Genomic DNA, 113,655 nt, shown 5'->3' on the forward strand with positions numbered 1-113,655 from the left:
ACCCGCGACCCCCGGCGTGACAGGCCGGTATTCTAACCAACTGAACTACCGCTCCGTTTTTTCTGATCGTTACTTCGATCGAACTCTGATCTGGTGGGCGCTGAGAGGGTCGAACTCCCGACCTAATCCTTGTAAGGGATCCGCTCTACCAACTGAGCTAAGCGCCCGCTCTCTTTTCAGAGTGTTCGTCTGACGTTTGTCACCACGTCCGAAGAGGCCCGAATCATAGCGTACGGCTTCGAGATCGCGCAAGGGTTTTTCAGAAAAATATGCAAAAGGCGTCTTTTCGGCGCGGCCGGCCGGCATCGGTATCGGATCGCGTTTGGCGTCCTCAGGCGGCGCGGACGGTGACCGGTTCATACACCTTGGGTGTGAAATTTGAATTTAACTTTTGATTACACGAACCTGACAAGGCACAAAGTCGCGCCCGCTTGCGGACTTTTTTTATGCTTATCGAATAGGCAAATCTCTTGTTCTATACGCAAAGTAATTGATGTTGTAGACATGCCAATGAAGTTCAGCCATATGTTATTTGGCGTACATACAAACTTTACAAATAAACGATGTTTTTGTTAACTCAGCCGTAAAAATCGTTGCGGAAACGCGTCAAACGGTTGGAAATTCCCTGCGCGCATATTTACTCAGGAGTAGTCTTTTGAAGCCGCCAGCCGAGGGCACTCCGGTACGGAGATGACCGGGGAACCATAAAACAGGGCAGCTTTTTGCCTTGACGGAAAACTAAACAACAAAGGACGAAACATGAAGTCGACGCATTCGATCTATCCGAGCTTGTTGAAAGTCACTGCAGCACTGGCCATCGTCGTGGGTCCGCTCCACGCCTCGGCCGCCGTCCCGGATGCCGTTCCCGGCGCCGCCCAGCAATCGCAGTACATCCTGCACACCGATCGCATGATCGTGAAGTACAAGGATGCCAAGGTCGTCAATGGCCGCGCCTTCGTGCCGGCCGTGACCGCGGCGCGCCAGGCGGTCGTCGACCGCGCCGGCCAGGATTTCGGCGCCAAGCTGCAACCGATGCACAGCATCGCCACCGGCGCGCACGTGATGAAGATGAACCGCAAGCTCTCGCTGGCCGAAGCCGGTGCGCTGGCCAAGGAAATGATGGCGCGTGACCCGTCGATCGAATATGCCGAGCCGGACCGCATCATGACCAAGATGATGACGCCGAACGACCCGCGCTACACCGAGCAGTGGCACTACTATGAAGCCACCGGCGGCCTGCGCCTGCCGGCGGCCTGGGACAGCTCGACCGGCACCGGCGTGCGCGTCGCCGTCATCGACACCGGCTACCGTCCGCACGCCGACCTGTCGGGCCAGATCCTGGCCGGCTACGACTTCATCTCCGACACCGCCGTCGCCAACGACGGTAACGGCCGCGACAGCGACGCGTCCGATCCGGGCGACTGGGTCTCCGCCAGCGAATGCTATGCCGGCAACCCGGCGTCGGGCTCGAGCTGGCACGGCACCCACGTGGCCGGCACCATCGCCGCCGCGACCAACAACGGCGTCGGCGTGGCCGGCGTCGCTTTCGGCGCCAAGATCGTGCCGGTGCGCGTGCTCGGCAAGTGCGGCGGCTACACCTCGGACATCGCCGACGCGATCGTCTGGTCCTCGGGCGGCAGTGTCAGCGGCGTGCCGAACATCGCGGCCCGCGCCCAGGTGATCAACATGTCGCTGGGCGGCGGCGGCGCCTGCGACACCACCACCCAGAACGCGATCAACAGCGCCCGCTCGCGCGGCACCGTCGTGATCGTCGCGGCGGGTAACGAAAACCAGAACGCCTCGAACTCGAGCCCGGCCAACTGCTCGGGCGTCGTGACCGTGGCCGCGACCACTCGCGCCGGCGGCCGCGCTTCCTACTCGAACTACGGCACCGTGGTCGACGTGGCGGCGCCGGGCGGCGGCACCGGCGGCAGTATCCTGTCGACCCTGAACAGCGGTACCAGCTCGCCGGGTTCGGACAGCTATGCCGGCTACCAGGGCACCTCGATGGCGACCCCGCACGTCGCCGGCGTGGCGGCCCTGATGCTGGCGAAGAACGCGGCGCTGACGCCCGACCAGATCGAGTCCAAGCTGAAGAGCACGGCGCGCGCCTTCCCGGCGACCTGCTCGGGCTGCGGCACCGGCATCGTCGACGCGGCAGCGGCGGTGGCATCGGCCACCGGCACCACCCCGACGCCGGGCCCGACCATCAACGAAACCGAGTCGAACAACACGATCTCGACCGCGAACGCCGTCAGCACCAGCGGCACCACCGTCAACGGCACCATGAGCGCCAGCACCGACACCGACTACTTCGTGGTCCAGCTGCCGGCCGGCAAAACGCTCACGGCAACGATGACCCCGGGTTCGTCGACCGCCGACTACGACCTGTACATCTACAACAGCGCCGGCACCCAGCTGGCCTACAGCGAGAAGAGCGCCGGCGCGGTCGACAGCGCTTCCGTGTCGAACACGACCACCGCTACTTCGGCACGTTATGTGCGCGTGAAGTACTACAGCGGCGGCACCGGTTCGACCAGCGGCAAGTACACGCTGAACCTGGGCTGGTAAGCACAGTCAAAACAGTCGAGTCCCAAGGGTGAAAGACGCGCGGCTTGCCTCGCGTCTTTTTTTGTTTGTCCGTAGGGTGGGCTCTCGAGCCCACGCGGTGATCGATAACGGCGCCGATGCCGGACCCGATGATCTCGCTGCAAACCATCACCGCGTGGGCACGGCGTGCCCACCCTACTTGCACGGAATCGCAATTGACGAGATACTGTATGGAATGACAGTAGTCGGCTCCGCCGCCGCCCGAGTGAACGCCCCCGCACGTAAAATCATCCATTGCGATTGCGACTGCTTCTATGCGTCGGTCGAGATGCGCGACGATCCGTCCTTGCGCGGCCGGCCGCTGGCCGTCGGCGGGCGGCCGGACCAGCGCGGAGTGATCGCGACCTGCAACTACGAGGCGCGCCGCTACGGCATCCATTCGGCCATGGCCACCGCCCAGGCAATGAAGCTGTGCCCGGACCTGCTGGTGATCCCGCCGGCGATGGAGAAGTACCGGGTCGCATCGACCCAGATCATGGACATCTACCGCGACTACACGGACCTGGTCGAACCGCTGTCGCTGGACGAGGCCTACCTCGACGTCTCGAACTCCCCGCACTGCAAGGGCAGCGCGACCCTGATCGCGCAGGAGATCCGGCGCCGCATTTTCGAGACCGTCGGCATCACGGCCTCGGCCGGGGTGGCGCCCAATAAATTCGTGGCGAAGATCGCCAGCGACTGGAACAAGCCCGACGGCCTGTTCCTGGTGCGTCCGGAAGAGGTGGATGCCTTCGTTGCCGCGCTGCCGGTGAAGAAGTTGCACGGCGTCGGCAAGGTCACGGCCGCCAAGATGAACAGTCTTGGCCTGAAGACCTGCGCCGACCTGCGCGGCTGGAGCCTGCAGAAGCTGCAGGAGCACTTCGGCAGCTTCGGCGCGCGCTTGCACGACCTGTGCCGGGGCATCGACTACCGCGAGGTGTCGCCCGAGCGCGAACGCAAATCGGTCAGCACCGAGGAAACTTTTACGCCCGACGTGCCGGATTTGCCGGGCTGTTTGGCCTTGCTGCCGGATTTGTATGAACACCTGCTGGGGCGTATTAAACGCAACGGTGCCGAAAAGTTCATCAACAAGCTGTTCGTGAAGATCAAATTCGCGGACTTCCAGCAGACCACGGTCGAGTGTGTCGGTTACGCGCCACACTTGCCGAGCTATGCGCGCCTGATGGAAATCGGCTGGCAACGGGCCAGCCGCCCGGTCCGCCTGCTGGGCGTCGGCGTGCGCCTGGGCGAGACCGAAAATGTCGAGCAGCTCAGCCTGTTTGACGAACACACAACACATTGAATTGTTGGTGTTGCCTGCCAAAAATAGTGCGACATCAGCGTGTAAAATGTCGTTCCCCTGAAATACTGAGACAACAGAAAGCAACTATGTGGTTCAAGAATCTTCAGATTTACCGCCTGCCCCAGAACTGGGCGTTCACCCCTGAACAAATGGAAGACGCGCTGCAGTCGCAGGCCTTTACGCCGGCCAGCAGCAATGAACTGCTGCGCCAGGGCTGGGATTCGCCGCGCGGCAACGGCAAGCTGGTCCACGTGGTCAACAAGCAGATGCTGATGATGCTGGGCACGGAGAAGAAACTGCTGCCGAGCTCGGTCATCAACCAGGTGGCCAAGGCCAAGGCGGCCGAACTGGAAGAACAGCAGGGCTTCCCGCCGGGCAAGAAGGCGATGAAGGAACTGAAGGAACGCGTGGCCGACGAACTGCTGCCGCGCGCATTCTCGATCCGCAGCAATGTCTGGACCTGGATCGACCCGGTCAACGGCTGGCTGGTGGTCGATGCCGCCAGCCCCTCGAAGGCCGACGACGTCATCAAGCTGCTGCTCAAGGCGGTCGACAAGCTGCCGCTGGAATCGCTGCGCGTGCAGCGCTCGCCGGTGGCCGTGATGACCGGCTGGCTCGAGTCGGACGAGGCGCCGTACAACTTCACGATCGACCAGGACACCGAACTGCGCGCCACCGGCGAAAGCCGCGCCGCCGTGCGCTACGTGAAGCACTCGCTCGATCCGGAAGACATCCGCCGCCACATCGCCTCGGGCAAGCAGTGCACCCGCCTGGCGATGACCTGGAACAGCCGCATCTCGTTCGTGCTGACCGAATCGCTGGCGATCAAGGGCGTCAAGCCGCTGGACGTGATCAAGGAAGGCGAAACCGTCACCTACAGCGACGATGAGCGCTTCGACAACGACATCATGCTGATGACCGGCGAACTGGCCAAGATGCTGACCGACGTGGTCGAGGCGCTGGGCGGCGAGGCGAAGGCGTAAGAACGCCTGCGGCGCTTGCCGGAGGGCGTAGGGTGGACGGCTTCGCCGTCCACGCGTTCAAACCACCTGTGAATAGCAGCGATATGGTTTGAACATGTCCGTCGAACGCGTGGACGGGGGACCCGTCCACCCTACGGGTCTGATCATGTGCCGCACCGCGTGGGTACAAGTACCCACCCTACGAAAATCAAAAACAAAACGGACCCTCACGGGTCCGTTTTGCTTTGCCGACCCAGCAAGCACAGCTTACTTCGCGCCCACCTCCTCGCTGGTCGCCGGCTCCTCGCTCCTGCCATCGGTATAGGTCGCCCCTTGCCGGTCCGCGTGCGGCGCCGGCTTGCCCGGCAGCGGCGGCAGGGCCTTGGCCTTCTCAAGGTCGATGCCGGCGATCTGCGCCACGCGGCGGCCGTAGTCCTCGTCGCAATGCCACAGGTGCCACACCATGCGCAGCTGGATCGGCTCCGGGCACTGTTTCAAATCGCCGCCGACGTTGCTGACCAGGTCGTCGCGCTCCCAGTCTTCGAAGCTACGGTAGCGGTCGCCGGCCTGTTTGTAGTCGGCGGCGGTCGAGGTGGTCTGGTAGCGGCCCAGGTGGCCTTCCACGTACTGGTGGTAGTCGCGCTGCGGTTGCGGCGCTTCCTGCATGCCGCCCAGCAGGCTCGGCTCGTAGTTGATGTGCTTGTTCTCTCCGCCGTCGTCGACGTAATACGTCATCTGGCCGTCGCGCTGGTTGGTCTTCGCGCGCGCCTTTTCCTGCGGCGCGTTGATCGGCAATTGCAGGTAGTTCGGGCCGACCCGGTAGCGCTGGGTGTCGGAGTAGGACAGGGTGCGGCCCTGCAGCATCTTGTCGTCCGAAAAATCGATGCCGTCGACCAGCACGCCGGTGCCGAAGGCCGACTGCTCGGTCTCGGCGAACACGTTGTCCGGGTTTTTATCCAGCACCATGCGGCCCACCGGCAGCAGCGGGAACTGGTCTTCCGGCCAGCGCTTGGTGTCGTCGAGCGGGTCGAAGTCGAGCTCGGGGTGCTCGCCGTCGGCCATGATCTGCACGCAGAATTCCCATTCCGGATAGTCGCCGCGCTCGATCGCCTGGTACAGGTCGCGCGTGGCGTGGCTGGTGTCGTGGGCCTGGATCTCGGACGCCTGCTGGCTGGTGAGGTTGCGCACGCCCTGGCGCGGCTGCCAATGGAATTTCACGAGGTGGGCCACGCCCTCGTCGTTCACCAGTTTATAGGTGTTCACGCCCGAGCCTTCCATTTCGCGGTAGTTGGCCGGGATGCCCCATGGGCTCTTGACCCAGGTAACCATGTGCAGCGATTCCGGGTGGTTCGCGATGAAGTCGTAGAAGCGCCAGGGTTCCTGCTGGTTGGTGACCGGGTCCGGCTTGAAGGCGTGGATCATGTCCGGGAACTTGATGGCATCGCGGATGAAGAAGACCTTCAGGTTGTTGCCGACCAGGTCCCAATTACCCTCGACGGTTTTCAGTTTCACGGCGAAGCCGCGCGGGTCGCGTGCCGTTTCCGGCGACTCCTTGGCGCCGATCACGGTCGAGAAACGCACGAACACGGGCGTCTGCACGCCGATCTCGTTCAGTACTCTGGCGCGGGTGTACTTGCTGGCCGGTTCGTTGCCGATCTTGCCGTAGGCCTCGAAATAGCCGTGGGCGCCGGTGCCGCGCGCATGGACCACGCGCTCGGGGATGCGCTCGCGGTCGAAGTGGGTAATCTTTTCGATGAACTGGTAGTTCTCGAGGGTGGCCGGACCGCGTTCGCCGACGGATCGCAGCGACTGGTTGTCGCGCACGGGATGACCCTGGCGGGTGGTCAGGATGGGACGGTCTGACATGGAAACTCTCCTCTCTGGTCGCGGGAGAGAAAAGTATAGGAAGTTCTTAGCGGGGGCAGCGCTATGCTGCCCCCAAGAAAACCCGAGACTGCTTACAGCGGCTGGAACACGCCGGCGGCGCGGTTCTTGGTGACGTTGTCCCAGCTGAACACTTGCCCGTTCATCGCCACGTAGACGCCGGGCGGCAGGGTTTGCGCCACGCCGCAGGCGAAGCCGAGGTTGAACAGCGCGTCCGAATTCGCGATTTCATAGGGGATCATGGCGCCGGTCAGCACGATGGTTTTATCCAGCTGCGCGCCGCCGAGCACGCCCGCGGTTTCGCGCATGGTGTCGGTGCCATGGACGATGACGATCGCCTTCTCGGAAGCGGCCTGGCAGGACGCCAGCACACGCTGGCGGTCGGGGTCCTGCATGTCGAGCGAATCGAGCAGCGGCAGCACTTCGAGCTCGACGGGAATGGTCATGCGGGCACGCGCGATGACGGCTGGCAGGTGGCTTTCGCCGAAGCCGAGCACGCCGTTCAGCTCGTTGTAGTGTTTGTCGAAGGTACCGCCGGTGGCAATGAGTCGCAAAGTCATATCGGTTTGTAAAGGCAGTGAAAAAAGGTGGGTAATGATAGCCGCAAACGGTAGTGTATCTGTATGTGACTACGCTAGAATCAGTCGGATCGGATGAGTAAACTGACCTTTTTTTCAGGCATTTGCCTAAGTTAGAACATGAAAGCCGTTGCTCCAGGAACCGTTATTTTCCACCGTCATCGCGGGTATGGCGTGATCACCCACGTCAACCTGTTGACCGGGTGGATCTCCGCGCGGTTCGGCAGCGAATCGCGCACGCTCGACCTGAATTTGTCGAGCGACGAAGTGCAGCATGCCGATGGCGAACCGATCCTGTTTCGCCGCACGCCGCCCGACCGCATGCCGCATGCGCGCCTGATGGCCGTGGTGCGCGAACTGCACAAGGCCGGCTACCAGAAGCTGTATCTGTATTCCTGGCCGAAACCTTCCGGCCTGCACTGGCGCTGGCACCTGTTCACCGGCCAGCGTAACTGGATGCAGCGCTCCTGGCGCGAAGGCTGGTATGGCTCGGGCGCCGACTACAACAACAATCCGGTGATGGGCTGGGGAGATTCCCCGGGCGCCAGCACCGACGAGCTGATTCATGCGTTGGCGAAGTTCGACCCACAGGGCCTGGCCCAGGCCCTGGGCCGCGACGAAGACCACACCGCCTGGTTCGCCGATGTCTGCGAGCTGCTGCTGCCGGGCTACATGTATAGCCTGAACATGGAGCGTCCCGCCGGCGGCGGCCTGGTCGAGGCGCCGCCGGTGCCCGTGGTGCCGGTACGCGCCGGGGTAAAACCCTACGCCGGTCCCGACATCGGCTGGCCGCCGGGCTGGGCCGGATTGTGGACGGGAACCCACGTGATGCCGGCGCGGCGCATCAGGCTGGCGGGCGAGCCGGAGCTGGGCTGAGCTTGGAGCTCATCGTTTTCCACGTTCGCTTGAGCTAGACCTGTAGGGTGGACGGCTCTGCCGTCCACGCGTTCAACGGGCGGATGCGTTATCGGCTGGCTGTCGTGCGGATTTGTGCCCTTGAATGCCTGACTTCCCGACATGCACGCACTGATTGAACGCGTGGACGGGAGACCCGTCCACCCTACATTCCTTCGTTCGGCTTTACGACGCTAATGCTTCCGGATTGAGGATATTCGTCGGCGTCCCCGCCGCGAAGTTGACGATGTTCTCGAACGCCGCCTTGAAATAGATCTCGTAGCTGTCCTGCTCGACGTAACCCAGGTGCGGCGTCGCCAGCACGGTCGGCATCTTCAGCAGGGGCGCGTCCGGCGCCAGCGGCTCGCTGGTGAACACGTCCAGGGCCGCGCTGCCCGGGTAGCCGCGCCGCAATGCTTCCTCGAGCGCGCCTTCCGCCACCAGTTCCGCACGGCTCGTGTTCACGAACAAGGCATCCGGCTTCATGCGCGCCAGGTCCTCGGCGGTCACGATGCCGCGCGTGGCGGGCCCCAGCCGCAGGTGCAGGCTCAGCACGTCGGCCTCGGCAAAGAAGGCCGCGCGCGATAGCGCCGCGCTACAGCCATCGGCCACGGCCGCGGCGCGGCTGGTTTCGCTTCCCCAGACCATCACCTGCATCCCGAAAGCCTTGCCGTAGCCCGCCAGCATGCGACCGATCTTGCCGTAGCCCCAGATCCCGAGCGTGCGCCCGTGCAGGGCGCGGCCCAGGCCATTCAGTTGCGGGTTGACCGAGACGGTCTGCCAGACCCCCTCCTTCAAATTGTTCGCGTACGGCAGGATCTTGCGGCTGGCGGCCATGATCAGGGCCCAGGTCAGCTCGGCCGGCGCGATCGGTGAGCCGACACCTTCGGCAATCGCGATGCCGCGCGCGCTTGCCGCCGCCACGTCCACGTGCCCGCTGACCTTGCCGGTTTGCGAGATCAGTTTCAGGTTCGGCAGCTTGTTCAGCAATGCCGCCGGGAACGCGGTGCGCTCGCGGATCAGCACCAGCGCATCGAAGCCGGTCAGCCGGATGGCGAGCTGGCCCACGCCGCGCGCCGAATTATTGAACACTTTGACCTCGTGACCGTCCAAAATTTTGTAACAGTCGAGACCCGGGACGACGTTCTGGTAATCGTCAAGAATGGCAATTTTCATCGAAGTTGGCCGAAGTTATTGATGAGTACGTAAAGGAATAACACGATCTGGAGGAATCAAAGTAGCCCACTACTTTAGTCAACTATATTTCCTACATTTTTGCGGCCGAAGAGCTTGTGCATCGGTTTCAGGGGTGTACAATCGCCCGAATATTAAGGGTTTGACACCACCGTTTCATATATCAGACCCGGCTGCACCGTTCCACTCGGCTCGCCAGGCGAGCTTGTCGACATGACCGCCGTACCGCCGCGCTCGCCCGAGCGAAGGGATTCACAACGCAGTCCCGGGCCCACGACGATCTGCCGTGCCGGGACAAGACCAGAATTCTTTATTGGCATTGGAGGTACTATGAACCAGCCCGTGATGGGCGGCGTCGCCGCACTGAACGTTCCAGCTTACATCAAACACCAAAAGCTCATCAATTGGGTCGCGGACATCGCCGCCCTGACGAAGCCTGACGCCATCTACTGGTGCGACGGTTCCGAGGAAGAGTACGACCGCCTGTGCGCGCAGATGGTCGAAGCCGGTACGATGAAGCGCCTGAATCCGGAGAAGCGTCCGAATTCCTACCTGGCCCATTCCGACCCGTCGGACGTGGCGCGCGTGGAAGACCGCACCTTCATCTGCTCGGCAACCAGGGAACAGGCAGGCCCGACCAACAACTGGATGGATCCGGCCGAGATGCGCACGACCCTGAACGGCCTGTTCGACGGCTGCATGGCCGGCCGCACGATGTACGTGGTGCCGTTCTCGATGGGCCCGCTCGGTTCGCCGATCGCCCACATCGGCGTCGAGCTGTCCGATTCGCCGTACGTCGCGGTCAACATGCGCATCATGACGCGCATGGGCAAGGCCGTCTACGACGTGCTGGGCGAGAACGGCGACTTCGTGCCGTGCGTGCACAGCGTCGGCATGCCGCTGGCCGCCGGCCAGCAGGACGTGCGCTGGCCGTGCAACAGCACCAAGTACATCGTCCACTACCCGGAAACCCGCGAGATCTGGTCCTTCGGCTCGGGCTACGGCGGCAACGCCTTGCTCGGCAAGAAGTGCTTCGCGCTGCGCATCGCCTCGAACATGGGCTACCAGGAAGCGCAGGCAGGCGGCACCGGCTGGCTGGCCGAGCACATGCTGATCCTGGGCGTCGAGTCGCCGCAGGGCGAGAAGAAATACGTCGCCGCCGCCTTCCCTTCGGCCTGCGGCAAGACCAACTTCGCCATGCTGATCCCGCCGACCTCCTTCGACGGCTGGAAGGTCACCACGATCGGCGACGACATCGCCTGGATCAAGCCGGGCGCGGACGGCAAGCTGTACGCGATCAACCCGGAAGCCGGCTACTTCGGCGTGGCCCCGGGCACCAACGACAAGACCAACTCGAACTGCATGTCCTCGCTGCGCGAGAACGTGATCTTCACCAACGTTGCACTGACCGACGACGGCGACGTCTGGTGGGAAGGCATGACGAAAGAGGCCCCGGCGCACCTGATCGACTGGCAAGGTAAGGACTGGACCCCGGCGTCCGGCACCAAGGCCGCGCACCCGAATGCCCGCTTCACCGTGGCCGCCACCCAGAACCCGGTGATCGACCCGGCCTGGGACGATCCGGCCGGCGTGCCGATCTCGGCCTTCATCTTCGGCGGCCGCCGCTCGACCACGGTGCCGCTGGTGACCGAGGCGCGCGACTGGGTCGAAGGCGTCTACATGGCCGCGACCATGGGTTCGGAAACGACCGCCGCCGCCGCCGGCCAGATGGGCGTGGTGCGCCGCGATCCGCTCGCGATGCTGCCTTTCATCGGCTACAACATGAGCGACTACTTCCAGCACTGGCTCGACCTCGGCAAGAAAGTCGCGGAGAAGAACGCGGCCGCGCTGCCGAAGATCTTCTGCGTCAACTGGTTCCGCACCGACGAGCAGGGCAATTTCGTGTGGCCGGGCTACGGCGACAACATGCGCGTGCTGAAGTGGATCCTGGAGCGTACCGAAGGCCAGGCCGGCGGCAGCGAGCACCTGTTCGGCACCTCGCCGGACTACGGCGACCTGAACTGGGACGGCCTGGAATTCACCCAGGAACAGTTCGTGCAGATCACCTCGATCGACAAGGACGCCTGGCGCGAAGAACTGAAATTGCACAGCGAGCTGTTCGAGAAGCTGGCCTACCATCTGCCGCAGGAGCTGGTGGAAACCAAGGCCAAGCTGGAAAAGCAGCTGGCGCAGTAAGTTTCTGAGGAGGGGCGGCGCGTGTTGAGCGCCGTCACGTGAAAAAGGGCAGGGCCGTGTGGTCCTGCCCTTTTTTTATCGGTGTTGTCGTTTCGTAGGGCGTAGGGTGGGTTCTCGAACCCACGCGGTACGTCAGGTGCGCAGTCGTCATGTGTACGCGAGATCGCCACGGCCAAACAAGGTGGGTTCGAGAACCCACCCTACGCAAGCGTCGTCACTTCGATCTTGTTTCCGCCATACCCATCGAACACACGCCGGTGCCTCGCATACGACATCGCATCGTCCCGCGTGTAATACCCCGCCACCCAGTCGAGCAGGAAGCTCAGCTTGCTCTGCTGCGCCTCCATCGAGGCATACTTGTGCGGCTCCCATGGCCGCTTGCGGTTGTTTTCCAGGCAGACATCCAGCCCTGGATTCATGAACACCAGTTCCGAGCAATGGGGCAGCGCCGCTTCCACCAGGTCGCCGTAGCAGCCTTCCGCGACCCAGGCCGGATGCCTGTCGACGAAGGCCCGCAGGTCGGCGTGCACCTGTTCAGGCGCGCGCGGCACCGCGATGTGTCCCGGCTCCCAGACGATGGTGTCCATGTCCAGGTGCACCAACCCGTGCCGTGCCGCCAGGGCCTGCGCCCGATGCGACTTACCCGATCCCGAATTTCCCATGATGAGTACGCGCATGGATTCTCCTTGCTCAGCCAAGACCGACGCCGCGCGCCATCGCCGCGGCAAAGATCGGGATCAGCGCGAACACGTGGATTTCCGCCAGCATCACCCGGCGCAGCTTGCCCACTTCCTGCAGCGAGGGCACGAAGCCGGCATCGGCTTTCGCCGCCTTCTGCCAGGCCGCGATGCGCAGCGTCGGCTGGATCGACAGCAATCCGACAACGCCGAAGGCGGCGATCTTGGCCCAGAATACGGGATTGTGCAGGTAGAAATCCGGTCCCTTGGCGCCGTACCAGACGCGGACGAAGCCGGCGGCGAGGATCGCCAGCGCCAGCATGCCATAGGCGGCATCGAAGCGTCCCAGCAGCCGGACCGTTTGCGCCGACATGGCGGCCGGGCGCATCAGCGCCAGTTCGGCCGCCAGCACGGCCGCGATGCCGAAGACGATCAAGTGGTGGACGATGGCAAGCAGGAGGTCGCTCATGGTCAATATCCTGGACATTGAAGATATGCCAATGTCGTCGCGTATCTCGGCAGTGTCAAGACCGATGCGCTTCGCCATGCGCTGTGGCATGATGCGGAGACCCTATTTCCCGTTTTCAAACTGGCGCTCCCTGTTCCATGTGCGGTTTAGGCTCTTCCTGTTCCAATTCACCTGAGGAGGGCCGAGTCATGAAAACGACCATGAAGCAACTCGCTGCGACTTCTTTTGCCGTCTTGCTGGCAGGAGCGGCCGGGGCGGCCAGCGCGCAGGTCGGGGCGGCGAAGGAAGCCGGCACCCCGGGCACCACGCGCCAGCAGAAGGAAATGAAAAAAGGCATGGAACACGTCCAGAAAGCCGTGCGCGTGGTGCACCAGATGCAGGCAACGCCGGAAATGCGTGCGCTGCTGCAGCGTTCGAAAGGCGTGTTCGTGGTGCCCGACTACGGCACCGCGGCGCTGGGCATCGGCGCGCGCGGCGGCGCCGGCGTGCTGCTGATGCGCAACGGCGACACCTGGAGCAACCCGGCCTTCTATAACTTCGGCGGCGTCAGCATCGGCGCCCAGGCCGGCGCAGAAGCCGGCGCCATCGCCTTCGTGCTGAACGACCAGAAGGCCATGAACAGCTTCATGCAGAACAACAAGTTCTCGCTGAATGCCGATGCCGGCCTGACGCTGGTGGATTGGTCGAAGAAGGGGACCGGCGCGGCCGGCTGGGGCAACATCACCGCCTGGTCGAACACCGAGGGGCTGTTCGGCGGCGCGGCGATCGGCGTGGACGACGTCGACTACGACGAGGACGAAACTTCGGGTTACTACGGCCGCCAGGTGGCGGCACGCGAGGTCCTCGGCGGAAAGGTCACCAATCCCCACGCCGCCGAGCTGCGCCAGGCCCTGGCTTCAGCCTCCAGCGGCAAGGGCGCGTCCAGCATGGGCAGCAGCGGGACGGCCGGCACCAAGTCCGGCGACAAGGAAACCAGGAGCGACGAGCGCAGCCGTTAAGCCCGCTCCTTGAACGCCGACGCGTAGACACGTAGGGTGGGTTCTCGAACCCACCTTGGCGCGGCAGGCATAGGGTCGAGACCTTGTGCGGGCGCGGCCCTCGACGGCGGTGTATGCAGCCAGCTGGCCGGCCATGAAAAAAGCCCGGATCCGCATGTGCGGTTCCGGGCTCACTCTCGTGCTGACGCTTCCTTAGCGGCGCATCACGCCTTCAACAACGGCTTGAGGTACTTGCCGGTGACGCTGGCCGGGTTCCTGGCTACGTCTTCCGGCGTGCCGGTGGCGACGATGGTGCCGCCGCCGGCGCCGCCTTCCGGACCGAGGTCGACGATCCAGTCCGCGGTCTTGATCACGTCCAGGTTGTGCTCGATGATGGCGAGCGTGTTGCCCTGGTCGCGCAGGCGATGGATAACTTTCAGCAGCAGGTCGATGTCGGCGAAGTGCAGGCCGGTGGTCGGCTCGTCCAGGATGTACAGGGTACGCCCGGTATCGCGTTTCGACAGTTCCAGCGACAACTTCACGCGCTGCGCCTCGCCGCCCGACAGGGTGGTCGCGCTCTGGCCGAGCTTAATGTAGCCGAGGCCCACGTCCAGCAGCGTTTGCAGCTTGCGCGCGATCACCGGCACCGGCTTGAAGAACTCGTGCGCGTCCTCGACCGTCATCTCCAGCACTTCGGTGATGTTCTTGCCCTTGTACTGCACTTCCAGCGTTTCGCGGTTGTAGCGCTTGCCGTGGCAGACGTCGCACGGCACGTACACGTCCGGCAGGAAGTGCATCTCGACCTTGATCACGCCGTCGCCCTGGCAGGCTTCGCAGCGGCCGCCCTTCACGTTGAACGAGAAGCGGCCGGCGCTATAACCGCGTTCCTTCGCAGTCGGCACCGTCGCGAACAAATCGCGGATCGGCGTGAACACGCCGGTATAGGTCGCCGGGTTCGAACGCGGGGTGCGGCCGATCGGCGCCTGGTCGACGGAGATCACCTTGTCGAAGTGCTCGAGGCCGTGGATGGCGTCATGCGGCGCCGGCTCGGTCTGCGAGCCGTACAGGTGGCGCGACAGCGCCGGGTACAGTGTGTCGTTGATCAGCGTCGATTTACCCGAACCCGAGACACCCGTCACGCAGGTCATCAGGCCGACCGGCAGCGTCAGGTTCGCCTTCTTCAGGTTGTTGCCGGTCGCGTTCGTGATCACGAGCTGGCGCTCTGGATTGGCCGGGGTGCGCTTCTTCGGCACCTCGATCTTGCGGCGGCCGTCCAGGTACTGGGCGGTGAGCGAGTGCTCGTTCTTCATGATCTCTTCGAGCGAACCCTCGGCGATCACGGCGCCGCCGTGCACGCCCGCGCCCGGACCCATGTCGACGATGTAGTCGGCAGTGCGGATCGCGTCCTCGTCGTGCTCGACCACCAGCACGCTGTTGCCGATGTCGCGCAGGTGCTTCAGGGTCGCGATCAGGCGGTCGTTGTCGCGCTGGTGCAGGCCAATCGACGGTTCATCCAGCACGTACATCACGCCGGTCAGGCCGGAGCCGATCTGCGACGCCAGGCGGATACGCTGCGCCTCGCCGCCCGAGAGCGTATCGGCACTGCGGTCGAGCGACAGGTAATCGAGGCCGACGTTGTTCAGGAACTTCAGGCGCGCCGTGATTTCCTTGATCACGCGCTCGGCGATGTCCCTTTTTGCGCCGGTCAGTTCCAGCGACTCGAAGTAATCCAGGGTTTCGCGCAGCGGACGGTCCGATACTTCGTAGATCGCGCGCTGCTGCGCTCCTTGCCCGATCTTGACGAAGCGCGCCTCGGTGCGCAGGCGTGCGCCCTCGCAGGCCGGGCATTTCTTCTCGTTGATGAACTTGGCCAGCTCTTCCTTGACCGCCATCGAGTCGGTCTCGCGGTAGCGCCGCTGCAGGTTGTTCACGACACCCTCGAAGGTGTGCTCGCGGATCACGGTGCGGCCGCGCTCGTTCACATAGGTGAACGGGATCGAGGTTTTACCGGAACCGAACAGCACGGCTTCCTGGGCATTCTTCGGCAGCTTCTCGAACGGCGTGTCGAGGTCGAAGTCGTAATAGGCCGCCAGGTTCGACAGCATCTGGAAGTAGAACTGGTTGCGGCGATCCCAACCCTTCACGGCGCCGGAGGCCAGCGACAGGTTCGGGAAGGCGACGATGCGCTTCGGATCGAAGAACTCGATGTGACCCAGGCCGTCGCACTCCGAGCAGGCGCCCATCGGGTTGTTGAACGAGAACAGGCGTGGCTCGAGTTCCTGCAGCGAATAGCCGCAGACGTTGCAGGCGAACTTGTTCGAGAACACGGTTTCCTTCTCGGTGTCCATCTCGAACGCGACGGCGCGGCCGTCGGCCAGGCGCAGTGCGGTTTCAAAACTTTCGGCCACGCGCTGCTTGATGTCCGAATTCACCTTGACGCGGTCGATGACGACGTCGATCGAGTGCTTTTCCGTCTTTTTCAGCTTCGGCAGTTCGTCGATCTCGTAGATCTTCGCCGGGTTCACGCCGCTCTGGATGCGGAAGCGCACGAAGCCCTGCGCCTGCATGGTCGCGAACAGGTCGCTGTGCTCGCCCTTGCGGCCGGCCACGACCGGCGCCAGGATCATCAACTTGGTGCCTTCGGGCATGCTGAGGACGGCGTCGACCATCTGCGAGACGGTCTGCGCGGCCAGCGGCTCGTGCGGGTGGTCCGGGCAATAGGGCGTACCGACGCGCGCGTACAGCAGGCGCAGGTAGTCGTGGATTTCGGTCACGGTGCCGACCGTCGAACGCGGGTTGTGCGACGTCGCCTTCTGCTCGATCGAGATCGCCGGCGACAGGCCTTCGATCAGGTCGACGTCCGGCTTTTCCATCAATTGCAGGAACTGGCGCGCGTAGGCCGACAGCGACTCGACGTAGCGGCGCTGGCCTTCGGCGTACAGGGTGTCGAAGGCGAGCGAAGACTTGCCCGAGCCCGACAGGCCGGTGATGACGATCAGCTTATTGCGCGGCAGGTCGAGATTGATGTTCTTCAGATTGTGCGTGCGGGCACCACGAATACGAATTTCTTCCATTAATTTTTGGCAGGCTTTCAATAAGTTTGTGCGGGCCGCGCACGATACTGTCGCGGTGAGCGGGCCAATCGAGGGGAATCTGCTAGTTTAGCCGTTTTTTGCTTCGGCTGTACGTTTATCCAGTGGTGGGTGTATCAGCGCTGGCAAGCTGATATGCCTTCCTGGCAAGGTCTACCGGATTTCCCGTCCCTGGTGGGACGTATGTGTGCCGTTTCCGCCCGGGTTCAATGTCAAACCGTTCAGAATCCGAAAATAAATTCTCGATTTGGCGAATTTTGCATGGCCGGGAAGCTTGCTGCAGACCCGTAGGGTGGGCGGCTTGCCGCCCACGCGTCCAAGCACATGTAGAGGAACCCTGACCTGATTCCAACTCTCAAAACCCTTTGTCGAACCGCAAAAAATCCTCTTTAACTCAGGCGGCAACGGCCCCATAATAGCGTGCTGCAGCACCCAGTTCCCTGACGCTTAGTCATGTGCAGAGTCAGGGCTCACATCAATTCAAGGAGTCACACCATGGCATCAGTCAACAAGGTCATCATCGTCGGCAACCTGGGCCGCGATCCCGAAATCCGCTACATGCCGAGCGGCGATGCGATCGCGAACATCGCGGTTGCGACCTCGTACAAATCGAAAGACCGCAACACCGGCGAACAGAAAGAGCTGACCGAGTGGCACCGCATCTCCTTCTTCGGCCGTCTCGCTGAAATCGTCGGCCAGTACCTGAAGAAAGGTTCCTCGGTGTACGTCGAAGGCCGCCTGCAGACCCGCAAGTACACCGACAAGGACGGCATCGAGCGCTACGCCACCGACATCATCGCCGAGAACATGCAGATGCTCGGCGGCCGCCAGGGCATGGGCGGCGGCAACGACATGGGCATGGACGACGGCGGCTACGACGCCCCGCAACGCCCGGCCCCGCGCCAGGCCCCGCCTGCACCGCCGGCCCGTCCGCAGCCGCAGCAGCGTCCAGCACCGAACTTCTCGGACATGGACGACGACATTCCGTTCTAAGCTTAACGATCAGAAAAAACCCGCAGAGCTTCTGCGGGTTTTTTTTATCCTCAGGAAGAGGTTGTGTGTGACACTTATTGCATCGTATGTAATTGATGGGTTCCCTCTTGTATTCGGCGATTTGCTGATCACAGGCGAAGTCTCGAGCCACGAACGCCCTGTGGCAGTTCCCGCTCAAGGTGAAGTACAAGCGTTTTTTGGTAACTTTGGCTGGGGAATTTCCGGATTGACCCAGAAAGTCAATATTGTCAGTGAAAATTGTGTCATAGCATGGGCTGGAAGTTGGCTCGGTGCTCGTATTGCGATTTCAGGCCTGCGTGACCTTGCGAAGCAAAAGGACCTTACTGCAAGCAGTATTATTTCTTTTCTTGCTGCAGATCCGGACTTGAAAAACCATTCGGCGCATTTTGTCGGCCTGGTTTCTCAAGAAGAAGGTCTGTGTATGTTTCAATATGGCGCCGAGGCGTTCCAAAGCGAGTCGTTGGGTACGGTGTACGTGGCAGGAAGCGGTGCGGAGGCGATACGAGAATTTTCTACGATCTTTTCTGGAATGGCTACGAACGCACGTGGGGCAGTCACCAATGCCGCAATGGGCATTTCCAAAAGCCTCATGATGGGAGGCCTGCTGCTTCAGGCAGAGCTGCATGGAGGCTACAGTGCCCCGACTTTGCGTAATATGTTTGGTGGTGGTTATGAGATCGCATATTACGCAGATGGGCGAATGCAAAAGGTTCCGGAAGTCACATTTTTGTTTTGGGATGTAAGATTAACGCGTAATGATAGCGACATATTCTTGCCATTTCTAGTGGTAAAACAGGCCTATATAGGTGACTATTTACTAATGCGAAGCATTCGTTTCGGTGAAAGTCATGACAAGCTTACTCCGAATGTATTGGATGAGCAGCGCCATGTGGTTGCTCCAATCTTTGCTTCAGAAAATCGACCCACTGAGGTTCAACTGCGCTCTCTCGCATTCGCATCAAGACTGTTGTGTCACTGTGTAATTGTTCATGATGATATAAAAACCTTAGGCATCCATACGAAAGTCCAGGGCTATGATCCCCAGGCGGAAGGCGAAGTTGTTTTTATCGAAGAACAGGATGGCCTGCGTTTCAAGGTCCATCAGAACCTCTTGGATAAATTGCTCAAAAATTCCGAAAGATTCCGTCCTTGAGCTCTTATCCTGGCATGTCTCGACATGATTGACCCGAAGGAAGTGCGTGGAGCTGAGCTGCATATCTGTCTATCTGGGGGACGCTGACTGTCCATTCCTGTCGAGGAAGCCGTTGTCATAGCCGCAGATTGCGACACGCAAGTAGCCGTGATTGGAGCGAGACTGCCCATGTCGCGTTGCGTTTCGCTCTCCAGTCGTTCGCTTGGGCACGCCGTTTGTCAACATCGTCGGACTATCCATCCTGCCAGTAGCCGAGCCATCCTGCCCTGCTAAGATCGTTCGGCACCGCCGGTGTGAAGTTCTTTCCACGATAAAAATGAAAGAAGAACGATGAAACTGACACTCAAGAAATTTGCGTTTGTATTGAGCCTGGGACTGGGCCTGGGCGTTTCGGCATCCGTTTCGGCGGGCAGCGTCGACTGCGACACGCTGGCGCTGAAATGCGAGAGCGGCAACGCGTATGCCTGCCAGCTGTGGGACATCAACTGCTATTCCTACGAAGGCTGATCGCCACAAACAGCCGCGCCGGAGAGCCGGCGTCCGCCACCTACAGGCCCGCCAAACATATGGTGGGCTTTTTCTTTTCTAAACGAGCCTGCGCAGTTATCGGCCGAACAATTTTTAGCGGCTTCATGCTTTAATGCAAAGTTTAGTGCCTCAGGATATGGGGACGATGGCGGGAATGGGAGCGAATCGTTGTGGGTCCCCGACCGTCAAGGGCATGCCCGCCATGATTACTTCGTTCAACCAAGAGAAAGCATGCGTCACAAGATTTCCCTACTCATGTTGCTTCCGGCATTGATGTGCAGCGCGGCCACGGCCGGCCTTCCACCACTACGCCACCAGGCGCCAATGCATACCGCGCCGGATCCGCGACAGGACCTGTACGAAAGGGCCCGCGCCTACGAAACCGGCGATGGCGTGGCACAGGACTATTTTCAGGCGGCGCGCCTGTACTATACGGCGGCAGAACAGGGGCATGCCGATGCCCAGAACAGCCTGGGCCTACTATACGAAAACGGCCAGGGCGTCCTGCCGGATCCGGTGGAGGCGGCGCGCTGGTACCGCAAGGCGGCGGAGCAGGGGCACGTGGCCGGCCAGTTCAATCTCGGCCTGGTCTATGAGTTCGGCAAGGGGGTGGACCCGGATGCGACTCAAGCTTTTGCCTGGTACCGCAAGGCGGCCGAGCAGGGCGATTCGGACGCGCAGAACAAGGTCGGTCACGCCCTCGAGAGTGGCAAGGGTGTCGAGCGCGATGACGCCGCGGCGCTTGTATGGTATCGCCTGGCCGCGGAGCAAGGCGACCGCTACGCCCGGACCAACCTGGCCGAGATGTATCTCGACGGCCGCGGCGTGCCGCGCGATCCGGTCCAGGCCGTGGCCTTGCTGCGGGAGGCAGCAGGACAGGGCCACGAACGTGCGCAGTATTTGCTGGGAATCTGCCATGAAAGCGCCCGTGGCCTGCCGAAGGATGAGCAGGCAGCGCTGCGTTTGTACGAACAGGCCGAGAAGGGCGGGGAGGAAGGCGCCTCGCTGCGCCTGTTGCGCCTCCGTCTCGATGGTGTGGGGGGAAAGGCCGCGGAGCAGGAAGCGCGGCGGCGCCTGGCGCAGGCGGAAAAGGAGAAAGATGTCGAGCTGTTCGGACGTCTGGGACGCCTGTATCTTGCACTGCACAAGCCGGTGCAAGCTGAACCGGTCCTGCAGCGCGCCCTCGCCCTTGCGAAGCGCGATTCTGGCGCCGACCCGCAGGTGGAGCAGGCTCTGCTCGACCTGCTGGCCGAAGGCCTCGTCGCGCAGCAGCGTTTCGAGGCCGCTCACCCCCATTTCGAACGTGCGCTCACGCTGACGGAACAGCACGCCGGCGCCGCTCCGTTGCAACTGCTGCAGCGTGTGCAGAACTTGGCGCGCAACCACCTCAACCGCTCTCAATATGTGTTGGCCGAACCTCTTTATCAGCGTGCATTGCATCTGGCCGAGACGCTACCCGGCGACAGCAGTGAGGAACTGCTGGATGTGCTCGATGAGCTGTCTTTCCTGTATATGAGTGCGGAGCAGCTGGAGCAGGCGGACGCGATGCTGCAGCGCTACCTGGCCCTGGTCGAGAAGGCGGAGCAGTCAAACGACCCGAAACTCGCCACGGTGCTGGGCAGGCGCGCCTACGTCGATACGCTGCGCGGCGCATTTGATCGTGCAGAGGCCGCGAACAAGCGCGCACTGGCCATCCACGAGTTACGCCAGGGGCCGGAAAGCAGCAGCGTCGCTACCCGGCTGAACGAGCTGGCAGCGGTGTACCGGTTGCAAGGGCGTTTCACCGAAGCCGAGGGCTTGTTCAAGAAGGCGATCGCGATCCGAACCGCACTCGACGGCAAGGACAACGTCCGCCTGGCGCCGCTCCTGAACAATCTCGGTGGCCTGTACAGCGAGATGGGGCGCTACAAGGAAGCGCAGGCGCTGTGCTTGCGCGGACTCGCCCTGCGCAAGAAGACGCTGGATCCGGACCACATCGATTTCGCTTTCAGCCTGCATGAACTGGGCGCGATCCTGGCCCGCCAGGACAAGTTGAAGCAGGCGCAGCCTTACTTGGAACGCGCGCTGGCGCTGCGCGAACGCCATCTGGGTGCCCATCATTCGGAAACAGCCAGCAGCGCCTATGAGCTGGGCAGCCTCTACCTCGCGCAGGCAAATTACCGCGAGGCCGAGCCGCTGCTGGAGCGCGCGCTGGCGATCCGCACGAAGCTGATGCTGCCGACCCATCCGCAGCTGCGGCTGGCGCGCGAGCGCCTGGCCGCCCTCTACCGCAAGACCGGGCGCGAGGATGCCGCGGCCGTCCTGGCTTGCGCGGACGAGTGCGCGCCACCCGTGGCGCTGGCCGGCGCCGCGCAATGACGCCGCCGGCGCCGGTCGTCCACGGCCGGCGTCCCTGCCGCGGCGGCCGTGGACAGGCTAGCGCTCGCCCGGCGCCGGGCTGTTCGCTTCTTCCTCGCCGATCGTGTACACCCCGCCGGCGGTCGCCCCGCTTTCCGCCTTGCGTGCACGCAGGTCGCGGTAGACGGCGGCGCGAATGATCAGCATCGAGACCACCGGCGCCGTCATCAGGAGGAAACCGGCGATGATCAATTCATGGATCACGAGCCGCGATTGCGCCACCGTGAAGAACACCATCGACGCGATCAACAAGCAGCCGGCGCCCAGCGTGATCGTGATCGCCGGCCCGTGCATGCGCTGGTAGAAGGTGTGCAGGCGCAACAGGCCCAGGGCGCCGATCAGGACGATGCTGGCGCCCAGGATCAGGAGCAGGGAGACGATCAATGCCGCCCAGCCGGGCAAATCTTCCACGCCGCTCATTCGATGATCTCCCCGCGCATCAGGAACTTGGCGATCGCGACCGTCGACACGAAGCCGATCAGCGCGACCAGCACCGCCACCTCAAAATAGACTTGCGTGCCGAAGCGGATGCCCAGCACCAGGGCCAGCAGCATGCCGGTCATCCACAAGGTGTCGAGCGCCAGTGCGCGGTCGTGGGCCGAGGGGCCGCGCAGCAGGCGCAGGGCGCAGAACACCATCGCCATCAGCACGCACACCAGCGCGTAGCCGACGGATAACTCAAGCAGGGTCGCCACGGGCTGCCTCCGTTTCAAAAATCTCGATCAGGGGTTGTTCATAGCGCGTCTTGATGGTGTCGATCCACCACGCTTCGTCGTGCAGGTCGAACACGTGCAGGGAGAGTTCATAGCGCTCGGGCAGGATCTCGACCCACACCGTGCCCGGTGTCATGTTGATCAGGCAGGACAGCATCGCCAGCCCGTACGGGTCGGTGATCGTCAGCGGAATGCGGATGAACTGCGCATTGACCTGTCTGTAATCGGCGAACAGGATGATGCGCGAGACGTTGAAGCAGGAACGCACGATCTCGACGCCGGCCATGCCCATCAGGCGAATGAAAGTCAGCGGCGCGCGCATGCGTGGGTAGCCGAGCGGCTGCAGGTTGCGCACCAGCAGCGGCACCACGATCCCGAGCAGGGCGCCGAGCAGGAGGTTGGCCGCGTCGGCGGTCTGGTTCAGCAGCAGCCACAGCACGCACAGCGTGAGCGACACCACGGGATGAGGAAGCCAGCGCTTCATGGCGCCTCCCTGGCTGGGCTCGCGCTTGTGCTCGTGCTTGTGCTCGTGGTCGGGCCGGGCAGCGCCGGTTCGGTCAGCACGCGCTCGATATAGGCGGCCGGACGGTGGATGTCGGCGCTGACGCGGTTCAGGAAATCGAACAGCGGGCGCGCCTGCACCGTCATCGCCAGCGACAGCAGCAGCAGGGCCGTGATCGGCGCCACTTCCGACAGGTGCAGGCGCGGCGGCGACACGACCGGCGTGGCCCAGAAGGTGCGCACGCCGAAGCGCAGCATCGAGATGATGGTGATCAGGCCGGAGGTGATGATCAGCGCCATCAGGGTCCAGCCGGCCGCGCCGATGGTGCCGGTGTCCGGATTGAGCAGCGCATGGAACATGCTGAACTTGGCGACGAAGCCCGACAGCGGCGGCAGGCCGGCGATCATCAGGGCGCAGGCGGCAAAGGACACCGACAGGAAGGCCATCGCCGCCGGCACGCCCTTGCCGCGCGGCTCGTTTGGAGAGTCGTCGGTTTCTTCCTCGTCGACGGCCCAGGCTTCCATCGTCAGCGCCAGCACCGCCGAGGCCGGGGTGCGGATGCGGTCGATCAGTTCGATCAGGAGCAGGAAGGCCGATACCGCCAGGGTCGAGCCGAGCAGGTAGTACAGGCCCGCCGTGACGAGCGAGGGCTGGCCGTAGCCGATCACCGCCAGCAGGGTGCCGGACGAGACGATCGCGCTGTAGCCGGCCATGCGCCCGGCGGTGTCGGTCGAGAGCATGCCGGCGGCGCCGAACACGATGGTCGCCAGGCCGCCCCAGAGCAGGGCGTCGAAGCCGAAGCCGGCGACCGGCCCTTCGGAGAACAGCAGCAACCACAGGCGCAGGATGACGTAGGCGCCGACCTTGGTCATCAAGACCAGCATCGCGGCGACCGGCGGCGAGGCGGCGGCATAGGTGGTCGGCAGCCAGAAGCCCAGCGGCCACATCGCGGCCTTGACCAGGAAGGCCAGCACCAGCACCGTCACCCCGAGCTGCAGCAGGCCGCTGCTTTCGACCGGCATGGCGCCGATGCGGGCGGCGAGATCGGCCATGTTCAGGGTGCCGGTGGTGGCGTAGATCAGGGCGGTGCCGAGCAGGAACAGCAGGGCGGCGGCCAGGTTGACGGCGATGTACTGCATGCTGGCGCGCAGGCGCTCGGCGTTGTAGCCGTGCAGGACCAGGCCATAGGAGGCGGCGAGCATGACCTCGAAGAACACGAACAGGTTGAACAGATCGTGCGTCAGGAAGGCGCCGTTGATGCCCATCAGCAGGAACTGGAACAGCGGGTGGAAGTGCACGCCGATCCGGCTCCAGCGCTGCATCGCGTAGTTCAGGGCGGCCAGGGCCAGCACCGCGGTCAGCAACAGCATCAGCGCCGACAGGCGGTCGGCCACCAGCGCGATGCCGAACGGCGCGGCCCAGTTGGCGGCGAGGTAGACGCCAATACCCCCAAGCCAGGCCTGGCTGTCGGTCTGCTGCATCAGGAGCAGGGCCGTGACGAGCTGGCCCAGCACCGAGGCATAGCCGAGCGCGAACTTGAAACGGTGGCGGCCTTGGGTAAACGGCGTCAGCACCGCGCCGCAGATCAGCGGCAGCAGGATCGGCACGATCACCAGGTGTTGCGGCAAACTCATACTTCAGGCTCCTCGCCGTCGACGTGGTCGGTACCGGTCAGGCCGCGCGCGCCGATCATCACCACCAGGTACAGGGCCGTGGTGGCGAAGCCGATCACGATGGCGGTCAGCACCAGCGCCTGCGGCAGCGGATCGGCCAGCGCGAACGGGTCGGGCGTGGTCCCGGGCGGCGTGAACGGCGGCTTGTCGAGCCAGACGCGGCCCATAATGAAAATAAACAGGTTGACGGCATAGGACATCAGCATCAGTCCCGTCAGCACCTGGAAGCTGCGCGGACGCAGCAGCAGCCAGATGCCGGAACCGAAAACGATGCCGATGGCCAGGGCGATGACGACTTCCATCAGGCGATCTCCTTGGTCGGTGGCATGGCGTGGCGGGTCGCGCCCGGCGGCATGCGGTGGCTGCGCAGCGACTGGTGCGCCAGCGCGACCAGGATCAGCATGGTGGTGCCGACCACCACCAGGAATACGCCCAGGTCGAACACGAAGGCGCTCGGCACGTGGATTTCGCCCAGCAGCGGCAAATCCAGGTGCGCGGTGTGGCTGGTCAGGAAGGGGTAGCCGAGCAGCCAGGCGCCGAGGCCGGTGAGGCAGGCGGTCAGCAGCCCGAAGCCGATCCAGCGGTGCGGACGCAGGCGCAGGTGCGATTCGACCCAGTCGGTGCCGGCCACCATGTACTGCACGATCAGGGCGGTGGCGAAGATCAGGCCGGCGACGAAGCCGCCGCCGGGCAGGTTATGGCCGCGCATGAAGAAGTAAACCGCGATCATGCCCATGAAGGGCAGCAGGAAGCGCAGGTAGACCGCCGGCACCATCAGGTAGCCGCTGCGCGCCTGTACCGCCGGCGCCTGGGTCGCGGCGGGGTCGACGTCGCTGGCCTGCTGCACGGGGATGGCCACGCTCTCGGGCGCGGGACGGAAGCGCCGCAGCAGCGCATACACGGTCAGCGCTACCGCCGACAGCACGGTGATCTCGCCCAGGGTGTCGAAGCCGCGGAAGTCGACGAGCAGCACGTTCACCACGTTGGCGCCGCCGCCCTCGGGCAGCGCGCGCAGCAGGTAGAAGTCGCTGATGGTCTTCGGCGGGGTGCTGGCGAGCAGCGCATAGGTGGCCGCCGCCAGGCCCAGGCCGCCGGCCGCGGCGATGATGCCGTCGCGCGCGCGGCGCAGCCAGGTGCTGGGCGGCACGCGCGGCGCCAGTCCCGCCGGCGGCAGGCGCGGCGGCAGCCAGCGCAGGCCGAGCAGGATCAGCACCGTGGTCACGGTTTCCACCATCAATTGGGTCAGCGCGAGATCCGGCGCCGACAGCCACAGGAAGGTCAGGCTGACCACGACGCCGACGCCGCCGGCCAGGACCAGCGCCACCAGCCGGTGGTATTTCGCCTGCCAGGCGGCGCCCACGGCGCAGGCCGCGCCGATCAGCCACAACATGGCGAACAGGATGTCGATGTTCGCCACGCCGGGCATGGCAAAGCGCGGCAGCGGGCGCACCAGCAGCAGGGGGATGGCCACCATCGCGGCCATCAGGACCAGCAGCTGCGGCTGCAGGCGCAGGGTGCCGGTGCGGCGCAGCAGCCAGGCCGAGGCGCCGTACAGCGCCAGCAGGGTGTTTTCGTAGGCCTGGGCGCCCTTCAAGCGGTGCAGCACCGGGACGCGGTCGCGTTCGGCCAGGGCGAAGCGGCGCCGCAGCACGATGTAGAACAGCAGGCCGCCGAGCAGGGCGACGATGCTCATCGCCAGCGGCAAGTTGAAGCCGTGCCAGATGCCGAGGTCGTACTCGGGCATGTTCAGTCCCAGCACCGAGTGCGCGGCAACGGCCAGCACGTCGCCCACCACGAGGTCGGGCATGATGCCGACCGCGATGCACAGCACGACCAGGCATTCGACCGGGAAGCGCATCCAGCGCGGCGGCTCGTGCGGGCGCTGCGGCAGGTCGGTGGCCAGCGGGCCGAAGAAGACGCTGATGAAGCGCAGCGAATAGGCGACGCTGAAGACGCCCATCGCCACCGCGGCATACGACATCCACCAGTCCTCGGTGCCGCCGACGTGGGTGGTCTCGGCGAAGAACATCTCCTTGGACAGGAAGCCGTTCAGCAGCGGCACGCCGGCCATCGCCGCGCTGGCGACGATCGCCAGCGCGGCCGTGTAGGGCATGGCGCGGCGCAGCCCGCGCAGCAGGCGCATGTCGCGGGTACCGGTCTCGTGGTCGACGATGCCGACCGCCATGAACAGCGAGGCCTTGAAGATCGCGTGGTTCATGGTGTGGAACACCGCCGCCACCACCGACAGCGGCGTGCCGATGCTCATCAGGACCGTGATCAGGCCGAGGTGGCTGATGGTCGAATAGGCCAGCAAGCCTTTCATGTCGTGCTGGAAGATCGCGAAGAAGGAACCGATCAGCAGGGTGCAGACGCCGGCGCCGCCCAGCAGCCAGGTCCAGGCCTCGGTGCCGGACAGCGCCGGCCACAGGCGGATCAGCAGGAACACGCCGGCCTTCACCATGGTGGCCGAGTGCAGGTAGGCCGACACCGGGGTCGGCGCGGCCATCGCGTGCGGCAGCCAGAAGTGGAAGGGGAATTGCGCGCTCTTGGTCAGCGCGCCCAGCACCACCAGCACCAGCGCCGTCAGGTACAGGTCGTGGGCGCGGATGCGCTCGCCCGCGGACAGGACCGCGTCGAGGTCGTAGCTGCCGACGATATGGCCGAGCACCAGGGCGCCCGCCAGCAGGCACAGGCCGCCGGTGGTGGTGACCGTGAAGGCCATGCGCGCGCCGCGCCGCGCGTCGTTGCGGCTCTGCCAGTAGCCGATCAGCAGGAAGGAGGCCAGGCTGGTCAATTCCCAGAACACCACCAGCTGGATCAGGTTGCCCGACAGGACCACGCCCAGCATCGCGCCCATGAAGGTGAGCATGTAGGCGAAAAAGCGCGCCACCGGGTCGCGCGGCGACATGTAGTAGCGGGCGTAGAGCAGCACCAGCAGGCCGATGCCGAGCACCATGATGGTGAACACCCAGGCCAGGCCATCCATGCGCAGCACCAGGTCCAGGCCGAAGGCCGGCAGCCATTCGTAGTCGGTGCGCAGGACTTCGTGGGCGGCGACGTCGCCGAAACGGGAGATTGCGAGGGCCAGCGCCAGTGCGGTGGTGGCGGCGGCGGCGGCGAACGGGCGGTTGCGCGAGCCTTCCGGCATGCAGCCGGCGACGAAGGCGCCAATGAAGGGGAGGAGGATCAGGAGTTCGAGCATCGGCGTCACCCGGCCTGGCGCGGCGGGCGCATGCTACGGAACGTGGGGGCGTTATGTGTTCTCATCGGAAGCTTCTGTGCAGACTAATAAGGTATCGCAGTCCAGGCTACGCAACAGTTGCTCGCCCTTGCTACCAATGAATAATCGTAACATGCCAGCCTGGCCATGCAGCCCAAGAACGGCCAGGTCGATCCCGTGCTCGCGCACGTAACGGGCGATCAGGAGCTCCGGTTTACCGGGTGCGCCGTCCACTTTGATGCGTGCGCGTACTTGCGGCGGCAGGCCGCAAGCGTCGAGAAAACGCCCGCCGCGCAGGCCCGGGCCGCCGCCGCCTTCGCCCGCCGGGGCCGCGTCGGCCAGGGCTTCCAGTCCCGCTTCGTGGGCGTGGAAGGCGATCAGCTGGGCGTCGGGAAACAGCCGCGCGGCGGTCGCGAGCGCCAGGCGCGCGGCGGCGGAAAAATCGACCGGCACCAGGATGCGCCGGTACGGCGCGCGGACGCGCTGGCGCACCACCAGCAGCGGACGCCCCAGGCTGCGCGCGAGCCGCTCCACCGTCGATCCGAGGAAGATCTCGCCCAGGGTGTTGACACGGGCCGCGCCGGCGATGACCAGGTCGCTGTCCATGCGCCCGGCCGCCTGGGCGATCGCTTCAGCGACGTCGCCGTCGGCGAAATGCAGGCTGACCGGGAAGCCGCAGCCGTCGAATTCGCGGGCGATATCGCGCCGCGCGTCGAACTCGGCCTCGGCGCTGGCTTCCGGCCCGGCCAGCCATTGCACCACCTCGGCCGGCACTTGCGGACCTTCGCGCACGGTCAGCAGTTCGAGCGCGGCCTGCCACTGCGCCGCGAGCTGCCTGGCGCGCTCGAGCGGACGGTCGCAGCGCGCACTCAGGTCGGTGGCGAGCAGTAATTTCTTTGGCAGTGAGGCATCCAGGCTGTCGTTCACGCAAACCTCCGCAGGACGGTGGAAATCTGCGCCACTGTACTGTTTTTACATGGATTGCAGCAACGCGTTAGCGACGTGAAACGTTTGCCGGCGCGGCTTGTTTTCGTCAGGAAAAACCACTGGAAAGAGACGGGCAGGCCCCGCTTGCCAACAACTGTTTATAAGAGAAAAACAATTGTTGGGAGCGAGCCGCGCGAGCGATGGGAGCCGCCGTGCCGGCGTCCTTGCGGCACCTGGATACGGCGGCCAGTGCGAAAACGCAGGACTACATATCGACCTGCATCTCGAAGCCGCCATAGATCATGCGCTTGCCGTCGAAGGGCATGTTTTCCGGCTTCATGAACTCGGCCATGCGCGGATCCTTCATGACCTTGTCGTTGGCGGCGTCGCGCGCCGCGCGCGAGGGATAGACGATCCAGGAAAAGATGACCACTTCGCCGTCTTCCAGGTTCACGCTCTGCGGGAAGGAAGTCAGTTTGCCGGGCTGGACGTCGTCCGCGACGCATTCGCGGAACTCGGTCGCGCCGTGCTCGCGCCAGATGGCGGCGGCCGTCCTGGCCATGGCCAGGTAGGCATCGAGCTTGTTTTTGGGAACGGGAATCACGAAACCATCGACGTAGGCCATGTGCTTCTCCTTGGATGAGGGAGTTGTTCAGACTTCATCGGACAGCAAAAAATCCTGCCGGCGGCTTCCGGCATGATCGGCGTCGAACGAGCGTGATTCAGCCCAGCGCCGCCTCGATCGCGGCAACCAATGCCGGATCGTCCGGCTTCACGTCCGGCGCGAAGCGGGCGATCACCTTGCCCTCGCGGTCGACCAGGAATTTCTCGAAGTTCCACATCACGTCGGACGGGTTTTTCGGCGTCAAACCGTGCTGGGCCAGCTTGTCGGCGAACTGGCTACCCTCGGCCTGGCGCGCCTGCGGCTGGGCCTGCACCAGTTCGCGGTACAGCGGATGGCGCCCCTCGCGGTTGACCTCGACCTTTTCGAACATCGGGAAGCGCACGCCGTAGTTGCGCTGGCAGAAATCCGCGATCTCGGCCTCGTTGCCCGGTTCCTGGGCGCCGAAGTCGTTGCAGGGGAAGCCCAGCACGACCAGGCCACGGTCCTCGTAGCGCTCGAACAGCTTTTCCAGGCCGGCGTATTGCGGCGTCAGCCCGCATTGCGAGGCGACGTTGACGATCAACATGACCTTGCCGCGGTAGTCGTTCAGCGAGGCGCTCTGGCCTTCGAGGCGGCGCAGGGGGATGTCGTACAGGTTGGCGCTCATGGGTCGGGCTCCCGAAATGGCAAAAACGTCATCCTACATCGTGCCGAAAAACCACGCTGGCGTTGCCGTGCCGTGCGCGCTACCCGCTGCCGCTTGACGGCGCCGGGCCGCCGTCTTATAAGCCTTGCTTCAGACAAACTCCGACCATGCTCCAGCCTCCCGACAAAGCCGCCGCAGCACTTGAGCGCGCACGCCGCCATGCGCGGCTGCTCGACGGCCTGCGCGCGTTCGTGCAGGCCGAGCGCGAGGCGGCCCAGGAAAAGCTGTTCGAGGTCTGGCGCCAGCCGCTGGCCGACCGCCTGAGCAAGGGGCTGAGCCAACGCTTTCTGAAGCTCGAGCCGGGGCCGGAGCAGGGCACGCTGTGGGCCTATGTCGACGACGGCGAATCGCGCTTTCGCGAGGGCGACCTGGTCTGCCTGCACGGCGGCTCGCCGCTGACGTCGATGCTGGCGCGCGAAGCTGCTTTCGAGGCCGAGGACGAGGAACGCTGGCTGCTGCGCGTGCGCCATGCCGGCGCCGTGGTCAAGGCGGCGCAGGGCGCGCCCTGCTATGCCGACCCCGACGACTACGACCTGTCCAGGTACTACGACGAGGTTCTGGACGACATCGGCCAGGCCATTCCGCCGTCGCGCGCCCACCGCTACCTGATGCCGCTGCTCGACGGGCGCATCGACGACGGCTTCGATCCGCGCGACTTCGAGGAAGGCGAAGCCATCGCCCTGGCCGCGGGCCTGAACGCGGCCCAGGCCGAGGCGGTCGGCAAGATCGTCGCCGCCGAGCAGGTGGCCTGCATCCAGGGTCCGCCCGGCACCGGTAAAACGCGCGTGCTGGCGCTGGCGGCGCGAATGCTGGTCGAACGCGGCGAGCGCGTGCTGGTGACGTCGCACACCCACATGGCGATCAACAATGCGCTGAACAAGATCGCGGCGCAGGGCGTCAAGACGGCGAAGATCGGCCGCGCCACCCAGGCGCTCGGGCTGGACGGCGTCACCGTGGCCGACAGTTTCGGCGAGTGGCACGGCCGGCCCGAGGAGGGCTACGTGGTCGGCGCCACGCCCTTCGCCACCTGCACCTATCGCCTGGAGAATTGCGAGTTCGACACCGTCATCTTCGACGAGGCCAGCCAGGTAACCCTGCCGCTGGCGCTGATGGCGATGCGGCGCGGCGCGCGCTTCGTCTTCATCGGCGACCAGAAGCAGCTGCCGCCGGTACTGCTGGCACGCTCGATTCTGGAGGATATCCCCGGCTCGATCTTCGCCAAGCTCACCCTGCACAACGTCGACAGCGTGATGCTGACCGATACCTACCGCCTGAACCGGGAACTGGCCGCCTGGCCGAGTAACTCCTTCTATGGCGGACGCCTGCGCTCGGCCGGGCCGAACCGCGAGCGCAAGCTGGTGCTGGCGGAGCGGCCGGATGCGGACTGTTTCGACGCGGTGCTGCGCGCGCCGGCCAGCGCGGTCTACCTGCCCACGCGCGACCCGAGTGCGCGCAGCCGCAACCCGCAGGAAGCGCAACTGGTGGCCTCGCTGTGCGCGGCGGCGATCGAAGGCGGCCTGGCGCCGCGCGAGATCGGCATCGTCACCCCGTTCCGCGCGCACGGCAGGACGGTGCGCAGGGCCCTGGCCGAACGCCTGGGCTGGCACACGGCGCGCGAGATCGTCGCCGACACCGTCGAGCGCATGCAGGGCCAGGAGCGCGAGCTGGTGATCCTGTCGCTCGCCACCGGTAACCTGCGCTTCCTGGCGGCGATCGCCGGCTTTTTCTTCCAGCCTGAGCGCCTGAACGTGTCGGTCACGCGCGCCATGACCAAGCTGGTCATTCTCGGGCCCGAACTGCCGCCCGATTTCCGCGCCCTCGACCCGGTGCTGGCCGGCTGGCTGGCCTTGTACCGCGGCCTGCTGGCGCAGGCCCAGCGCATCGAGCTGTAACCATGGCCCTGTTCATTCCCGAATGGACGCGCGCGTCCGGCCGCCAATTGCAGCTCAAGCGCGTGCTGAACGCGCTGGACGAGGCGACCGTCGTTCGCAAGCCGCTGGGCGAGCGCCTGGAGGCGCCCGAACTCTTCCTCGAACACGGCGAACGGGGCTGGCTGGCGCTGGCCCTGGTCGAGTCCACGTTCGACGCGCTCGACGCCGGCCAGTTGTTCGCGAGCGAAGCGCGCGCCGCCTTCGAGGCGCAATTGCAGGCCTGGCGCGCCGTGCTGCCGCCGGGCCTGCCGTTATTGGTGCTGCTCTGGGCCTGCGGCGAGGAAGAGGCGCAGGCGCTGGCGCGCCAGCTGGGCGAGCAGCCGATGCTGCGCCTGCTCTCGCGCGAACGCTTCCTCGAACGCGGCGCGCCCGGCCTGGCGGCGCTGCAGCGGCCCGTCGCCGCGGAAGAGGCGGATCTGCTGCGCACGCGCTTCTTTCCCGAGTCGGCGATTCCGCTGCCGGTGGCGCGGCGCCGTTTTAAACGCGATAACGCGGCCAGCCTGCCGGGGCTGTTCCTCGACGCCCAGCAGGAGTGGGCGTCCAAGCTCGACCTGGAGTTGCCCGAAGAGCAGGCGGACACCGCAAACGACTTCGCGGTGCGCCTGGTGAACGGCGTGGCCGGCAGCGGCAAGACCCTGATCGCGCTGAGCCGCGCGCTGCTGCTGGCCGGGCTGTATCCGCGCGAGCGCGTGCTGGTCCTGATCCACAACACGCCGATCGTGGCCGACCTGCGCGAACGCCTGCACCGTGAGCGCGGCAGCCTGCCGGCCAATCTCGAGATCACGACCTATGCGAGCTGGGCGCACCGCCAGTGGCGCCGCCTGTACCGCACGCCGCTGTCGATGCCGGCCGACCCGGCCTACCTGCCGGCGCTGGTGCGCAAGCTGCGCGTGCGCTGGCCGGAACTGAAGTTGAGCGAAGCCCAGCTGATCGAGGAATTCGACTTCCTCAACGAGATGCTGGTTGCGAGCGCGCGCGAATACATGGACACCAGCCGCGCCGGCCGCGGCTTCGCGCTGCGGGCCAAGGAGCGTCTCGAGGTCTGGGACCTGTTCGAGGCGGTGACGGCGGCGCTGCTGGACGCGGGCCTGCGCATGTGGAGCGCGGTGGCGACGCAGATCTGCCGCGCGCCCGAGCACGCGATGCTCGAGCGCTACGAGCACATCCTGGTCGACGAGGCCCAGTTCTTCGCGCCCTCCTGGTTCCACACGGTGAAGCTGGCGCTGCGCGCCCAGGGACGGCTGTTTTTATGCGCCGACCCGAACCAGGGTTTCATGAAGAGCCGCCTCAGCTGGCGCAATGCCGGGCTGGACGTGACCGGGCGCACCAAGAAGCTGCGCCGCTCCTACCGCACCACGCAGGCGATCCTGCATACGGCCGGCACGCTGCTGGCGCGCGCGGTGCAGGCCGACCCCGAGCATTACCTGGAGCCGGACTTCGCCGGCATGGACGCGGGCGCCGCGCCGATCCTGCTGCGCGTCGCCTCGCCGCAGGACGCTGTCGACCGCGCGGTGAACGAGATCGTGGCGCTGGCCGAACGCCACGCGCTGCCGCTGTCGAGTTTTCTCGTCATCTACGGCGGCGACACGCCGAAACTGCTGCTGTACAAGCGCCTGTGCCGCGCCTTCGGTATGCGCCGTGTCTGGTGGCTGAACAAGGACAAGAAGACCCCGCCCGACGGTTACGGCCCGGACTACCTGCGCCTGGCCAACCTGGAAACGGCGACCGGGCTGGAAGGGGCGGTGGTGTTCCTGCTCGGGATGGACGATCTGCTGTTCGAAGGCGGAGAAGAGCGCGAGGCCGACGCGCGCAAGCTCTACATGGCGATGACGCGCGCGAGTCACCGTCTGGTGATGCTGAGCACGGGGGAGTTGCCGTTTGACGCCGGGGCGCTGTTCCGGCTGGAAGAGTGACCTGCTCGCAGGGGGCGAAGGGTGCGTTCGTGCGGGCGTGGGTTGGACGCGGGTGGAGTCGCTCACCTTACCAGGATCGCTGACCCGTAGGGTGGGCGGCTCCATCCGCGGGCGCGCACATTGTTGGTATGTGCGCCGCCCACGCGTTCAACGGACGGATGATCTGCCGCGACGTCTCGACGGATGGCTGAACGCGTGGGCGGCGCACTCGGCGCGTACTCGCACAGTGCCGGGTGGAGCCGTCCACCCTACCGCCCTGCGGCGGCGTTATCGAGCTCCGTCAGCTGCTTCAAACGGCGCGCGGTGAGCAGGGCGCGCCAGCCGGAGCCGGGCACCTGCGGGTAGCGGATCGAGCCGAACAGCTCCATCGCGTCGCGGTAGGCGAGCCAGGCGCGCTGGGTCTTCTCGACCCCGGTCTTGCGGATCGAGCCGAGATAGGAAGCGCTTGCCGGGCGGGTCGCCATGAAGCGGCGGTAGACGGCGTCCATCTTTTCTTCCAGGCTGGCGAATTCCGCTTCCGAATGGCGCGGCACGCGCCCGGCCTCGAAGTCGAGCACGTCGGCGACAAAGCTGTCGAGTTCGGCGGCCTGGGAGTCGATCTGCAGCGAGCGCGCGGCCGGGCTGCCGCTATCGGTCTCGTAGTCGACGCGGTGCTGGGCGAAATAATGCGCCGCCTTGCTCGCCATTTCCAGTCCCAGCTGCTCCTTGGCGTTCCAGGCGCGGGTCAGCGCCGCCAGCTCTCCGCTGCGCGACTTGTCGCGCTGGCGCTCGCGGATCGCGCCGCACTGGCCGCGCATCTCGGCGCTGACGACGTCGTCGCAGACGTCGACCTGGGCGCGGTCCTCGCCGCTGGCGCGGCGCCGCAGGTGCTGCACGCGGCTTTTCATTTCGTTGACCGGGCTCTGGATGCTGCAGGCGTATTTCGTGGCCAGGTCGAAGTGCGGCGTCATGCCGGCCCCGTTCGCATACAACATCATCAACACCCCGGAAGCATTCGCGCGCACCGCGCATTCGCGCACCCGCCGCCAGTCGGCATCGCTGGCTTGCGGCAGGTTGAGGGTGTCGTAGTAGAGCGCGGAAGCATCGCAGCGTCCGGACTCGGCGCGCGCCGGCTGGTGCTGGCGCGGCGGCTTCGCATCGCGCACACGCAGGCACTGGCGGTACCAGTCGGCCGAGCGCAGCACTTCGGGCGGCGCGCCGTAGACATTGGGATAGGGCGCCGCGGCGGCCGCCTCCGCGGCCAGGAGCAAGGCCAGCAGCAATGGCCGGATCGCATGGGACATCGCGTTCTCCTAAAAAGTTTCCGTTCGGAAGCTTTAACGCTACCGCGAGCGCGCCGACTAGGTGGTGACGTGGCGCAAGCGACGCCGGCCTGGGTGCGATGGACCAGGCCGGCGCTCCCGCCGACGCATCTGCTGCTGTGCAGCAAACGAAGCTGCGCACGCGCCTTCCCCTGCGTTGAATGCCTCGGCAAACAAGCATCGTGGCATGTATTGCGCAAGCGTCCGTAACAGTCTTTTACACCTATTTCCCAAAAAATAGATTGTCTGCATGCAAGAGAAATAAGACCTCGTATAGCCCTGTTAACAGTTGATTTTTCGACTGTGAACACGACGCAACGTGCGTAAATTTTTTCCGCGTGGAAAATGAAAAATCCCGGTGAGATGCGTAAAATTGCCTCCCATCAGCTTCCTGACGCCAACTTATTTTTCGGTTGGCGTTTGTTTTTTCTGCCCTTGTTGGCAGTCGGTTACGAACGGTAGAGCGGTAAAAAAAAATTCTTCCGGTCGGAAACTTTTCTAGCGAGAACGAACTCTTAGGACATTACCTGTCGCAGACAGGCTCTTACAAATAGATTCATACCAAATGCAAACCACTGCTCCAGCTGTTACCGCTCCGATCACCGCTACTGCCGCCGTCTCGCGCCGCAGCAAAGTTTTCGCGCAAGTACAACAACTTTCGCTGCCGGTGATGTTCACCCTGTTCGGCGTGATCATGGGCTCGTGGGCCGGCCGTATTCCGGCCATGGCCGCGCGCCTGGACATTTCCCATTCGGCCCTGTCGATGGTGCTGCTGTGCGGCGGCGTCGGCGCCTTGCTGTCGTTTCCCGTCTCGTCCTTCCTGATGAGCCGTTGCGGCGCCCGCAAGACCATGCTGTACTCGGGCCTGGCCCTGCTGGCCGTGCTGGTCTCGATCGGCATCGCCCCGACCGTCCCGTCCGTGATGGTCGCCGTGCTGATGCTCGGCATTACCGCCAGCACCTACGATGTCGCCATGAACGCCGCCGCGAGCAAGCGCGAGAAGGCCACCGGCAAGTCGGAAATGTCGCTGCTGCACGGCCTGGCCTGCGCTGGCGGCCTGGCCGGCGCCACCCTGGGTAGCGTCATGGCCGGCATGAAAGTCGCTCCGGCGATTCACTTCATGATGGTGGCCGGTCCCCTGGCCGCGATCCTGTGGGCGGCGTCGCAGGTCCTGGACATCTCGGACGAGGCCGAAAAGGTCGAGAAGAAGAAGTTCGCCCTGCCGCGCGGTCCGCTGGCACTGCTGGGTCTGCTGGGCTTCCTGGGTTCGATGTCGGAAGGTTCGATCGCCGACTGGAGCGGCGTGTTCCTGAAAGAGCACTTCAATGCCACCGACGGCCTGGCGCCGCTGGCCCTGTCCTGCTTCTCGGTCATGATGCTGCTGTCGCGCCTGGTCGGCGACAAGTTGAAGATCCGCTTCGGCGCCCAGCGCCTGGTGACCATCGGCGCCGTCGTTTCCGCCATGGGCCTGTTCTTCGCGGTGCTGGCGCCGAGCGCCCACGCCGCACTGGGCGGCTTCGCGGTCGCCGGCCTGGGCCTGTCGCTGCTGTTCCCGTTCGTGTTCAGCGCCGCCGGCGCCCAGGGCCCGATCGCCCTGGCAGGCGTGGCCAGCATGGCCTACAGCGGCACCCTGATGGGTCCGCCGGTGATCGGCGCCATCGCCAGTCACGTCGGCATGCAGATGGCCATCGGCTACGTCGGCATCCTGTCGATCGTGATCGCGCTGGTTGCCAGCCGCACCAAGCTGCTCAAATAATCTCGCACGCTCGTTCATCAATGGCGCCGGTCACTCGACCGGCGCCGCTTCCTTGAGCCACTGCCGTGGCGACATCCCCACCATCGTCGTGAACGCCCGCGTGAATGCGGGCGCGCTCGTATAGCCGGCCTCGGCGCTCACCACTTTCACCGGCAAGCCCTTGCGCAGCAGGTTCTGCGCCAGCCCGATGCGCCAGCGCGTCAGGTATTCGCCGGGCGGCATGCCGACCACGTTGCGGAAGTGCTCGGTGAAACGGGCGCGCGACATGCAGGCCAGGCGCGCCAGCGACTCCAGCTGCCAGGGTTCCTGCGGCCGCTCGTGGATCGCGGCCAGGGCCAGCGACAACTGGCGGTCGGCCAGGCCCGCCAGCAGGCCCACCGAGAGGTCTCCCTGCTCGAATTCGCGGCGCAGCATCTGGATCATCAGCACGTCGCACAGGCGGTCGAGGATCACGTCGCGCCCCTGGTTCGGGCTGGACGCTTCCGTGAACAGCAGGTCGAGCGTCTGGCGCAGGGCGTCCATGCCGGCCAGCGGCTGGTACAGGCATTCGGGCAGGGCGCGCGCCAGCGGATTGGCGCCGCCGTCCTCGAAGCGGATGTGGGCGCACAGCAGGGTGGCGCTGGCGCCGTCCGGGACTTCCAGCGTGTGGGCGCTGCCGCGCGGGTAGAACACCATGGCCGGCTCGTCCACGCGTAGCGGCGCGGCGCCGTCGCGCCGGAAGATCACGGGTCCGGCGCGCACCAGGTGCAGTTGTCCGGAGGTGTCGTCGTGGGGGAAGGCGTTGGCGTCGCAGTAGACGCCATTGAAAAATACCTGCGCGCGAAACGAATAGCGGCCGACCAGCGAGGAGATCTTGTCCATAAGCTCCAATTTGACGATTTTGCTGGTCTATTCTGGACGATCTGCAAAGTTTTGAGAAGCGAATCGTGCGCTTTGTGCGAAAAAGTGCGCGCCGCGGCCTGCTGTTGCGGCCGTGGCACGGAAGATTCGCGTTTTTTGACGACGCCCGCTAGGCCTGCGGCCACAGGCTGCGGTGCAGGTCGGCCACCTGTTCCGGCGGCAGGCGCGGCACGCGCGCCGTCGTGAGCAGGCCGTTCTGCTCGTGCTCGACGTCGGTCAGCTGGGTGTAGCACAGCCCGGCCAGGAAGGGCAGCGAGGCCAGGCCCTGCATCAGCGTGCGGTAGCGCTGCGCCAGCTCGTCCTCGTTGTGCACGTTGCCGTAGTGGTCGTACAGGCGGTCGCGGCGGCGTTCCGGTCCCTCCGGCACCAGCAGGTAGCCGCCGACTTCGGAAAACACGATCGGCTGGCCGCGGTACTGGGCACCGGCCAGGAACAGTTCGCGCGCCTTGTGCCAGCCCGTTTCCGGCGGCAGCCCGGTGAGCAGGGTGCTGGCGTAACGCTCGAGCAGCTTCTCGACCGGGTGCGAGTAATCGTGGATGGTGCAGATGTCGGTGACGTCGGTGTGCTGCCAGCCGTCGTTGTCGATCACCGGGCGCGTCGGGTCGGCCAGCCGCGTGCGCGCCACCATCCGCTCGAGGAAATCGTGCTGGTGCGGGTGGCGCGTCAGTTCGGGGAAGCCGAAGCTCTCGACCACCGGCACCCAGGCCACGATCGCGGGGTGGTTGGCGTCGCGCACGACGGCGCGCAGCCATTCGAGCTCGAGCCGCTCTTCCGACTCCTCGGACCAGGAGCGCGCGTTCGGCATCTCTTCCCATACCATCAGGCCCAGCACGTCGCACCAGTAGAGCCAGCGTTCGTGCTCGATCTTCTGGTGCTTGCGCACGCCGTTGAAGCCGAAGCGCTTGGCCCATTCGACGTCCGCGCGCAGCGCCTCGTCCGACGGCGCGGCGAGCAGGGTGTCGGGCCAGTAGCCCTGGTCGAGCGCCATCAGGAGGAAGGTGCGCTTGCCGTTCAGGTGGAAGAAGCCGTCCTTCAGCTCGATCGAGCGCAGGCCGGTATAGGCCTCGACGCCGTCGATCGGCTGGCCGCGGTGCAGCAGGCGCACGCGCAGCTTGTACAGGTGCGGCGAGTCCGGGGACCAGGCCTGTGGATCGGGCACCTGGACACGCAGGTCGAGGCTGGCGCCGCGGCTGCCCGCGCGCGCCTGGGCGCAGACAGTGTCGGAATCGAGCCCGTCCAGCACGTCGAGCTCGGCTTCCCAGTCGCTGGCCGGGCCGTGCAGGTGCACTGTCAGCGCCAGCCTGCCGTCCGGGTGCGATTCCGTGATGCGCAGGTGGTCGATGCGCAGCGCCGGCACCGGTTCGAGCCAGACGTTTTGCCAGATGCCGCTGGTGCAGTAGTAGTAGATCCGCACCGGCGTGCCCGAGGACGACTGCTTGCCGCGCGGCTGGTAGGGGTCCTGGCGGTCCTCGACGCGCACCGTGATGCGGTTGGCGCCGCTTTTCAGGTAGGGCGCGATGTCGAACGAGAAGGGCACGTGGCCGCCGCGGTTGCGGCCGGCGACGCGGCCGTTGATCCAGACGTCGGCGCGGTAGTCGACCGCGCCGAAGTGCAGCAGCAGGGAGCCGTAGTCCCAGCCGGCGGGCACCTCGAAGCTGCGGCTGTACCACATGACCTCGTGGATGTCGCGGCTGCCGATGCCGGAGGCGTTCGATTGGTAGGGGAAGGGCGTCAGGATCCGCTGGGGCAGTGCGCGTCCGTCGAACCAGCGCTCGGCCATGCCGGCGTTGGCGTCGTCGAAAGCGAACTCCCACCAGCCGTCGAGACTTGCCCACTGCTGGCGCACCATCTGCGGGCGCGGATGATGGGCACGGGGGTCTTCGAAAGTGCGCATGATAGGGGTACGACCATGATGGGGGAAGGGGACTGCAGATTGGTTTGCGCTCGCTTAAAGTACACTCCAACGCCGCAGAACTTTCAAGTCCCCCTCCGTCTCCAAGGATGAGCCGAGCAAGGGCTCGGGAGACGGAGGCGGCGATGGCACACAGGCTCGATGTACCCTCGATCATCGAATATCATGACGCTATCTTGCGCCTGCCCACGGGAGGACGCGGGGTTCCTGTCGCGGTGGACGGCGCCTGGCCCGCGATCGCGGCGAACCACGAATTTAATGTGCTGCTGTGGCGAGAAGAAGACAAGGCCCGCCGGCGCGATGTTCCCGCCACCGAGATCGCCGCCAACAAGCGCCACATCGACCGCTACAACCAGCAGCGCAACGACGCCGTTGAAGCCATCGACGAAGCCATCCTGGCGGCCCTGGCCGCGGTGGCGCCGGCGGCCGACGCCTGGCTGTCGAGCGAAACCGCCGGCGCCATGATCGACCGCCTGTCGATCCTCGCGCTGAAGGTCCACCACATGGATGCCCAGACCCGGCGCCTGGACGCCGGCGGCGCCCACGTCCAGGCCTGCGCCACCCGCCTGCAGCGCCTGCGGCAGCAGCGCGCCGACCTCGGCGGCTGCCTCGAGCGCCTGCTGGTGGAAGCCCGTGCCGGGCGCGCCTACTTCAAGGTCTACCGCCAGTACAAGATGTACAACGACCCGGCGCTCAACCCCTGGCTGTACGGCCAGGGCCAGGGCGCCGGACGGACCGCCCCATGAGCGCTGCGGACGAGCCCGTTGTCGACGTGCTGGTGCCCACCTGCGACCGGCCGGCGGCGCTGGCCGTCACCCTGGGCGCGCTCGCGGCATCGAGCGGGCCGCGGCTGCGCATCGTCGTCTCCGACCAGTCCGAAGCGGCCCCGGCCTGCGAAGCGCCGGAGGTGCGGGCGGTGCTGCGCTACCTGCGCGCGCGCGGCGTCGACGTCACCGTCAGCCGCCACCTGCCGCGGCGCGGCATGGCCGAGCAGCGCGCCTTCCTGCTGGCGCAGGCGCGCGCCCCCTGGTGCCTGTTCCTCGACGACGACGTCATCGTCGAACCGGACCTCGTCGCGCGGCTGCATGCGGCGATCGTCGAGCAGGGCTGCGGCTTCGTCGGCAGCGCGGTGCACGGCCTGAGCTACCTGGGCCAGTGGCGTCCCGCCCAGGAGCGGATCGACTTCTGGGAAGGGCCGGTACGACCCGAGATGGTGCGGCCGGGCATGCCGGCCTGGGCGCGGCACCACCTGCACAGCGCCGCCAACCTCTATCACGTGCAGTCGCGCCTGCGGGACGGACGCACCCGCCTGTACCGGGTGGCCTGGATCGGCGGCTGCGTGCTGTTCGATACCGCCAAGCTGCGCGCGGCGGGCGGCTTCGACTTCTGGCGCCAGCTGCCGGACGCGCACTGCGGCGAGGACGTGCTGGCCCAGCTGCGCGTGATGGAGCGCTACGGCGGCTGCGGCATCCTGCCCTCGGGCGCCTACCACATGGAGCTGCCGACCACGGTCGACAGGCGCGAGGTGGATGCGCCCTACGTCCTGCTCGGGTCGGAGAGGGAGGCGCAGGCCGAGCGCGATGCCGGGGAGGGGCGTGGCCTGCGCGCCATGGGCGAGGCCGGGAAGGGACGAAGATGAGCCCGCGTGCCCGCTTTCCCGCGGCGCGCTTCCGTACCGTTCGACTGCCCGGCCGCCGGCCCGCGACACCCGCCGCGCCTGCCGCGGCAGGCACGCGGCCGGGAGCGCCGCGCGCATGTGCCGGATCGCGCCGGCGATGACGCCGAGCCCCTACGCCACGCTGCCCGGGGTGCGCAAGATCGCCGTCCTGCGGCCGAATGCGGTGGGCGACTTCGTGTTCGCCCTGCCGGCGCTGCATGCGCTGCGCACCGCCTATCCCGAGGCCGAGCTGGTGCTGCTGGGGCGCGGCTGGCATGCCGCCTTCCTCGCCGGACGGCCCGGTCCGGTCGACCGCGTGGTGGTGGTGCCGCCGCTGCCCGGCATCGGACTTCCGGCCGACGCGCCCGGTGAACCCTTGGCAGGTTTCGTCGGCGCGATGCGCGGCGAAGGTTTCGACATCGCCTGCCAGATGTATGGCGGCGGCAGGTATGCGAACCCCCTGGTCGCGGCTTTCGGTGCACGCCTGGCGGTCGGCGCGCGCGCCGCGGGCGCGCCCGCGCTCGAACGCTGGGTACGCTACGCGGAACCGGCGAACCGCCGCCTTGCCCTGCTCGAGGTCGCCGCCCTGGCCGGGGCGAATACCTTCTCGTTGGTCGACGCCTCCGGCACCGAATTGGCGCTGACCGAGGCCGACCGCCATGCGGCCGAGGTGGTGCTGCCGGCGGCACCGGGCGAACGCCTGGTCGTGCTGCAGCCGGGCTCGACCGATCCACGCCGCCGTTGGCCGGCGCGCAGTTTCGCCCAGGTCGGCGACGCGCTGGCGCGCCTGGGCGCTCGCGTGGTCGTGAACGGCAGCGCGGACGAGGCGCCGCTGGCGGGCGCGGTGCTGGCAGCGATGGAAGCGCCGGCGCTCGACTTGTCAGGCCGGCTGGGCCTGGGCGGTTTGTGCGGACTGCTGGCGCGCGCCGCGCTCGTGGTGTCGAACGACACCGGGCCGCTGCACCTGGCGCTGGCGCTGGGCCGGCCCTGCGTCGGCGTGTTCTGGCTGACCAACCTGATCGATGGCGCACCGCTGCGCCAGGGACTGCTGCGTCCGGCGCTGGCGCTGCGGGTCGACTGCCCGGTGTGCGGCATGCCGAACCTGCGCAGCCGCTGCGCGCACGACGCCAGTTTCGTCGCCGAGGTGGCGGCGGAAGAGGTCGTCGCGCTGGCCACGGCGGCGCTGCGCGATGCCGTATAAGGCAGCGCATGGCGAATCGTCATCCCTGGCAAGGGGCTGCCTGGGGAGGCGCTGCGCACCTGGAGACAAGCGCAGGCGCCTCCGAGGCTCGCCATCCGGTCGAGCGGGAAGCGCGCCGCTACCAGTACGGCCACAGCCCCGCCGTGCGCTGCCGGCTGGGATCGGTGCCGGCGAGCAGGGCGCGCGCGTGCTGGAGCACGGCGGTCGAGCGCTGGGCATCCGGGTCCCAGATGCAGCGGTGGTTGTCGCGGTCGAGCGGCGCCCAGCGCGCGATGTCGGCCTTGCTGAAGATGACCACGCTTTTCACGCGCAAGCCGGCGGCGACGTGCGAGACGCCGGTATCGTTGCAGACCAGCAGGCGGGCGTTTTTCATGAGAGCGACCATGGCGCCGATCGAGATCGGCGCCGCCGCATTGATCGCGCGCGCCTGCATGTGCCCCGCCACCTCGGCGGCCAGGCCCGCTTCGTCGGCCGAACCGGTCAGCACCACGTCGACGCCGAACTCGGCCGCCAGGTGGTCCGCCACCTCGGCAAACTTGCGCGGCGGCCAGCATTTGTCGCGTGTCCGCGCGCCGGGATGCACGCAGATATAGTTGCCCGGTTTAATGCTGGCGGCGACGCCGCTCGCTTCCAGTTCCTGCCGGTCTTCGTGGGCAAGCGGGAATTCGAGATAGTCGCCCACCGCGCTGGCGCCGAGGCGTTCGACCAGGCTGAGCAGCCGGCCTGATTCGGCGCCGATCTCGGGGTAGGGAAACAGCACCGTGCGCCCGGTGGCGACCGGCTCGCCCTGGCAATGCCCGGCCATCGCGTAGGCGCCGAATCCGGCGACGATCTCGTTGGTGATCCCGCCATTGCCGTGCAGTTGCAGCGCCAGCGTGAACTTGCGGGCGCACATGTCGGCATAGAAGGGCGTCAATTCCGCCTGCCGCACCGGCTGCTCCGGCAGCAGGGGATGGCCGGGAAAGTCGACGAAGTCGTCGATGTAGCTGCGAAAGCGCCTGGCGAACTGGCTGGCCCAGGGTAGCCCGGCCAGGGTGATGCGGGCCTTGGGAAGCGCGGTGCGCAGGGCGCGCAGGGCGGGCACCGCGCACAGCATGTCGCCCAGCTGCAGGGCGCGGAAGACGACGACGGATTCGATGTCGAGCCGGTGTAGAAGCGGACGGTGGTACACGGTTTCCTCCATCAGGTCGAACTGCTTCGGTACGGCATTGCTCTGCGGCCGCGCCTGGCGACCGGATGCGGCCTTGCTTGTCGCGCCGTCAGCAAGCATCTGGCTCGCCATGGGCGGCTTCGCTTGTTGCCTGCGCTTTTCATGCCTCGCGGACGCGCATGTCGCAGACGCGCATGTCGCAGACGCGCACGTCGCCTACGCGCACGTCGTGCTCAGTTGCTCTACCTGCCGAGCCTGCTTCCTAGTGCAGCAGCCGGTCGAGCACGTTGCGGGTGATACGCTCGACCCGGCGGTCGCGTCCGTCGGCGAGCACGTGCGCCCAGTCGGTCGTGCCGGCCGAGAACACGGTGCCGCCGCGTTCGTACACGCCGATGGTGGCCGCGTGCATGCCTTCTCCGGCAAGGTGGCGCTCGCGCGGCGGCAGTTCCTGCCAGCGCCGGTCGAGCGGGCAGGCCGCCAGCAGCTGGTAGCTGTCCGGGGTGCCGCACTCGTCGGCCCAGGCCGACAGCGTGGCGCGGCCGCTGTCGCGGTCGAAGGCGTCGAGCCGCGCGCCGTCGCATTCGTAGCCGGCCAGCGGTGGCCAGGTGTCGGCGCCGAAGGCCTCGCCGCGCCGCAGGCCGGTGCCGGCGAATACCCAGTGGTCGGGCTGCTGGACGACGAAGCCGGTCGTCCGGCGTGCGCCGTCCCACCAGCCGCCGCCGTGGCGGTAGCTGGCACCGCTCAAGCGGTCCTCGGGGCGGCCGGCGCCGCTGGCGGGCCACCAGTGATCGAACGCGCCACGCGCGCTGCCCTGGTGGCAGACCAGGGCCGTGCCCTGCTCGACCAGGTGCACGCGCCACCAGCACAGGTTGGCGGCGAAGAAGGCGACGTTGCCGCCGCCCGCGATGAAATCCTCGACGGCGTCGCGCGTCGGCGCGGTCCAGTATTCGTCGTGGCCGACCGACACCAGCAGCCGGTAGCGCAGCAGCAGCTCCGGATCGTCGTGGATGTCGAGGTCGGTGCAGAAATCGGGCGCATAGCCCTGGCGCGCCAGCCAGCGGATGAAGCGCGCGTCCCAGTGCGCGAAGGTCTGGCGCGCCGAGGCCGCGTCGTAATGGTCGGGCGCGCCCCAGGTCGGCCCGCCGATGCCGCCGCCGGGGCGCCGCAGCGAGACGCGGGCGCCGGGCGGATCGCTCGACGGCGGCGGCTGGTCGTAATAGCAGCCGCCGCCGCTGTGGTTGTAAGCGTGGTAGGTGGCCAGCGGCAGTTTATACAGCATGCCGAGTCCCGGCCGATGCATCTTGCGCCCGCCACGCACCACGAACAGCGCCGCGCCCCGGTCGAGCGCCAGCGATGGCGCCTGCCTGCCCTCGGCTTCCTCGAAATGGGCGATGTACACCGCCGAGGGCCAGTGCGCCGGCACCGGGAATTCGTAGGCGGGCCAGCGCCAGTCGTCGCCGGCGCCGCGCTCGGGCGCACGCTCGCCTGGCAGCCAGGCGGAACTGTGCATGGCCTGGAAACCGTCGCGCCACAGATAGAAATGCACGCGGAAGCGGCGGCTGTCGGTGGCCACGTGCAGCACCAGCCGCTCGCCCGGTTGCACGCTGGCGCGCGCCGGATACGCGCGGATCATTCCGGCAGCTCCGGTTCGACGCGCTTGCGCACCAGGTAGGGCGGCATCGCCAGCGCATGCAGCGGCAGGCGGCGGAAGGTGGCGAGCGCCTGGGCCGGGGTTTCGACGATCGGCTCGTCCTTGCCGTTGAACGAGGTGTTCAGCAGCACCGGCACGCCGGTGCGCTCGGCAAAGCCGGCCAGGAGCGCGCGCAGCAGCGGGTCGCCGTCGCGGCCCACGGTCTGCAGGCGGGCGGTGCCGTCCACGTGGGTGATCGCCGGCACGGTGCGGGCGCGCTCGGGCCGCACGGGCGCCGCGTACTGCATGAAGGGCGAGGCGCCGGGCACGTCGAAATAGTCGTGGGCATGTTCTTCCAGCACCACCGGCGCCAGCGGGCGAAACCACTCCCTTTCCTTGACGCGCGCGTTGATCCAGTCGCGCACGTAGCCGCGCCGCGGGTCGCCCAGGATGCTGCGGTGCCCCAGCGCGCGCGGTCCGAATTCGCTGCGTCCCTGGTACAGCGCCACCACCTTGCGCGCGCACAGCAGGTCGAGCATGCGCGCGCACAGGGCGTCGCGGCCGTTCGGACGCTCGACCACCAGGTCGGCGGCGTCGGCCACGGCCTGCGCCACCGCCTCGTCGATGGCGGCCGGCAACGGCGCCGGGCCGAGGTAGTCGTGGCGCCAGCGGTAGTCGCAGCCCTGGCCGGCCAGTTCGATCAGGCCGTACACGGCGCAGCCGAGCGCGGTGCCGGCGTCGCTTGGCGCCGGCGGGATGAAGACGCGCCGGAACGGCGTCTCGCGCAGCAGGCGCTCGTTGGCCGAGCAGTTCAGCGCGGTGCCGCCGGCGAAGCACAGGTCATCCATGCCGGTGGCGGCGTGCAGCCAGCGCGCCACCGCCAGCAGCGCATCCTCGAAGGCGCGCTGGCCGGCCGCCGCCAGGTTGGCGCAGTCGGAAAAGCGCACCTCGGGCGCGCCGTAGCGAAAGCGCCCGCGCTCGGCCAGCAGCACGCGCCAGGCCGGCGGGATCGCGACCCGGCAGCCCTCGACCTCGAGCGGCGGCAGCGCCAGCACGCGCGCGTCGCCGTGCGGCGCCAGGCCCATCACCTTGCCCTCGTTGCCTTCGCCGGGGAAGAGCGCCTGCGTCAGCAGGAAATAGAACATGCCCAGGCCGACGAGGCGGGTGTCGTCGCGGTCCCACAGCTGCTTGCCGATGCAGGTGATGCGTTCGCGGTTGGCGACGTAGAACGAGGACACTTCGCGCCAGTCGCCCGGCACACCGGCCGCGCCAACCCAGTGTTCGGTGAAGTCGGCCACCGGACTGCCCTGGCCGTCGACGATCATGACCGCCGCTTCGCGAAACGGCGACGGGTGGAATACGCTGTACAGGTGGGCCAGGTGGTGCGAGATGCGCGCGCGGCGGCAGCCAGGCGCCAGCACCAGGGTGTCGGCCAGCTCGGCCTCGTAGCTGGCCAGGGCCGCGATCTCGGCGTCCGACGAGTAGCACTCGACCAGCACCTCGACCGGGCGCTCGAGGCCGGGCAGGGCGGGGCGATAATGCTGGCGCAGGTCGCCGGGCTTGCCCCAGTGGTGCTTGTGGCGGGTGAGCCTTTCCTTCTGGATCGCCCATGCCAGCTGGGAGCCGTGCATCAGGCAGATGCTGGCGTCCTGGGTACGGTTAATGCCGAGCACGGCCGGGCCGAGCGTGGTAGAGGCGGAGGCATCGTTCATCGTCTTCTCCTGTATTTTTGCAGGGCTTTCTTTTGTAGCGATGGGGCGATCCAGCCCTACTTTGAGCACGATGAGCTGCCATTAGTTCGGCACGGCTTTCGCGCGTGCGCGGGCCTGCGCATTTACCCGCGCATGAAACCTGAGCGCGCCGCCGCGGTCTTAGGATTTGGTTGACACTGGCAAGCGAGGACATCATGGCGCAAGCGAATCCGGCCCAGGCCGACCAGCCGACGCCGCAGGGCGAGGGACCGTCGGACGGCCGCGCGGGCGGCGGCACGCAATTCCTGCTGCAGGCCATGCAGGATGCGCTGGCGGAAATCCAGGTCTGCGAACTGGCGATCGAAAAATCCGGCAACGAGGAGGTCAAGACCTTTGCCCAGGCCATGGTCGACGAGCATGGCCGCATGGGACGCGACATCGAGCAGCTCGCCAGGCGCAAGGGCCTGGGCGCGCCCCAGGATTTGCGGCCCGAGCAGGAAATGACGGTCGAGGAATTGTCGAGCCTGTCGGGACGGGATTTCGAGCAGCGCTGGATCCAGTACAACATCGACGCCCACGAGCGCGACATCAAGGTCTTCCGCCACTACGCGGGCGAGGAACCCGATCCGGACATCCGCACGCTGGCGTCGACGATCGGCGAGACCCTGGCCGAGCACCTCAAGATGGCGCACGAGCTCGGCAAGAAACTGGCGCAGTCCTGAAGGGGCGCAGGCACGCGCGCGGCGCTCGCGGTATGATGGGACACCCTCTCATCCGTGATAGAACGTATGCTGCACACGCCCCCGACCTTCACGCCGCTGATGGCGGCGCAAGCCCATCCCGACCCGCTCACTTTCCTGTTCCACCACGGCCGCCTGCTGGTGCGCGAAGCCGACCTCGCGCTGCCCGACGCCGCCGCGCTGTCCGCGCTCGATCTCGACCCGGCGCTCCTGCAGCCGGTCGGCCTGCTGGGCGAGCGCTATTGCCAGGCCGGCTGGAGCGAGCGCGAGGAGGCGCCGCCGGGCTATGCCTGGCGCGGCCTGCGTTCGCTGTTCTTCGGCGACATGGACGAAGCGCTGATGGGCGTGGCCGGGCGCGCGGCCCAGATCGCCGAATGGGCGCGCACCCACCGCTACTGCGGCGCCTGCGCCCATCCGATGGAACGCCTGTGGCACGAGCGCAGTTTTAAATGCACCCACTGCGGCCACCTGGCCTACCCGCGCATTTCGCCGGCGATGATGGTCCTGATCAAGAACGGCGACAAGGTGCTGCTGGCGCTGCACCACGCGTCGGCGGCGAAGCGCTTCACGCCGCTGGCGGGTTTCCTGGAGGCAGGCGAATCGATCGAGGAAGCGATCCACCGCGAGGTCTACGAGGAGGTGGGATTGCGGGTGACCAACCTGCGCTATTTCGCCAGCCAGTCATGGCCCTTCCCGCATTCGCTGATGATTGCCTTCACCGCCGACTATGCCGGCGGCGAGATCCGCATCGACACCAGCGAGATCGCCGAGGCGCGCTGGTTCGGCCCGGAGGACGAATGGCCGGAGCGCGTGCCGCACATTTCGGTGTCGAGTGTGCTGGTTGACGCGCACCGGCCGCCAGAACCTTGAGAATCTAGGCCTCGCCCGGCGCCGCGGACAGGGCCGGCGTGGCGCGCACCACCGCCACCGTCGACGCCACCATGGCCGGCGCCGCCCGTGGTGCGGAGGCCGCCGCGATCGCCGTTTCCTGCGGCCGTGCCCCGGTGCCGCGCAGTTGCACCGCGCGCTGCAGCAAATCGAACCAGAACGGCGCGCCGAACAGCGTGGTCGCGGCCGTGATCAGCCAGCCGGCCGCCTGCAGGGCGAAGGCCGCATCCAGCACCGGCGGGAAGCTTTCCCAGCCGATCGGCAATGCCCACAACTGGCGCAGGGTCTCGGCGTCGAGCGCGCCCGGCGCCCCGCCGATGTGCGCGGCCAGCTGGGGCTGCTGCCAGAGGGTGCGGAACAGATTGATGCTGTCGATGTTGAACAGGATCGCCAGCAACAGCGAGATCAGCAGCGAGATCAAGAGCTGGCGCCGTTTATAGGCGCCCGACACCCGCTCCATCGCATTGTCGAACCAGCCGGCCACCAGCAATTGAAAACGCTCCAGGTCGCCGGCCGCGCGCGCGTGCAGGGCATGCAGGGCGCGCCGCACCTGCGGGTCGCGTATCGCGTCGATGTCGGCGCCGAGGCGCGCGAAGTCGCCCGGCACCTTCTGGATGCTGTCGACCAGGGCAATCGCGAAGTGCGCCGGTTCGATGTAGGATGGGCGGGCCGCGAGATGGCGCTCGTCGACCGGGTTGCCGTCGCTGTGCGGATTGACCAGCGGGTGGGCGTATACCATCTGGGCCAGCGCATCGAAGCGCGGGTCGTTGAGCATGCTTTTGATGCCTGCCAATAAAGTGTTGGCGCGCAGCCGGAACGCCGCCGCCAGCGCCTCCTGCAAGGTGGCGACGATCAGCGCCACCGTGCCGTAACAGAACGTCAATCCGATTGCCACTTCGAGTACCGAGCTTCCGAACATAGGCCGCCTCCTGTCGCATGAGAACCTGTCCACGCTAGCGCATCCGCGCAACAGATGAGTCCGGTTTGCTCAAGAATTCGGCAGACTGCGCGGCAGGCTTCGGAAGCCTCCGCGCATTTTCTATATACTGACGGCAATCGTATTTTTAGGGTTGAACATGTCTGACAAAGAAGCATTCACCGAACACGACTGGCGCCGCCTGCTGGCCAGCCTCGGTGAAGATCCGAACCGTCCAGGCCTGCATGAAACGCCGGCACGCGTCGCCAAGGCCTGGAAACACTGGACCTCCGGCTACGGCCAGGATCCGGTCGCCGTCCTCAAGGCTTTCGAAGACGGGGCCGAGCAGTACAACGAACTGATCGTGGTGCGCGGCATCCCGGTCTACAGCCATTGCGAACACCACCTGGCGCCTTTCTTCGGCAAGGCGACCATTGGCTATCTGCCGAACGGCAAGATCGTCGGCCTGTCGAAGCTGACGCGCCTGGTCGACATCTTCTCCAAGCGCCTGCAGGTGCAGGAACGCATGACCATGCAGATCGCCAATGCGCTGATGGAAGTGCTCGAACCGAAGGCGGTGGGCGTGGTCGTCAAGTGCCGCCACATGTGCATGGAAAGCCGCGGCATCCGTACCCAGGGCGAGGAAACCATCACCTCGTGCATGCTGGGCGAACTGCAGCCGAACCTGGCGCTGCGCACCGAGTTCCTCGCGCTCGCACGCGATTAAGCGCGCCCGACAATTCCCCCTATGGCAGCGTTGCATCGTCTTGCCGTACTAGCGTACTGTCTGCGACTCTGCGCCTTGCCCTAGGGTTTTGTCAGACGCTCCAGGAGCCTGGTTCGCGGCGGGCTGTAACGGCTCGCCGGGAACCCGTTCCATAACTTCGCCCTCAAAGGAGTTTTAGGGGGCGAACGATGGCTCGGTCTGAATTCCCCAGCGACATTCCGCGCGAGCAGTTCGAGCGCGTGCGTGGCATGCTCGAAGCGGCGCGCCGCAAGACGCGCCCCCGCAAGCACGACCTGTACGACGTCTACTGCGCGGTCCTGTATTTCCTGCACACGGGCGCCGCGTGGCGCAGCCTGCCGCGCGAGTTTCCGCCCTGGCGCACCGTGCACGAATACTTCACGCAGTGGACGATGTTGCGTAATGGCGGGCGTTCCCTGCTCGAACAGACGCTCGAGACGCTCGGGCGCGACGTCGAGCTGGCCCAGCTGCACCGCCTGATGCGGCCGCGCTGACAGGGCAGGACGGCCAGGCCCCGCGTGGAAGCACCGCAACAGTGGCAACGATATACCCTGATCCCGGGCATGGGCTCTACTGTCGAGCCCGGCTTTGTCACATTCTGTTGCGATTTCAAATCGTGCGCACTGGGCGGCTGAGCTAAGCTGGGTTATTGTTGTTTTTTCATCCCGGCGCCCCCGATGTTCGACCAATTGAACCACTACCTGTTTGCGATCTTCAATTCTTCCCCTGGCCTGGACGGCTGGCGCCTGCATGGCGCCATCTTTGCCGCCGAATGGCTGATCATGATCGTGCCGCTGGGGTTGGTGCTGATGTGGATGAATGGCGACACCGCCCAGCGCGAGGCCGCCGTGCGTGCCTTCCTGGCCGCCGCGATCGCGCTGACGATCAACAAGCTGATCGGCCTGGGGTGGTCCCATCCGCGCCCCTTCGTGGCCGAGATCGGCCATACCTTCCTGTATCACGCGCCCGACAGTTCCTTCCCGAGCGACCACGGCACCAGCATGTTCTCGGTGGCGCTGGGTCTCCTGCTCGGTCCCTTGCGTGAAGCGCGCCGCTTCGGCGCCGCGCTGCTGCTGCTGGCCCTGCCGGTGGCCTGGGCCAGGGTGTTCCTGGGCGTGCACTGGCCGCTCGACATGGTCGGGGCGCTGGTGGTGTCGACCTTTGCCGCGCTGCTGATCAACACGCGTCCTGGCCAGGCGCTGGCCGCGACGCTGGTGCCGCTGATGCAGACCGTCTACCGCCGGGTGCTGGCGGCGCCGATCGCAAGGGGCTGGCTGCGTCCCTGACGACTACGCTGGCGTTTCCGCTTGCTCGAACACAAGCTTGTCGTTCTCGTCGAGGTGGAACAGGCCGAGCGGCTGTCCGGTGACCTGCTCGGGCTCGTCCATTTCGGTGCAGCCATTGGTTTCGACCCGCCATACCAGCTCGCCGGCGCGCAGCGTGTAGACGTTCTCGCCTGAGGCAAACAGCTCCAGTTCCACATCCGCCGCCGGCAGCGTGGCCAGTTCGAAACGGCGCTGGCAGTCCGGCAGGTGCGCCGCGACCAGTTCCAGCGTGACATCCTTCTTCCAGAAATGCTCCTGCATCGCGCGCACGGTCAGCGTGTGTTCGTTGCCGTCGATGTAGTAGGTGGCCGAGCCGTCGACGCAGCCGGCCAGCAGCAAAGGCGCCAGTAGAAAAAGTTTTCGCATGCAGGGATTCCAATAAGGCGGACAGGGCGCCGCGGCCAGTATAGAACGCGTCCTTCTCGCCCCGCAACTGCCCAGCCGCAGGCTCCCGGACTCCCCGCTTTGTCGATTTGGGTGATCATGAAGCCGTTGCCGTCTTCACCACCCATCATGAACACGAAACAGGCTGACTACGAAACGCTCGAAGCGCAAGGGGCGAAACCGGTCAAGATGTGGACGCGCGGCGTGCCCGTCGAGAGCGAGGCCAAGGAGCAACTGAGCAAACTGGCGCAGTTGCCCTTCATCTACCACCACGTCGCGGTGATGCCCGACGTGCACCTCGGCAAGGGCTCGACCATCGGCAGCGTGATCCCGACGCTCGGCGCGGTGATCCCGGCGGCGGTCGGCGTCGACATCGGCTGCGGCATGATGGCGGCCAAGACCACGCTGCGCGCGAGCGACCTGCCCGACAGTTTGGCGAAGCTGCGCAGCGCCATCGAACAGGCGATCCCGCATGGCATGTCGCCGAAGACGCGCAATGCCCGCGGCCGCGACGTCGGCTCCTGGGACCGCCCGCCGGCGCCGGTGGAAGCCGGCTGGGCGAAACTGAAGGACGAATTCGACGCCTTGTGCCGCAAGTGGCCCAAGCTGCGCGGCACGAACAACTACAAGCACCTGGGCACCCTGGGCAGCGTTTCCCTGATTGAGAAGAATTTTGTCAAAAGTTGTCAGTTAGCTGCGTCAGCCTGGCTATCATGACCTTGCCCGTTGGGCGCTATCTGCCAGTGCCGCTTCGCGCCGTGAAGCACGTCAAACCAAAAATCCTGCAGTTCGTCCGAATTTCCGCGTCGTATGCTACAGCCCCCCGAGGGTCTCGATGATGGGGCACGACAGGTCAGCTCCTCCCGCCTCGCATTCCTTGATAAGCGTTTTCAGCGTCGTGCGTATCCGGTTTAAATCTTCGATGCGGGCTTCGACGATAGCGAGTTTGGCCACGGCCGCGTCGTGCGTTTGTCGGCAACCATCGTTCTGATTCAAAACCATCAAATCGTTGATTTCTTCTAGCGAAAACCCCAGCGTCTGCGCGCGTTTGATGAACCGTACCCGGGCGACAGCTTGGTCGTCATAGTAACGAAAGCCGCCAAGCTTCTTCTCAGGCTGGGCAAGCAATCCCCGCCGCTCATAGAACCGGACAGTTTCGACATTGACACCCGCTTCTGCTGCAAGTTTCCCGATAGTAAATGCCTGATGCATATATGTCCCTCCGGTCTCAAAAAATTCGCTTGACTCCGTACTATTGTACGGACTCTATACTACGTTTACCAGCCTTACTTTGGAACGTGGATGAACACAGAAAACCTTACAAAAACGACACTCGTTGGCGGCGCGCTGGCTGCAATAGCGGCATCCGCATGCTGTCTTGGTCCTTTGGTCCTGGTCAGCCTTGGCATAGGTGGCGCATGGATTTCGAACCTTACCTTGCTTGAGCCTTTCAGACCGGCATTCATTGCTTTGGCACTAGCTTGTATGGCATTGGCTTACCGTAAGATTTATCGTGCCCCTGCCGTAGAAAACTGCCAACCTGGAACGCTGTGCGCCATGCCCGAGACCAACAAAAGGTATCGGTCCATGTTTTGGATTGTTTCGATGCTCGTGCTGGTTGCCTTGGTCTATCCGTATTTCGTGCCGTTGTTCGTCTAGGAATACCGCATGTTCGTCAAGAGTAGCGTTACGAAGCGAACTCTCTGCGCAATTGGTGTTGCTTCACTGGTGTACGGGACAATCCTTGTCCTCCTGTTGTTTATTCCGGGCCTGAATTGCTGCCCAGTTATCTTTTAATCATTCGGGAAAAATATCATGTTCAAAACCCTTGTCAAAATTAGCTCGCTCATCGCGGCCGTCGCAGTTTCTTCATGGGCCTTTGCTGCACCAAAGACCGTGACTCTGGACGTTCCTGGCATGAACTGCGTCACGTGTCCGATTACGGTGAACAAGGCGTTGAAGAAAGTCGACGGCGTGCAAGAAGCCAAGACCGATTTTGCGACGAAAGAGGCTGTTGTGACCTTCGATGACAGCAAAACCTCCGTCGCGAAGCTCACCCAAGCAACTACCGAAGCAGGCTATCCTTCGACGTTGAAAGTAGCGAAATAAGATGAAAACACTGGCTTTTCACGTTACTGGCATGACCTGTGGCGGCTGTGCCACTTCGTTGGAAGGCGCGCTTTCAACGGTCGAAGGGATTCTCAATGCGTCCGTTTCCTATGATGAGAGTCTGGCGAAGGTAACCCTGGAGGCAGGAGTTGAAGCCGATGTCGTCATCCAAGCCGCAAAGGCCAAGGGCTACGCTGTGCAGTTGAACGACAAAGCAGCTGACCAGCGTGCTGGGCGTGGACCGGCATTAAAGGTGGTCATCATAGGCAGCGGTTCTGCGTCGTTTGCGGCCGCTTTGCGCGCAGTAGAAGAAGGAGCATCCGTGACTATCGTCGAAGCCGGAACCATCGGCGGAACGTGCGTCAATGTCGGCTGCGTTCCGTCGAAAATCATGATTCGCGCAGCGCATATCGCGCATCAGCAAGCGCATCACCCTTTTCCGGGCGTGAGCAAGAGCACGCCCAAGGTCGACCGTGCAGCGTTGGTCGCCCAGCAGCAGGGACGTGTCGAGGAACTGCGCCATGCGAAATATGAGTCGATTTTGGAGACGAATCCCAACATCGACCTGGTTCAGGGCCGCGCCCGTTTCATTGATGCGCATACCCTCGAAGTCACAAAAGCAGGTGGAACCACGCAACAAATCGTTGGAGACCGCTTTTTGATTGCCACCGGCCGTTCCCCGAACATTCCCGCTACACCGGGGCTAGCAGGAACACCTTACTGGACATCAACGACGGCGCTCATCGCGGAACAACTGCCTGAGCATCTGCTGGTGTATGGCGCCTCCGTTGTAGCGCTGGAGCTGGCCCAGGCCTTCCTTCGTTTGGGCTCCAAGGTCACCCTGATTGCCCGCTCAACCCTGTTGTCCAAAGAAGACCCGGCGATTGGTGCCGGCTTGCAAGCAGTGCTCGAAGCCGAAGGCATGCAAATTTTGACTCATACGCAGCTATATAGCGTACGACATGAAGATGGTCTGTTCTATCTCGACATTGGCAACCAAACCCTGATTGGCGACCAGCTGCTGGTCGCGACAGGCCGGCAAGCCAATACGGCTGGGCTAGGGTTGGATGCCGCCGGAGTCGACCTCGATTCGACCGGGGCGGTTGTTATTGATACGCATATGCGTACGTCTGCCCCACACATCTACGCGGCAGGCGACTGCACGAATCAGCCACAGTATGTCTATGTAGCTGCCGCGGCCGGCACGCGCGCAGCGCGCAACATGATGGGCGACGACGCGGTTCTCGACCTGTCTGTGGTGCCTGGCGTTGTATTCACTGACCCGCAAGTCGCGACGGTTGGGCTTACCGAGCAGCAGGCCGGAGCGCAGAAGCTTCAGGTGAACAGCCGGACCCTGACGCTCGACAACGTGCCTCGCGCGTTGGCCAACTTCGATACGGTCGGCTTCATCAAGCTGGTAGCCGACAAACAGACCGGACGCCTGCTCGGCGCCCAGATACTTTCAGCCGAAGCTGGCGAAATGATACAAACTGCCACGCTGGCTATTCGCAATGGGATGACTGTGCAAGAGCTGGGCGACCAGCTATTCCCTTATCTCACTATGGTTGAAGGGCTGAAGTTGTGTGCCCAAACGTTCTTCAAGGACGTGAAGCAGTTGTCGTGCTGTGCAGGATAAGCATTGCAGCTTCGAACCGCCTGGTAGCCACAACCTGGCGGTGAGTTGTCTAAGCCTGGATACCGCATGATTTCTTTAAGCCGCGCAGCGTAGGCGCTCCTGCCGCCCGACCTCGATTGAAGAGGCGACCTGATGCCTACTCATTTTCAATTCTCAGCATTGAAGAGGCATCATGGAAACGCAATACGACCTAGTCATAATCGGAGCCGGCACAGCAGCGATGGTAGCGGCTATGCGGGTACGCGCCGCAGGATGGAGGGTTGCGGTCACGGACTTTCGTCCGTATGGCGGCACATGTGCATTACGCGGCTGCGACCCTAAAAAAATGCTCATTAGTGGCACTTCAGCAATCGACCATGTCCATCGAATGCATGATAAAGGGGTAGCTGGAGATGTCCATATCGACTGGCAAAAACTGATGGCGTTCAAACGCTCCTTCACCGACGCAGTGCCGGCAAAGAATGAGCAGCGGTACCGCGACAAAGGCATCGACATCTTCCATGGTCGTGCCCAGTTCACGGGTAAGAATTCCCTGGACGTGGACGGCCAAGCGCTCGAAGCGAAGTACGTTCTAATAGCATCCGGTGCGGAGCCGGTTAAGCTGAACATTCCGGGCGAAGAATACCTCATTGATAACGAAGGCTTTCTTTCTCTCGAGGCACTCCCCAAGCGCATCGTTGTGGTTGGAGGCGGCTTTATCGCTGCCGAGTTCTCCCACATTGCAGCGCGTACAGGGACAAATGTCACCGTTATCGAAGGCGGCCAACGCATCTTGCAAGCCTTCGACGCGGACCTGGTCGGTTGGCTAATGGAGAAGTTTCAGGCACTCGGCATTGACGTTCGGACCAGGACATCAGTCGAGGCAATCGAGAAAATCAACAATGGTTACCGGGTACGGGCGTCTACCGACGGAGCCAAAGTCAGCGTTGATGCCGATTTGGTCGTGCACGCAGCCGGGCGCGTTCCCGCGTTGGCTTCGCTTAATCTTCGAGCGGCAGGCGTTGCGACAAGTAACGGGCGTCTGGAACTCAACGACTATTTGCAGAGCGTCACTAACCCCGCAGTCTACGCGGCCGGTGACGCGGCTCAGAAAGGTCCGCCTTTGACACCGGTATCAAGCCACGATGGGAAGGTGGTTGCCGCTAATATTCTAAGAGGTAACCACCAAAAACCAGACTACCGGGGTATCCCGAGCGTTGCATTCACTACGCCACCAATCGCACGTGCTGGTCTAAGCGAGGCCGAAGCACACCAGCAGGGAATCAAGTTCCGCGTGCAAAGCCAACGGGCATCAACCTGGTTTACTGCACGCCAAGCTGCGGAGCCCTTGTACGGGTTCAAGGTGCTGGTCGACGAACAAACAGACCTTGTGGTGGGGGCGCATTTGGTTGGGCCGCATGTGGACGAAGTGATTAACGTGTTTGCGCTGGCCATTCGGCATGGCATCACTACGGAGGAACTTAAAAGTACAATGTTCGCCTATCCTACCGGTGCTTCGGATGTTGGCTACATGCTGTAACCTGGTGAAATTCTCCCCGCGGTTCCCGTAAGCCGTCAGCAAGGTATCATCTCTCAGAGCTACCGTGATGCGCGGTCGGCGCTCCCACGGCCGTACACCTGTGTGGGTCCCGGTGGAACTTAGGCATTCATGCCCGAAGCCGATTCCGGTCCCTGGAGCAGAACGTGTAGTTCTGACGCAGCCGCGGAAACGACTTCCGTTAGCGAGGCTAAAAGGTTAGAAGGAGAAGTAGCGTTCTGCAACTGTCCACGGTAATCCACAAGCATGACGTGTAAGGACTCAACGACCTTCTTTGCCTGGAGCATGTCAAGGGTCGCCTGAAAGTTGGACTCTGCTTCAAAGGCGAGGTGGATGTAATGGTCCAGAGAGTCAATGCTGCTGTGCCCGGTCCATTCCATAACCTTTAGCTTCAACGTTTCCGTCGAGAGCGCACGGCGGAGGTCGTCCTCAGTCTGGTAGTGATGTGTTCGGATGAGGTCGCGGAAGATATTTGTGATGTAACGATGTCGGAAAGCGTGTAGGCAGGCTTCCTCATCTTCAATACCCGCAGCCTTCCTAAGTAAATACAGTTCGCTTGTATGCGTGTCGATTCCCAGCGGTTGACCGGAATCGACTCCAATGAAGAGGTAACCATGGTCATTGGCAAGACCTATGGTCTTCCGAATGACCTTTTGCCGATAATGCTTGATGAAAGAAAGGATTTCCTTGAGGTCAGCTTGTGTAACGGGCACGAAGCGATAAGTGTCATCCCGGCGTTGTTTCGAGTTGAATACCTTTAGCTCACCTGTTTTGGTCGCATCTTCGACATCCTGTACTTTTACGAGAGATACCTCCATGCGCCGACCACCGGTAATCTCGAGAAGGCGGAGCATGATGTACCGCCGTCGGGATACGAACGGCATTGCGTCTAGTGTCGCACTGGCTTCGTAGAGCCGATTTACCGCCGACGTCGAGATGGGCTGGCGCCTTCTCGACTTTCGGTGTCGTGGGACGGACTCGTGCACCCAGCTGGTTCGATTGACTGTTGATGCACCACCTTTGGACGTAACTTGCGACGTCTTCAGTTCAGCCCTAATCCTCCCGGTAGGGCCAATGAGGTTTAGGCCGGGTAGCCGGTTGTCCACAAACGCCAGGAAGTTGAGCACGGTTGAGCAAATCTTCGTAACTTGCTGCTCTGCACGCTTCTTTTCCGTTGGTTGTTCCTCATCCTTTTCCATTAGCAGCATGTTGACGAACATCTTGAAATGGCTGTCGGTTAGGTCTATAAAATCGACTTTATTCAGATAGCACCATCGGATAAGGTGGCTTAGGTTTTTCGCCCAAGTCAAAAGTGTGCCTCCTTTGTTTTTCCGGGAGCGCCCCTTTCTGTAGCCACTTAACAGGTAGAGATTGGCCATCCAGCAGGCTGTGCCGTCAGGCCACAGGAGCTGTGGAACGTCGTGCGCTGGGTACCCGCGCCCTGCATGTAACGGGAGCTTGCAATCCTCCGTTGTGATGCAATAGAGCTTGCTTTGACTGGTCATGATTGAGCGAGCGTCGGCTGTTTGAACTTCCTGAGTAATTCGCCCCGTCGCTTCTGGAATTCATCTTGTTTTCCTGCTGCTTCGGCCATTTGCTGCGCGAGGGCTAACACCTCATCAAGGCGCTGGCTCATAAGCGCGATGTCATTGGCAATTCGAGCAAGCTGTTCACTCTTTGTCGCCAGTTCGTCCTTGTACCAATCAATCGTGCCACGGCCTGCGCGGTCACCTCTCGTCTGAAGCTCCTTCAGCTTTTCGAGGGCAGCCTTTCGGTAGTCGTTCAGCGCCTCGTAGCCTCCGTCAATGATATTGTTGGCAATCGATTTATGCGTGTTTAACGACATCCCGACTATGCCGGACTCGGTGTATTCAAAAGCGGCGAGGCTGCCTTGCGTGGACAGAGCTGGGCTGATGGTTTCCCGCAGCTTTTCATCAACCGATTCAGGCGCCCGGACAAGCTTTACGAGGAGCTCGTATTCCATGCGTACTGACGCGGATTTTGGGAGGGATATTTCTTGTGCCGGTCCAGTCATCTCAGGCCTCATGTAGCCGAATAGGGTTGTTAATTACCTTGTAGAGGATGCGGTATTCCTCCCCGTGCGGGCCTTCGATGAACTCCGGCTCCACTTCCGCCTCTCCTGATGCCAGCAGGTCTTCAACGTAGTCAACAACGTCTCTTTCCGGCAGAATGTGCAGGTCATTGAGCGACAAGGCGTATCGCTGGCAAATGAGCTGTGCGAGCTCTTCGGTCGCGGAGTGGTCTGCCTTAATCATGTCCTTGGCGATGGTCGCTTTGACGCGGCTGAGAGCCTTGCCCGGAAGCGCTTCTGTAACGTAGCGGTATGTCATCGAGGGCTTCTTATGCCCAAGGAAGTGGCGCAGAACCTCGATACCTCCGAATGACCCTTGCCAGAAGAACAGCATGGCAAAATTCCGGCGGAGTTGATGTGCGCGGATATAGTAGCGCCGACCCTGGTCGTCTGTCGCGGTCTGGTGGTAATCGCAGAACCGGTCGAAGCATCGACGCAAATCAGATTGACAGGTGCCGTAGTAGGGTGGGTTGCTATGCCAGGCGCTGAAGGGGAAATCAAAGAGATAACCGTTGGACTTGTAGCCCAGTTTCCGCAAGTTAGTGGATAGCTTTGCTAACAGCTTGAGTGCCTCGGCTCCGATGTGGGGCAGTGGGCGAAGCGAACGCTGCCTATGCTCTAGGACGTTCGCCTTTCTCAAGTTGAAGGCGAGGAAGTGCCATCCAGCCTCTTCAACAATGCTCTCCTGGGTAAGGTCCTCCAGTTCCGAGACCCGCCGGGCCATGAGTGTGTTGACCAGAATCGCAATAGCTCCATACAGCACCTCCAGCATGCTGTAGAGGTTCCGGCCGCTCCTTAGTTGCGTAAAGAACTCCTCACGCGTGTCAGCGGTGGTTCTCCAGTCGGTGACTCCAAGCGCTCTCAGCTTGTCGGGAACTGGGATTGGCAGCTCTCGAATATCGCGACCAGTCGCAGCCAGGGCCAGATAGTAATCAACCAATTCCGTGCCGTACTCGAGGTAGAACTCAATCGCTTGGCCAAAAATAGTGTTGGCAACTTCGAAGGGAAGAGTAGTGAACCGTGCTCTTTCTTTTGTTCGCTCGTTCCGCAGCACTGTGGCTTCTTCCAGTGCCGTCAATGCCTGGTCCGAAATAAGTTCGACACCGTGTTGCCGTGCAACTCGCATGCTCTTGAGCGCGCCAATGTAGCTGGCAACGAATTCAGCGGCGGCCCGCTCGTCTTCGTCAAGGTTGTTGACCGGGACCGCCGGCAACTCCTGATTGAAACGGTGAGAGGGAGCGACATCAAGTCCGTCGAGGATTAGTCCGTCGAACTTCAGGTCAGAAAGAACCTGGTTGCCTATGGCAAGCCGAAGTAATCGCGTACGATTCACGCGATATTTGAACTCGGTCATTCCAGAGGCGTTCCCCGGAGAGTAAATGTCGTTCAGTTTCAACCACGCCCTTGCTTTGATGATTTGGTCAGCCGGGAGTATCCAATCGGATTCATTATCGTCCAGCTCGAAGAGTTCCGGCCAAGCTACTTTCGTTGCAGCCAGGTCTTCCGGGGGCACGTCGACCGTCTGCAAGAACGAAACAATCCGTTTCATGGGGGAGTAAATACTGGTTTTGATAGAGCGATGGGAGGTGAGGATGTCGATGAACAGCATGACATCGTCTGCTGTCACCATGCGGAATCCCTTGGCTGCCAGATTGAGCTCGGAACCTTGGAGCAGGAAATAGTCCACTACGTGCAATGCGACTGCGACACGCATCCGTGCCGTCCTCAGGTTGACCGTGATGCTACCTGTGAGTGACGGATGGGTTTGCAGGCAAAGGAATCGCTTGATGCTGCTCAGCAGGGAGCTATTCTTTGGGGCTGTGAGCAAGGAGCCATCGTCGATTACCTTTCGGAAGTCGATGAATGTCTTTTCGGGGCCGAACGTGCATTCCCACGTGTCAGCTTCGAACGAGTTGTTTCGCCAGGACGCGTGCTCAAGGGCCTGATTAGTGACCCGAAACTTGTTGATAAAATCCAGTTCTTTCGGCAGCGGGCTATGCACAGACCACCTCCATGAAGTTTGCCGGGCTGGTGTTGGCTGCCGCAGCAGACATCATTTTTTTAATGCTTCGGTCGTGAAACGCTGCGCTTTCCACATGCGCCTTAAGTCGTTTGCTGAACTCTGTCCAGTACAGGGCTTGTGGCGTGAGGGCGCGCCCAAGTGCCGCTGCCTGGGAAGCCGCCTCAGCTATGGATAAAAGGGTAGCGAATATGCCGGGGCTTGCAGCGACCATCAGTTCGCTCGGTGCCCGTCCTGTACCGGTGACCGCAGACGGTTCTGAAACTTCCTTTTCCTTTGGAATGAGTGGAGTCGTTGCATGGTTCTTCAGGAACTCGTCCATTTCAGCAGCACTGCTAAAGTGCAAAGCCCGCTGCATGTACGGCGTGTCCTTGGTTGCTTCAACGATAAGTAGATTCTGGAAGATTCGGACCCACCGGGTAGTAAAGTATTCCCAGAGGGAGTCGGGGAGATAGTGCCTTAAGGACGTCTCATTGGTGTTGCCGAGCTCCCGAGCCATCTGTGTGATGTCCATAGTTTCGAGGAAAACCAGAACGCCACGAGTTGACCTAATTCTAGGAATGGTGACATACGTCGCCAAACTCCCGAGCCGAGCTTCATGCGCAAGTGCGAAGTGCCGGAATGTGGAATTGATGTTACTGCTACGGATAAAGTGAGCTGGAGCGCCCAACGGCTTGCCGGTGTAGATAACCAAGTTCTGCCAGCCGGTAACACCGTTGTCCTCCATGTATTTACGAAGAGGCGCTGTAACTTCAATCCATTGTCGGACGACACTGGCGGCATCTTCCTTTAATAAAACGTCATGCCAACCATCGCCGGCGTCACGTTCCTTCAGCACGGTGAGCGTTAGTCCTCCGTCGGTTTCGACGGCGTTGACCCGCTTGCCTCTAACATCGAGTAGTTTCGCCGTAGCAAGAGCAGACTCGGAAAAGCGGCCATCATACGATGCGAGGAGCCCCATAAACGCCATGGCCTCTTGGCGTCCAGGTATCCCAAGGTAACGAGCGAGGCGTTCCTTCGAGACTCTGCTACGTGCTGCAAGGTCCGGGTAAACAATGGTTGGGACACGGGAAGTGTCGGTATATCCGGCGTGCGTCTCTTTGAAATACTTGATGGCGAAAGGAAAACCGCGCTCCCCCGAGGTAGAACTTGTTACCTTTTCGAGTTCACTGGCCGGCGGAAGCTTTTGTACTTCAGCGGCCAGCGCATGCCCCCGTTCACGGTCGCGGAAAAACGAGTCGAGGTGGCCGCGCAGCCATGACTGAACCATGGCGAAATCGGCCTTTAACTGTTCGAAAAGGAGTTTTGTAGCTTCCTCGTCGGTAATGTGTAACGGGACAGTCGTGATGAGTTTCTGGGTCACGACGGTTGAGTTACCATCCGTATCAGTCTTGACCTTTCGGTGCCCGATTGAATCGCCTGACAGAAGCTTTGGGTTGCCCGCAGGGTAGGCGCTTGACGGCTCCGCTACAATCTTCTGTTTAACGAGCGATTTCCAGTAGTTCGTGTAACGTGACCACAGCTTCTGGAGAGAGCCTAGAGTGCCTTCTTGGACAACGTCCTTTCGGCGTGTCATCTTCATGAAGTGGTACTCCATGAAATCGACCAAAAACGTCTGAACAAACGACGGCTCCATGAGAAGGTCTGGCAGTATCGGCTGGTGACTTTCCGCTCGATGACAGACAAACCGCGTGAACGTGGTGCCGAAGTCTCGAAGACTGGAATCCTTAGCCTTTGGCCGAGCTATCGAGCGTAGGCCCTCATAGAATTGATTCGTGAAGCGTTCACCGAGAACGGGCACCATGTCCCCGAGCAGGACATTGTACTCAGTGCCAGACTTGGCCTGAAGCAGGTACGGCCGCAGCCGTCGAACCTGCTCGTCATTAAGCTTGATTTGCTCAAAGGCCTGGACAAACTCATCGGGCACAGCCGCGGTCGCTTTCTGACGGTGGTCGGCGAGATTTACGGGTACCGTGGAATTTAGCCGCTTGAGCACCTTGTAGAAGGTGTATGCCCAGTTGGCTCGGGTTGTCGGTGATGCGTCTATAAACTTTTTTGAACCCAAAGCGCCATAAAACAGAACCTGAAGCGTCCGGAAGCGTTCAGTGTTGAAGGCGATAGAGGACGATATGCGCTGCTCGTCTATGACCCTCAAGAGGCAGTCGAACAGCAGAACGGCTCGTTTCGCGCTGCCTTGTGAGGCCGGGGACCCAGGGGCCGTTGCACCTAACAGCAGGTCCAATGCGTTGGCTCCGAGGCGTTGAAATTGAACGTCCGGGGTGTCCCATTCGTCAGTGGTTACGCGTAGCAGACCACTGCTGACAATTGTCAGTCGACTACGGTGCGCTTCGTCATGCTCGTTCACCTATAATTTCCTAGCATCTTCCTCTTTATCAACAGCAATAATGGACTGCTGACAATATGTTGTCAATCAGGGAAAGCGGCGGCAACCACTTCGTCGAGATCTGCCTGGACGAGGACAACTTCGTCTGGCTGATGCTGCATTCCGGCTCGCGCGGCGTGGGCAATGCCATCGGCACCCATTTCATCGAGCTGGCCAAGCAGGACATGCGGCGCCACATGGTGAATTTGCCCGACCAGGACCTGGCCTATCTCGAAGAGGGCACCGAGCACTACCGGGATTACATCGAGGCCGTCGGCTGGGCCCAGAAGTTTGCCCGCATCAACCGCGAGGTGATGATGCAGAACCTGATCCACGCGGTACGCAGCGTGATCGTGAAACCGTTCGAGACCCACGTCGAGGCGGTCAATTGCCACCACAACTACGTGCAGCAGGAACGTCACTTCGGCCGCGACGTCATGATCACGCGCAAAGGTGCGGTCTCGGCGCGCGCGGGAGAACTGGGCATCATTCCCGGTTCGATGGGCGCCAAGAGTTTTATCGTGCGCGGCAAGGGCAACCCGGAAAGTTTTAACAGCTGCAGCCACGGCGCTGGCCGCACCATGAGCCGCACCGAGGCCAAGCGCCGTTTCACCCGCGCCGACGTCGAGCGCGCGACCCAGGGCGTCGAATCGCGCAAGGACGAGGGCGTGATCGACGAAATCCCGATGGCGTACAAGGACATCGAGGCCGTCATGCGGGCCCAGGACGAGCTGGTCGAGGTGGTCCATACCCTGAAGCAGATCGTCTGCGTGAAGGGCTGAGAGCGCGTCCCAACAACCTTTGAAGAGTGAACCCATGCCAGACGACGAACAGACCCAGCTGGCGCCGATGACGGCGCCCTATGTTCCGCCGCAGCCGCTGACGCTGCGCATCAACGGAAGCGACCACCACCTGCAGGTCGAGCCGCGCGTGAGCCTGCTCGACGCGCTGCGCGAAACCCTGCACCTGACCGGCACCAAGAAGGGCTGCGACCGCGGCCAGTGCGGCGCCTGCACCGTGCTGGTCGATGGCCAGCGCATCAATTCCTGCCTGACGCTGGCCGTGATGCACGACGGCCGCGAGATCACCACCGTCGAGGGCCTGGGGCAGGACGGGCAACCGCATCCGGTGCAGCAGGCCTTCATGGACCACGACAGCTTCCAGTGCGGCTACTGCACGCCGGGCCAGGTCTGCTCGACCGTCGCCCTGCTGCGCGAGATCGCCGAAGGCCAGGCCAGTGCCGTCACCCGGGGCGAGCGTCCGCAGGGCTTGAGCGACGACGAGATCCGCGAGCGCATGAGCGGCAACCTGTGCCGTTGCGGCGCCTACCAGAACATCGTGGCCGCAATCCGCAGCGTGGCCGCTGCCCAAGGATAAGGAGGCCCCGTATGCATTCGATCTCGTACGAACGGGCGCGCGACGTCGCCCATGCCGTCGAGCTGGGCAGTTCTCCGGGCAGCAAGTTCATCGGTGGCGGCACCAACCTGCTCGACTTGTATAAAAGCGGCATCGAGCGTCCGACGCGGCTGGTGGACGTCAGCCGCCTGGCCCTGAACACGGTCGAGGAATTGCCCGATGGCAGCCTGCGCATCGGCGCCATGGCCAGCAACACGCTTGCGGCCAACCACCCGCTGGTGCGCCAGCGCTACCGGTTGCTGTCGGAAGCGATCCTGAACGGCGCCTCGGCCCAGCTGCGCAACATGGCGACCATCGGCGGCAACCTGCTGCAGCGCACCCGCTGCTATTACTTCACCGACCCGACTTTTAGAAGCTGCAACAAGCGCGAACCCGGTTCGGGCTGCGCTGCAATCGACGGCTTCAACCGCATCCACGCCATCCTCGGCGCCAGCGAATCCTGCATCGCGACCAATCCCTCAGACATGGCGGTCGCGCTCGTCGCGCTGGACGCCACGGTGCGTCTTGCCGGTCCCGATGGCGAACGCAGCGTGCCGATCGGAGACTTTCACCGTTTGCCGGGCGATACCCCGCAGTTCGACACGGTGATCAAGCAGGGCGAACTGATCACGGCGGTCGACCTGCCGCCGTCCAGCTTCGGCGCGCACTCGCATTATTTGAAAGTGCGCGACCGCGCCAGCTATGCCTTTGCCCTGGTGTCGGTGGCCGCCGCGCTCGACCTGCAGGGTGGAACGGTGCGCGACCTGCGCCTGGTGCTGGGCGGCGTGGCCCATAAACCCTGGCGCGCCGAGGAGGCGGAGAACATGCTGCGCGGGCATGCCTTGACGCCGGAGCTCATGGCGCGCGCCGCCGCGGCGGCCGTCGCCGGCGCCCGGCCGCACACCCACAACGCATTCAAGATCGAACTGGCCCAGCGCGCGGTCGTGCGCGCTCTGCAGGTTGCAGGAAAAAGCGCCGGAGAAGGCAAAGGAGGAGCGGTATGAGCATCGTCGGTGCACCCATCAACCGAGTCGACGCCTGGGCCAAGGTCAGCGGCGCGGCCCGCTATTCGGCCGAACACCCCGTCGACAACCTGGCGCAGGCGGTGCTGGTCACCAGCACGGTCCCGAACGGGCGCATCAGGCGCATCGACACGAGCGAAGCCAGTGCCCTGCCCGGCGTCGTCCACATCATGACCCACGAGAACGCGCTGCGCCTGCCGCGAAAGACCAAGGACGGCAAGCTGTCGCCGCCGATTGGCCGAGTATTGTCCCTGCTGCAGGACGATGCGGTCCACTACAACAACCAGCCGGTCGCCGTGGTGGTGGCCGAGACCTTCGAGCAGGCGCGCGAAGCGGCGGCGCGCGTGCGCGTCGAGTACGAAACGCAACCCGCGCTGCTCGACTTCGAGGAAGCGAAACAGCACACCCATCCGCCCGAGAAGGTGCTGTCCCAGTCGACCGACACCAGGCGCGGCGATTTGCAGGCCGGCCTGCTGTCGGGCAGCGCGCGCATCGACGTCACCTATCGCACCCCGGTCGAGAACCACAACCCGATCGAGCCGCATGCGACCATCGCCGCCTGGGACGGCGACGACCTGCTGCTCTACGATTCGACCCAGTACATGAAGGGCGTGCAGCGCACGGTCGCCGGCACCCTCGGCATCGCGGAAGAGAAGGTGACGGTGCTGTGCCCGTATGTCGGCGGTGGCTTCGGCTGCAAAGGCTCGGTCTGGTCGCACGTGGTGCTGGCGGCGATGGCCGCGAAGGGCGCCGGGCGTCCCGTGAAGCTGGCGCTCGACCGCAACCAGATGTTCGGCCCGGTCGGCGCGCGTCCGGTGACCGAGCAGCGCATGCGCCACGCCGCGATGTCCGACGGCAGGCTGACCGCCACCGCCCACGACACCGTCGCCTATACCTCGATGATCGAGGACTGGATCGAGCCTTGCGGCCTGATGACGCGCATGATGTACGAGGCGCCGAACCAGGAAACCACGCACCGGCTGGCGCGCATGCACCTGGGCACCCCGACCTTCATGCGGGCGCCGGGCGAAGCCTCCGGTTCGTTCGCGCTGGAGTCCTCGATGGACGAGCTGGCCTATGAGCTCGGCATCGACCCCTTGCAGCTGCGCCTGCGGAACTACACGGAGCGCGACCCGGGCAAGGAGCTGCCGTTTTCCAGTAAATCGCTGCGCCAGTGCTACGAGATCGGCGCCGAACGCTTCGGCTGGAGCCGGCGCAACCCGCAGCCGCGCTCGATGCGCGAGGGCGACAAGCTGGTCGGCTGGGGCATGGCCACCGCCACCTATCCAACGAATCGCTCGAAGGGCGCGGCCTCGGCCACGATCTACCCGGATGGCACGGTGGTGGTGCGTTCGAGCACCCAGGACCTCGGCACCGGGACCTATACCGTGATGACGCAGGTGGCCGCCGATGCGCTCGGCCTGCCGGTCGAACGCGTGCGCTTCGACCTGGGCGACTCGCGCCTGCCGGAAGCGCCGGTCTCGGGCGGCTCGACGACGGTGGCGAGCGTGGCGCCGGCGGTGCAGGCGGCGGCCAGGGCGCTGCGCCTGAAGCTGGCCGGCATCGCGACCGCGGACGCGCGCTCGCCGCTGCATGGCGCGCTGCCGGACGAGGTCGAGAGCGATGGCGGCAGGCTGTTCCTGCGCGGCGATCCGGCAAAGGTCGAATCGATGACCGACATCGTCGCGCGCCACGGCGCCGCGCCGATCGAGGCCCAGGCCGACGCCGATCCCGGCGACGCCAGCAAGAAGTATTCGATGCACGCCTTCGGCGCCGTCTTCGTCGAGGTGCAGGTCGACGAGGCGCTGGGCGAAGTGCGGGTGCCGCGCGTGGTCGGCGTCTACGGTGTCGGCAAGCTGATGAACGCCAAGACCGGCCACAGCCAGCTGATGGGAGGCATCGTCTTCGGCCTCGGGATGGCGCTGTTCGAGGAAACCGTGTTCGACCTGCGCGACGGCCGCGCCGTGAACGGCAACCTGGCCGAGTACCACGTGCCGGTGAACGCCGACATCGGCAGCATCGAGGTGCAGGTGGTCGACGAGGACGACCCGCACGTCAATCCGCTGGGCGCGAAGGGGATCGGCGAGATCGGCATCACGGGCGTGGCGGCGGCGGTGGCGAATGCCGTGTATCACGCGACCGGCAAGCGGATACGGGAGTTGCCGATTACGCTGGACAAGCTGCTGTAACGCGGACGCCGACGCGGGCGTTGTCGTAGGGTGGACGGCTCCACCCGAATGCGTGCGTGGCGAGGGCGTATGCGCCGCCCACGCGTTCGACGCCCGCGCGCATATCGCGGCATATCCGGCGCTGGTTGAACGCGTGGACGGCGCATCGGCCGCCACAGCATGAACGAGCCGGTAGAGCCGTCCACCCTACGGTCGGGCGGCAGCGTTTATTTTCCCGCCTTTTCCCAACCCCCACCCAGCGCCAGGAACAGCGCCACCTGGTCGCTGGCCAGCTTAGCATCCGACGCTGCCACCGCCGCCTGCGCGGAGGCCAGGGTGCGTTCGGCGTCGAGCGTGGTGAGGAAGTCGGTGCGCCCGAAGCGGTACAGCTTGGCGGCCTGCCGGGAGGCCAGGGCGGCCTGGTCGCGGGCGGCTTTCAGGGCCGCGTTGCGGTCGAGCTCGCGCGCATAGGCCGTCAGCGCGGTCTCGGTCTCGCGCAGGGCGTTCAGCACCACGCCGTCGAAGCGCGCCAGCGCGGCGGCGGTGCCGGCTTCGGCTTGCTCGATGTGCACGCGCGCGGTGCCGGTCGAGGGTATGGTCCAGGAGATCAAGGGGCCGAGGCTGTAGCGGAAGGTGTTGCCGTCGCCGAAGCCCGACAGCGTGCCGGTGCTGCCGGCCGACAGGCCCAGGCTGATCGACGGATACAGCTCGGCGGTGGCGACGCCGATGCGCGCGGTGGCGCCGGCGAGCACCCGTTCGGCCTGGCGGATGTCCGGGCGGCGCTTCAGCAAAGCGGCGCCGTCGCCGACGGGAATTGCGGAAGCCAGTTGCGGCGCCCTGGCGCACTGCACCACCGCCTGCGGGAACTTGCCCGGGACCTCGCCGGTCAGCACGGCCAGCCGGTACAGCGCGGTGCGGCGCTGGGCTTCCAGCGGCGGCAGGGCGGCGCGCAGCTGTTCCAGTTGGCCCTGGGCGCGGCTGTTGTCGAGCGCGGTGCCGCGTCCGAGTTTCACCCGCTGCGCGGTCGACGCGACGAACTTGCGCTGCAGGTCCACCGACTGCTGGGCGATCGCGATCTGCTGGCCGGCCGAGCAGGCTTCGGCATAGGCGCGCGCCGTGTCGGCCGCCACCGTGACGTGGGTCAGGTCGAGCGCGGCCTGGGCCGCTTCCGTGTCGGCGTCCGCCGCCTCGATGGCGCGCTTGATCTTGCCGAACAAATCGAGCTGGTAGGAGACGTGCAGGCCGGTGTCGTAGGTCGCCTCGCTTGGGAGCGCGCCCGGCAGGCCCATGGCGGCGCCGGACTGGCGGCCGAAGCCCGGGGATGCCGACACGGCCGCTTCCGGCCGGCGCAGCTCTTCCGCTTCGGACAGCACGGCGCGGGCGCGCGCCAGGTTGGCGGCGGCCACGCGCAGGTCGGTGTTGGCGGCGAAGGCTTTATTGATCAAGCCATCCAGCGTGCTGTCGCGGTACAGGCGCCACCACTCGGCCGGCAGCGGCGCCAGGCTGAAGGGCTTTTCGGCGCCGCCCACGAACGGCGCCGCGGCCTCGGGGCGCTTCACCGCGGCTTCGTCCGGCACGCGGTAGTCCGGGCCGACGGTGGAACACGCGCTCACGGTCAGCAGCGCCAGCGCCGCCGCCGCTTTCAGGGGAAAGAATCGGTAATGCGTCATGATGCGGTCAGTTTTTCAGCGAGCTGGGCGCGGCCATCGCGTGCGCCTGGACGCGCGGGGCCGGCGTGCCCTGGCCCGGCAGCACCTGCACGGTCGCGGTCTGGCCGGCGACCAGGCGCACGTTGGCCGGCACCGGATCGAGGGCCACGCGCACCGGAATGCGCTGCGCCAGGCGGACCCAGTTGAAGGTCGGGTTAATGTTCGGCAGCAGGTTGGTGCCGGTCGTGCGGTCGCGGTCCGAGATGCCTTCGGCGAAGCTCTCGACGTGGCCGCTCAGCTTCTGCGGCGCGCCCATCAGGGTCACCGCGACCGGGTCGCCTAGGTGGATGCTAGGGAGCTTGGTTTCCTCGAAATAGCCTTCGACGTAGAACGAGCCGCGGTCGACCAGGGCCATCACCGGATGGCTGGCGCTGACGTACCCGCCGGGGCGCAAATCGAGGTTGGTCACAAAACCGTTGACGACCGATTTCACCTGGGTGCGCTCGAGGTTCAGTTTCGCGGTGTCGCGGTTGACCACCGCCTGCGCCAGCGCGGCGCGCGCAGTCTCGACGCGCGACTGGCCCTGCTCGCGGGTTTCCTGCGCCACCAGCTCGTCGAGCTGGACGTTGCGGCGCGCTTCGCGCTGGGCCTGGTTCAGCGCGGCCTGGGCCGCCTGCTCGGCCGCCTCGGCCTGGCGCAGGGCCAGTTCGAAGCGCGCGCGGTCGATCTCGAACAGCAGGTCGCCGGCATCGACCTGCTGGTTGTCGTGCACGTAGACGCGGGTCACCTGGCCGGTGACGTCGGGCGCGACCTGCACCACGTAGGCCTTGACGCGGCCGTCGCGCGTCCAGGGTTCGACTTCATAGTGGCGCCACAGCTGCCAGCCCGCGAACACGGCGCCGGCGGCGGCGACCAGGGTGATACCGACCCGGCCCACTGCCGGAAGGGAGAATTTCATGACCATATTCAGAATAGCTTGGATCCAAGGAGAGCAAGGCTGCCCAGCACGATGATGAACAGCGAAAAATCGAACAGCGCCGGGTGCCAGACGTGGCGATAGAAACCGGTGCGCGCCAGTACCCAGTTGAAGAGGCGCGAGACCACCAGCGCGAGCAGGGCCAGCAGCAGCAGCGGTGGCACATAGATGCCGTAGAGGCTGACTTCGCCGATCATCGGATTTCCTTCTCTAAAACGGGCGAGGGTTGATAAGGCAGGGCTTGCGGGAACAGGTCGCGGCGGATGCCGGCCAGCGCCGCCAGCGCGTCGCGCCGGGCAGTCGAGGCCTGGGCCGCGCTGACCGAGCGCAGCGCGTTGTCGAGCGAGGCCAGCAGGCGCGCGTCTTCCTGCGCATCGTGGCGCGGACGCGCTTCGAAATGCTGCGCCAGGTGTTCCAGCAGCGCCCACAAGGCGGCCTGGCTGCGGCCCAGCTCGTGGCGCGCGGCCAGCAACTGGGTCATGTTCAGGCCGATGCGCAGGTCGACCAGGGCGTCGGCCGCCTGCAGGTCTTGCTGGGCGCCGGCCATCGCCAGGCGCGGCGTCAGCAGGGCGATGCGGTCGACCATGCGCGCCGAGAATTCCGGCACCGAGGGCGCTTGCCTGCCGTCGCCCATGCGCGCCAGCTCCTTCCAGCCGGCGCGCAGCAGGCGGCGCGCGGTCCAGCCGGCGCCGACGCTGCGGAACAGGCCGATGACCAGCACCGCCAGCGCCAGGCCGGCCAATTGCGCCAGCGTGCCGTTGATGAAGGAGGCGGCGTCGGCGGTGTTGGTGTCCTGCAGCGCCAGGGTGCCGGCGATGCCGAACATGAAGGGCATCGCCTTGCCGAAGGTGGCCGGACGCGCGATCAGCACGCCCAGCAGCAGGAAGACGGGCGCGCAGGCCAGCACCAGCATCTCGAAGCTGTGCAGCGCCGGCAGCACGGCCAGCAGGTAGAAGGCCGACAGCGGCACCGAATAAATGGTCCAGACCAGGAAGCTTTTAATGAAAGGCACCGGGTCGTCCTGGGTGGCGAAGAAGCAGGACATCACCGCCGCCATCATCGGCACCGCCGCGCCCGAGGGCCAGCCGGTGGCGATCCAGAAGGCGCAGCCGGCCAGGGTGGCGATGACCGCGGCCAGGGCCGAGACCAGGGCCATGCCGCGGTCCAGGTGCAGCGCATGGGCCGGCACGCCGGGCAGGTGGCGCGCCTCCAGCGGCAGGGCGCCGGCCGCGCCCGCGCCGATGTGGCGGCGCAGGGTCTGCGCCTCGACGCCGGCGTCGACCAGGGCGCGCAGGCGCGCCGCCAGGTTCAACTGCACCAGCTCGAGCCAGTTCGCATGGCGCGTCGGCGCCGGCGCGAGTTCGTCGATGGCGGCGCGCAGGCGCTGCGGGTCGCTTGGCGTCTCGCCCTTCGGGGTGGCGGCCCAGGCGGTGATGTCGGCCAGCAGCGCGCGCCAGCGCACGGAGGTGTCGGGGGCGTCGAGCGCGCCCAGCTGGCGCATTGCCAGCAGGCGGTCCTCGATCGCCGAGAGCAACGGCACCATGGCCGCCAGGCGTTCCTGCAGCGCGTGGATCGCGTTCGAGGTCCAGCGCAGGTGCGAGGTGTCGAACGGCAGGTGCACGGCCATCATGCGCAGCTCGGTGATGTCGCCGGCCAGCTTGCGGCGGTCGCCGGCGCTGTTGACGTCGCCGTTCGGCGCGAGCGCGTCGGCGATCCAGTTGCGGGCGTCGCGCAGCGCCTTGTCCAGGCGCGCCAGCATCACCGGGCCGAAGCTTTGCGGCAGCACCAGCGAATGCACGACGGTGGCGCAGGTGATGCCGAGCAGGATTTCCTCGACGCGGGCGACGGCGATGTCGAAGATCGTGCCCGGGTTGTCGACGGCCGGGAAGGCGATCAGGCCGGCGGTGTAGCCGGCCAGCATCAGCACGTAGGAACGGGGCGTGCGGTCCAGCAGCGACACGTAGAGGCAGCCGCCGACCCACAGCGCCAGCACCAGCGACAACAGCTCGGGCGAGTTGGCGAATGCCGGCACGATCAGCACGGTGGCGAAGGCGCCCAGGAAGGTGCCGCCGAAGCGGTACACGGCCTTCGAGCGGGTCGGGCCGGCAAACGGGGCGGCGACGATGTAGGCCGTCATCAGCGCCCAGAATGGGCGCGGCAGTCCGATGCGCATCGCGATGTAGAGCGCGAGCATCGCTGCCGCAAAACTTTTTACCGAGAACAGGACTTCGGTCTTGCTGGGAAACTTCACGCCTGCTTCTCTCCGGCGGGCAGCTCGCAGGGCTTGCCGATCTGGGCCTGGATGCTGCTCAGCACGCGCAGGCAGGCGTCGATCTCGGCCTGGTCGAAGCCGGCAAAGAGGTTGCGGCGAAACGGGATCAGTGCTTCTTCCATCTGCCTGGCGCGGGTCTTGCCGTCGGCGGTGAGCTGCAGCAGCTTGGCGCGGCGGTCCTGCGGGTCCTCGTGGCGTTCGATCAGGCCGCTCTCGATGAGCAGGTCGACCACGCGCACCAGCGACGAGGCTTCCAGGCCCAGGGCCTCGGCCAGCACGCCGGGACGCACGCCGTCCTGGCCGAGGCGGCCGAGGATCAGCACCGGCAGCGCGGTGGCCTGCGACAGGCTGTATTGCGAGGCGACCTTGTCCGCCATCGCCTTGTAGGCGCGCGAGGCTTGCGTCAGCGTCGCAGTCAATTGCATCAGGGTTTGATCGAAGGGGTCCATGCTGGAGGGATATTCGTTTGAGTGCGAAAGTTTAGCATGCGAAGTAATTTCTTGCAGGACGGGAGCAAATCTGGACGGGTGGATCAGGGGCGTAGGGTGGACGGGTTGCCCGTCCACGCGGTGATAGTCGGCGGCAAGATCATCGCGGGTAATCCGTCGACCGGTAACGATCGACGCGTGGACGGCGAAGCCGTCCACCCTACGCGTCAGCTTCGACGCCGACGAAGAATCAGGATTCCTGTTCGAACCTGGCCTGCAAGGTCGCAATCGCCGCCAGCGAGGCCGGCAGGTCGAACTCGTGCTCGGGCGCCACCTTGCGCAGCACCTCGATCGGCGCATAGCCCCAGTGCACCGCGGCGAAGGCGACGCCGGCCTTGCGCGCGGCCTGGGCGTCAGTGGCCTGGTCGCCGATGTAGAGCGCGGCGCTGGGCGCGACCGCGGCGCGTTTCACGACCTTGCGGATGCGCGAGGTCTTGCCGAAGATCGACATGCCGCATTCGTACTGGCTGATCAGGGAAGCCAGTTCCGGCCCCAGCACTTGCCGCACGTTCTCTTCGGAATTCGACGACACGATGGTCAGCCCGATGTCGCCGCGCGCCAGTTCGCGCAGCGCATGGTCGACCTGCGGGAACAGGCGGACCTGACCGGCGTTCTGGCGCATCAGGGCCTTGAAGCTCGCGGCGGCCAGCGGCAGTTTCCAGGTCGGCATGCCGACCTGGCGCATCATCTCGCGCGGCTCGTAGCGGCGCAGGCGCTCGACCTGCGTGACGTCGATGCGCCCGAAACCGTGCTGGTCGGCGATCTGGTTGAACACGCTCAGGAAGAAGGGAAAGGAATCGGCGAGCGTGCCGTCGAAGTCGAAAATGGCGAGACGGTAAGTCATGCTGGCAGCGGGACGAAGGTAGGCGCCTGCATGATACACAATGGCGCGGCAGGCCCCCGCGACGCCTGCCGCGCTACCCCGACGGACTCAGGCGGCGGACTGTTGGGCGCCGCGTTCCGGCGTCACGAACGCCAGGCATTCCTCGAAGGAGCGCAGCACCATGTCGACGTGTTCCTGCACCTCGGCCTGGGCGACCGTGGTCTCGCCGAACGGCAGGCGCACCGTCACCAGCAGCACGTTCGGCAGGCGCGCGTGCAGGTCGCGCGTCGCTTCGCGCCACTGCGCCAGCGTTGACTCGACCGGGTAGGTGATGAACACGGTCGAGATCAGGTCGGCCGCGTCCGGCCCCGGGCTTTCCTGCTCGGCGCCGACCACACTGCTGCGCGCATCGATGTCGACCTCGCGCAGGGCGCGCACCAGCAACTCGCAGAGTACGTCGTCGCGCTCGGTGCCGAGGCCGGCGCACAGCACGATCGAGCGCGCCGGCACGTCGAGCGAACCCTGCCAGCGTCCGAGGCGTTCCTCGCGCATCTGGCGCAGGTGGGCGCCGATGTTGGCGTCGAGCAGGGACACGCGCTGGCGCTTGCGGCTCTTGCCCGGCGCGCCCGAGACCGGCGTCAGGGTGGCGGCGACGTCGGCGATGGTGGCGCGGATGTGCTCGACCTGGGCGGCGTCGATCTGGCCGCTGCGCTGCTCGGCCGCGGCCAGCACCACGCCCGGCAGCAGCACCTGGTCGCAATAGCGGGCGAAGCTGTGGCGCTCGAGGTAGGTTTTCGCATCCTCGATGATCGCGTGACGGTCGCCGCTCAGCACGCGCTGGTAGAAGCGCTGCGCGGTGGTCACGTTCGGCACCTCGCCGAGCAGGATGGTGACGGGTTCCAGCGCGCGCACGTGGCGCCCGGCCACGACCAGGCACAAGGTCAGCGGGGTCGACAGCAGCAGGCCGACCGGGCCCCACATCGCGCCCCAGAACAGCGCCGAGACGATCACCGCCAGCGGCGACAGGCCCGAGCTGTGGCCATACACCTTCGGTTCGATCACGTTCGCCACCAGCAGTTCGAGCGCGACGAACACGGCCAGGCAGGACAGCGCCAGCGTCCAGCCGGGGTCGATCGCCGCCACGAACACCGCGATCATGGCGCCGGCGGCCATGATGCCGAGGTAGGGCACGAAGCGCATCAGGCCGCTCAGCGCGCCCCACAGGAAGGCGTGCGGCACGCCGAAGGCCCACAGCACCGCGCCGATCAGGGCGCCGAAGGTGAGATTGACGATGAACTGCGACAGGAAGAAGCGCGACACGCCGCGCGTGGCGTCGGACAGCGCGCGCACGGTGCGGCTGATCTCCGCCTGGCCGGCGAGCCGGATCGCGCGGTCGCGCAGCGATTCGTGTTCGAGCAGGATGAACACCAGCAGCACCAGCACCAGGCCGGCCTCGCCGATCGGCCCCCAGGCCAGCGAGAACAGGCGCGCCAGGGTGTCGCGGGTGGTGGCGCGCGGGGCGCGGATCTCGACCGGCAGCGGCTGGTTCGCCGCCGTGGTGAGCGTGCCGCGGCGCACGGTGACCGGCGGCGCCGGCGGCGGCGCCACCTGCGGCGCGACCGCGCTCAGCTCGGCCTCGAGGCGCGCGAACGGGCGTTCGGTCATCTCGCGCACCTTCTCCACCTTCGACTTGATCGCGGCGCGGTACTGCGGCAGGTCGCGCGTGACGGCGACCAGCTGGAAGGCGAGGATGGTGCTGATGCCGACCACGCAGGTGCCCGCCAGCACCACCGACAGCAGCGTTGCCGGCAGCTGCGGCAGGCCGACGCGGCGCAGGGTGCGGATCAGCGGCGCGAGCACCAGGCTCAGGATCGATGCCAGCGCCAGCGGTTCGAGCACGTCGCGGCCGAAGTAGAGCAGGCCGAGGATGCAGGTGGCGGTGACGATGGTGCTGGACGTGAGGTAGCTGAGCAGGGATGAATCGCGCATCGATTGCAGGGGCATCGGAGATCGGTCGGCGTTGGCGTTGGTCGTGCGAATGGCACATGCCATCGGCGCGAGCAGTCTAGCACCAATGGCAACCCGGCAGGAGGGGTAGGGTGGGCACATCGTGCCCATGCGGTGATCGATCACGGCCCCGTTTCGCGCGGGCTGATCTTGCTGCGAACTATCACCGCGTGGGCACGGGTGCCCACCCTACGTCAATTCAGGCCAGTAGGGTGGGCACATCGTGCCCACGCGGTGATCGATCACGGCGCCGTTTCGCGCGCGATGATCTTGCTGCAAGCTATCACCGCGTCGGCGGCGAAGCCGCCCACCCTACGTTCAGGCGTTCAGCTCCGCGATCAGCGAGCGGTGCGCGGCCGCGCCCGCCATCGTGCCGGCGGCCACGGCAAAGGCCACGTTGCCGGCGGCGCGCGCCATGTCGCCGCAGCAGAACACGCCGGGAACGCTGCTGGCCTGCATCGCATCGGTGCGCACGAACGCGCCGGCATGCCCGGTCTCCATCGCGCAGCCGAGCTGCTGCGCCAGCGGGCTGGCCATGCGCATCTGCGGCATCACGAACAGCCCGGCCATCGGCAGCGTGCGGCCGTCGTGCAGGACCACGTCGGCATGGCCGGCGATGCGGGCGACCAGCGTGCGTTCGAGCGTCACGCCGCGGCTGGCCAGCGCCGCCAGCTGGGCCGCATCCGGCTCGAAGGCACCGTTCAGGAACAAGGTGACGCGGCCCCAGTCCGGCAGCAGCAGGGCGTGGTGCATGGCCAGCTCGCTGCTGGCGACGACGCCGATCTCGCCTTCGTCCAGCTCGTAGCCGTGGCAGTAGGGGCAATGGAACACGGTGCGGCCCCAGCGCTCGGCCAGGCCCTCGACGGGCGGCAGCTCGTCGACGACGCCGGTGGCCAGCACCAGGCGGCGTCCGGACACGCGCGCGCCGTCGACCAGCGTGACCTCGAAGCCTTCTTCCCCGGCCGCGGCGTGCGTCGCGCCGCCTTCGCGCCAGGACACGGTGGGGTAGGCCTGCAGTTGCGTGCGGCCCAGTGCGGCAATGGCGGCAGCCTCGGCGCCGTCCTGCGTCAGGAAGCCGTGCGAGTGGTGCGCAAAACGGTTGCGGCGCTGGCCGGTATCGACGACCAGCACGCGGCGGCGCGCGCGCGCCAGTTGCAGCGCGGCCGATAGGCCGGCATAGCTGCCGCCGACGACGATCGCGTCGAAGTCGGCCTCATTCGGGATGGTGGACATGGTGGTCTCCTCGATGTTGGGCGTACTGCGGTTGGGCGTACTGCGCATTGAAGCGTTCGGACAGCTCGGCCAGCGTGACGCCGGCGAAGCGGCTGATCAATAGAGCCTCGGCATCGTCGAACGCCGAGGCCAGCGACTGATTGACCACTTTCTCGACCAGGCATTCCGGATGATCGACCCGGTTGCCCATCGCGAACACGGTGGGCGAACCGACGGCCTCGTAGATGTCGCGCAGGGTGACCCGGCCCAGGTCGGCCGTGACGACCCAGCCGCCGCCGTGGCCCTTGCCCGAGCCGACATAGCCGCGCTCGCGCAGGCCGGCCAGCGTGCGCCGCACCAGCACCGGATTGGTTTGCAGGAAGCCGGCCAGCTCGTCGGAAGTGAGCGGCCGGTCGCTGTGGGCCATGTGCAGGAGCAAGTGCAGGACCGAGGAAAGTTTGCTGTCGCGTCTCATGTAACTTATGATAGTACAAAAGTGCGCGACGCGGTAGGGTGGGCGGATTCACCGCCCGCGCGGGGATGGTTGACGCATGGGTAACAGGGCGCGCTGTCTTGCCGCTAACTATCTCCGCGTGGGCACGGCGTGCCCACCCTACGGGTCAGCGCACAGGCTGCTCATCCTGAGAATCGAGCACCGCCAGCAAGCGCACCGCATCGACCGGCTTGACCAGGTGATGGTCGAACCCGGCGTCGCGCGAGGAGGCGCGGTCGCTGGCCTGGCCGTAGCCGGTCAGCGCGATGTAGACGGCGCCCGCCAGCGCCGGCTGGCTGCGCAGCTGGCGGGCGAGGGCGTGGCCGTCGATGCCGGACATGCCGATGTCGAGGATGAATGCGTCCTGCAATTGCGTCGCCGCGGCAGCCAGGGCGGCGCGCGGGTCGTTGACGGTCCGGACCACGTGGCCGGCCGTTTCGAGCAGGGCGGCCAGGGTCTGGGCGGCATCGACGTTGTCGTCCACCAGCAGGATGCGGCGCCGTCCGCGCACGGCCGCGGGCGAGGGCGCCGCCGGCGTGGCGGGCGCCGCAGCCGTACTGGACGCCAGCGGCAGTTCCACCGTGAAGGTGCTGCCGTGTCCAACGCCTTCGCTGTGCGCCCGCACCTGGCCGCCGTGCATGGCGACGATGTTCTTCACCAGCGCCAGCCCCAGGCCGAGGCCGCCCTGGGCCCGGTCGGGCGTGCGCTTGCCCTGCACGAACAGGTCGAACACCTGCGGCAGCAGGTCGCCGTCGATGCCGCTGCCGTTGTCGGCGACGTCGATCCTGACCTTGCCGCCGGCCGGCGTCACCGTCAGCATGATCTTACCGCCGGCGGGCGTGTACTTGGCCGCATTGGCCAGCAGGTTGGCCGTGACCTGGATCAGGCGCGCGCGGTCGCCCAGCACGCTCGCGCGCGCCGTGCCCAGTTGCACCACCAGCGCGTGCTTGCCGGCCTCGATCAAGGGATGGACCTGCTCGGCGGCCTGGGTGACGACCGCCTTGACGTCGACCTCGGCCATCTCCAGCTGCACCATGCCGCGCGTGACGCGCGAGACGTCGAGCAGGTCGTTCACCAGCGTCGTCATGTGGTTCACCTGGCGCGCGATCACGTCGCTGTACTGGCGCACCTTGTCCGGCTGGCCGGGCGCCAGGCGCAGCACCTGGGCCGCCGCGCTGATCGGCGCCAGCGGGTTGCGCAGCTCGTGCGCCAGCATCGCCAGGAACTCGTCCTTGCGGTGGTTCGCTTCCTGCAGCGCCTCCTCGGCCAGCTTCTTCTCGTGGATGTCGGTGTCGGTGCCCAGCCATTTGATGACGGCGCCGGCCTCGTTGTGCAGGGGCAGGGCGCGCGCCAGGATCCAGCGGTAGTCGCCCGAGCGGTGGCGCAGGCGGTAGGTCATCTCGTAGGACGTGCCGCTGGCGACGCTGTGCGCCCATGCCGCGCCGGCGCCGGCCTGGTCGTCCGGGTGCAGCATGTCCTCGGCCCAGGTCCTGCCTTCGGCCGCGCCGGGTTCCAGCCCGACGAAATCGTAGAACTGCTCGTTGTGGTAGTCGATCGTCCCGTCCGGCAGCGCCGTCCACACCATCTGCGGCATCGCGTTGGTGATCGTGCGGAAGCGCTGCTCGCTGTCGCGCAGCTCTTCCTCGAAGCGCTTGCGCTCGGTAACGTCGCGGGTGGTGCCGGCCACGGCCTCGACTTCGCCATCGGGCCCGATGATCGGCACGAAGATGTAGTCGTAGATGCGGCGCCCGAAGGTGCCGTTGAAGGGCACCTCGCCGCGGATCGGCGCCTTGGTTGCCTTCACCTGCTCGATCTCGCGGTCGTGCATGGCGGCGTGCCAGTCCGGGTAGCCCAGTTCGAGGCAGTTCTTGCCGAGCGCTTCCTCGCGCGTCCTGCCCCACATCTGCAGCAGCACCGCGTTGGCGTAGGTGAAGCGGTGTTCGAGGTCGAACACGTAGACCAGGTCCGGCGTGTTCGACAGCACGGTCTCGTACAGCCTGCGCTCGCGCTCCGACGCGGCCGCCATCGCCGCCAGTTCGCGCTGCGCGCGCGCGTGGCGCGCCTCGTTCTCCTGTTCGCGCAGGTGGCGTTCGGCCAGCAGGGCGACCAGGTCGGAGAAGTAGCCGATTTCGCTCGTCAGCGCGGCGCCGGGAAGCTGCGGCGCCGGATGGTAGAAGGCGAGGGTGCCGAGCACCCGTCCGCCCGGCGAGTGCAGCGGGAACGACCAGCAGGCACGCACATCGTGCGCCATGAACAGCGCATGCCAGGGCCGCAGCCGCGGCTCGGCCAGTACGTCCTCGACGACGACGACTGCGCCCGAGTGCGCCGCCTGGCCGCAGACGCCTTCGTGCGGTCCCACCGGCAGCAGCGCCAGCGCGGCGGCGAAATCCGGCGGCAAGCCGCTCGCGCCGGTCAGGCGCAGCCGGCCGGCGGCGGCGTCGAGCAGGCAAAGCGCAGTCCAGGCCTGTCCGCCGGCCAGGCGGCGCGCTTCGTCGAGCAGGCTTTGCAGGGTCTCGTCATAGGAGGCGCCGCGTACCGCGAGCGACAGGACGTGCTTCAAACCATCGAAATCCAAGCCTTCACCATGTGGCTTCATGTAAACGTCCAGTCGCTAGCGTAATTGCCTGGACGATTGTAGCTTATGGAAACTGGGTAAGCCCTTGCGGCGCAGCCGTGCGCTCCCTCGACAAGGCCCGCCAATAGTGTGTTTGCTTCGCGTGAACACCTTTACAATCTTGTCATTCCCTTCACGGCAGATGCCGGAGCACACCATGGCCCAAATCCACCCTGTCGGCTGGCGCGAGATGTCCGTGACCGGCAGCGCCGCGCGCGAGATCGAAACCCTGGCCTTCCTCGAGCAGCGCCTGTCCGATACGCCTTACGTCATCTACCATGGCGTGCACTGGACCAATGTCGAGCAGGGCTACTCGGTGTATGGCGACGTCGACTTCATCATCCTCGCGCCGAACGGGCGCATGCTGCTGATCGAGCAGGTCGCGGGCTTTCTCAACGAGACGCGCGACGGCATGGTCAAGAACTACCAAGGTAAGCCACGGAAGATCCGCAACCAGATCCTGCACACCATCGAAGGCCTGACCCGGCGCTACCAGGGCGAGCTGTCGATCGACTACCTGCTGTACTGCCCCGACTACATCGTGCGCGACCCGCAGCTGGCCGGCATCGACCCCGCGCACATCATCGACGCGACGCGCAAGGGCCGCCTGGCCCAGGTGATCCGCGCGGCGCTGCCGATCACGGACAAGACCGAGGACTTCGACAAGGTCACGCGCTTCCTCGGCGACACCCTCAGCCTGCGCCCCGACCCGAGCGCGATGATCGGCTCGGCGGCGCAGATGGTCACGCGCCTGTCGGGAGGATTGGCCACCTGGGCGCGCCGGCTTGAATTTTCTCCGTTCCGCCTGCGCGTTGTGGGCACGGCCGGCAGCGGCAAGACCCAGCTGGCGCTGGCCGAATACACGGCCGCGATCGACGCCGGCCTGCGCCCGCTGTACGTGTGCTTCAACCGGCCGCTGGCCGACCACATCGAGCGCCTGATGCCGCCCGGCGGACGCGTGGCCACCTTCCACATGCTCAGCGACGCCTACATGCGCGCCCAGGACGTCACGCCCGATTATGCTTCGCCCGACGTCTGGGACAAGATCGAAGGCGCGCTGGCCTCGGCCAAGCTGCCGGAAACCTGGCAGTTCGACGTGCTGATCGTCGACGAGGGCCAGGATTTTTCGATCGCCTGGCGCGACATCGTGCTCTCGATGCTGAAGGAAAACGGCCGTGCGATCTGGCTGGAAGACCCGGACCAGAACCTGTACGGCCGCGCCATGGTGCCGCTGCCCGGCTGGGTGGTGCTGCATTCGAACACCAACTTTCGCAGTCCGCGCCAGATCGTCAGCATGCTGCAGTCGCTCGGCGCCGCGCGCCAGCCGGTGGAGGCTGGCAGCCCCTTCAAGGGCGCCGACATCGAGGAGCTGACCTACCCGGAAGGCGACGTCGAGGCCATGCTGGCCCAGACCCGGCGCGCCGTGACCGCCTGCCTGCAGGCCGGCTTCCAGCGCCAGGACATCGCGATCTGCTCCTTCCGCGGCCGCGAAAAATCGGCCATCCTGAACCTCGATAAACTCAGCGACGCCCACACGCTGCGCTCGTTCACGGGCGAATACGACCTGTTCGGCAACCCGGTGTTCCGCGAGGGCGGCCTGCTGGCCGAGTCGGTCTACCGTTTCAAAGGGCAGAGCGCGCCTTGCCTGATCTTCACCGAGATCGATTTCGAGCAAATGGACGAGCTGGTGCTGCGCAAGCTATTCGTCGGCATGACGCGGGCGAGATTGAAGCTGGTGCTGGTAATGAGCGACCGGGCGTCGTTGCAGATGCTCGATCGCAGCGAGGAGATGCGGCTTTGACCTTGCGGAAGGCGCGCAGGGTTATTTGGTGAGGTAGGGCTTGAGGGCATCCAGCAGTTCGGGCGGGAGCGTGTCCTTGTCGATGTACTGGTTGCGCAGTTCGGCCCGCAGCTTTGCCGCGCCGCCGAAAGCGCGTTCCAGCCGCTTTGCGTAATCCGCGGCGAGCAGTTTAAGGACCGGTTCGGCGATGTCCTCGTCGAACAGCCGGGCATCGAAGGTGTTGCGCACTTGTTCGAGGGTGGTGCATGCGCCCCGGTCCGTATAAAAGATGAGTCCGGCATCGCCGGTGGTGAACTGCGGCTTGCCCGGAGAATGTTTGGCAATGTCGTAGCCGCCAGTAGCGTAATACGTCCTGCCCGATGCATCCTGGGCCCGGGCGTAGATGAACCATATGCTGTGCCACTCTTCGGCATCGGTCAGGCCCTCGCAGTTCGCCACTAGCTGGCTGGGAAGAGGATCGAACTTCACCCGCGCGGCTTCGTAGCGCAAACCCAGGACGGGTTCGGTCAGGATACGAGGCGATGGAGGCGCGGCAAATACCCCGAAACTGGCAAGAATAAAGAGCGCGGCGGCGAGCAGGTGTTTATTGTCGATAGAAGGCATGGCTGGGCTTGTGGTTTCGATAGTGTGGGCCGCCCCAGTAGTCGCGCTGGAGGAAGTCTGAAATCCATTGCGTTCCGTCGAACGCGGCAATGTGACCGGATTTATTACCGCCGGGGTAGGGCTGGATTACGACAATGTCGCCCTTCATGAATTTGTATGTGTCCGGATTCGCTACGACGATTTCGCTGAATCCGATTCTTCGCAAGGTCGGGCCGTATTCCTTGGCGTGGGTCGGATGATCGCCCAGGCGAGCGCCGCCGGCCTGCAGTGCAATGCGAACGTGAAGCGCGCATCGACCCTGGCTTTTCCTGACGGCCTTTTTGCGCAGGTGCTTCGCAAATTTATCGGTATCCAGCCGCATGATTCAGCCTATGCCGCCACCCGGTTCACCGCCAGGTCCCACCCGCCCAAGGTGCTGCCGTTCACGCCGCCGCCAATCCTCTGCTGCGTGTATTTCCATTTGACCTTCGAGAACTTCAGGCACAGGTTCTCCGTCATCCCGACGCCCGGCTTGATGCCCGGCTTGCACATCCCGATCAGCACGTTCTCCAGGTCGATCTCGAAATACTTGATCGGCTTGCCGTCGCCGTCCGCGCGCATGAATTCGAATTTCGCCTTCGAGATGGTCTTGCCCATCGCGCAGTACTGCAGCAGCAGCGGCGTCGACAGGTCGGTGATTTTCGAAATCAGGATGTCGTCGAACTCGGCGCGCTCCGCGGTATGGCCGCCACCGGTGGACGCGGTGGCGCTGCGCGGCTGCGTGACGCCGAAGTCGACGTCCAGGCATTCGATCCAGCCCTTGTGCCCGTCGTCCTGGGATTCACCTTTGATCCCTTCAATGTGAAGGTATGCGTCGATTGCCATCATGACTCCATAGAAATTTCTTAGGAAAATTCTTGCCATTTCGCATGGAAGATGCGGATTCCTGCGATGGCCAAGGGAGATTGTCGGATGGGCGCGACGAGGCAGGCTTATGCAGCCTCAATAGCCGGGCCGGCTAACGAAGAGGAACAAGAAATGGCAGCCGCGGCAGTCTTGCTGCCTGGGTAGAAGAGCATGCATGACTGCATATTGCACCCATGCCGCCTGAAGGGCGTTTACTTGCCTTGCCGGTTATCCGCCATCTCGCGCTCTGCATTCGCAGGGGCGCCGACGGGCGGCGCCGCACGCACGCAATTGCGTCCCCCATGCTTCGCTTCGTAGAGCGCCAGGTCGGCCGCATGCACCAGGGTCTGCACATTGTGCCCATGCGCCGGATACGAGGCGACCCCGATCGATGCGGTCGCGCCGATGCGCTGGCCGTCGTGCAGCACTTCGCCGGCGGCGATGAGCTGGCGCAGGGCGTCGGCGCGCTTGATGGCGTCCTCGATGCCGCATTCGGGCAGCAGCACCACCATTTCCTCGCCGCCCATGCGGCAGGCGACGTCGGCCGAGCGGATGTTCTCGCGCAGCGTCAGCGCCACCTTGCGCAGGATGGCGTCGCCGCCCTCGTGGCCATAGGTGTCGTTGATGCGCTTGAAGTGGTCGAGGTCGAGGACGAGCACGCTCAGTGGAACGCCGCTGCGGCTCGAGCGCGCCAGTTCGCGTTTCAGGATCTCGTCGAGATAGCGGCGGTTGTAGAGCTGGGTGAGCGGGTCGATGATCGACTGCTGGCGCAGCGAGACGCGCAGTTTGACGTTGCTCAGCGCAAGGCCGAGCTGCTCGGCCACCTGCCCGATCCACACGTGCTGGATCGGCTCGCCTTTGGCCAGCTCGCCGCCGGTGACGGTGAGGCAACCGATGACGTCGCCCTGCGTGACCAGCGGCAGGCATAGGCGGTCCAGCTTGCTGTCGGCCGCATGGCGGCACGCCAGCCCATCGCCGTCGACGTACAGGTGCGGGCTGCCGCGCCGCAGCGCCCAGCAGTCGAGCGCCTCGATCGTTTCCGGCTCGCCGGCGAAATCGCCCCAGCCGGCCTTGCGTTCCAGCAGGTCGCGCGAGTTGTTGTACAGGTAGAGGCTGCCCGACAGCTTCGGCAGCAGGCGCGGTAAATAGCTGGCGATGATGCCGGCCGATTCGTCGACCGTTTCCGCCAGCTCCAGCGAGTGCATCAGCTCGGCGCTGCGGAACAGCAGGTCGTTCTGCGAGGCCAGGCGTTCGGCCGTCACCTCGGCCTGGCCGGCGGCCTGCTTGGCCTTCAGTTCGGCGGCGTTGCGCTGGCGCAGCACGCGCTGGCCGGCGACCAGCATCGCGGCCAGGAACAGGATATTGGTGATGGTGGCGAACAGGCTGGCGTTCGCGGCGGTAGTGGACGTGGCCAGCAATTGCCCGCCGAGGTCGTTGCGCCGCTTGGCGTAGATGGCGAGCTCGTCGCCGATCAGCTTGCGCAGCAGGTCCATCTGCGCCTTGCCGGTACCGGTGGCCATGAATGCGGCGGCGGCATCCAGGCCGCCTTCGCGGCGCAGGCCGATGGTTTCCTCCACGATGCGCAGCTTGGCCGCCGTGGCATGCTCTATTGCTTCGACACGGGCGATCTCGGCCGGGCTCGTCAATTCCTTGCGCAGCGCGGCCTGGGTCGCGGGAATCGCGTTGACGGCGGCGTAATACGGCTCCAGGAAGCGCTGGTTGCCGGTCACCACGAAGCCGCGCTGGGCAGTCTCGGCGTTGAGCAACATCTCGAGCAGCGTGAGGTTCAGGCGCTCGGCATCCGATGCGCTTTGCAGTTCGGCCACCACGACGTGGACCTGGCGATTCACGATCACCGGGAGGGCCGCCACGGTCGACATGACGAGGATGATCGCACCGGCGGCGACCTTGATCTTTGTTTCGAATTTCATCAGCAAATCAGCGGCACCCCAACGGCCTTAGTCACGGGACATTGTGCACGGTTCGACGAATCGAGATCGGATGCGGAAAGCGAGACGTCTGCATGCGTGTACCGGGCGAGAGTACCACAACGCAACTCCTGCACCTGCCCGAATGCCCTCGCCACGCCCCGCCAACGCGTCTATCGCGCGCACGAGAAGTTGCAAGCTCGGCTATGATGACGGCCGGCCGGCAGTTTCAACAGCAGTCTTGCTTGGGTAACGTCGAGCGAATTGTTGAAGTATGCAGGTGGAGTCGCGATGAGTGCAGCAGGTGCAGTGCCCGTTTCAAATGGCGTAGGTGATAAACAGTATGTACTGATTAATGTGCTGAAGGCGGTGGCGGCGCAGTTGATCGTGCTGCATCACCTGGCCTTCTATGGACCGATGGCCGATCACGCCTGGCCGCTCGCGCCCGACCTGTTCAGCTGGCTCGCGGGCGACGCCCGGATTGCCGTGCAGGTCTTCCTCGTCATCGGCGGTTTCCTCGCCGCGAAATCCCTTTCTCCGCACGGCCTGCCTGGCCTCGATCATCCGCTGCGCGCGATCGGGCGCCGCTATCTCAAATTGGCGCCGCCGTTCATCGTGGCGATGCTGTTTGCGGTGCTTGCCTCGTATATCGCAGGTGCTTGGATGGATCACGATTCGATCTCGGCGCCGCCGAGCCTTCTCCAGTTCGGCGCGCACATGGTGCTGCTGCAGGATGTGCTGGGCTATGAAGCCTTGTCCGCCGGTGCCTGGTATGTCGCGATCGATTTTCAGTTGTATGGGTTGATGTGCCTGCTGCTCTGGTTGTCCGGACGCCTGGGACAAGCCAGCAAGTGGCGATGGGTCGTGCCAGCCTTGGTAGGTGTTGGCGTCACTGCCTCGCTGTTCTTTTTCAATCGCGACTCGGACTGGGATATCTGGGCGCCGTACTTCTTCGCGAGTTATGGCTTGGGCGCGCTGGCTTGGTGGGCGAGCGATCCGAAGCGGCAACCGGTGGCGATCATGGTGTTGTTGTTGCTGATCGTTGCGCCGACACAGCTGGCGCTGGCGGTTGATTTTCGGGTGCGGATTGCGGTGGCGTTTGCCGTGGCCTGCTTACTGCTTTTACTCGGTCGTGAGAGGCCGGCCTTGCTTACAGGGCACATATCCCGTCTCATGCAACTCCTTGCACGGACTTCGTATTCCGTCTTCCTGGTGCACTTCCCGGTGTGCCTCGTCGTGAATGCCGCTTTCACGCGGTTTGCACCGGAGCTGCCGCATATTCAGTTCATCGGTATGGTGGTGGGCTGGACTAGCAGTTTGATCGCTGGTGCCGCATTCTATCGTTGGGTAGAGGTGCCGATTGGGCATGTTTTTGCACAGTCGCCGCACGCTGACGAAGAAAAAATAACAGCAGCGAAAGTGAGCGGAGCCGGACAGCTTTAATTGCGACACCAAAACTTATGGTCTCGTCAATGGGGCCTATCGGCAGAGATATCGGTTTAAAAGGTTCAAAAAATTTGTTAGCGTCCGCTGTGTAAGGTAGGATCATGTTTTTATCCTACGACGGTGCCTCGTGTACGCTCTATATACTTTCGATTTTCTTCGTACGGTTTCTCATCAGTTGAAGGACACGTTGGAAGCGCTGCCGGCTTCGACCCTCAATGATCTGGCACTTGGTCAATTAAATGAATTTCAGTCGGAATCTCAGTCTGCGCAAGGCGTGTACTTATTAATTTATGATGGCCAGCCACGATACATCGGTAAAGCGAATAATGTAAAAGACCGTTTATCGCAACATTTGACTAAACTTTCTGGAAGGCGTCACATTGATTTGGAGGCGCTCACATATAAGGTGTTGTTGCTCGATAAGAGCATGAGTACTGCTGCTAATGAAGATATTCTCATCGGCCTCTTTAAGCAACAGTACACGGCCATGTGGAACGGTGCTGGTTTTGGGCCAAAAGACCCAGGTAAGGAACGAGACACTACAAAGCCCGGAAAATTTGATCGACAGCATCCAATTATTGATGACTATCCAGTAAGTATTTGTCCGGATGAAGATGGAAGTCTTCCGCTTGGACAAGTGCTTGCAAGCATGAAATCTCAATTACCCTATGTGTTCAGGTATGAAGTGCCATCAGACGAACTAATAAAGAAAATTAGTGTCGCGGAGGTCACACACGTTGCGCGCGACCTCCTGCAAGCTGTCGTATCTCACCTGGGGACTGGGTGGCGAGGCGCCATTATCAGTTACGGTATGGTTTTATATCAAACGAACAAAAATTATCCACACGGTATCGAATTAAATCCCTAAGCACTAGGCTGCAAGCTCTAAAAGATTCTGTCCGTCAGTCCGTAAATGGGCACATACATGCTGAGCGATGATAGAAGCTAGTCGCACGGGCACTGCATTTCCGAGTTGACGCATCGTTTCACCCCAGGATCCCTGAAAAATGAACGAGTCGGGAAATGTTTGAATACGAGCCGATTCACGAACCGTAAAATACCGAACAGTACCATCAGGTCTGCGAAGCATGTTTTCTCCTCCTGGGACACCATGATCGCCTGCCTTCAAAGCTTTTGCTGGTTCATCCAAGGGGCTACCGGTATGACCTGGATAGATCCGTGCGCCGGGTTGAAATTTGTGTGCTTGGACTAGTAGAGCACGCGGGTCTGTCTCTGGATCCGGTAGGTCGGATATTGCATCTCGGACTGTCAACCACGGGCATCGCTCACTTTCCGCGTTTATCTTCTCGCTTACTTTAATGAGTCGATCGACTGTTTCTGGAAACATCGGACGATCTTTTTGAGCTACCTGATGGCGCTCCCAGTAGTCTCCACTCTTCCATTGTGATAATAGAAGTGCATGCTGGCTATGTGTTTCAGCGGGAAAATGGAATTGTATGCCGAGATCTGCGCGGAATCCCACGATGAAGACACGCATGCGTTTTTGCGGAACACCGTAGTTCGCTGCATTTACGAGCTTCCAACGTACGTGATATTCGCTTAAAGCCCCTGACGCTTGATGTTGGCGCAATCGAGCTAGGTGCAGGGACCACTCTTCGCCCTGATGCGCGCATAGTGAAGGGAATTCTAGCTGCAGCAAAATATAACCGAAATAGTCAGAAAACGCTGCGCGCGTTAATCCCTGAACGTTCTCAAAAACGAAAGCTCTTGGTTGAGTTTCGCGTACTGCTCGGACTGCCTGCGGAAACATATCGCGAGCGTCGAGAAACCCTCCATGTTTGCCACCAAGCGAAAATGGTTGGCAAGGTGGGCCTCCTGTTATTAGATCGATATCGTGAAAAGAGCTGTAATCAAAATTGCGAACATCGCCCTGTATCACATCAGGCCACTGTGATACAGGATCTATTTTTTCGGCTTTGTTAATCCGAATAGTATTGCACGCGTGGTGGTTCCACTCCACAACCGCCCGGTGGGTTATATCTTTTTGACTAGAAAACCCGAGGGCCAAACCTCCGGCACCGGCAAACAGTTCAATCGAGTTAATTGTCATATCTATATTCGCTTACGGATACGAAGACGAAGGAGTCATCAATTTTGCTGAGGTCAGCCATCAAACAAGTAACTTGTTTGATGGTCAAGGATAGATGTATTTTACTGTATGTTTGTACAGTATTCAAAATTGGTGTTGTTGGTTGCGACGCCTCGTCTTTAAAAATCTGTCGCCTTCCCCCAACTAAGGGACTCATGTCCGTTGAGCGCCATCAATATTAGCGGAAGCTTTCTGCGATAGCGAGACGCGAAGAAGGGGAAATTTATGGTTGACAGCGTCAGTGCCGTTGTGCGCAGCCAGATCATGTCACGGGTACGTAGTAAAGATACCCGCCCGGAAATGGTCGTCCGTCGGCTTGTACACGGTGCAGGCTTCCGCTACCGGCTACACGTCGCTAACTTACCGGGGCGACCAGACTTAGTCTTTCCGAAACGCAAGAAAATTATTTTCGTTCACGGTTGTTTCTGGCATTCACACGTAGGTTGTGGCGGCGCTAGAGTCCCAAAGTCGCGCACAGACTTTTGGCTTGAAAAGCTCGGCTCGAACAAAGTTCGAGATGAACGCAACATGCAAGCGCTCATTGAAGCCGGCTGGGAGGTTTTGGTTTTATGGGAGTGCCAGCTACGCGATCCTGAGCTAATTAAAAGGATCAGGACATTTTTGACCAAGTAGTTGGGACTGGAGGGGCGGCTTGCAACAATTGCCGCCCTCATCTTGAGAATTTTGACACCTTCTGCAATAGCAGAGATCAAACGTCAATATTCCCCGCCTGCAGCGCATTGCTCTCGATGAAGTTCCTACGCGGCTCCACTTCGTCGCCCATCAGCGTGGTAAAGATCTGGTCCGCCGCAATCGCGTCCTCGATCTGCACCTTCAGCAGGCGGCGCACGGTCGGGTCCATCGTGGTTTCCCACAGCTGTTCCGGATTCATCTCGCCCAGACCTTTATAACGCTGCTTGGACACGCCGCGTTCGGCTTCCTCGCGCAGCCACTGCATGGCGGTGTGGAAGTCGGTGACGGCGAATTCCTTCATCTTCTCGCCTTCGCCGCGGCGGATGATCGCGCCTTCGCCCATCAGGCCCTTGAAGGTCGCGGCCGAGCCGGCCAGCACGCCGTAGTCGGCGCTGGCGACGAAATCGGCATCGATCTGGGTGACCTGCACGTTGCCGTGGCGGATGCGTTCGATGCGCAGGGCGTGCTTTTCGCTCAGCTCGTCCGAACGCACGCTCACCGTCACGGTCGGGTCGGCGATCGCCGCCGCCATTGCCGACGCCGACGCCTGCGCGTTGTCCAGCGTGGTCAGGTCCAGCGTGACGCCGCCGGCGACGATCGCGGTCAGGGCGGCGCGGTCGATCACGCGGGTCAGGCGCATCATGATGGCGTTCGCCAGGTTGTACTGGCGTACCAGTTCGGCCAGGGCGTCGCCGGTGATCGGGTCGGCGCCTTCGCGCGGGATCAGCGACGCGGTGTTCAGCGCCACCATCATCATGTAGCTCGCTTCCTCGACGTCGTCCTTCAGGTAGCGCTCGTCGCGGCCGGCCTTCACCTTGTACAGCGGCGGCTGGGCGATATAGATGTGGCCGCGCTCGACCAGCTGCGGCATCTGGCGGTAGAACAGCGTCAGCAGCAGGGTGCGGATGTGGGCGCCGTCGACGTCGGCGTCGGTCATGATGATGATGCGGTGGTAGCGCAGCTTGTCGACGTTGAATTCGTCCGGGCCGATCGAGGTGCCCAGCGTCGCGATCAGGGTCGTGATCTGCTCCGACGACAGCATCTTCTCGAAGCGCGCCTTTTCCACGTTCAGCACCTTGCCGCGCAGCGGCAAAATCGCCTGGAACTTGCGGTCGCGGCCCTGTTTTGCCGAGCCGCCTGCCGAGTCACCCTCGACGATGTAGAGTTCGGCCAGGGCCGGGTCGCGTTCCTGGCAGTCGGCCAGCTTCGAGGACAGGCCCAGCCCGTCCATCACGCCCTTGCGGCGGGTCAGGTCGCGCGCCTTGCGCGCCGCTTCGCGCGCACGCGCGGCTTCCACGATCTTGCCGCAGATGATCTTGGCGTCGTTCGGCTTTTCGTTCAGGAAGTCGGTGAGCGTCTTCGCCACGATCTCTTCGACCGGGCCGCGCACTTCCGACGACACGAGTTTATCCTTGGTTTGCGACGAGAACTTCGGCTCCGGCACTTTTACGGACAGCACGCAGGTGAGACCTTCGCGCATGTCGTCGCCCGAGATTTCGACCTTGGCCTTTTTCGCCAGTTCGTTCTCGTCGATGTACTTGTTGATCACGCGCGTCATCGCCGCACGCAGGCCGGTCAGGTGGGTGCCGCCGTCGCGCTGCGGGATGTTGTTGGTGAAGCAGAGCACCTGCTCGTTGTACGAGTCGTTCCACTGCATCGACACGTCCACCGAGATGTTGGTGCCGTTGTCCGACATGCGGTCGCCGGTGGCCTGGAACACGGTCGGGTGCAGCACGGCCTTGGCCTTGTTGATGTACTCGACGAAGCCACGGGTGCCGCCTTCGAAGGCGAAGATTTCTTCCTTGCCGGTGCGCTGGTCCGAGAGCTTGATGTTGACGCCGTTGTTCAGGAACGAGAGTTCGCGAATACGCTTGCTCAGGATCTCGTAATGGAATTCGACGGTCGTGAAGATCTGCTCGTCGGCCCAGAAGTGGACTTCGGTGCCGCGCTTGTCGGTGTCGCCGATGACCTTGATCGGCGAGACTTCGACGCCGTCGCGGATTTCGATTTCGCGGTTCAGCGGGACGCCACGCTCGAATTCCATTTGATGGATCTTGCCGTTCTGGCGCACGGTCACGCGCAGCAGCTTCGACAGCGCGTTCACGCACGAGACGCCGACGCCGTGCAGGCCGCCCGACACCTTGTAGGCGTTCTGGTTGAACTTGCCGCCGGCGTGCAGTTCGGTCAGGGCGATCTCGGTCGCCGAGCGCTTCGGCTCGTGCTTGTCGTCCATCTTGACGCCGGTCGGGATGCCGCGGCCGTTATCCGTGATCGAGATCGAGTTATCCGAGTGGATGGTGACATGGATTTCGGTGCAGTAGCCGGCCAGCGCCTCGTCGATCGAGTTGTCCAGCACTTCGAACACCAGGTGGTGCAGGCCGGTCCCGTCCGAGGTGTCGCCGATGTACATGCCCGGACGCTTGCGGACTGCTTCCAGGCCTTCCAGAATTTGAATCGAGGCGGCGCCGTATTCGTCCGGCGTGGCCGGCGAGGAAGGCATTGGTTGAGTGTTCTCGGACATGGACTGCTTTCTCAAAAAACGATGTATTCAGACTGCTCAGTTCGGGCCGCAATCCCGATAAAACAAGGCGCGGCCCCCGATGCTTTTAAATGCGCATCGGCATGACGACATATTTGAAGTCGCCATTGTCGGGAATCGAGATCAGGGCCGACGAATTCGAGTCGCCCAGGGCGATGTTCACCTGGTCGCACTTCAGGTTGTTCAGCACGTCGAGCAGGTAGGTGACGTTGAAGCCGATGTCGATCGCGTCGCCGCCGTAGTCGATTTCCAGTTCTTCCACCGCTTCTTCCTGGTCGGCGTTGGTCGAGCTGATCTTCATGCTGCCCGGGGTGATGATGCAGCGCACGCCCTTGAACTTATCGCTGGTCATGATCGCGGCGCGCTGCAACGAACGCAGCAGTTCTTCGCGGCTGATCGTGAAGTCGTTCTTGTAGCCCTTCGGGATCACGCGGGTGTAGTCCGGGAATTTGCCCTCGACCAGCTTCGACACCAGTTCGATGTCGGCGAAGGTCAGTTTGACCTGCGAAGCGGCGATGTCGAGCTGGACGGTGTCGTCGCTTTCTTCCAGCAGGCGTTGCAGTTCGATGATGGTCTTGCGCGGGATGATGACTTCCTGGCGCTCGAATTCCTGCTCGGCTTCGACCTGGCAGAACGCCAGGCGGTGGCCGTCGGTGGCGACGGCGATCACCTTGTTACCGTCCAGCACCAGCAGCAGGCCGTTGAGGTAGTAGCGGATGTCCTGCTGGGCCATCGCGAAGTGCACCATGTTGAACAGGTGCTTCAGCGTCTTTTGCGGCAGGGTGACGGTGGCGTTGTGGCTTTCCGCGACCGAGACGGTCGGGAATTCCTCGGCGGCCAGGGTCTGCAGCGCGAAGCGCGACTTGCCGCTCTGGACGGCCAGGCGCTTGTTCTGCAGCGTCATCGTGACGTCGCCCGATTCCGGCAGCGCGCGCAGGATGTCCAGCAGCTTGCGGGCGGCGACGGTGGTGCCGGTCACGTCCGGGCCCGAACCGATGTTGGCGTGCGTGGTGATCTGCACTTCGGTGTCGGTCGACAGGAAGGACACGCTCTCGCCGTCCTTGCGGATGAGGATATTGGCCAGAATCGGCATGGTGTGCCGACGCTCGACAATACCGCTCACGATCTGCAGTGGCCGGAGAAGCGTGTCTCGGGTGGTTTTGACCAGTTGCATAGTTATCCTCAGATGAGTTAATACAGTGAAATTGTTGCTACAGCACTATTTTGCCGTTTGTGTGGGGCAAACACAAATTCGGCTGCCATTGGCCTTCATGCACGCGTGGGCACGGGGCGCCCACCCTACGGTGCATCCAGTGTAGGGTGGGCGCTCCTGTGCCCACGCGTTTAACAAGCGTGAGCACAGCCGGTCCAAGCAATTACCCCTTCAGCGTTTGTTCCAACACGTGCAGTTCATGGTTGCACTCGGCGTTCTTCTGGCGGTCCTGGGCGATCTTGCGCACGGCGTGCAGCACGGTGGTGTGGTCGCGGCCGCCGAACAGTTCGCCGATTTCCGGCAGACTCTTCTGGGTCAATTCCTTCGCCAGATACATGGCGATCTGGCGCGGCCGGGCGATGTTTGCCGGGCGGCGCTTCGAATACATGTCGGCGACCTTGATGTTGAAGAAGTCGGCGACCGTCTTCTGGATGTTCTCCACCGAGATCTGCCGGTTCTGCACCGACAGCAAGTCCTTCAGCGCTTCCTTCACGATGTCGATCGTGATGTCCTTGCCGTGGAAACGCGAGTAGGCCAGGATCTTGCGCAGCGCGCCTTCCAGTTCGCGCACGTTCGAGCGCAGGTGCTTCGCCACGAAGAAGGCGACGTCGTCGGAGAGGGTCACGCCCTCGGACTGCGCCTTCTTCAGCAAAATCGCCACCCGCATTTCCAGTTCCGGCGGCTCGATCGCGACCGTCAGGCCGGAGTCGAAGCGCGAGATCAGGCGGTCGTCCATGCCGGTGATCTCTTTCGGATAGGTGTCCGAGGTAATGATGATCTGCTTTTTCGCGGCGATCAGCGCCTCGAACGCATAGAAGAACTCTTCCTGCGTGCGGCTCTTGCCACCGAAGAATTGAATATCGTCGATGAGGAGCATGTCGAGCGAGTGATAGTAATGCTTGAAGTCGTCGAAGCCCTTGCGTTGATAGGCGGTGACGACGTCGCGCACGTACTGCTCGGCGTGGATGTAGCGGATGCGCGCGCCCGGCTGGTCGGCCATGACCTGGTTGCCGATCGCGTGGATCAAGTGGGTCTTACCGAGGCCGACGCCGCCGTAGAAGAACAGCGGGTTGTACGACACGCCCGGGTTGTTGGCGACCTGGATCGCGGCGGCGCGCGCCAGCTGGTTGGCCTTGCCGGTGACGAAACTCTCGAAGGTCAGGTCCGGGTTGATGCGGCTTTGCTCGCGCTTGGGCGAGTTGGCGATGTTCAGGTTCGGCTGGGGTTCCGGGGCCGACGTCGGGCGCAGCTCGCCGGGGGCGTGGTCCGGCGCCGGGGCAGGGCGCACGTCGGGCTTTTTCGGCGCGTTCTTCGGGTCGAGCACGAACTGCACCTCGACCGGGGCTTCCCAGTACTGGCAGGCGAGGGCGGTAATACGGTTGGCGAACTGCGTCTTCACCCAGTCGAGCTTGAAACGGTTGGGCGCCGCAATGCGCAGCTTGCCGTCCTCGTAATCGAGGACGACGAGCGGTTTGATCCACGCGCTGTATTGTTGCGGCGTCAGCTCGAGCTCCAGCTGCGCGGAGGCGGTCTGCCAAAAGTTTTCCATGTGTGCGGCTTATTGATACGTAACACGCTATTTTACCTGTCTTCGCGAAAGTTATCCACAGGTGAGCCAGAGTTTTTCGCGCGACGCTGGGGATAAAAGCAAAGTTATCTACATACGGAAACAACAGGCGCCTTGACAGCGGGTTGGCAAGTAGGGTCTAATTCAGGGTTCCCTGTCCGCCCGCCTGTTCAGCCCTCTCCAGATGGTTGAGAAATGCACGGACTAGCTGTGGCGTGACGCTGGCTTAACGTAGCGAACTGTCATTGGCGCCGATTCCTGACGAACAGACGTCAGACCCGATTTTGCATACTATTTTGCTTTAAGCGAGACCACCATGAAACGTACTTACCAACCTTCCGTCGTTCGTCGCAAGCGTACGCACGGCTTCCGCGCACGTATGGCTACCCGTGGTGGCCGCCAGGTTCTGAACGCACGCCGCGCCAAGGGCCGCAAGCGTCTGGCTGTCTAAGCCAGCCGCGCCCCGGTCGACCGCGGTCACATGACAGGCGAAGGTTCGCACGACTTCGCGCGCGCTCGGCGCATTCTGAAAACGGATGAATTTTCATCCGTTTTTCGTTTGCGGCCCACGCAAAAATCCGCGCATTTCGTGCTCTACACCCGCCCCAGCCCGCTCCCGCATGCGCGGCTGGGCATCGTCGCGGCCAAGCGCTTCGCGCCGCGCGCGGTCACCCGCAACACCATCAAGCGCATCACGCGCGAACTGTTCCGTACCAGCGAACTGCAGTCGCTCGACTGCATCGTGCGCCTGGCGCGTCCGGTGAATACCAAGGACGGACCGGCCACCACGACGGCGCTCAAGCGCCTGCTGCGCGCGGAACTGTCGCGCCTGCTCGCTTCGCAGCGTCCGAGAAAGACGGCACCGGTGCCTCCGGCAGCGGTAAAGTCTGCTCCGTCGTCGTCATCATGAAAACCCTGCTCATCTGGATCGTGCGCGCCTACCGGCTCGTGCTGTCCCCGATGCTCGGGCAGAACTGCCGTTTCTATCCTTCCTGTTCCTGCTATGCCATCGAGGCGCTCCAGACCCATGGCGCGCTGCGCGGCAGCTGGCTGACGGTGCGCCGCCTCGGCCGCTGCCATCCCTGGAACGAAGGCGGGCTCGACCCTGTGCCGCCCGCGCGGCACAAGCATTCTCACTCAGCCGCTTGCGGTTGCAACCACTCCTGACGAATACCTCAATGGAAATCAACAAACGTACCATTCTGTGGATTGTCTTCGCCGTTTCGCTTGTCGTCCTTTGGAACAACTGGATGGTGTCGAACGGTAAGCAGTCGATGTTCTCGCCCGCGCCGCCGGCCAAGGTCGCCCAGGCGCCGGCCACCGGCGCCAACGGCACCGCCGGCGTCCCCGCCGCTCCAGCCCAGCCCGGCGCCGTGCCGACCGACGCAGCCGGCCAGCCGGCTGCCCCGGCGCCTGCGCGCACCGAGCGCATCACCATCACCACCGACGTGGTGAAGGCCGAGATCGATACCCTGGGCGGCGTGATCCGCCGCCTCGAGCTGCTGCAATACCCGGACCACTTCGACAAGACCAAGAACCAGGTGCTGTTCGACGTCGCGGGCAACAACGTCTACCTGGGCCAGACCGGCCTGACCGGCGGCGCCATGCCGAACCACGCCACGCCTTTCGTGGCGCGTCCGGGCCTGCGCACCATCGACGGCAACAACCAGGTGCAGCTCGTCCTCGAAGCCGAGCAGGGCGGCGTGAAGCTGACCAAGACCTTCACCTTCAAGCGCGGCGACTACGTGATCGACGTGCGCCACGACGTGACCAACCTGACCGCGGCGCCGATCCAGCCTGCGCTCTACCTGCAGCTCCAGCACGACGGCAACAAGCCGCCGGGCGACTCCTGGTTCACCCCGAGCTTCACCGGTCCGACCCTGTGGACGCCGGAAGACAAGTACCAGAAGCTGAGCTTCGAGAACATCGAGAAGAACAAGGCCGAGCACTCGACCAAGTCGAACGGCGGCTGGGTTGCGATCTCGCAGCACTTCTTCGTGTCGGCTTTCATTCCGGCCGATAACACCCCGCGCGACATCTTCACCAAGAAGATCGCGACCAACCTGTACGCGATCGGCACCGTCCAGTCGCTGGGCAGCGTGGCGCCGGGCGCGACCGTCTCGAACACCGCGCGCCTGTACTCGGGCCCGCAGGACGAGAAGAAGCTCGAGACCATCACCCCGGGCCTGGAACTGGTCAAGGACTATGGCATGTTCGCGATCATCGCCAAGCCGCTGTTCTGGATCATGGACCACATCCACCAGCTGCTGGGCAACTGGGGCTGGACCATCATCGCCTTCACGATCCTGATCAAGCTGGCCTTCTTCCCGCTGTCGGCCGCCGGCTACCGCAGCATGGCGAAGATGCGCGTGGTGACGCCGAAGATGCAGGCGATCCGCGAACGCTACAAGAACGACCCGGCCAAGATGCAGCAGGCCACCATGGAGCTGTACAAGTCGGAGAAGATCAACCCGCTGGGCGGCTGCCTGCCGATCCTGGTGCAGATGCCGGTGTTCCTGGCCCTGTACTACGTGCTGCAGGCTTCGGTCGAGATGCGCGGCGCGCCGTGGATCGGCTGGATCACCGACCTGACCCAACCGGACCCGTTCTTCATCCTGCCGGTGCTGTACGCGATCTCGATGTTCGTCACCGCCAAGCTGAACCCGCAGCCGGCCGACCCGATGCAGGCGAAGATGATGCTGTTCATGCCGCTGGCGTTCTCGGTCATGTTCGTGTTCTTCCCGTCGGGCCTGGTCCTGTACTGGGTGGTCAACAACCTGGTGTCGATCGCGCAGCAGTGGGTCATCACCAAGAAGTTCGAGCCGAAGAAGTAAGCCTCTTTCTTCGCTAGCAAAAGCCCGTGGAAAACCACGGGCTTTTTTTATCATCTACAATTTCCGCATGAAGCTTGATACCTCCCCCATCGCCGCCATCGCCACCGCACCGGGACGCGGCGGCATCGGCGTCGTCCGCGCCTCGGGCAAGGCCCTCGGTCCGCTGATCGAATCGCTGTTCCCCGGCACCCGATTGGCGCCGCGCCACGCCACCTATATCCCGTTCAAGTCCGCGGACGGGACCGTGATCGACCAGGGCCTGGCCCTGTACTTCAAGGCCCCGCATTCCTATACCGGCGAAGACGTGCTGGAACTGCAGGGCCACGGCGGCCCGGTGGTGCTGCAGATGCTGCTGGCGCGGGTGCTGGAAGCGGGCGCGGAACACGGCCTGCGCCTGGCCGAGCCGGGCGAATTCACGCGCCGCGCCTACCTCAACGACAAGCTCGACCTGGCCCAGGCCGAGGCCGTGGCCGACCTGATCGACGCCTCGACCGAAGCGGCGGCGAAGTCCGCCTCGCAGTCGCTGTCGGGCGCCTTCTCGCAAGTCGTGCACCGCCTGGTCGAGCAGACCATCAATTTGCGCATGCTGGTCGAGGCCACCCTAGACTTCCCGGAAGAGGAAATCGACTTCCTGGAAAAATCGAACGCGCGCGGCCAGCTGGCCGGCATCATCGATTCGCTCGAGCACGTGTTCCGCCAGGCCGCGCAAGGCGCGCTGCTGCGCGAAGGCCTGAACGTGGTGCTGGTCGGACAGCCGAACGTGGGTAAGTCCTCACTCCTGAACGCGCTGGCCGGGGCCGAGGTCGCGATCGTCACGCCGATCGCCGGCACCACCCGCGACAAGGTCAGCGAAACGATCCAGATCGAGGGCATTCCGCTGAACATCATCGACACCGCGGGCATCCGCGCGATCGACGAGGGCATCGATGTGGTCGAACGGATCGGCATCGAGCGCACCTGGGGCGAAGTCGGCAAGGCCGACGTGATCCTGCACCTGCTCGACGCCAACCTCGGCCCGAGCGCCGCCGACGAAGAGATCGTCGCCGCCTTCCCGGCCGGCGTGCCGGTGGTGCGGATCTGGAACAAGATCGACCTGTCGGGGCACCGCGCCACGGTCGAGCAGGCGGCGGACGCGACCCACATCTATTTGTCGGCCAACGAGAAGACGGGGATTGACCTGCTGCGCGCGGAGCTGCTGCGCATCGCCGGCTGGCAGCAGACCGGCGAATCGCTGTACCTGGCGCGCGAGCGTCACCTGATCGCCCTGCGCGCCGCCCGCAAGCACCTGGACGTGGCAGCCCAGCATGCAGCGCAGGACGACCAGTCGCTGGACCTGTTCGCGGAAGAGCTGCGCCTGGCGCAGGATCAGCTGTCGAGCATTACGGGCGAGTTCACGCCGGACGATCTGCTGGGGGTGATCTTCAGCCGGTTCTGTATCGGCAAGTAGGGTGGGCACGTTGTGCCCACGCGGGGATTGCTAACGTTATCGATACCGCTCCGGTTGATCTTGCCCCAAACTTGGCTTCCGGATCATGCCTGACGACTCGACCACAAACGATCACCGCGTGGGCTCGAGAGCCCACCCTACAAAAGCATTGTCACCGCCGTGCGCACATGGCCCCGTGCCGCTTCATGCTAGGCTCTGCCTGAAAACACAGGAGCCCCCATGACCGATCCCCACGCACGCCGCCGGCGCACCCTGCTGGCAACCCTGGCCGTTTCCGGCGCGGCCTTGCTGGCTTCCTGCGCCAGCATGCTCGGCCCGCGCGAAGTCGACGTGCCGCTGTGGAAGCTGCAGGCCAGCCTCGACCGCCGCTTCCCGGTCGACAACCGCCTGCTCGAATTGTTCGACGTGCGCCTGACGCGCCCGCAGCTGGCGGTGCACGGGGGCGACCGCGTCTCGCTCACCGTCGACGCCAGCCTGGCCCAGTCCCTGCTGCGCGAACCGCTCGCCGGCAGCCTGGTGTTTTCCGGACGCCTGTACGTCGACCCGGCGCGCAGCGGCGTCTTCATGGCCGAGCCGCGCATCGAGCGCTTCGCCATCGGCGGCATGGACAAGCTGGTGCAGCGCCAGCTGACGCGCGCCGCCAACGGCCTGATGGACACGCTGGTGCTCGACATCCCCGTCTATACCTTCCGCATGGAAGAGCTGCGCTATGCCGGCGTGCAGTACGTTCCGACCCGGATCGCCACCACGGCAAGCGGCTTGCGCATCTCGCTCGAACCGGCCTCCAAACCCTGAGTCCCCGCTACCGGGCCGGCGTCGCACAAAGCCGCGCACGATTGGCCTGGGCCATGAATTTATTGTCAATAATGCTATGATTTCCGCAGATGACAACGCTGGCGCGGGTGCCGCGTGTGGCGGGTGGAGAAGGTGTTGCACAGTTGCCGCAAGGGCGAGATTCCTTGAGGATGGCGTTGCGGATGCGCCGGGTTCGGCGCACACTGGACGCCGAATTGCTGTGGCAGCGCTGCCGGTACGGGCTTCGGGATTGCGCTTCCTCATGCCCGGAATGTTCCGCTGAAGTAATCTTGCTTTACGGATTGATGTGCTGCGGTTGGGGGTGAATCTTGGAAACGATACAAGAGAGTTTGCCGAACGAAAGCGTGATGGCGGAGCCAATGACGGCCTCGGCGGCGCGGGTCATGCCCACGCGCCTGAGCCTGCCGGCCAAAGGTTCTTGCTGGTATTGCGAGAAGCCGCTCGACAGCGTGCGCCGCTTCTGCGGCAAGGACTGTGCCGATTCGTTCGACGAAGAAGCCGAATACACGCGCTGATATACGCTCCTGCCGGGTGGCCGTCACACCCGCATGGGCGCTGCCGCCGCGCCATGCCGGGCCGATCGTCTTCGACCAAGGGTCCCGCTGCCCGGGCATCGCGCTTGCGGTGCCGCACCGGGCGTCCTGCCGGAAGTTCTAACCGGTCACCTTGGCCCGTCCGGGCCGGTCGAGCAGTGCCAGCGCGCGCTCGAAATCGAAGTCCGCGACCGCGGCGGCAAGCGCGCCGTATGTCTCCTCTCCCAATTCCTTGACCAGGGCATCGCGCGCCTGCTCCACCAGGTCGACGGCCTCGCCGTCGCCGATGTCGAGCAGGGCACGCAGGCGGCTCACCGTATCGTCGCTGCGGGCCAGGCGCGGCGCCGGCGCGGCGGCTTCGGACAGTTCCGCCATCGTGTCGAGTTCGCGCAGCACATGCGCCAGCTCGGCATCGAGGCGCAGGAACAGGGCCGGGATGGCGGGCATATGGGAATCCTGGGGACGGGGAGCACGCATCGCATCGTCGAGCGCGAGCGCGGCCGCGTGCAGCGAACGCGCCTCGATCAACCCGGCCGCACCCTTGATCGTGTGCACCAGGCGCTGGGCCAGCGCCAGGTTGCCGGTGTCGATGGCGGTGCGGATGGCGGCGCCGGCGCTGCGGTAGTCGAGGCGAAAACGCGCCAGCGCGCGCAGGTAGACCGGACGGTTTCCCATCAGGCGCTCGACACCGGCCTCGACATCCACCAGCGGCGCGGGCGTCGCGTCCGTTGCCGCCTGTGCGGGTATGGCCGGATCCGGCTTATTCATCGCGCATCGTCGTCGCAGCTCAGCGGGCCGTCGTGAACGACCAGTTGCGGCTGACCGCGGAGCCGTTGACGGTGCCGGCGAAGGTCACGTCATAGGTCGTGTTCGCCGCCAGCGGCGACAGCGGCACGATCGCGGCCGAGGATTTCCCGGTATGCGTGTCGTTCGCATTGCTCAGCAGGCGCGTCGGCAGGTCGGCGCCGCCGCGTGGGCGCACCGTGAAGGCCTGCACCGTGACCGGGTCGTTGATGTTGGCGTGCACGCTGATCGGATAGCCGACTTCGTTGCGGTCCGGTACCGGGTCGGGCGACTCGGTGTCGCTGAAGAAGTTGCGCGGCACGGCGGTCTGGGCATCGAAGGGCCAGACCGCGACCTGGCCGCGCGCCAGGGTCGTCGCATAACCGTTGCTGGCGCCGAAGTTGGCGGTGAAATAGCTGCGGCCGTTCGTCGCGGTTGCGGCACCGGTGCCGATTTCCCTGAATGCGGGCTCGAAGATGACGAAGCGGTGATAGACCGCGGTGATCAGCTCCTCGGCCATGTATTGGCCGGAACTGCTGTTCGCCGCCGAGATCACTTCGCCATAGGCAGCGGGGCGCACCAGCACGTAGTTGGCGGCGGCCAGGCGATCGGCCAGGGTGACGCCGGTGAAGCCCTGTTTTCCTGCGACCTGCTCGTGCGAAATGACATTGTTGATGCGCTGGTAGTCGGAGTGACCTTGCGCCGCGATGTCGATCACCGTGCTGTGGGTGAGCGCGGACAAGCCGGTTTGGGTACGCCGGTAGTTCAGCCATGCGCGGCCGTCGAGTGCGATGTTGCCCGTCAGCGCAGGGGCGCCGGGTTGCGGCGGCGTCTCCGTGACCGGTGGGGCCGGGGTGAGCGGATCGGGGATCGCGGGCGGCGCGTTGCTGGTGGGCGGCGCGACCGGGGCCGGGCTGTCGCCGCCACCGCCGCCGCAGGCGGCCAGGGCCAGGGCGGTGACGCATCCCGCCAGTATTGTCCGCGCACGCAGCAATTCGCTCATCCGTAACTCCTGATATTAATCAAATCCGTGGATGCACATTCTAGGGCAAATCCACAATGCATGACTCCGGCGCCGTGCGCGACCATGGTGCTCCCGCCACGGTAGAATACGGCCATCTTTTCCAAGTCCGGACATCAATTGAACCAGCCCCGACCCAAGCGCCTGGCGCGCGCCAAGTTTGCCCTGCCCAGTTTCGTCACCCTGCTGTCGATCGCCTGCGGCTTCGGCAGTATCGTCATCTCGGTCGACAACGCCCAGGTCGGCGCGCCGGGCGACTTCCGCCTGGCCGCCATCCTGCTGGTGCTGGCCGGCGTGTTCGACGCGCTCGACGGCTTCGTGGCGCGCGCCACCAACACCCAGTCCAGCTTCGGCGTCCAGCTCGATTCGATCGCCGACGTGATGAACTTCGGCTGCGCACCGGGTTTGCTGCTGTACTGCTACGGCTTTGCCCAGCTGGGCGCCGCGCACCCGACCATCGTGCGCATGGGCGGCCTGGCCTGCTTCATCTTCGTTGCCTGCGGCGCACTGCGCCTGGCGCGCTTTAACGTCTCGGTCGGCAAGACCGATCCGCGCTACTTCGTCGGCATGCCGATCACGGCGGGCGCGGCCTGTGTCGCCTCGGTCGTCGTGGCCTGGCCCGATCCGGTGGTCAACAACGCCCAGGCCTTTGCCGTGATGGCGCTGATGGTCGCCGTCGGCACCCTGATGGTCTCGACCGTAAGATTTCCTAGCAGCAAGCAAAAACTGACCAAGGGAATGTACATCGTCCTGGCTGCGGCGGTTCTGCTGCTGATCATATTGCAGACGCGCTTTTTCGTGCTCTTCTTCCTGCTCTATATCTGCGCGACCCTGCTGCTGAACATCGCCTGGCAGGGCGGCTGGCGCGGCATCGCGCCGCCGAAGGTGTACGACGAGGAAGAGTCGACGGTTTAAGCAAACTTGTCGAGCAGGGCAGCCAGCCGCGCCGCCGTCGCGCGCGCGTCCTCGAGGCTGCCGGCCTGCTCGCTATGGGTCACGACCGTTGCCGTGAGCAATTGAACAAAGGAGCGGTCGAGCGCCTTGCGCGCCGCCGCCATCTGCTGGGCGACGGCATCGCAGTCCGCGGGTTCGGCCGCCAGCGCGATCAGTTTCTGCACCCCACGCAGCTGGCCCTCGATGCGGGCCAGGCGGTTGAGCAGGTCCTTCTTTTGCTGGGCCGTCAGCGCGCGCCCTTCGACGATCTTGACGCTTTCCGCCATGGCGACCTCAGGCGACCTCGTGCCCGCGCGCCGCGCGCAGGATCGCGAACCAGTCGTCGCGCGCCAGCGTGAAGCCGGTGGCCGCGACCGCGGCCGCGACCGATTCGATGCGGCCGCTGCCGGTAAGGGGAATCGGGCGGCTCGGCAGCGCCATGATCCAGGCGAACACCACGCCGGCGAAGGATTGGCCAAGGCGGTCGGCCACGTCCTGGATGGCGGCGCGCAGCTTGACGATGTGCGGCTCGGTCGCGGTGAACAGGCGCCCGCCGCCCAGCGGCGACCAGATCATCGGCGCCACGCCCAGGTCCTGCAGGCCGTCGAAGGTCTCGTCGAACATCGGCGCCGTGTGCAGCGGCGAGAACTCGACCTGATTGGTGGCCAGCGGCACGCGCCGGTTCAGCGCCTCGAACTGGTGGCGGGTAAAGTTCGACACGCCCACGTGGCGCACCTTGCCGTCGCGCTGCAGGCGGGTAAAGGCTTCGGCGACCTCGTCGAAGTTCATCAGCGGATCGGGGCGGTGGATCAGCAGCAGGTCGAGCCGGTCGGTGCCGAGCTGGCGCAAGGAGGCTTCGGCCGAGGCGACGATGTGCCGGGCACTGGTGTCGTAGTGCTGGATCGTGTGCGCCGGACGGCGAGCGGACACCAGCTTGATGCCGCACTTGCTGACGATCTCGATCCGGTCGCGCAGCGAGGGCCGCTCGCGCAGGGCTTCGCCGAACAGGCTCTCGACGCCGTAGTCGCCGTAGATGTCGGCGTGGTCGAAACTCGTCACGCCGAGGGCAATGCATTCCTCGATGAAGGCGACGCGCGACGACACCGGCATGTTCCATTCGCCCATGCGCCACATGCCGGCGACGATGCGCGACAGTTCGAGGCCATCCTGGCGGGTGGCGATGCGGGGGCAGGTGGCGGAAGGCTGGGACATCGGCGGCTTTCTTGCATTTACGGTAACGAGGCATTATAGCGACGGCGTGCAGGTCGCGTCGGATGCCTGGTCGCGTGGACATGCGTATCGAAACGTCGCGGCATATCTGTCGTCGCTTGAACGCGTGGGCGGCGCACACGGCGGCAATACGGATCAATCCGGGTGGAGCCGCCCACCCTACTGGTCTGAAAAAACAAAACGCCCGCCGGGCGAACCGGGCGGGCGTCGTTGCAGGCGAACTGAACGCTTACTTCATCCAGAGACGCAGCGAGTCCCAGGCGCGGCCGAAGATCGAGGCTTCCGGCACTTCTTCCAGCGCCACGACCGGCAGCACCAGCAGCGGCTTGCCATCGACCATCATCTTCAGGGTGCCGACGCGGCCGTTCTTCGCCAGCGGGGCGACCAGCGGGTCCTTGCGCTCGAGCACAGGCTTGAGCTTGCCGGCGACGCCTTTCGGCACCGTCACCAGGACGTCGTTGGTGAAGCCGACCTTCACGTTCGATTGCGAACCCTTCCACACTTCCGGCGTGGCCACGGCCTGGCCCTTCGAATACAGCTTGACCGTGTCGAAGTTCTGGAAGCCCCAGTTCAGCAGCTTCTGGCTTTCCTGGGTACGCGCGCTGTCCGAGTTGGCGCCGGACAGCACCGAGATCAGGCGGCGCTCGCCGCTGTTGCCGTTCGGGCGGCGCGCCGAGGCGATCATGCTGTAGCCCGAGGCGTCGGTGTGGCCGGTCTTCATGCCGTCCACGGTCGGGTCCAGCCACAGCAGGCGGTTGCGGTTCTGCTGGGTGATCTTGTTGTAGGTGAACTGCTTGACCGAGTCGATCTTGTAGAACTCGGGGAAGTCGCGGATCACGTGGGTGGCCAGGCTGGCCAGGTCCTGCGCGGTCGAGAAGTTGTCCGGGCTCGGCAGGCCGTGCGGGTTGGCGAACCTGGTGTTCTTCAGGCCCATGCGCTGCGCTTCGCGGTTCATCAGGGTGACGAAGGTGCCTTCGTCGCCGGCGACCGCTTCGGCCAGCGCGACCGCCGCGTCGTTACCCGACTGCACCATCAGGCCATGCAGCAGGTCGCTGATGCTGACCGGGGTGGCCGGGTCGATGAACATCTTCGAGCTGCTCGAATCGACTTTCCAGGCGCGGGTCGAGACATTGACCATCTGCTCCATGGTCAGCTTCTTGTCGCGGATCGCCTGGAAGGTGACGTAGGCCGTCATGATCTTGGTCAGCGATGCCGGTTCGATCCGCAGGTTCGGGTCCTGGGCGGCGATCACCTGGCCGCTGGTGGCGTCGAGCAGCAGCCACGATTTCGCTGCGATTTGAGGCGCGGGCACGCTTTGCGCGCTGGCCGAGATCATCACCAGGCTGGCGGCCACGGCTGCAATCAGTTTCTTCATGGGAACTAAAGTCTCAATCTAGGGGTGGGTGAAGCGCAGGCAATGTGAGTACACACATTGCCTGGAGTCAAAGAAGGGACTCATTATAGGCCAGTGCCGCCGCGAACAGAACACTCTTCAATTAGTCTTAATACACGCTTAATTGTTGCGATCCCACATTTGAATCACGAGATTCTTGATCGGATTGAGGCGGCGGTGGAAGAAGTGGTCGGCGCCCGGGATCACGATCACCGGGATTTCCAGCGGCCGCGCCCAGTCGAACACCATCTGCAGGGTGATGGTGTCGTCCTGCTCGCCGTGGATCAGGATGGTGTCTTCGGGCACGCTCGGCATCGGCCACTTGCCGGCGGCGGTGCCGACCAGCACCATGCGCTGGACCGACTTGCCCTCGGCCGCCAGGCGCGCCTGCAGTTGCGCCTGCACGAAGGTACCGAACGAAAAGCCGGACAGCGCCACCGGCAGGCCCGGATACTGTTCCTGCATGTGCTCGAGCATGACCTGCATGTCGTCGACCTCGCCGTGGCCGCGGTCGTGCTCGCCCTCGGACTCGCCCACGCCGCGGAAATTGAAGCGCGCGGTCGCATAGCCGAGCGTCACGAAGGTGCGCGCCAGCGTCTGCGTGACCTTGTTTTCCATGGTGCCGCCGTACAGCGGGTGCGGGTGGGCCACCAGCGCGATGCCGCGCGGCGCCTCTTCCGGCAGGTCGAGCAGGCATTCCATCTTGCCGGCGTGGCCGGTCAGGTAAAACTTTTTCGAAAACTTGTTCATATAAAAATCAGATCTTCAGGCGCTCGACGACCTCGCCTTTCAGGATGTGGTTGTCGATGATGTCGTCGATGTCCGTGGTGTCGACATAGGTGTACCAGGTGCCCTGCGGGTAGATCACCACGACCGGGCCTTCCTCGCAGCGCTCCAGGCAACCGGCCTGGTTAATGCGCACCTTGCCCGGCTGGTTCAGGCCAAGCTGTTTGATACGCTTTTTCGCATGCTTTTGCGCGACCTCGGCGCCGGCCTTGCCGCAGCTTTGGCGGCAATTCTCGCCTTCGCGCACGTTCATGCAGAAAAAGACGTGGTGTTCGTAGAAAGGTTTCTCGTCGTTCATATTCTCGTCCTGAGCAAGAGCCAATGGGCCATCCGCAATGATACGCGGGTTTAATGACGCCCTTCGTGCCGATTCAGTTTATGGGAGGGAAGCAGCAGGAACCAGAGCGCGAGGAACGGCCAGCTCATCGACAGGAACTGGGCCGCCCCGTTGAAGTTCAAGAACTTGCCCTGCACCCAGCCCTGCAGGGTGGACGTGAAATACGGGTTGGCCGGGATCGTGTTCACCACGATCAGGCTCAGCACCAGCGTGACCACGGCCAGGCGGCGCTGTGCGATTTGCGGCGCGAAGGCCAGGCCGGCCAGCATGATCAGGCCGATCAGGAAGCCGCCCTCGGCGCCGGGCGTGACCCAGACCAGGGCGTTGTCGGGGCGGAACAGCAGGGAGCTGGCCAGGGTCTTGGTCAGCAGGGCCGCGCCCAGCATCAGCAGCACCAGGGTGTAGCGCGGCGCTCCCCGGCGCAGCAGGCACAGCAGGGTCAACGCGGCGCCGGTCATGCCGCAGGCGGTGATGATGGTCTCCGACAGCCAGTACTGCTCGACGCTCATCGCCGGCCCCGGGCGCAGCATGGCGACCAGGTCGATGTCCTCGTCGAACAGCGTCGACAGCCAGCCCGACACCATCGGCAGCACCTGGCCGTGGCCGAACAGGAAGCTCTGCGGGTAGATCTGGGCCAGCGGCCACAGGGCGAGCAGCACCAGGCCCTGGCTCGCATGCGGGGCGAACCAGCGCCGCCGCAGGCGGTTCAGCCGGCCCTCGGCCAGCAGCAGGCGCACCGCGAGCGGACCGATGCAGGCGCCGATGAAGCAGCCGACGCTGTTGGTCAGCAGGTCGAGGTTCGAGGGCACGCGGCTCGGCAGGAAGTTCTGCACCGTCTCCATCGTGCCCGACACCAGGATGCCGAAGACGGTCGTCAGCAGCACCGCCCAGATCCCGCGCACGAAGGGGTACAAGGCCAGCACCAGCAGCACGCCGAGCGGCACGTAGCCGACGACGTTGACCATCACGTCGAAGCCGGTCCAGTAGCGCTGCTTGACCAGGTTCAGGAAGGACAGCAGCGGCAGCCCGCTGTTGCGCCAGCCGGTGAAGGGATACCAGCTGGCGTAGACGATCAGCAGCAGGTAGGCCAGCAGCGCCGCGCGCGCCACGGGGGAGCTGCGGCGCGCGGGCGCCTCCGGCAGCGCGGGGCCGGCCGCGGTTCCCTCTACTTCCGGCTTGCTCATTGCGTCCTGGTGTCGATACCTGCCAGCCAGGCGATGATGTCGGCGGCCGTCGCGTCCAGGCTGGCGCCCAGCGCGCGCACGCCGCCGGCGGCGTCGGCGCTCGGGGCCGGCGAGGCGCGGCTGAAGGTCTTCTGGTCGAGCAGGGTATGGCCGCGGAACACCGAGGCGCGCAGCACCAGCTGGCCTTCGCTCTGGCTGGCGCTGGAGAAGGCGTGGGTGAACTCGTCGACCTCGACGCGCATGATCGGCACCCCGGTGGTGGTGTCGGTGGCCGACAGCACCTTGATGCCGGCTTGCGCCAGGCGGGCCTTGAGGCGCTGGGTCACCAGGATCAGCGGGCTGGCGCTCCAGCGGCTGTTGGCATAGGTGCGCGCCTGCAGCGGGTCGGCATAGTTCAGGCGGTACACCATGCGCTCGTTCTCGAGCGCGGGCGAGCCGGTCGCGTCCATCACGACGATGGCGGCCAGCGGCGCCTGGGCCGCCTGGGCGGCAGGCGCGCCGAGCGGACCGAAGTCGAAATGGGCATTGTTGGCGGCGGGCTTGCTGGTGCCGCAGCCGGCCAGGGCCAGAGTCAGGGCCAGGGCGGCGGTGCCGAGGATGCGGGGCGAAATCATGGTGGTCAAGGTCCTCATTTGGTCGGGGCGACGAAGCCCGGCTCGCCGGGGCCGGGTTGCGCGCTCGGCGCGCCGAACAGGATGCTCTGCGGACGGTCGGAAATCGAGTCCGCCGTGCGGCGCACCGAGCGCAGCGCCGTACGCGCCTCGTCCGTCATGCGCACCACGTGCGGCAGGGTTTCCGCTTCCAGGTCGGCCGTCACGCCGGTCAGCGAGTCGATCGCGCCGTTCAGGCGGTTCAGCGGGCCGTCCGGCGCCTGCAGGCCGGTGGCCAGGCGGTCGTAGTTCTTCGCGGTGGCGGTGGCGCTGTCGGCGAAGGTGTCGAAGGACTCCAGGCTGCCTTCGAGCTTGTCGGCCAGGCGCGGCAGCTTGTCGATCGTGGGGCCGAGGCGCTGCGGGATCTCGCCGTAGGCGGCGGCCGCCTTGCTGATGTTGTCGAAGGCGCCGATGATGGTCTTCTGGTTCTCGTCGCTCACCAGGTTGTTGATGCGCGCGGTGATCTCCTCGGTGCGGTCGAGGATGGCCAGGCCGCGCTTTTCCAGCTGGTCGAGCAGGCCCGGGCGCAGCGGAATGCGGCCCACGTGGTCCGTGTCGGTCTTCAGGAGCGGCGAGCCGGTGCGGTCGTCGTCGAGCTGGATGAAGGCGATGCCCGTCACGCCCTGGTAGCCGAGCGAGGCGAAGGTGGTGGTGGTGATCGGCGAGCCTTCCTCGACCGACAGCTTGATGAGGATCTGGCCGGTCACCTTCGGGTCGAACACGATCTCGTCCACGCGCCCGACTTCCAGGCCGCGGTAGCGCACGGTCGCTTGCGGGTTCAGGCCGGGAATCGACTGGGTGGTGACGATTTCATAGGGGGCCAGTTCGGTCTTGTCGCGGTTCAGCCACAGGCCCACGAGCACGGTCGCCACCAAGAGGGCGATCGTGAACACGCCGGTCATGAGGGCATACGATCGGTTTTCCATGTTACTCCTTCGCTTCGTCCTCCGCCGCCTCGTCGCGTTCGTCGAGCACTTCGAGCGCCCGGCGGCCGCGCGGGCCGAGGAAGAAATGTTTGATGAAGGGATGGTCGACCCGCAGAACGTCGCGCGACGGTCCCACCGCCAGCACGTGCTTCTCGGCCAGGACCGCGATGCGCGAGGAAAGCGCAAACAGCGTGTCGAGGTCGTGGGTGACCATCACCACGGTCAGTTTCAGTTCCCGGTGCAGGGCCTGGATCAGGGCCACGAAGGCATCCGAGAGGTCGGGGTCCAGGCCCGCGGTCGGCTCGTCCAGGAACAGCAGGCGCGGTTCCAGCGCCAGCGCGCGCGCCAGCGCGGCGCGCTTGACCATCCCGCCCGACAGGTCGGAAGGCATCTTGTTGGCGTGCTCCGCGCCCAGGCCCACCATGTCCATCTTGAGCAGCACCGCGTCGCGGATCACGTCTTCCGGCAGGGCGCGCAGTTCGCGCATCGGCTGGGCGATGTTGTCGAACACCGTCAGGGCCGAATAGAGCGCACCCTGCTGGAACAGCATGCCCCAATGGTTGCGCATCTGCCGCAGCTGCTCGGGGCCGGCCGCGCTGATGTCCTCGCCGAACACGCGCACGCAGCCGCGCGTCGGCCGGTTCAGGCCCAGCATCTGGCGCAGCAGCACGGTCTTGCCGGTGCCGGAACCGCCGACGATCGAGAGGATCTCGCCCGAATAGATTTCCAGGTTCAGGTCCTGGTGCACCACGGTCTTGCCGAACTTGGTCCACAGGTTGCGGATCTCGACCACCGGCGGTCCGACGTCTTCCTCCGGCCTGCGGTTCAGGCGCTGGCGGCGCGCAGTGCTGTCCATCTTGTCGTCCACCGCCATCAGAACCCCACTCCGTTGAAGATGATGGCGAACACGGCGTCGGCCAGGATCACCACGGTGATCGCCGTCACCACCGAGGTGGTGGTGCCGCGTCCCAGGCTTTCGGTATTCGGCTTGATGCGCAGGCCGAAGTGGCAGGACACCAGCGCGATCAGCACGCCGAAGGTCACCCCTTTCAGCAGGCCGATCGTGTAGTTCACCAGCGGCACCGCGTCCGGCAGCTTCTGCAGGAAGTAGCGGAACGACAGGCCCAGCTCCAGCTTGGCCGAGGCCATGCCGCCGATCAGGGCCATGGCGTCGGTCCAGACCACCAGCAGCGGCATCGAGATGGCCAGCGCGATCACCTTCGGCATGATCAGGCGGTAGCCGTGGGAGATGCCCATCACCAGCATGGCGTCGAGCTCCTCGGTCACGCGCATCACGCCCAGCTGGGCCGTGATCGAGGAACCGGAACGGCCGGCGACCAGGATCGCCGCCAGCAGCGGCCCGAGTTCGCGGATCACGCTCATGCCGAGGATGTTGACCAGGTAGATGTCGCCGCCGAACATGCGCAGCTGCTGGGCCGACAGGTAGGACAGCACCACGCCGATCAGGAAACCCACCAGGGCCGTAATGCCCAGCGCCTGGAAGCCGGAGTGGTAGATATTCGCCGAGATCTCGCGCCACGGGCCGGTGGCCGGGCGGCGGATGAAGCGCCCGAGGTCCTGCACCAGGCGGCCGATCAGGGCGACGAAGCCGTGCAGGTGCTCGAAGAAGGTGAGCAGGCCCTGGCCCAGCACGATGATCCAGTTCAGCGCGCTGACGCGGGTGCGCGGCAGGTTGATCCGGCTGGCGTCCTCGATGCGCTTGAACAGGTCTTCCTGGCGCGGGTCGAGACGCAGGCGGGCGGGGCGCTTCTTGCCCCAGGCGTTCCAGAACATCTGGGCGCCGATGTGGTCGATGCTGTCCACTTCGGTCAGGTCCCATTCGAGCTCGGACTGCTTTTTCAGGCTGGCCAGCGTGCGGTTGATCCCCTTGAGCAGGCCGCACCCGGTGAGCACGCTGACCTGCCAGACGCCGCTCGCCATGACAGATTGCCCCGCCCCGCCGGCGGATTTCTGGATGGTTAATATTGGCGGTTTATCAATCTGCATTATTGCAGTGTAAAAGGAATTGGCCGGATTTGCATATTGGCGCTCCTGTAGAGTGCTCAGGCCGCAAGATGACGCACCTGGCGCACCGGCGCCGCGACCGGCTGGGCCGCTGCCTTCGGTCCGCCGTGACCGTCGGCCTTGCCGGCATAGTCGCTGGCCAGCAGGGCGCTTGCGCCTTCCTGCGGCATGCCGGTGACGACCAGCCATTCGGCCACCAGTTTCGCCAGGCGTTCGAGCGCGATGCGGTGGGTGGCGTCGGTCTTCGTGTAGAGCCAGTCCGAGAAGGCCATGAAGTTTTCGAAAGGACGCGCGCCCAGCAAGGTCTTGACCGTGTTGGCGAAGCGCCCCGAATTGGCCACCAGGTCCCAGTAGCGGGCAAAGCGCACCAGGCGCTGCATGGTCGGGAAATCGATCAGGCTGGTCGCCAGTACCGTGTAGGGCGGGTAGGGGTCGTACACCATCTGGAACGGCCCCGTATGGCGGATGATCGGCGTGCCGCGCAGGCGTTTCAGGATGCCGAACTGGATCTCGTGCGCGCCCAGGCCCACCAGCTGGTCGAAGCCGCGTGCGAAGCTGGCGATGTCCTCGCCCGGCAGGCCGGCGATCAGGTCGACGTGCAGGTGGGCCTGCGATTGCGTGCACAGCCAGCGGATGTTGTCGGCCGCCTTCTCGTTGTTCTGCTTGCGGCTGACCAGGGCTTGCACGTCCGGATTGAAGCTCTGGATGCCGATCTCGAACTGCAGGGCGCCGGCCGGGAATTGGGCGATGGTCTCCTTCAGCGCCTCCGGCAGGTGGTCGGGCA

98 protein-coding genes, 1 tRNA gene and 3 pseudogenes (1 of these 102 only partly in view) are annotated in these 113,655 nt (G+C 64.6%); 42 read left to right on the forward strand and 60 right to left on the reverse strand.

Going from position 1 to position 113,655, the window contains the following annotated elements:
- Positions 1-91 precede the first annotated feature (91 nt).
- Positions 92-167, reverse strand: a tRNA-Val gene (locus tag RT688_RS09145).
- Positions 168-759: 592 nt separating this feature from the next.
- Between RT688_RS09145 and RT688_RS09150 the strand changes: the two genes are divergently transcribed.
- From RT688_RS09150 to RT688_RS09160, 3 genes are all read left to right on the forward strand, one after another.
- The gene (locus tag RT688_RS09150) at positions 760-2,571 is read left to right on the forward strand and encodes a S8 family peptidase (RefSeq protein WP_313704560.1); all 1,812 of its coding nucleotides are present in this window, start codon (positions 760-762) and stop codon (positions 2,569-2,571) included.
- Positions 2,572-2,785: 214 nt separating this feature from the next.
- Entirely contained in the window at positions 2,786-3,892 is a 1,107-nt protein-coding gene (gene dinB / locus RT688_RS09155) for a DNA polymerase IV (RefSeq protein WP_313704562.1), read from the forward strand.
- An 86-nt stretch (positions 3,893-3,978) separates the two neighbouring features.
- On the forward strand, positions 3,979-4,875 hold the full coding sequence (locus RT688_RS09160) for a recombination-associated protein RdgC (RefSeq protein ID WP_313704564.1): 897 nt from the start codon (positions 3,979-3,981) through the stop codon (positions 4,873-4,875).
- Positions 4,876-5,121: 246 nt separating this feature from the next.
- Here the strand turns inward: RT688_RS09160 and RT688_RS09165 are convergent, their stop codons facing one another.
- Complete coding sequence (locus RT688_RS09165) at positions 5,122-6,720, reverse strand: catalase (protein ID WP_313704565.1); 1,599 nt, start codon at positions 6,718-6,720, stop codon at positions 5,122-5,124.
- 92 nt (positions 6,721-6,812) lie between these two features.
- Positions 6,813-7,298 carry an asparaginase domain-containing protein gene (locus RT688_RS09170; protein WP_313704567.1) on the reverse strand — a complete coding sequence of 162 codons (486 nt, stop codon included), beginning with the start codon at positions 7,296-7,298 and terminating at the stop codon, positions 6,813-6,815.
- Positions 7,299-7,436: 138 nt separating this feature from the next.
- Here RT688_RS09170 and RT688_RS09175 point away from each other — a divergent pair, with 138 nt between their 5' ends.
- Positions 7,437-8,192, forward strand: a complete 756-nt coding sequence (locus RT688_RS09175) for an L-asparaginase (protein WP_313704568.1) — start codon at positions 7,437-7,439, stop codon at positions 8,190-8,192.
- Between the two features lie 204 nt (positions 8,193-8,396).
- Here RT688_RS09175 and RT688_RS09180 read toward each other — a convergent pair whose 3' ends face one another.
- Positions 8,397-9,386: a D-2-hydroxyacid dehydrogenase family protein gene (locus RT688_RS09180; protein WP_313704569.1), complete on the reverse strand. Its 990-nt coding sequence runs from the start codon at positions 9,384-9,386 to the stop codon at positions 8,397-8,399.
- Between the two features lie 348 nt (positions 9,387-9,734).
- Here RT688_RS09180 and RT688_RS09185 point away from each other — a divergent pair, with 348 nt between their 5' ends.
- A complete protein-coding gene (locus RT688_RS09185) occupies positions 9,735-11,600 on the forward strand; it encodes a phosphoenolpyruvate carboxykinase (GTP) (RefSeq protein WP_313704570.1) in 1,866 nt (621 codons plus the stop codon).
- A gap of 200 nt (positions 11,601-11,800) precedes the next feature.
- Here the strand turns inward: RT688_RS09185 and RT688_RS09190 are convergent, their stop codons facing one another.
- Both RT688_RS09190 and RT688_RS09195 read right to left on the reverse strand, forming a co-directional pair.
- Positions 11,801-12,277, reverse strand: coding sequence for a hypothetical protein (locus RT688_RS09190; RefSeq protein ID WP_313704571.1), 477 nt, complete (start codon positions 12,275-12,277; stop codon positions 11,801-11,803).
- Between the two features lie 13 nt (positions 12,278-12,290).
- Positions 12,291-12,746 (reverse strand): DUF2214 family protein, encoded by a 456-nt coding sequence (locus RT688_RS09195; RefSeq protein ID WP_313704572.1) that lies wholly within the window; start codon positions 12,744-12,746, stop codon positions 12,291-12,293.
- 200 nt (positions 12,747-12,946) lie between these two features.
- Between RT688_RS09195 and RT688_RS09200 the strand changes: the two genes are divergently transcribed.
- Positions 12,947-13,744 (forward strand): lipid-binding SYLF domain-containing protein, encoded by a 798-nt coding sequence (locus RT688_RS09200; RefSeq protein WP_313704573.1) that lies wholly within the window; start codon positions 12,947-12,949, stop codon positions 13,742-13,744.
- Positions 13,745-13,947: 203 nt separating this feature from the next.
- On the opposite strand, the gene uvrA is transcribed toward RT688_RS09200, so the two are convergent.
- Positions 13,948-16,797, reverse strand: coding sequence for an excinuclease ABC subunit UvrA (gene uvrA / locus RT688_RS09205; RefSeq protein WP_313704574.1), 2,850 nt, complete (start codon positions 16,795-16,797; stop codon positions 13,948-13,950).
- A gap of 513 nt (positions 16,798-17,310) precedes the next feature.
- Here uvrA and ssb point away from each other — a divergent pair.
- The 4 genes from ssb to RT688_RS09225 all read left to right on the forward strand — a co-directional run bounded on the left by ssb (position 17,311) and on the right by RT688_RS09225 (position 21,868).
- Positions 17,311-17,808: a single-stranded DNA-binding protein gene (ssb, locus tag RT688_RS09210; RefSeq protein ID WP_313704575.1), complete on the forward strand. Its 498-nt coding sequence runs from the start codon at positions 17,311-17,313 to the stop codon at positions 17,806-17,808.
- A gap of 67 nt (positions 17,809-17,875) precedes the next feature.
- Complete coding sequence (locus RT688_RS09215; protein ID WP_313704576.1) at positions 17,876-18,982, forward strand: hypothetical protein; 1,107 nt, start codon at positions 17,876-17,878, stop codon at positions 18,980-18,982.
- A 330-nt stretch (positions 18,983-19,312) separates the two neighbouring features.
- Complete coding sequence (locus RT688_RS09220; protein ID WP_313704577.1) at positions 19,313-19,489, forward strand: hypothetical protein; 177 nt, start codon at positions 19,313-19,315, stop codon at positions 19,487-19,489.
- Positions 19,490-19,741: 252 nt separating this feature from the next.
- Complete coding sequence (locus RT688_RS09225; RefSeq protein WP_313704578.1) at positions 19,742-21,868, forward strand: tetratricopeptide repeat protein; 2,127 nt, start codon at positions 19,742-19,744, stop codon at positions 21,866-21,868.
- Positions 21,869-21,925: 57 nt separating this feature from the next.
- Here RT688_RS09225 and mnhG read toward each other — a convergent pair whose 3' ends face one another.
- The 9 genes from mnhG to RT688_RS09270 form a co-directional block, all read right to left on the reverse strand.
- Entirely contained in the window at positions 21,926-22,327 is a 402-nt protein-coding gene (gene mnhG / locus RT688_RS09230) for a monovalent cation/H(+) antiporter subunit G (RefSeq protein ID WP_313704579.1), read from the reverse strand.
- Complete coding sequence (locus tag RT688_RS09235; RefSeq protein ID WP_313704580.1) at positions 22,324-22,602, reverse strand: K+/H+ antiporter subunit F; 279 nt, start codon at positions 22,600-22,602, stop codon at positions 22,324-22,326. Before RT688_RS09235 ends, mnhG begins: the two co-directional genes overlap by 4 nt.
- Complete coding sequence (locus RT688_RS09240) at positions 22,586-23,104, reverse strand: Na+/H+ antiporter subunit E (RefSeq protein ID WP_313704581.1); 519 nt, start codon at positions 23,102-23,104, stop codon at positions 22,586-22,588. Before RT688_RS09240 ends, RT688_RS09235 begins: the two co-directional genes overlap by 17 nt.
- Positions 23,101-24,756 (reverse strand): monovalent cation/H+ antiporter subunit D, encoded by a 1,656-nt coding sequence (locus RT688_RS09245; protein ID WP_313704582.1) that lies wholly within the window; start codon positions 24,754-24,756, stop codon positions 23,101-23,103. Before RT688_RS09245 ends, RT688_RS09240 begins: the two co-directional genes overlap by 4 nt.
- Positions 24,753-25,097, reverse strand: coding sequence for a Na+/H+ antiporter subunit C (locus RT688_RS09250; protein ID WP_313704583.1), 345 nt, complete (start codon positions 25,095-25,097; stop codon positions 24,753-24,755). The genes RT688_RS09245 and RT688_RS09250 overlap by 4 nt, the downstream gene beginning before the upstream one ends.
- Complete coding sequence (locus RT688_RS09255; protein ID WP_313704584.1) at positions 25,097-27,997, reverse strand: monovalent cation/H+ antiporter subunit A; 2,901 nt, start codon at positions 27,995-27,997, stop codon at positions 25,097-25,099. The genes RT688_RS09250 and RT688_RS09255 overlap by 1 nt, the downstream gene beginning before the upstream one ends.
- 51 nt (positions 27,998-28,048) lie before the next feature.
- Complete coding sequence (locus tag RT688_RS09260) at positions 28,049-28,942, reverse strand: universal stress protein (RefSeq protein WP_313704585.1); 894 nt, start codon at positions 28,940-28,942, stop codon at positions 28,049-28,051.
- 265 nt (positions 28,943-29,207) lie between these two features.
- The gene (locus tag RT688_RS09265; RefSeq protein ID WP_313704586.1) at positions 29,208-29,567 is read right to left on the reverse strand and encodes a DUF1428 domain-containing protein; all 360 of its coding nucleotides are present in this window, start codon (positions 29,565-29,567) and stop codon (positions 29,208-29,210) included.
- Between the two features lie 97 nt (positions 29,568-29,664).
- Positions 29,665-30,213, reverse strand: a complete 549-nt coding sequence (locus RT688_RS09270) for a glutathione peroxidase (protein WP_313704587.1) — start codon at positions 30,211-30,213, stop codon at positions 29,665-29,667.
- A 146-nt stretch (positions 30,214-30,359) separates the two neighbouring features.
- On the opposite strand from RT688_RS09270, the gene RT688_RS09275 reads away from it, so the two are divergent.
- Positions 30,360-32,144, forward strand: coding sequence for an AAA domain-containing protein (locus tag RT688_RS09275; protein ID WP_313704588.1), 1,785 nt, complete (start codon positions 30,360-30,362; stop codon positions 32,142-32,144).
- A gap of 2 nt (positions 32,145-32,146) precedes the next feature.
- On the forward strand, positions 32,147-34,096 hold the full coding sequence (locus tag RT688_RS09280) for a UvrD-helicase domain-containing protein (RefSeq protein WP_313704589.1): 1,950 nt from the start codon (positions 32,147-32,149) through the stop codon (positions 34,094-34,096).
- A 248-nt stretch (positions 34,097-34,344) separates the two neighbouring features.
- Here RT688_RS09280 and RT688_RS09285 read toward each other — a convergent pair whose 3' ends face one another.
- Positions 34,345-35,379, reverse strand: coding sequence for a lysozyme inhibitor LprI family protein (locus tag RT688_RS09285; RefSeq protein WP_313704590.1), 1,035 nt, complete (start codon positions 35,377-35,379; stop codon positions 34,345-34,347).
- 583 nt (positions 35,380-35,962) lie between these two features.
- Between RT688_RS09285 and RT688_RS09290 the strand changes: the two genes are divergently transcribed.
- Entirely contained in the window at positions 35,963-37,153 is a 1,191-nt protein-coding gene (locus tag RT688_RS09290; RefSeq protein ID WP_313704591.1) for an MFS transporter, read from the forward strand.
- 30 nt (positions 37,154-37,183) lie between these two features.
- Here the strand turns inward: RT688_RS09290 and RT688_RS09295 are convergent, their stop codons facing one another.
- Together RT688_RS09295 and RT688_RS09300 are read right to left on the reverse strand one after the other, a co-directional pair.
- Complete coding sequence (locus RT688_RS09295; RefSeq protein WP_313704592.1) at positions 37,184-38,014, reverse strand: AraC family transcriptional regulator; 831 nt, start codon at positions 38,012-38,014, stop codon at positions 37,184-37,186.
- A 148-nt stretch (positions 38,015-38,162) separates the two neighbouring features.
- Positions 38,163-39,947: a sugar-binding domain-containing protein gene (locus RT688_RS09300; RefSeq protein ID WP_313704593.1), complete on the reverse strand. Its 1,785-nt coding sequence runs from the start codon at positions 39,945-39,947 to the stop codon at positions 38,163-38,165.
- Between the two features lie 143 nt (positions 39,948-40,090).
- On the opposite strand from RT688_RS09300, the gene RT688_RS09305 reads away from it, so the two are divergent.
- The 3 genes from RT688_RS09305 (at position 40,091) to RT688_RS09315 (ending at position 42,823) form a co-directional block, all read left to right on the forward strand.
- Positions 40,091-40,711, forward strand: coding sequence for a DUF4254 domain-containing protein (locus RT688_RS09305; RefSeq protein WP_313704594.1), 621 nt, complete (start codon positions 40,091-40,093; stop codon positions 40,709-40,711).
- Positions 40,708-41,604 (forward strand): glycosyltransferase family A protein, encoded by an 897-nt coding sequence (locus RT688_RS09310; protein WP_313704595.1) that lies wholly within the window; start codon positions 40,708-40,710, stop codon positions 41,602-41,604. Before RT688_RS09305 ends, RT688_RS09310 begins: the two co-directional genes overlap by 4 nt.
- Positions 41,605-41,740: 136 nt before the next feature.
- Positions 41,741-42,823, forward strand: a complete 1,083-nt coding sequence (locus tag RT688_RS09315) for a glycosyltransferase family 9 protein (RefSeq protein ID WP_313704596.1) — start codon at positions 41,741-41,743, stop codon at positions 42,821-42,823.
- Between the two features lie 118 nt (positions 42,824-42,941).
- On the opposite strand, the gene RT688_RS09320 is transcribed toward RT688_RS09315, so the two are convergent.
- The 3 genes from RT688_RS09320 to RT688_RS09330 form a co-directional block, all read right to left on the reverse strand.
- Positions 42,942-44,105 (reverse strand): glycosyltransferase family 9 protein, encoded by a 1,164-nt coding sequence (locus RT688_RS09320; RefSeq protein WP_313704597.1) that lies wholly within the window; start codon positions 44,103-44,105, stop codon positions 42,942-42,944.
- Positions 44,106-44,235: 130 nt separating this feature from the next.
- Entirely contained in the window at positions 44,236-45,606 is a 1,371-nt protein-coding gene (locus RT688_RS09325) for a N,N-dimethylformamidase beta subunit family domain-containing protein (protein ID WP_313704598.1), read from the reverse strand.
- On the reverse strand, positions 45,603-47,315 hold the full coding sequence (locus RT688_RS09330; protein ID WP_313704599.1) for a carbamoyltransferase C-terminal domain-containing protein: 1,713 nt from the start codon (positions 47,313-47,315) through the stop codon (positions 45,603-45,605). The genes RT688_RS09325 and RT688_RS09330 overlap by 4 nt, the downstream gene beginning before the upstream one ends.
- Before the next feature lie 170 nt (positions 47,316-47,485).
- Between RT688_RS09330 and RT688_RS09335 the strand changes: the two genes are divergently transcribed.
- Together RT688_RS09335 and nudC are read left to right on the forward strand one after the other, a co-directional pair.
- Positions 47,486-48,016 carry a DUF4142 domain-containing protein gene (locus tag RT688_RS09335; protein WP_313704600.1) on the forward strand — a complete coding sequence of 177 codons (531 nt, stop codon included), beginning with the start codon at positions 47,486-47,488 and terminating at the stop codon, positions 48,014-48,016.
- A 66-nt stretch (positions 48,017-48,082) separates the two neighbouring features.
- A complete protein-coding gene (gene nudC, locus RT688_RS09340; RefSeq protein WP_313704601.1) occupies positions 48,083-48,904 on the forward strand; it encodes an NAD(+) diphosphatase in 822 nt (273 codons plus the stop codon).
- A 4-nt stretch (positions 48,905-48,908) separates the two neighbouring features.
- Here the strand turns inward: nudC and RT688_RS09345 are convergent, their stop codons facing one another.
- Positions 48,909-49,805, reverse strand: a complete 897-nt coding sequence (locus RT688_RS09345; protein WP_313704602.1) for a hypothetical protein — start codon at positions 49,803-49,805, stop codon at positions 48,909-48,911.
- Positions 49,806-49,998: 193 nt separating this feature from the next.
- Between RT688_RS09345 and folE the strand changes: the two genes are divergently transcribed.
- From folE to RT688_RS09360, 3 genes and pseudogenes are all read left to right on the forward strand, one after another.
- The gene (gene folE / locus RT688_RS09350; RefSeq protein ID WP_313704603.1) at positions 49,999-50,565 is read left to right on the forward strand and encodes a GTP cyclohydrolase I FolE; all 567 of its coding nucleotides are present in this window, start codon (positions 49,999-50,001) and stop codon (positions 50,563-50,565) included.
- A gap of 188 nt (positions 50,566-50,753) precedes the next feature.
- Positions 50,754-51,029: pseudogene (locus tag RT688_RS09355) on the forward strand (transposase); the annotation flags it as partial.
- A gap of 231 nt (positions 51,030-51,260) precedes the next feature.
- Positions 51,261-51,869, forward strand: coding sequence for a phosphatase PAP2 family protein (locus RT688_RS09360; protein WP_313704604.1), 609 nt, complete (start codon positions 51,261-51,263; stop codon positions 51,867-51,869).
- Between the two features lie 3 nt (positions 51,870-51,872).
- On the opposite strand, the gene RT688_RS09365 is transcribed toward RT688_RS09360, so the two are convergent.
- A complete protein-coding gene (locus RT688_RS09365; protein ID WP_313704605.1) occupies positions 51,873-52,274 on the reverse strand; it encodes a hypothetical protein in 402 nt (133 codons plus the stop codon).
- Positions 52,275-52,421: 147 nt separating this feature from the next.
- Between RT688_RS09365 and RT688_RS09370 the strand changes: the two are divergent.
- A pseudogene (locus RT688_RS09370) lies at positions 52,422-52,979 on the forward strand (RtcB family protein); the annotation flags it as partial.
- Positions 52,980-53,105: 126 nt separating this feature from the next.
- Here RT688_RS09370 and merR read toward each other — a convergent pair.
- Entirely contained in the window at positions 53,106-53,504 is a 399-nt protein-coding gene (gene merR, locus RT688_RS09375) for an Hg(II)-responsive transcriptional regulator (protein WP_313704606.1), read from the reverse strand.
- A gap of 90 nt (positions 53,505-53,594) precedes the next feature.
- On the opposite strand from merR, the gene merT reads away from it, so the two are divergent.
- The 4 genes from merT (at position 53,595) to RT688_RS09395 (ending at position 57,556) form a co-directional block, all read left to right on the forward strand.
- Positions 53,595-53,951 (forward strand): mercuric ion transporter MerT, encoded by a 357-nt coding sequence (merT, locus tag RT688_RS09380; RefSeq protein ID WP_313704607.1) that lies wholly within the window; start codon positions 53,595-53,597, stop codon positions 53,949-53,951.
- Between the two features lie 156 nt (positions 53,952-54,107).
- Positions 54,108-54,401, forward strand: a complete 294-nt coding sequence (merP, locus tag RT688_RS09385; RefSeq protein ID WP_313704608.1) for a mercury resistance system periplasmic binding protein MerP — start codon at positions 54,108-54,110, stop codon at positions 54,399-54,401.
- Position 54,402: 1 nt separating this feature from the next.
- The gene (gene merA, locus RT688_RS09390; protein ID WP_313704609.1) at positions 54,403-56,037 is read left to right on the forward strand and encodes a mercury(II) reductase; all 1,635 of its coding nucleotides are present in this window, start codon (positions 54,403-54,405) and stop codon (positions 56,035-56,037) included.
- Positions 56,038-56,209: 172 nt separating this feature from the next.
- Entirely contained in the window at positions 56,210-57,556 is a 1,347-nt protein-coding gene (locus RT688_RS09395; protein WP_313704610.1) for an NAD(P)/FAD-dependent oxidoreductase, read from the forward strand.
- A 119-nt stretch (positions 57,557-57,675) separates the two neighbouring features.
- Here the strand turns inward: RT688_RS09395 and RT688_RS09400 are convergent, their stop codons facing one another.
- The 4 genes from RT688_RS09400 to RT688_RS09415 all read right to left on the reverse strand — a co-directional run bounded on the left by RT688_RS09400 (position 57,676) and on the right by RT688_RS09415 (position 64,051).
- Positions 57,676-58,953 carry a site-specific integrase gene (locus tag RT688_RS09400; RefSeq protein WP_313704611.1) on the reverse strand — a complete coding sequence of 426 codons (1,278 nt, stop codon included), beginning with the start codon at positions 58,951-58,953 and terminating at the stop codon, positions 57,676-57,678.
- A 122-nt stretch (positions 58,954-59,075) separates the two neighbouring features.
- Positions 59,076-59,558, reverse strand: a complete 483-nt coding sequence (locus RT688_RS09405; protein WP_313704612.1) for a hypothetical protein — start codon at positions 59,556-59,558, stop codon at positions 59,076-59,078.
- A 52-nt stretch (positions 59,559-59,610) separates the two neighbouring features.
- Positions 59,611-61,668: a site-specific integrase gene (locus RT688_RS09410; RefSeq protein ID WP_313704613.1), complete on the reverse strand. Its 2,058-nt coding sequence runs from the start codon at positions 61,666-61,668 to the stop codon at positions 59,611-59,613.
- A complete protein-coding gene (locus tag RT688_RS09415; protein ID WP_313704614.1) occupies positions 61,661-64,051 on the reverse strand; it encodes a hypothetical protein in 2,391 nt (796 codons plus the stop codon). Before RT688_RS09415 ends, RT688_RS09410 begins: the two co-directional genes overlap by 8 nt.
- An 80-nt stretch (positions 64,052-64,131) precedes the next feature.
- On the opposite strand from RT688_RS09415, the pseudogene RT688_RS09420 reads away from it, so the two are divergent.
- The 4 genes and pseudogenes from RT688_RS09420 to RT688_RS09435 all read left to right on the forward strand — a co-directional run.
- A pseudogene (locus RT688_RS09420) lies at positions 64,132-64,851 on the forward strand (RtcB family protein); the annotation flags it as partial.
- A gap of 34 nt (positions 64,852-64,885) precedes the next feature.
- On the forward strand, positions 64,886-65,446 hold the full coding sequence (locus tag RT688_RS09425; RefSeq protein WP_313704615.1) for a (2Fe-2S)-binding protein: 561 nt from the start codon (positions 64,886-64,888) through the stop codon (positions 65,444-65,446).
- An 11-nt stretch (positions 65,447-65,457) separates the two neighbouring features.
- A complete protein-coding gene (locus tag RT688_RS09430) occupies positions 65,458-66,468 on the forward strand; it encodes a xanthine dehydrogenase family protein subunit M (RefSeq protein ID WP_313704616.1) in 1,011 nt (336 codons plus the stop codon).
- Positions 66,465-68,675, forward strand: a complete 2,211-nt coding sequence (locus tag RT688_RS09435; protein WP_313704617.1) for a xanthine dehydrogenase family protein molybdopterin-binding subunit — start codon at positions 66,465-66,467, stop codon at positions 68,673-68,675. Before RT688_RS09430 ends, RT688_RS09435 begins: the two co-directional genes overlap by 4 nt.
- 206 nt (positions 68,676-68,881) lie before the next feature.
- On the opposite strand, the gene RT688_RS09440 is transcribed toward RT688_RS09435, so the two are convergent.
- The 10 genes from RT688_RS09440 to RT688_RS09485 form a co-directional block, all read right to left on the reverse strand.
- Positions 68,882-70,324, reverse strand: a complete 1,443-nt coding sequence (locus tag RT688_RS09440) for an efflux transporter outer membrane subunit (RefSeq protein ID WP_313704618.1) — start codon at positions 70,322-70,324, stop codon at positions 68,882-68,884.
- 7 nt (positions 70,325-70,331) lie between these two features.
- Positions 70,332-71,261 (reverse strand): HlyD family secretion protein, encoded by a 930-nt coding sequence (locus RT688_RS09445; protein ID WP_313704619.1) that lies wholly within the window; start codon positions 71,259-71,261, stop codon positions 70,332-70,334.
- A gap of 8 nt (positions 71,262-71,269) precedes the next feature.
- The gene (locus tag RT688_RS09450; protein ID WP_217619223.1) at positions 71,270-71,476 is read right to left on the reverse strand and encodes a DUF1656 domain-containing protein; all 207 of its coding nucleotides are present in this window, start codon (positions 71,474-71,476) and stop codon (positions 71,270-71,272) included.
- Positions 71,473-73,530 (reverse strand): FUSC family protein, encoded by a 2,058-nt coding sequence (locus RT688_RS09455; RefSeq protein ID WP_313704620.1) that lies wholly within the window; start codon positions 73,528-73,530, stop codon positions 71,473-71,475. The genes RT688_RS09450 and RT688_RS09455 overlap by 4 nt, the downstream gene beginning before the upstream one ends.
- Positions 73,527-74,000, reverse strand: a complete 474-nt coding sequence (locus RT688_RS09460; protein WP_313704621.1) for a MarR family transcriptional regulator — start codon at positions 73,998-74,000, stop codon at positions 73,527-73,529. Before RT688_RS09460 ends, RT688_RS09455 begins: the two co-directional genes overlap by 4 nt.
- 229 nt (positions 74,001-74,229) lie before the next feature.
- The gene (locus RT688_RS09465; protein WP_313704622.1) at positions 74,230-74,883 is read right to left on the reverse strand and encodes an HAD hydrolase-like protein; all 654 of its coding nucleotides are present in this window, start codon (positions 74,881-74,883) and stop codon (positions 74,230-74,232) included.
- 87 nt (positions 74,884-74,970) lie between these two features.
- A complete protein-coding gene (locus RT688_RS09470; RefSeq protein ID WP_313704623.1) occupies positions 74,971-76,851 on the reverse strand; it encodes an AI-2E family transporter in 1,881 nt (626 codons plus the stop codon).
- A gap of 336 nt (positions 76,852-77,187) precedes the next feature.
- Complete coding sequence (locus RT688_RS09475) at positions 77,188-78,102, reverse strand: NAD(P)/FAD-dependent oxidoreductase (RefSeq protein ID WP_313704624.1); 915 nt, start codon at positions 78,100-78,102, stop codon at positions 77,188-77,190.
- On the reverse strand, positions 78,083-78,556 hold the full coding sequence (locus tag RT688_RS09480; protein ID WP_313704625.1) for an Rrf2 family transcriptional regulator: 474 nt from the start codon (positions 78,554-78,556) through the stop codon (positions 78,083-78,085). The genes RT688_RS09475 and RT688_RS09480 overlap by 20 nt, the downstream gene beginning before the upstream one ends.
- Positions 78,557-78,701: 145 nt before the next feature.
- Complete coding sequence (locus RT688_RS09485; RefSeq protein ID WP_313704626.1) at positions 78,702-81,170, reverse strand: PAS domain S-box protein; 2,469 nt, start codon at positions 81,168-81,170, stop codon at positions 78,702-78,704.
- 175 nt (positions 81,171-81,345) lie between these two features.
- On the opposite strand from RT688_RS09485, the gene RT688_RS09490 reads away from it, so the two are divergent.
- Complete coding sequence (locus tag RT688_RS09490; protein ID WP_313704627.1) at positions 81,346-82,989, forward strand: ATP-binding domain-containing protein; 1,644 nt, start codon at positions 81,346-81,348, stop codon at positions 82,987-82,989.
- Positions 82,990-83,010: 21 nt separating this feature from the next.
- Here RT688_RS09490 and RT688_RS09495 read toward each other — a convergent pair whose 3' ends face one another.
- The 4 genes from RT688_RS09495 to RT688_RS09510 form a co-directional block, all read right to left on the reverse strand.
- Entirely contained in the window at positions 83,011-83,592 is a 582-nt protein-coding gene (locus RT688_RS09495) for a hypothetical protein (protein ID WP_313704628.1), read from the reverse strand.
- The gene (locus RT688_RS09500; protein WP_313704629.1) at positions 83,573-83,953 is read right to left on the reverse strand and encodes a hypothetical protein; all 381 of its coding nucleotides are present in this window, start codon (positions 83,951-83,953) and stop codon (positions 83,573-83,575) included. The genes RT688_RS09495 and RT688_RS09500 overlap by 20 nt, the downstream gene beginning before the upstream one ends.
- 8 nt (positions 83,954-83,961) lie before the next feature.
- Positions 83,962-84,456, reverse strand: a complete 495-nt coding sequence (locus RT688_RS09505; protein WP_313704630.1) for a type VI secretion system tube protein Hcp — start codon at positions 84,454-84,456, stop codon at positions 83,962-83,964.
- Between the two features lie 233 nt (positions 84,457-84,689).
- Entirely contained in the window at positions 84,690-86,408 is a 1,719-nt protein-coding gene (locus RT688_RS09510) for a diguanylate cyclase (RefSeq protein ID WP_313704631.1), read from the reverse strand.
- 288 nt (positions 86,409-86,696) lie between these two features.
- On the opposite strand from RT688_RS09510, the gene RT688_RS09515 reads away from it, so the two are divergent.
- Together RT688_RS09515 and RT688_RS09520 are read left to right on the forward strand one after the other, a co-directional pair.
- The gene (locus RT688_RS09515; protein WP_313704632.1) at positions 86,697-87,848 is read left to right on the forward strand and encodes an acyltransferase; all 1,152 of its coding nucleotides are present in this window, start codon (positions 86,697-86,699) and stop codon (positions 87,846-87,848) included.
- A 190-nt stretch (positions 87,849-88,038) separates the two neighbouring features.
- On the forward strand, positions 88,039-88,719 hold the full coding sequence (locus tag RT688_RS09520) for an Eco29kI family restriction endonuclease (RefSeq protein WP_313704633.1): 681 nt from the start codon (positions 88,039-88,041) through the stop codon (positions 88,717-88,719).
- Between the two features lie 3 nt (positions 88,720-88,722).
- On the opposite strand, the gene RT688_RS09525 is transcribed toward RT688_RS09520, so the two are convergent.
- A complete protein-coding gene (locus RT688_RS09525) occupies positions 88,723-89,922 on the reverse strand; it encodes a DNA cytosine methyltransferase (RefSeq protein ID WP_313704634.1) in 1,200 nt (399 codons plus the stop codon).
- A gap of 264 nt (positions 89,923-90,186) precedes the next feature.
- On the opposite strand from RT688_RS09525, the gene RT688_RS09530 reads away from it, so the two are divergent.
- A complete protein-coding gene (locus RT688_RS09530) occupies positions 90,187-90,594 on the forward strand; it encodes a DNA mismatch endonuclease Vsr (RefSeq protein WP_313704635.1) in 408 nt (135 codons plus the stop codon).
- A gap of 76 nt (positions 90,595-90,670) precedes the next feature.
- On the opposite strand, the gene gyrB is transcribed toward RT688_RS09530, so the two are convergent.
- The 3 genes from gyrB to dnaA form a co-directional block, all read right to left on the reverse strand.
- Positions 90,671-93,175, reverse strand: a complete 2,505-nt coding sequence (gene gyrB, locus RT688_RS09535) for a DNA topoisomerase (ATP-hydrolyzing) subunit B (protein WP_313704636.1) — start codon at positions 93,173-93,175, stop codon at positions 90,671-90,673.
- 85 nt (positions 93,176-93,260) lie between these two features.
- Entirely contained in the window at positions 93,261-94,367 is a 1,107-nt protein-coding gene (gene dnaN / locus RT688_RS09540) for a DNA polymerase III subunit beta (protein ID WP_312548678.1), read from the reverse strand.
- Between the two features lie 202 nt (positions 94,368-94,569).
- On the reverse strand, positions 94,570-95,955 hold the full coding sequence (gene dnaA, locus RT688_RS09545) for a chromosomal replication initiator protein DnaA (RefSeq protein WP_313704637.1): 1,386 nt from the start codon (positions 95,953-95,955) through the stop codon (positions 94,570-94,572).
- A 334-nt stretch (positions 95,956-96,289) separates the two neighbouring features.
- Between dnaA and rpmH the strand changes: the two genes are divergently transcribed.
- From rpmH to RT688_RS09580, 7 genes are all read left to right on the forward strand, one after another.
- Positions 96,290-96,424 (forward strand): 50S ribosomal protein L34, encoded by a 135-nt coding sequence (rpmH, locus tag RT688_RS09550; RefSeq protein ID WP_040378179.1) that lies wholly within the window; start codon positions 96,290-96,292, stop codon positions 96,422-96,424.
- A gap of 30 nt (positions 96,425-96,454) precedes the next feature.
- A complete protein-coding gene (gene rnpA, locus RT688_RS09555; RefSeq protein ID WP_313704638.1) occupies positions 96,455-96,883 on the forward strand; it encodes a ribonuclease P protein component in 429 nt (142 codons plus the stop codon).
- Positions 96,880-97,140, forward strand: a complete 261-nt coding sequence (gene yidD, locus RT688_RS09560) for a membrane protein insertion efficiency factor YidD (protein WP_313704639.1) — start codon at positions 96,880-96,882, stop codon at positions 97,138-97,140. The genes rnpA and yidD overlap by 4 nt, the downstream gene beginning before the upstream one ends.
- Positions 97,141-97,151: 11 nt before the next feature.
- Positions 97,152-98,807: a membrane protein insertase YidC gene (gene yidC / locus RT688_RS09565; RefSeq protein WP_313704641.1), complete on the forward strand. Its 1,656-nt coding sequence runs from the start codon at positions 97,152-97,154 to the stop codon at positions 98,805-98,807.
- Positions 98,808-98,874: 67 nt separating this feature from the next.
- Positions 98,875-100,254, forward strand: coding sequence for a tRNA uridine-5-carboxymethylaminomethyl(34) synthesis GTPase MnmE (mnmE, locus tag RT688_RS09570; protein WP_313704642.1), 1,380 nt, complete (start codon positions 98,875-98,877; stop codon positions 100,252-100,254).
- Positions 100,255-100,473: 219 nt separating this feature from the next.
- Positions 100,474-101,049 carry a DUF1439 domain-containing protein gene (locus RT688_RS09575; protein ID WP_313704643.1) on the forward strand — a complete coding sequence of 192 codons (576 nt, stop codon included), beginning with the start codon at positions 100,474-100,476 and terminating at the stop codon, positions 101,047-101,049.
- 350 nt (positions 101,050-101,399) lie between these two features.
- Positions 101,400-101,585 carry a hypothetical protein gene (locus RT688_RS09580; RefSeq protein WP_313704644.1) on the forward strand — a complete coding sequence of 62 codons (186 nt, stop codon included), beginning with the start codon at positions 101,400-101,402 and terminating at the stop codon, positions 101,583-101,585.
- A 138-nt stretch (positions 101,586-101,723) separates the two neighbouring features.
- On the opposite strand, the gene RT688_RS09585 is transcribed toward RT688_RS09580, so the two are convergent.
- Positions 101,724-102,371: an Hpt domain-containing protein gene (locus tag RT688_RS09585; protein WP_313704645.1), complete on the reverse strand. Its 648-nt coding sequence runs from the start codon at positions 102,369-102,371 to the stop codon at positions 101,724-101,726.
- A 19-nt stretch (positions 102,372-102,390) separates the two neighbouring features.
- A complete protein-coding gene (locus RT688_RS09590) occupies positions 102,391-103,389 on the reverse strand; it encodes a CAP domain-containing protein (RefSeq protein ID WP_313704646.1) in 999 nt (332 codons plus the stop codon).
- A gap of 138 nt (positions 103,390-103,527) precedes the next feature.
- Here RT688_RS09590 and pssA point away from each other — a divergent pair, with 138 nt between their 5' ends.
- Entirely contained in the window at positions 103,528-104,322 is a 795-nt protein-coding gene (gene pssA, locus RT688_RS09595) for a CDP-diacylglycerol--serine O-phosphatidyltransferase (RefSeq protein ID WP_313704647.1), read from the forward strand.
- Here pssA and RT688_RS09600 read toward each other — a convergent pair.
- The 11 genes from RT688_RS09600 to RT688_RS09650 form a co-directional block, all read right to left on the reverse strand.
- Positions 104,319-104,627, reverse strand: a complete 309-nt coding sequence (locus tag RT688_RS09600; RefSeq protein WP_313704648.1) for a metal-sensitive transcriptional regulator — start codon at positions 104,625-104,627, stop codon at positions 104,319-104,321. The genes pssA and RT688_RS09600 overlap by 4 nt on opposite strands.
- 7 nt (positions 104,628-104,634) lie before the next feature.
- Complete coding sequence (locus tag RT688_RS09605; RefSeq protein ID WP_313704649.1) at positions 104,635-105,552, reverse strand: aldo/keto reductase; 918 nt, start codon at positions 105,550-105,552, stop codon at positions 104,635-104,637.
- Between the two features lie 247 nt (positions 105,553-105,799).
- The gene (locus RT688_RS09610) at positions 105,800-106,945 is read right to left on the reverse strand and encodes a D-alanyl-D-alanine carboxypeptidase family protein (RefSeq protein ID WP_313704650.1); all 1,146 of its coding nucleotides are present in this window, start codon (positions 106,943-106,945) and stop codon (positions 105,800-105,802) included.
- Between the two features lie 138 nt (positions 106,946-107,083).
- Positions 107,084-107,713 carry an alpha/beta hydrolase gene (locus RT688_RS09615; RefSeq protein ID WP_313704651.1) on the reverse strand — a complete coding sequence of 210 codons (630 nt, stop codon included), beginning with the start codon at positions 107,711-107,713 and terminating at the stop codon, positions 107,084-107,086.
- 7 nt (positions 107,714-107,720) lie between these two features.
- Positions 107,721-108,047 carry an NAD(P)H-dependent oxidoreductase subunit E gene (locus tag RT688_RS09620; protein WP_313704652.1) on the reverse strand — a complete coding sequence of 109 codons (327 nt, stop codon included), beginning with the start codon at positions 108,045-108,047 and terminating at the stop codon, positions 107,721-107,723.
- A 50-nt stretch (positions 108,048-108,097) separates the two neighbouring features.
- Positions 108,098-109,270 carry a VanZ family protein gene (locus RT688_RS09625; RefSeq protein WP_313704653.1) on the reverse strand — a complete coding sequence of 391 codons (1,173 nt, stop codon included), beginning with the start codon at positions 109,268-109,270 and terminating at the stop codon, positions 108,098-108,100.
- Positions 109,267-109,884: an ABC-type transport auxiliary lipoprotein family protein gene (locus tag RT688_RS09630; RefSeq protein ID WP_313704654.1), complete on the reverse strand. Its 618-nt coding sequence runs from the start codon at positions 109,882-109,884 to the stop codon at positions 109,267-109,269. Before RT688_RS09630 ends, RT688_RS09625 begins: the two co-directional genes overlap by 4 nt.
- Positions 109,885-109,898: 14 nt before the next feature.
- On the reverse strand, positions 109,899-110,846 hold the full coding sequence (locus RT688_RS09635) for an MlaD family protein (protein ID WP_313704655.1): 948 nt from the start codon (positions 110,844-110,846) through the stop codon (positions 109,899-109,901).
- A 1-nt stretch (position 110,847) separates the two neighbouring features.
- Positions 110,848-111,702, reverse strand: a complete 855-nt coding sequence (locus tag RT688_RS09640; RefSeq protein ID WP_313704656.1) for an ABC transporter ATP-binding protein — start codon at positions 111,700-111,702, stop codon at positions 110,848-110,850.
- Positions 111,703-111,719: 17 nt separating this feature from the next.
- Entirely contained in the window at positions 111,720-112,787 is a 1,068-nt protein-coding gene (locus RT688_RS09645) for an MlaE family ABC transporter permease (protein WP_409521900.1), read from the reverse strand.
- Between the two features lie 122 nt (positions 112,788-112,909).
- A protein-coding gene (locus RT688_RS09650) for a DUF4080 domain-containing protein (RefSeq protein WP_313704658.1) crosses the window boundary here: on the reverse strand, positions 112,910-113,655 show its 3' portion. It continues 748 nt past the right edge of the window; 746 of the gene's 1,494 nt are visible here — the last part of the coding sequence; its start codon lies beyond the right edge, outside the window; its stop codon occupies positions 112,910-112,912.

Origin of the sequence: Massilia sp., assembly GCF_032106685.1 — a bacterium.
Classification (GTDB): domain Bacteria; phylum Pseudomonadota; class Gammaproteobacteria; order Burkholderiales; family Burkholderiaceae_D; genus Telluria.

Bases quoted from the DNA above. Each gene is read 5' to 3' on its own strand.
- RT688_RS09150 (WP_313704560.1), top strand. From the start codon at position 760: ATGAAGTCGACGCATTCGATCTATCCGAGCTTGTTGAAAGTCACTGCA.
- dinB (WP_313704562.1), top strand. From the start codon at position 2,786: ATGACAGTAGTCGGCTCCGCCGCCGCCCGAGTGAACGCCCCCGCACGT.
- RT688_RS09185 (WP_313704570.1), top strand. From the start codon at position 9,735: ATGAACCAGCCCGTGATGGGCGGCGTCGCCGCACTGAACGTTCCAGCT.
- RT688_RS09275 (WP_313704588.1), top strand. From the start codon at position 30,360: ATGCTCCAGCCTCCCGACAAAGCCGCCGCAGCACTTGAGCGCGCACGC.
- RT688_RS09645 (WP_409521900.1), bottom strand. From the start codon at position 112,787: ATGGCGAGCGGCGTCTGGCAGGTCAGCGTGCTCACCGGGTGCGGCCTG.
- RT688_RS09460 (WP_313704621.1), bottom strand. From the start codon at position 74,000: ATGGACCCCTTCGATCAAACCCTGATGCAATTGACTGCGACGCTGACG.
- RT688_RS09605 (WP_313704649.1), bottom strand. From the start codon at position 105,552: ATGTCCCAGCCTTCCGCCACCTGCCCCCGCATCGCCACCCGCCAGGAT.
- RT688_RS09630 (WP_313704654.1), bottom strand. From the start codon at position 109,884: ATGATTTCGCCCCGCATCCTCGGCACCGCCGCCCTGGCCCTGACTCTG.
- RT688_RS09295 (WP_313704592.1), bottom strand. From the start codon at position 38,014: ATGGACAAGATCTCCTCGCTGGTCGGCCGCTATTCGTTTCGCGCGCAG.
- RT688_RS09170 (WP_313704567.1), bottom strand. From the start codon at position 7,298: ATGACTTTGCGACTCATTGCCACCGGCGGTACCTTCGACAAACACTAC.
- RT688_RS09305 (WP_313704594.1), top strand. From the start codon at position 40,091: ATGGCACACAGGCTCGATGTACCCTCGATCATCGAATATCATGACGCT.
- RT688_RS09165 (WP_313704565.1), bottom strand. From the start codon at position 6,720: ATGTCAGACCGTCCCATCCTGACCACCCGCCAGGGTCATCCCGTGCGC.
- ssb (WP_313704575.1), top strand. From the start codon at position 17,311: ATGGCATCAGTCAACAAGGTCATCATCGTCGGCAACCTGGGCCGCGAT.
- RT688_RS09600 (WP_313704648.1), bottom strand. From the start codon at position 104,627: ATGGCGGAAAGCGTCAAGATCGTCGAAGGGCGCGCGCTGACGGCCCAG.
- RT688_RS09310 (WP_313704595.1), top strand. From the start codon at position 40,708: ATGAGCGCTGCGGACGAGCCCGTTGTCGACGTGCTGGTGCCCACCTGC.
- RT688_RS09610 (WP_313704650.1), bottom strand. From the start codon at position 106,945: ATGAAGAAACTGATTGCAGCCGTGGCCGCCAGCCTGGTGATGATCTCG.
- merR (WP_313704606.1), bottom strand. From the start codon at position 53,504: ATGCATCAGGCATTTACTATCGGGAAACTTGCAGCAGAAGCGGGTGTC.
- gyrB (WP_313704636.1), bottom strand. From the start codon at position 93,175: ATGTCCGAGAACACTCAACCAATGCCTTCCTCGCCGGCCACGCCGGAC.
- RT688_RS09425 (WP_313704615.1), top strand. From the start codon at position 64,886: ATGCCAGACGACGAACAGACCCAGCTGGCGCCGATGACGGCGCCCTAT.
- RT688_RS09635 (WP_313704655.1), bottom strand. From the start codon at position 110,846: ATGGAAAACCGATCGTATGCCCTCATGACCGGCGTGTTCACGATCGCC.
- RT688_RS09315 (WP_313704596.1), top strand. From the start codon at position 41,741: ATGACGCCGAGCCCCTACGCCACGCTGCCCGGGGTGCGCAAGATCGCC.
- merP (WP_313704608.1), top strand. From the start codon at position 54,108: ATGTTCAAAACCCTTGTCAAAATTAGCTCGCTCATCGCGGCCGTCGCA.
- RT688_RS09180 (WP_313704569.1), bottom strand. From the start codon at position 9,386: ATGAAAATTGCCATTCTTGACGATTACCAGAACGTCGTCCCGGGTCTC.
- rpmH (WP_040378179.1), top strand. From the start codon at position 96,290: ATGAAACGTACTTACCAACCTTCCGTCGTTCGTCGCAAGCGTACGCAC.
- folE (WP_313704603.1), top strand. From the start codon at position 49,999: ATGTCTGACAAAGAAGCATTCACCGAACACGACTGGCGCCGCCTGCTG.
- yidD (WP_313704639.1), top strand. From the start codon at position 96,880: ATGAAAACCCTGCTCATCTGGATCGTGCGCGCCTACCGGCTCGTGCTG.
- RT688_RS09325 (WP_313704598.1), bottom strand. From the start codon at position 45,606: ATGATCCGCGCGTATCCGGCGCGCGCCAGCGTGCAACCGGGCGAGCGG.
- RT688_RS09200 (WP_313704573.1), top strand. From the start codon at position 12,947: ATGAAGCAACTCGCTGCGACTTCTTTTGCCGTCTTGCTGGCAGGAGCG.
- RT688_RS09400 (WP_313704611.1), bottom strand. From the start codon at position 58,953: ATGGCCAATCTCTACCTGTTAAGTGGCTACAGAAAGGGGCGCTCCCGG.
- RT688_RS09280 (WP_313704589.1), top strand. From the start codon at position 32,147: ATGGCCCTGTTCATTCCCGAATGGACGCGCGCGTCCGGCCGCCAATTG.
- RT688_RS09615 (WP_313704651.1), bottom strand. From the start codon at position 107,713: ATGAACAAGTTTTCGAAAAAGTTTTACCTGACCGGCCACGCCGGCAAG.
- RT688_RS09220 (WP_313704577.1), top strand. From the start codon at position 19,313: ATGAAACTGACACTCAAGAAATTTGCGTTTGTATTGAGCCTGGGACTG.
- RT688_RS09395 (WP_313704610.1), top strand. From the start codon at position 56,210: ATGGAAACGCAATACGACCTAGTCATAATCGGAGCCGGCACAGCAGCG.
- nudC (WP_313704601.1), top strand. From the start codon at position 48,083: ATGCTGCACACGCCCCCGACCTTCACGCCGCTGATGGCGGCGCAAGCC.
- RT688_RS09620 (WP_313704652.1), bottom strand. From the start codon at position 108,047: ATGAACGACGAGAAACCTTTCTACGAACACCACGTCTTTTTCTGCATG.
- RT688_RS09445 (WP_313704619.1), bottom strand. From the start codon at position 71,261: ATGAAATTCTCCCTTCCGGCAGTGGGCCGGGTCGGTATCACCCTGGTC.
- RT688_RS09450 (WP_217619223.1), bottom strand. From the start codon at position 71,476: ATGATCGGCGAAGTCAGCCTCTACGGCATCTATGTGCCACCGCTGCTG.
- RT688_RS09575 (WP_313704643.1), top strand. From the start codon at position 100,474: ATGACCGATCCCCACGCACGCCGCCGGCGCACCCTGCTGGCAACCCTG.
- RT688_RS09465 (WP_313704622.1), bottom strand. From the start codon at position 74,883: ATGACTTACCGTCTCGCCATTTTCGACTTCGACGGCACGCTCGCCGAT.
- RT688_RS09195 (WP_313704572.1), bottom strand. From the start codon at position 12,746: ATGAGCGACCTCCTGCTTGCCATCGTCCACCACTTGATCGTCTTCGGC.
- uvrA (WP_313704574.1), bottom strand. From the start codon at position 16,797: ATGGAAGAAATTCGTATTCGTGGTGCCCGCACGCACAATCTGAAGAAC.
- RT688_RS09365 (WP_313704605.1), bottom strand. From the start codon at position 52,274: ATGCGAAAACTTTTTCTACTGGCGCCTTTGCTGCTGGCCGGCTGCGTC.
- RT688_RS09255 (WP_313704584.1), bottom strand. From the start codon at position 27,997: ATGCTCGAACTCCTGATCCTCCTCCCCTTCATTGGCGCCTTCGTCGCC.
- RT688_RS09475 (WP_313704624.1), bottom strand. From the start codon at position 78,102: ATGTCCACCATCCCGAATGAGGCCGACTTCGACGCGATCGTCGTCGGC.
- RT688_RS09510 (WP_313704631.1), bottom strand. From the start codon at position 86,408: ATGAAATTCGAAACAAAGATCAAGGTCGCCGCCGGTGCGATCATCCTC.
- RT688_RS09435 (WP_313704617.1), top strand. From the start codon at position 66,465: ATGAGCATCGTCGGTGCACCCATCAACCGAGTCGACGCCTGGGCCAAG.
- RT688_RS09490 (WP_313704627.1), top strand. From the start codon at position 81,346: ATGGCCCAAATCCACCCTGTCGGCTGGCGCGAGATGTCCGTGACCGGC.
- RT688_RS09190 (WP_313704571.1), bottom strand. From the start codon at position 12,277: ATGCGCGTACTCATCATGGGAAATTCGGGATCGGGTAAGTCGCATCGG.
- RT688_RS09290 (WP_313704591.1), top strand. From the start codon at position 35,963: ATGCAAACCACTGCTCCAGCTGTTACCGCTCCGATCACCGCTACTGCC.
- RT688_RS09485 (WP_313704626.1), bottom strand. From the start codon at position 81,170: ATGAAGCCACATGGTGAAGGCTTGGATTTCGATGGTTTGAAGCACGTC.
- RT688_RS09405 (WP_313704612.1), bottom strand. From the start codon at position 59,558: ATGGAATACGAGCTCCTCGTAAAGCTTGTCCGGGCGCCTGAATCGGTT.
- RT688_RS09525 (WP_313704634.1), bottom strand. From the start codon at position 89,922: ATGACAATTAACTCGATTGAACTGTTTGCCGGTGCCGGAGGTTTGGCC.
- mnmE (WP_313704642.1), top strand. From the start codon at position 98,875: ATGAAGCTTGATACCTCCCCCATCGCCGCCATCGCCACCGCACCGGGA.
- RT688_RS09515 (WP_313704632.1), top strand. From the start codon at position 86,697: ATGAGTGCAGCAGGTGCAGTGCCCGTTTCAAATGGCGTAGGTGATAAA.
- RT688_RS09470 (WP_313704623.1), bottom strand. From the start codon at position 76,851: ATGCGCGATTCATCCCTGCTCAGCTACCTCACGTCCAGCACCATCGTC.
- dnaN (WP_312548678.1), bottom strand. From the start codon at position 94,367: ATGCAACTGGTCAAAACCACCCGAGACACGCTTCTCCGGCCACTGCAG.
- RT688_RS09240 (WP_313704581.1), bottom strand. From the start codon at position 23,104: ATGAAGCGCTGGCTTCCTCATCCCGTGGTGTCGCTCACGCTGTGCGTG.
- mnhG (WP_313704579.1), bottom strand. From the start codon at position 22,327: ATGAGCGGCGTGGAAGATTTGCCCGGCTGGGCGGCATTGATCGTCTCC.
- RT688_RS09175 (WP_313704568.1), top strand. From the start codon at position 7,437: ATGAAAGCCGTTGCTCCAGGAACCGTTATTTTCCACCGTCATCGCGGG.
- RT688_RS09440 (WP_313704618.1), bottom strand. From the start codon at position 70,324: ATGACGCATTACCGATTCTTTCCCCTGAAAGCGGCGGCGGCGCTGGCG.
- RT688_RS09640 (WP_313704656.1), bottom strand. From the start codon at position 111,702: ATGGACAGCACTGCGCGCCGCCAGCGCCTGAACCGCAGGCCGGAGGAA.
- RT688_RS09495 (WP_313704628.1), bottom strand. From the start codon at position 83,592: ATGCCTTCTATCGACAATAAACACCTGCTCGCCGCCGCGCTCTTTATT.
- RT688_RS09590 (WP_313704646.1), bottom strand. From the start codon at position 103,389: ATGAGCGAATTGCTGCGTGCGCGGACAATACTGGCGGGATGCGTCACC.
- RT688_RS09285 (WP_313704590.1), bottom strand. From the start codon at position 35,379: ATGTCCCATGCGATCCGGCCATTGCTGCTGGCCTTGCTCCTGGCCGCG.
- RT688_RS09320 (WP_313704597.1), bottom strand. From the start codon at position 44,105: ATGGCGAGCCAGATGCTTGCTGACGGCGCGACAAGCAAGGCCGCATCC.
- dnaA (WP_313704637.1), bottom strand. From the start codon at position 95,955: ATGGAAAACTTTTGGCAGACCGCCTCCGCGCAGCTGGAGCTCGAGCTG.
- RT688_RS09625 (WP_313704653.1), bottom strand. From the start codon at position 109,270: ATGAGCAAGCCGGAAGTAGAGGGAACCGCGGCCGGCCCCGCGCTGCCG.
- RT688_RS09530 (WP_313704635.1), top strand. From the start codon at position 90,187: ATGGTTGACAGCGTCAGTGCCGTTGTGCGCAGCCAGATCATGTCACGG.
- RT688_RS09360 (WP_313704604.1), top strand. From the start codon at position 51,261: ATGTTCGACCAATTGAACCACTACCTGTTTGCGATCTTCAATTCTTCC.
- merT (WP_313704607.1), top strand. From the start codon at position 53,595: ATGAACACAGAAAACCTTACAAAAACGACACTCGTTGGCGGCGCGCTG.
- RT688_RS09250 (WP_313704583.1), bottom strand. From the start codon at position 25,097: ATGGAAGTCGTCATCGCCCTGGCCATCGGCATCGTTTTCGGTTCCGGC.
- RT688_RS09265 (WP_313704586.1), bottom strand. From the start codon at position 29,567: ATGGCCTACGTCGATGGTTTCGTGATTCCCGTTCCCAAAAACAAGCTC.
- RT688_RS09270 (WP_313704587.1), bottom strand. From the start codon at position 30,213: ATGAGCGCCAACCTGTACGACATCCCCCTGCGCCGCCTCGAAGGCCAG.
- RT688_RS09160 (WP_313704564.1), top strand. From the start codon at position 3,979: ATGTGGTTCAAGAATCTTCAGATTTACCGCCTGCCCCAGAACTGGGCG.
- RT688_RS09430 (WP_313704616.1), top strand. From the start codon at position 65,458: ATGCATTCGATCTCGTACGAACGGGCGCGCGACGTCGCCCATGCCGTC.
- RT688_RS09245 (WP_313704582.1), bottom strand. From the start codon at position 24,756: ATGAGTTTGCCGCAACACCTGGTGATCGTGCCGATCCTGCTGCCGCTG.
- RT688_RS09500 (WP_313704629.1), bottom strand. From the start codon at position 83,953: ATGCGGCTGGATACCGATAAATTTGCGAAGCACCTGCGCAAAAAGGCC.
- yidC (WP_313704641.1), top strand. From the start codon at position 97,152: ATGGAAATCAACAAACGTACCATTCTGTGGATTGTCTTCGCCGTTTCG.
- RT688_RS09225 (WP_313704578.1), top strand. From the start codon at position 19,742: ATGCGTCACAAGATTTCCCTACTCATGTTGCTTCCGGCATTGATGTGC.
- RT688_RS09300 (WP_313704593.1), bottom strand. From the start codon at position 39,947: ATGCGCACTTTCGAAGACCCCCGTGCCCATCATCCGCGCCCGCAGATG.
- RT688_RS09330 (WP_313704599.1), bottom strand. From the start codon at position 47,315: ATGAACGATGCCTCCGCCTCTACCACGCTCGGCCCGGCCGTGCTCGGC.
- RT688_RS09585 (WP_313704645.1), bottom strand. From the start codon at position 102,371: ATGAATAAGCCGGATCCGGCCATACCCGCACAGGCGGCAACGGACGCG.
- RT688_RS09480 (WP_313704625.1), bottom strand. From the start codon at position 78,556: ATGAGACGCGACAGCAAACTTTCCTCGGTCCTGCACTTGCTCCTGCAC.
- merA (WP_313704609.1), top strand. From the start codon at position 54,403: ATGAAAACACTGGCTTTTCACGTTACTGGCATGACCTGTGGCGGCTGT.
- rnpA (WP_313704638.1), top strand. From the start codon at position 96,455: ATGACAGGCGAAGGTTCGCACGACTTCGCGCGCGCTCGGCGCATTCTG.
- RT688_RS09505 (WP_313704630.1), bottom strand. From the start codon at position 84,456: ATGGCAATCGACGCATACCTTCACATTGAAGGGATCAAAGGTGAATCC.